Origin of the sequence: Allobosea rubneri (genome assembly GCF_032464875.1) — a bacterium.
Lineage (GTDB): Bacteria > Pseudomonadota > Alphaproteobacteria > Rhizobiales > Beijerinckiaceae > Allobosea > Allobosea rubneri.
The window spans coordinates 1-113544 of sequence record NZ_JAWDID010000006.1 but is presented as its reverse complement, the minus strand read 5'-3'; the positions used below and the strand labels follow the sequence as shown (position 1 = coordinate 113544).

Here is a 113544-nt window from a genome sequence, read left to right as displayed (position 1 = left end):
ACCTCGGTCTCGACCGCCGGCACATCCGGCCAGCCGAACCAGGCCTTGTCGCCATTGGCGCGGATCGCGGTGTAGGAGGACGGGTTGAGGCAGTCCGCCCCGGCATGCCAGGTGTGGAACATGCTCCAGCCGCCCTGCCCCGGCGGGGTCTTCTGGGCGCGGCGCGCCCCGACCGTGCCCCAGTCGGTGGCGACGAACTCGACCTTCATGCCGATGCTCTTCAGGAGCTCGGCCGTGACGTCGCCCATCGACTTGGTAGCCGACATGTCCTGCGCGACCACGCAGATCACCGGCTCACCCTTGTAGCCGGCCTCGGCCAAGAGCTTCTTGGCGGCCTCGACGTTCTTCATCTTCAGCATGTCGCCACCCTCTTCGGTGTAGAGCGGCGTGCCGGGGGTGAAGAAGCCGGGCAGCGGCTTCCAGAGCTTGTCGTCGTCGCCGACGATCGAGCGCATGTAGTCTTCCTGGTTCATCGCCGTCAGCACCGCCTGGCGCACCTTCGGATTGTTGAAGGGCGGGTGCAGGTGGTTCATGCGGAAGGCGCCGATATTGCCGAGCGGGTCGCCGATATCGACGTTGATGTTGGCGTTGCTCTTGAGCACGGGCACGAGGTCGGAGAGCGGGGTCTCCCACCAGTCGACCTCGCCGTTCTGCAGCGCGGCGGCAGCGGTCGCCGCGTCGGGCATGATCACCCATTCGATGCGGTCGACCAGCATCTTCTTGCCGCCGGCGAGCCAGTCTGCCGGCTCGGAGCGCGGCACGTAGTCGACGAACTTCTCGAACACCGCCTTGGCACCGGGCACCCATTCGCCGCGGGCGAACTTCATCGGGCCGGAGCCGACATATTCGGTGATCTGCGTGAACGGATCGGTCTTGGCGATGCGCTCCGGCATGATGAAGGAGCACGGCGCGTTGTTCTTGGCGAGCGCCAGCAGCATCTTCGGATAGGGCTGCTTCAGCACCCATTTCCAGGTCCGGTCGTCGACGGCGGTGAGCTCGTTCTCGATCGCCCGGATCATCAGGCCCATCGGATCGCGGGCCTGCCAGCGCTTCAGGCTCTGCACCACGTCCTTGGCGAGGACCGGGGTACCGTCATGGAATTTGAGGCCGGGGCGGAGCTTGAAGGTCCAGGTCAGGCCGTCGGCGGAGACCTCCTCGCTCTCGACCATTTGGCGTTGCGGCTGGAACTTGGAATCGATGCCGTAGAGCGTGTCCCAGACCAGCGCGGCAGCGTTGCGGACGACGTATTGGGTTCCCCAGATCGGATCGAAATTCGCGAGGTTGGCTTGCGGCACGAAGCGCAGGGTCTTGGCGGCGGCGCCCTGAGAGAGGGCCGGCATTGCGAGCCCCCCGGAAGCGGCAAGCACGCCCGTCCCTGCGGCAGACTTCAGAAAACTTCTGCGGTCCATCAATCTCTCCCCTGAAACGGCCACCTCTTGCGGGCGACCTTGGGGCGAGTGTGGGCGGAAAAATCCGCTCTGACAACACGCTCCGCGAACCGTCCGCGACCGCTGGAGAGCCTGCAGGGTTCGTGCCAGAGCGCAGATATCGGCGCCTCACGGAGCCGACATCGCCGAATAATGCGCAAGCCGGAGGCTATCCGGCAAAAAATTGCGCGAGCTCTACCTAAATCGTTTCAATCGGCGCATCGACACGCGGGAAGGGTCGCAAGGCCTCGAGAGCCGCGGCCGCCTGCAACACCAGAGAATCGCTTCCGTAAGGTCCTACGATCTGCAAACCGGCAGGCAACCCGGCGCTGGTCAGTCCGCAGGGCACCGAAGCCGCCGGGGCCTGGGTGATGTTGAACGGGTAGGTGAACGGGGTCCAGCGGGTCCAGTCCTCGCCATAGGCACCATCGGCCGGCGTGTTGCGGCCGACAGAGAAGGCGGGCAGCGGCAGGGTCGGGGTCAGCAGCAGGTCGAAGCGTGCATGAAATTGCGCCATGTGCAGCGCCAGCGCATTGCGGCGGTTGAGCAGCACGTCGACATAGGTCGCGCCATCGATGCGCTCGCCGGCTTCCGCAACCGCAACGAGGCCGGGATCCATCTGCGCGCGTGCCTCTGGTCCGGCGCTGCGCAAGGCGAGCGCTGCGCCAGCCGACCAGAGCGTCATCAGCGTATCGATCGGATCGTCGAAGCCCGGATCGACCTCCTCGACGCTGGCGCCGAGCTCGCGAAAGGCCAGGGCTGCGCTGTGCGTGAGCGCCGCGATCTCCGGATCAACAGGCACGTCGACCCCGAGCCTCGGCGACCAGGCGATGCGAAGCCCGCGCACGCCGGCCTCGAGGCCATCGGTGAAATCGGGCGGCATGCCCGTCATCGCCGTCATGTCGCGCTCGTCCGGCCGGCCGATCGCGTTCATCGCCAGCGCGGCATCGCGCACCGTGCGCGTCAGCGGGCCGAGATGGGCGAGGAAACCCATGACCGAGATCGGCCAGGCCGGGACGCGGCCATAGCTCGGCTTGAGGCCGAAGACGCCGGTGAAGGCGGCAGGGATGCGCACCGAACCGGCACCGTCGGTGCCGAGATGAATGCAGCCGAGATTGAGCGCAGCTGCCACGGCCGCGCCCGAGGACGAGCCACCCGGACCTGTCGCGATGTCCCAGGGGTTGCGGGTGATGCCCGAGAGCGGCGAATCGCCGACGCCCTTCCAGCCATACTCAGGCATGCTGGTCTTGCCGAGGAAGACGCAGCCGGCCTCGCGCAGCCGCGCCACCGCGGGCGAATCGGCGGCGAAGGGCGCGTCAGAGGCCACCGCCGAGCCGCGCCGCATCGGCCAGCCGGCGACGCCGAGATTGTCCTTGATCGTCACCGGCACGCCGTCGAGCGGCCCGAGTGCCTCGCCCTTCAGCCAGCGTGCCTGCGCGGCTTCGGCCATGGCGAGCGGCACCTTGTCGTCGCGCACGACGAAGGCGTTGACCTGCGGCTCGAAGCGCTCGATGCGCGCGAGCGCATCCTTGGCAACCTCTACCGGCGAGAGCTCGCGCGAAGCGTAGAGCGGGCCGAGTTCGGCAGCGGAAAGCGAGGCGATGGCGGTCATGGCGGCTCCCGTTCGGATGATCAGTTCGGAACCCCACCGTCATCCTGGGCAGGCGGCTTCAGCCGCGCAGACCCAGGATCCATCATAAGGCTCCGCGCCCTACGATGGATCCCGGAGCTCCGCTTCGCTGCGTCCGGGATGACGGAGAGGTGTCGTGAACACTCTGGATATCAGGCGTTGGCGGCGCGCCAGGCGGCGCTGAGCAGGACATTGGCGCCGGCGACCATGTCCTCGTCGGTGCTGAGTTCGGCCGGATTGTGCGAGAGCCCGCCGATCGAGGGGATGAAGACCATCGCCGTCGGGCACAGCCGCGACATCATCTGCGCGTCATGGCCAGCGCCGGAGATCATCCGGCGGATCGGCAGGCCGAACTCTGCAGCGCTCGCCTCGACGCTGGCGATCAGCTCCTCGGCAAAGGGCGTCGCCGGGAAGCGGGCGAGATCGCGGAAGCTGATCGCGATGTCGTCGCGCGCCGACAATTCGGCGCAGAACTTCCGCACGGCTGCCTCGGCCTCGGCCAGGGGCGCGTCCAGCGGGTTGCGCAGATCGAGCGTCATCACCACCGTCTCGGGCACGACGTTGACGTTGCCGGGCTGGACGCGGATCACGCCGGAATTGGCGAGCTGGCCGGGAATCGTCCTGGTCAGCTCATTGGCGAAGATGTTGATCCTGGCGGCGGCGAGGCCCGGATCCTTGCGGTAGCGCATCGGCGTGGTGCCGGCATGGCTCGGCCTACCCTTCAGGGTCAGCTCGAGCCAGCAGATGCCCTGAATGCCGGTGACCGCGCCGAGCCCACCGCCCTCGCTTTCAAGGATCGGGCCCTGCTCGATATGCAGTTCGAGATAGGCATACGCCGGCAGGAAGCCCGGCTGCTCGGGGCCGTGATAGCCGATGCGCGCCAGTTCCGTGCCAAGCACAGCGCCATCGGCGTCTTTCTCGGCATGGGCCGCCGCGACGCTCATGCCGCCGGCCCAGACATAGGAGCCGAGCATGTCGGGGTGGAAGCGTGCGCCTTCCTCGTTGGTGAAGGCGATCACCGCCATGTCGCGCTTCGGCTGAAGGCCGGCATCGCGCAAGGCCGCGAGCACCTCGACCCCGGCGATCACGCCGAGCGCGCCGTCGAAGCGCCCGCCGGTGCCGACGGTATCGATATGCGAGCCCATCACCACGGCGGGCCCGTCCTCCTGACCCTTGAGGATGCCGACGATATTGCCGATGGCGTCAATCTTCACCGTCAGGCCGAGCGCCTGCATCTGGCCGACCAGCCAGTCGCGCCCCTGCTTGTCCTCATCGCTCAGCGCGAGACGGCGGCAGCCGCCTTCCGGCGTCGCGCCGATCCGCGAGAGTTCCGCCAGCCGCGACACCAGCCGCTTTCCATTGATCCGCAGGTTGGTGCTCATCTCGTCGGCGCTCCGTGGCAGGCATGGCATCGGTTCGGACATGCAGCAGGCAGGAAGCGGGCCGCGCGCGCAAGAGGCTGAATCGGCGACGCGGCGCGGAACGAGCACGCGCCAAGCGCAGGGCGCGGCCGGCCCCGGCATCGCAGGGGCTGTAAACTGGTCGATTGCCCATATAGAAGGCAGCCATGTCACAGATCGCGCTTCCGATGCGGCCGGCGAGCCCCTGGCTCACCGAGGTCAAGGCCATGCTGGCGTTGAGCTGGCCGATGGTGCTGACCAATGTCGCGCAGACGGCGATGACCGCGACCGACGTCATCATGATGGGCCATCTCGGCCCCGACTCGCTGGCGGCCGGCGCGCTCGCCTCCAACCTCTACATGGCCTTCCTGATCTTCGGGATCGGCGTGATGGCGGCCGTGGCGCCGATGGTCGCTATTGAGCTCGGGCGGAACCGGCATTCGGTGCGCGATGTCCGCCGCACCGTGCGCCAGGGCTTCTGGGTGGCTGCGACCATGGCCGGGCCGATGTGGCTCTGCCTCTGGCAGGCCGAGACGATCCTCACCGCGATGGGCCAGAACCCGGCGTTGGCGAAGGCGGCCGCCTCCTATCTGCACACGCTGCAATGGGGCCTCCTGCCCTTCTATCTCTATCTCGTCCTGCGCGGCTTCCTGGCGGCACTGCAGCGGCCGTTCTGGGTCTTCGTGACCGTGCTGTTCGCGGTCTGCTTCAATGCCTTCGCCAACTGGGTTCTGATGTTCGGACGGCTCGGCTTCCCGGCGCTCGGCCTGCCCGGCTCCGGAATGGCGACGGCGCTGGCCTCGACCCTGATGTTCGTCGGTCTCGCCATGGTGGTCTCGCTCGACCGGCGCTTCCGGCGCTACCGCCTGTTCGGGCGCTTCTGGCGCCCGGACTGGAGCCGCTACCGCGCCTTCTGGCGGATGGGCCTACCGATCGGCGTCACGGTCGGCTTCGAGGTCTGGATCTTCAACGGCGCCGCCTTCCTGATGGGCCTGCTCGGGCCGACCTCGCTCGCCGCCCACGCGATCGCGATCCAGATCGCCTCGCTCTGCTTCATGGTGCCGATGGGCATCGGCCAGGCCGGGACGGTCAGGGTCGGGCATGCCTTCGGCGCCGGAGACAGGGAGGGTATCGCCCTGGCCGGCGCGACGGCGCTCGTGCTCGCAACCGCCTTCATGTGCCTCACCGCGCTGCTGATGCTCCTGATCCCGCACTGGCTGGTCGTGCCGTTCCTCGACGCCAGCAAGCCGCGCGCGGCCGAGGTGGCGCAACTCGCCATGCTGTTCCTGTTCTATGCGGCGATCTTCCAGATCGTCGACGGCATCCAGGTGGTCGGCGTCTCGATCCTGCGCGGCCTGCGCGACACGCGCGTGCCAATGCTGTTCGCCGGGCTCGGCTATTGGGGCATCGGCCTGCCGCTCTCGGCGGCACTCGGCTTCCTGACACCGCTCGCCGGCGTCGGCATCTGGATCGGGCTCGCGACCGGCCTTGCGATCGTCGCCGTGCTGATGCTGACGCGCTGGTTCGCCCGCGAGCGGCTCGGATTGATCGGGGCGCCTGCGGCCACCGACGCCGCCTGACCCTTCGGCGAGCACGCCTCCGTAGCAGTGCCATCCCTGGCGAGGCGCGGCTGCGGCCAGCCGAACAACACGGAATACCGGACAGCAAAAAGGGCCGCTCCCGGCGGAAGCGGCCCTCGATCGGTTTTGGCGTGGGGCCCGGGCCGGCTCGATCAGGAACCGGCCCTCCCTACCTCAGAACTCTTCCCAGCCGGCATCGCCCTGGCGGGAGTTCGCGACCTTGCGCATCGGCGCGACAGGACGCGGCTCGCGGCGCGGCGTCGCCTTCTGCTGGGCGAAGGCGGCCTCGGCGAGCTGACGCAGGCGCTGCGGCTCGCTGTCGGTCTCGCTCGCGGAAGCAGCCGCGGGGCGGGTCTGAGGCGCCGCAAACGGCGTGACCGAGGCCGACCCGCCGGTACGGAAGCTCGCGACCAGCGCGTTGAGCTCGCCGATCTTGCCCGAGAGCGAGCCTGCCGAGGCCGCGCTCTGCTCAGCCAGGGCAGCGTTCTGCTGGGTCATCTCGTCCATATGCGCCACGGTCTGGCTCATTTCCTCGATGCCGTTGGCCTGCTCTGCCGAAGCGGCCGCGACCTCCGAAACCGTGGTCTGGACCTTGCGCGAGGCCTCGACGATGCTGGTCAGCGCGTCGCCGGCCTGACGCACCAGCTTCACGCCGGCTTCGACCTCGGCATTCGACGAGGAGATCAGCCCGGAAATGTCCTTGGCCGCCTCGCCCGAACGCTGCGCCAGCGTACGGACCTCGCTCGCCACCACCGCGAAGCCCTTGCCGGCGTCGCCGGCGCGTGCAGCTTCCACCGCCGCGTTTAGCGCCAGCAGATTGGTCTGGAAGGCGATGTCGTCGATCACCCGGATGATGTCCGAGATCTTCTTCGAGGCCTCCTCGATGCGCGCCATCGCCGAGACCGCTTCGGTGACGATGCCGCCGCCGGCCTGCGCGACCTGCATGGCTTCGCCGGCTAGGACGACGCCCTGCTGGGACGCCTGCGCCGAGGCCTTCACCGAGGCCGCGAGCTCCTCGGTCGTCGCCGCGCTTTCCTCCAGCGAGGAGGCCTGCTCTTCCGTGCGCTTCGAGAGGTCGTCCGCGCCGGTCGCAATCTCGCGGGCCGAGAGCCCGACATCGCCGGCGGTCGCCTGGATCGTCCGCAGCGTCAGCGAGAGCTTCTCGCCGGTCTGGTTGATCGCGTCCTTGAGATCGGCGAAGCGGCCGCGATAGGCGCTGTCGACCCGGTGCGTCAGGTCGCCGGCGGCGATCGCCTGCAGGGCCTCGGCGAACTCGGTGGTGGCCGCGTCGACGACACGGTTGATCTCGTTGATACCGGCGACGAGCTTGGCCATCTCCGCATCGGCGTCATCGAGCGCAAGTCGCGCCGAGAAATCGCCGGCCGCCGCGGCGGCAACCACCGTGCCGACGTCCGAGACCACGAGCGCCATCGATTCGGCCCGGGCGAGGCGTTCTTCCGCAGCCGCCCTCTCCTGCGCCTGCAGCAGCGCGACCTGCTCGGTGCTCTGGCGCAGAACGGCGAGAGCACGCGCCATGGCGCCGATCTCGTCGCCGCGCTTGGTATGGGGAACCTCGATCTGCGTGTCGCCGGCGGTAACGCGGTCCATCGCCCCGCCAAGATCGAGCAGCGGCCGGGTGATCGAGCGCTGGGCGAAGAGCATGGCGGCCGCGAACGAGGCCAGCAGCGTCGAGAACAGCACCACGGGCAAGATCCACTGGACCTGCCGGGTGAAGCTCGCGGCCTCCTCGGCCAGCGCCTCGCCGACAGCCTCGTTGCGCTTGGCGAAGGCGACGAGATTGTCGTTCAGGGCCCGCCGGTTGGCGCGGTTGAGGTCGTTGTTCCCCTGCTCGTCGGCAGCAGCGGTCGAGACCTCGCGACCGAGCCTGATCGTCTCGGCGCGGAAGGCGATGAACTCGTCGACCGATTTCTGGACCTTCAGGGCGCCTTCCTTTTCGGAAGCGGGCACGCGGGCGACGAGGTCGGCGGCGAGCTTGCGCATCACCGGGAAGCGCGCCTCCTTCGTCTTGGCGAACGGCTCGGCCTCCTTGGCAGTCTTCGACATGTAGATGCCGCGGGAATCCATCACCACGGCAAAGACATTCGTGTTGATTCGCTCGGTCAGCAAGGTGATCTCACCCTGCACGTCGGAACGGGCATTGAGGTCCTGGGAGCGCGACAGCGCATACAGGCTGAGGCCAGCCGAAAGCACCGAGCCCAAGGCTATGATGCCGAGCATGGCCAGAATCTTGAAGCGGATCGATTTCATCGCGTCTTACGTCCCCAGCCCGAGCTCGCCGCGCCCGAGAAACAACTGCATTTTTTGGACGCCCACTGCGCCGAACGCCCAAACGGCAAAGCAAAACATTGCCGGCAACACTTAAATTCAGCTTAAAATTGCTCACATCTTGGGCAAATTGGACCTGATCAGCCCATCTTCCTCGCAATACGCTTCCGTTTGCCAAACTGGCCTTGGCAATGGCGACAGCCTCCCGCTCCGTCATGCGCCAGACGCATGAGCGACTGTTGCAGCGAAGACACGCATTGCGGCCGCCTTGATTTCGCCATCTCGTCTTCACCCGAGCGCCATGCGAAGCCGTGAAGTGAAAGACGTCCGCCGGCCGCAGTTCATTGGAACCGGCCGGCAATTCGAATGTTTCGCCGCCAGCCGTATCTTCCAAGAGCCGAGTTCATGCCCTCCCGCCAGCCCGCCGCCTCCGACCTGCTTTCCCGCCGCCGGTTCATCACCCTCGCCTCCGCATTCGCGCCGGTCGCGCTGACCGGCTGCATCAGCACGTCGCAGCAGCCCTATGAAGTGCGGGCGCCGATCCATCAGAACGCCGCCTTCCTGTCGATGTACGATGAGAAGCCGGACGAGACCTTCCCGCTGCCGGCGACCGACATCTCCGAGGTCGAGACGCGGTTCCTGCGCCAGGAAGTCGCCTATCGCACCAACGAGGCGCCCGGCACGATCGTCGTCGACACCTCTGCCCGCTATCTCTACCTCGTGCGCGAGAACGGCCGGGCCATCCGCTACGGCATCGGCGTCGGCAAGCAGGGCATGTCCTGGCGCGGCCGCGCGACGGTCGGGCGCAAGGCGGCATGGCCGCGCTGGACCCCGACGGCTGCGATGATCAAGCGCGAGCCCGAAAGGAACGCTCGCTGGGCGGGCGGCATGGCCGCCGGGCTCGAGAACCCGCTCGGGGCGCGCGCGCTCTATCTCTATCAGGGCAGCCAGGACACGCTCTACCGCATTCACGGCACCAGCGAGCCGTGGTCGATCGGCAAGGCCGTTTCTTCCGGTTGCATCCGCCTGTTCAATCAGGACATCATCGACCTGCACAGCCGGGTGCCGACCGGCACGACGGTGGTGGTGCTGAACCGCAACCCATCGAACGAACCGCTCCTGGAGACGGATGCACCCGCACCCGACGACGACTTCATCTGATCGCTCGCCGCCCGACGGCCTTGCGCTGACGCGGCTCGACCCGGCCGACTACGGGCGCGCGCCCTGGAAGAACGGCGGCGGCGTCACCATCGACATCGCCGCGCTCTATCGCGGCGACGCCGTTGCCGGTTCCTGGAGTGGGTTGGTCTGGCGGCTCGGTCGCACGGCGATCGTGACGCCGGCTCCCTTCTCCGACCTCTCCGGCCACGATCGCCAGCAGGTGGTCGTCAGTGGCCGTGGGCTCGTGCTCGACACGCCGGAAGGCGAGATCGACCTGCGCGAGCCGTTCCGCCCGATGGGTTATGATGGCGGCCTCAACATCGTCAGCCGCCTCGAGAACGGGCCGGTCGAGGTCGTCAACCTGATCGCCGACCGGAACCTCGCCAGGATCGCGATTGCGGTGCTGCAGGAGGGGTCGGCGCTTTTCCTCCAGCCCGGCACGCATATCGTCTACGCCGCCGACGGTCCGCTCGCCTTCGAGGTCGAGGGCTCTCCGACTCCGCTCGCGCACGACCAGGCGCTGCGAATCGACGCCGCGCGCCCGCTAAAGCTGCGCGGCGAGGCCGGGCGCGGATTGATCGCCTCGATCTATCCGATCGCCGCCGAAGCGCCTGCCGCCTGAGTCCGGCGCGCTTCTGGTTTTGCCTGGCCGCGGTTTTGTTATAGGGGCTGCGCCAGCCGGCGGGCCTGCCGGTCAACAGGGTGAGTGTGCGCCGCATGCGCGTGACGATGATCGGTTCGGGCTATGTCGGCCTGGTTTCGGGAGCATGCTTCGCCGATTTCGGCCATGAGGTGATCTGCGTCGACCTGGACGCAGGGAAGATCGCCGCGCTCAATCGCGGCGAGATTCCGATCTTCGAGCCGGGCCTCGACGATCTCGTCGCGAGCAATGTCCGCGCCGGTCGGCTCTCCTTCACGACTGAACTGCCGGCATCCGTGCGCGAGGCAGACGCCGTCTTCATCGCAGTCGGCACGCCCTCGCGTCGCGGCGACGGTCATGCGGACCTGTCCTACGTGCATCAGGCGGCGCGCGACGTCGTCGCCGCGATCGAAGGTTTTACCGTCGTCGTCACCAAGTCGACGGTGCCGGTCGGCACCGGCGACGAGGTCGAGCGGATCATGCGCGAGGCCCGCCCGGATGCCGATTTCGCCGTCGTCTCGAACCCGGAGTTCCTGCGCGAAGGCGCCGCGATCGCCGATTTCAAGCGCCCCGACCGCATCGTGATCGGCACCGAGGACGAGCGCGCCCGCAAGGTGATGGAAGAGCTGTACCGGCCGCTCTATCTCAATGCCGCGCCGCTGCTGTTCACCGCGCGGCGGACCTCGGAGCTGATCAAATACGCCGGCAACGCCTTTCTCGCGACCAAGATCACCTTCATCAACGAGATGGCGGATCTGTGCGAGCGCGTCGGCGCCAATGTCCAGGAGGTGGCGCGCGGCATCGGCCTCGACAACCGAATCGGCTCGAAGTTCCTGCATGCCGGCCCCGGCTATGGCGGCTCGTGCTTTCCGAAGGACACGCTGGCGCTGATCAAGACGGCGCAGGACATGGAAAGCCCGCTGCGGATCGTCGAGACCGTGGTCGCGGTCAATGATCAGCGCAAGCGCGCCATGGCCCGCAAGGTCGTCGCCGCCTGCGGCGGCTCGGTGCGCGGCAAGCGCATCGCGGTGCTCGGGCTCGCCTTCAAGCCGAACACCGACGACATGCGCGAGGCCCCTTCGCTCGCCATCATCACGGCGCTTATCGATGCCGGCGCTCAGGTCGTCGCCTTCGATCCGGAAAGCATGGACAGCGCCCGCCCGCTCCTGCCCGAGATCGAATACGCGCCCGACGCCTATTCCTGCCTGGAAGGCGCCGACGCGCTGGTGATCGTCACCGAATGGAACGCCTTCCGGGCCCTCGATCTCGAACGCGTCAAGGCGGCGCTGCGGCGACCCGTGGTGATCGATCTGCGCAATATCTACCGCTCCAGCGAGATGCGCGAGCGCGGCTTCGACTACGTCAATATCGGCAACGCCTGAGCCGAAAATTCCCCGGGGTCGCCTTGATAACGTCATAGGCCTCCACCACCTCTCGCATGGCAGGGCGACCGTCCTGCCCAACATGAGAGGAGATGACGATGACGCCGCAGGAACGCGACGTGATCGCCGGGATTTTCGACCGCCTGCGTCAGGCGGCCAATCAGCCCCGCGACCCCGAGGCTGAGAACTTCATCGCCGAACGCCTGCGCGAGCAGCCCTATGCCGTCTATGCGATGGCCCAGTCGATCTATGTCCAGGAACAGGCGCTCGCCAATCTGCAGGCCCAGGCCCAGCAGCTTCAGGCCGAGGTCGAGGAGCTGCGCCGCCAGCCGGCCGCAGCTCCCGCGCCGGCCCAGTCGGGCGGCTTCCTCTCCGGGATCTTCGGCGGCGGCGCGAGCCAGCCGGCCCGCAACGGCTCCGTGCCGTCCTTCCCGCAGCGCGCCGCGCCGCAGCCCGCTTCCCCGGTGCCGGCCTCGCCGCCCTGGGGCGCCCAGCCGGGCCAGCAGGGCATGGCGGCTGCGCCCGCTCCCGGCCCCTGGCAGAGCCAGCAGGCTCAGCAGCCGGCCCGCGGCGGCTTCATGGCGAGCGCGCTGACGACGGCGGCCGGCGTTGCCGGCGGCATGGTCGCCGGCAACATGCTGATGAACGCCTTCGGCGGCGGCAAGCCCGCGGCGTCGGAAGCGAAGCCGGCCGAAGCCAACGCGACGCAGCAGAACGACACCGCCACGGCCGAGAATGCCCAGCCGGCGTCGAACCAGTCCTATGAGGATCCCGGTCACAGCTACCAGGAGCCGAGCTATCAGAACGCCAGCAACGAGGGCTATGATGACGGCTCGAGCGGCTTCGGCGACGACGAGTGGGCCTGATCGGCCGCTTCGCCCTGATTGAATGAGAGACCCGCCCGGCAACGGGCGGGTCTTTCCTGTTGGGCGGACGCATCCGGGCGCCTGATGCGGCGAGTGTCCGGGATAAGTGGTTTCCGGGCAGGCAACTTTGGGGCTGGCGGCGCGCAAAGCGGCCATTCGATTTAGCGGCGCGACGACGCGGCCTACTACAATGACCGCTCGCCGATACCTTCAACGACGATACGGATGAGGCGTGTGATCTCGTCCTCGGTGAAGCGCCGTCCGGCAAGGACTGAAAGCATCGCTTGCCCGTAGACGCCAAGCAGGATGAGCGCCATGAAGTTGGGGTCATCATCCCTGCGAATGACCCCCTGCCTCTGGCCGAGCACTAGAATGTCCCTGACAAGCCGCTGGAATGACGGCCGGTCGGGGGGTGGCTCAAGGGCTGGCCTTTCGGCAGGGGCGAGAGCCAGCTTTGCAAGCGACGGATTCGCCAGGCACCAATACGCGCTGTCGAGGAAGACGCCTTCCAGCAAATGAAGCACGTCTTCGCCCGCCTTCATGCGATCGCGGTAGGGCAGGTCATTGGCTTCCACGCGGGCGACGAGCTGCGAGGCGATTTCGTCTTTTGAGGCGAACAGGTTGTAGACCGTCTTCCGGGTCAGGCCAGCACGGTTTGCGATCGCCTCAACGGAGGTCGCAGCAAACCCCATTTCCCGAAACGCCGCGTCGGCCGCATCGAGGATGAGGAGCCGGGATCGCTCGGTTCGCTTTGGGGTTGCCATATTTACACACTGGTATAAATTTATACTTCTGTAAATATTTATCAGGAGGCCTCGCGTTGAAGGAGTTCGGTCCGAACATCTGGATTGCGGAGGGGCCGGCGGTAAGGGCGGCGGCCGGATTTCACTATCCAACGCGAATGGCCATCATCAGGTTGGCCAATGGCGATCTGGTTCTCTGGTCGCCAACCGCGCTCTCGGACGATCTTCAGGCCGAGGTCGGGGCGATGGGGGCGGTGCGATACCTGGTTGCGCCCAATTCTCTGCACCACACATTCCTTGGGGATTGGCAGCGGGCATATCCTGACGCCAAGGTTTACGCGCCGCCAAATCTGCCGGAGAAACGCAAGGATATCAGGTTCGACGCCATCTTTAGTGATGAACCGGTTGCAGAATGGGCAGGGGAGATCGACCACGCGATCATGTGGGGCAATCGGATCACCACAGAGGTTGTTTTCTTTCACCGTGAGAGCAGAACTGCGATCGTCACCGATCTCATCCAGCAGTTTCCGCGCGGATGGTTCAGGGGCTGGCGGGCCCTGGTTGCCCGGCTGGACCTGATGGTAGCCGAGGAGCCGGCGGTGCCACGAAAATTCAGGGTCGCCTTCACGGACCGCCATGCCGCGCGCCAGTCTCTCCAGCGAGTTCTGACCTGGCCCACGGACAAGGTGGTCATTGCCCACGGCCCGCTGATCTCCAATGACGGGCAAGCGTTCCTGCGCCGGGCGTTTCGCTGGTTGGCTGAGTAGAAGAGGCCCGACTTCTGGCCGCGAAATTTCCTAACTTGCACACTCCATTTGTTGCTCACCTTCTGCTTGAGCGATCGAACCCGCGATGACCGCAATGGTCGAAATACGACTTTGCTTCGACCGGAAGGCCGCGCTCAGTTGCCGAATGCACCGCTGACGCCGTGCCAGATCTGGTCTTTCAGCGCGATGAGCGGCGGCGCGGGGATGGTCGCGGGCGGCTCGGTTCGCCTCACGCCGTCGATCACCAGCGTGGCGATGTGGATCTCGCCGTCGGTGTAGTAGGGATCGCCCTCGCCATTGCGGCCGAACAGGGTCGGGCCCACCCCGGAAATCTGGAAGACGTTCTGGACCATGCCGGCCTTGCCGAGGTCCTGCATCAGCAGGTCACGCTCGGCGTCGATGTCGGGGGCAATGTGGTGCGTCACCTGACCGGTGTCATGGCTGAAGCCTACTCCCCGGTCGAAGGTAATCGAGCCGAGCCAGACCGGCCGGCCATCGTTCCCCTTCTCGAGGACCATCCAGAAGCGCACATGGTGCCGGCGGTCCGCGCTGGTGCCCGCGGGCTTCTCGAAGGCGAGCTCTTCCTTTTTCCCCTGATAGTAGAGCGGGCTGACGGGCGCATCGCGATAGGGCCGGTCGAGCACCACGCTGCCGACGATCTCCAGGCTCGTGCGTAGCGTGATCGGGTCGGCGGGATACCAGCCCGCCGCATGCATGGCGCGCAGGGCGTCTTCCTTGCTGCCGACGAAGCCGACATTGAGCGCGTCGCCCGGAATGCCGCTCGCGGTACGAGTCACCATGGGCAGAGCGGCGAGGCCGGGTTCGCGTTCGTAATGACGCCATAGGAGCGGCAGCAGCAGGTAGGCGAGCAGCAGGTAGCCGGCCAGCGAAGCTGCCAGAACGAGCCACCAGCGTCGCCTGCGCGTGATCTGTCCCATTGCCGACATCAGCTCGATAGCAAGTGCTGCATTCAGCGCCTCCCAGCGGAGGAGGCCCACTGCCTGCTCAGGCTAATCCCCGGCGAACTGCGCCGTCCATCGTCTCTTGGGGCCCTGCTCTCGCCGCGCCCGCAATCAGCAGACGCGGATTTAGAGCAACGCCGGCGTCAGATCACCAGCACTTTGGCGCCGACGCGAACCCGGCCGTAGAGATCGACCACGTCGTCATTGGTCATCCTTATGCAGCCGGAGGAGACCGCCTGGCCGATCGTGTTCGGCTCGTTGGTGCCGTGGATGCGGTAGAGCGAGGAGCCGAGATAGAGCGCGCGGGCGCCCATCGGGTTGTCCGGCCCGCCATTCATGAAGCGCGGCAAATCGGGGCGGCGCTTCAGCATCTCGGCCGGCGGCGTCCAGCTCGGCCACTCAGCCTTGCGGCTCACCGTCTTCATGCCGGCCCAGGAGAAGCCGGGGCGGCCGACGCCGATGCCGTAGCGCAGAGCCCGCCCGCCGGGCTGGACCAGGAAGAGGAAACGGCGCGGTGTGTCGATGATGATGGTGCCGGGCTTGTGCGGGCCGTCATAGGCGACCTCCTGCTTCTGGAAGCGCGGATCGACGACGCGCTCGATCGGCCGCTCGGCCGGCAGCGGCTGGCCGAGGGCGGCGCTGCGGCGCTCCTGGCGCGGTTCGAGCGGATCGCCATAAACGGGGACGGCCGGCTCGTAGTCGGAAAGCCGGCGCGCCGGCTGCTGGCCATAGGCACCGCGGGCCGGCCGGTTGTAGACCGCCCCGCCCCGGCCGTACTCGGTCGGATCGCGCCCGGTCATCATCATCTCGATGAAGCCGCCGCCGTAATTGCCGCCGCCCCGGGCCGCAGCAGCTGCCGGATCGGCCGGACGCCAATAGCTCTGTGCCTGGGCCTGGCCGGCGCTGTGGACCAACCCTCCGAGCAAGGCGAGGGAAACGAAACGGATCGGACGCATGACGCAACTCTCTCGACATGAAGTGTCGAGAAGCCTGGGCAAGGCCTTGCAACGAAAGGTGAATCGTTGACTCTGAACGGCCGAAACGCCGGTAAATGCGCGCAATTCCGCATATTAACCTTAGCGATCGCCAAGGGAATGCGGTGAATCAAATCTTGCTGCGGCTCAACCCTCGATGCGAGCTCCTGCTGCCGCGCGGCGCATCTTGCGCGTGACCAGCCAGAGCTTCAGCAATGTGCGGCAGCGGGCGATGTCGAAGGCCAGCACCAAGCCGCCATAGACCAGCGCGCCAACCGCCCCCTGCAGGAGAAGTTCGAGGGCCGGAGGGAAACGGCCCGAGAGCGGCCAGACGCAGGCAGCCATCGCCGCGAGGGCGACGAGGGTCAGCACGATGTCACGGCCGGATGGCCAGACCGGCAGCGCCCGCAATGCCGCCCAGCCGGTGATGAAGAGCACGACGACGAGGCCCATGGCCTGGCCGATTGCGAAGCGCTCCGGCCCGAGCAGCGCCTCGGCGCCGAAGACGAAGACGAGGTTCACGGCCAGTCCGAAGGCAGCAGCGAGCGTCGCCATGCTGGTGCGCTTGCCGAGCAGGAAGACCGGGTAGAGCCCGGCGACGAAGATGGTCAGAGCCAAGAAGCCCGGCAGCAGTTGCACCATATAGGCCGAGAAATGGCCGTGGAAATTTGCGGGGACGAGCAGCTTCTCGAAGGCCGGCAGCACCAGGAAGAGCCCGAGCGCGACCGGCAGCGCCACCATCAGCACGATGACGAGATTGGTGGCGATGCGCTTCTGCGCCGCCCGCCTTCCCTTGGTCTCGTCGAGCCGCAGGATTTCGCGCAGCAGGACGATCTCGAGCGTCGCGCCCAACGTGCCGAACAGGCGCAGGCCCATATCGGCGGCGAGCGAGAAATAGCCGGCCTCGGCAAAGCCATGGGCGTCGGCGAGCAGCGTGCGATTGATCAGCGGGATCAGCGAGTAGATCGCGTTCGCCCCGACCAGTGGAACCGCGTAGACGGCGAAGCTCCAGGCGAGGTCGCGACGCGCCGCCGACCAAGCAAGTGGCCGGTCGGCGAGCTGCCGGCGGACCGCCAGCAGCGCCGCCATGACGCTGATCACGCCGCCGAACATCACGACGGTGGCGTCGCGCATCCACCAGGCGCCGCCGACCATCAGCAACAGCGCCAGCACGTTCTTGACGATGATCAGCCTTGCATAGGCGGCATCGAGGAAGCGGGCGCGCGCGATCGCGCCGTGATAGTCGAACAGGCCGGCGCAGATGCCGCCCGCCACGGAGGCCGCGACCAGCATCGCCGGCAGCTTGAAGTCGATCCCGACGACGAAGGCCGCGACCAGCAGGCCGGACAGCGCGATCGTCATCCCGGCCGCCAGAACGTCGAGCGTTGCGCGGATTTCGGGCTGCGTCTCGCGCGTCTTGAGCGAATAGAAGCGGACGGCCGACAGCCGGATCCAGTCGAGCAGCGCGGTGTTCAGCAGCACGATCAGCGCCGCGCCGATGGCGTAGCGCCCGAACTCGGCCGGCCCGAGAAAATAGGCGATCAGCAGGCCGAGAGCGAAGTTCAGCCCGGAATTGATCACGAAGGGCAGAAGAACGGTCATGACGCCATCGCGAGGGGCTGAGCCGACTCACCGTCGGATGCGCAGCGGCGCACCCTTCCCGCCTAGAGCATGTTCCGCCAAAGTGGAAACCACTTTTGCGGCTGAAGAAGGCTCAAGACATTGATTTGGCGCGCTTTCCAAGCCGAAGCCGTATCCGCGGGCCGCGCCGGCCGTCGTGAGGATGACGAGGCCTGATGCCGACCGATCCGCTGTTCTACCTCGTCGGCTGGGCGACGACGCTGCTGATCGCCATCGGCAAGGGCGCTTTCGGAGGCGGCCTCGCCATTCTCGGCGTGCCGCTGCTCGCGCTGGTCGTCGAGCCGCTGCAGGGCGCGATCATCGTAGCGCTGCTGGTCGCCGGGATGGACCTGTTCGCGATCCGCGCCTTCGGTTTCGCGACCTGGTCGAAGCCCGATCTTGCCTGGCTGATGCCCGGCCTCGTCACCGGCATTGGCATCGGCTACGCGATCTTCCTGATGGTCGACGCCCGGATCGTCACCCTGATCATCGGCCTGACCACGCTGAGCTTCACCGCGCATTGGTTTCTGCGTGGGCGCCTCGCACCGCCGGGAACCTTGCCGGTCTCGCCGTTGCTTGCCCTGTTCGCCGGAGCAGCCTCGGGCTTCACCACCTTCGTCGCTCATGCCGGGGGACCGCCGGTGGCGATGTACCTGCTGGCGCGCGGCCTCTCGAAGACCAGCTTCGTCGGCACCACCATCGCGATCTTCATGCTCGGCAACCTGCTCAAGCTGCCGCCATACCTTTCGCTGGCACTGAAGCAGCCGAGCCTGCTCTGGGGCGCGCTCGCCCTCGCGCCGGCAGCCCCGCTCGGAGTCTGGCTCGGACGCTGGCTGCATGACCGGCTCGATCAGAAGCGGCTGTTCTTCGCCTGCTATCTGCTGCTCGCCGCCGCGGCGCTGAAGCTGACCGCCGACGCCGCCCTCGCGCTGCTGCGATAGGAGCATGGCCGGCGAGCGGGAGCGCCATCTTTGCAGCCGACGCGATTGGCCCTAAGCGCTAGAGCCATGAGCCTTCCGCCGCTTCGCGACGCCACCGACGCCGATTCCGAACCGCTAGCGGCGCTCGTCGCCGCGAGCTTTTCCGAATATCCCGGCTGTCTCTTCGACTGGTCCGAGTTCCCGGAACTGCGCCAGCCCGCCAGCCATTTCGCCCGCAAGGGCGGGCGGCTCTGGGTCGCGGCAGGCGATGGCGGTCGCATCGTCGGCTCGATCGGCGTCGCGCCGGTCCCGGAGCAGGACGCCGTCGAACTGACCAAGCTCTATGTCGACCCGCAGTTTCGCGGAGCCGGGCTGGCGCAGGCGCTGTTCGCACGCACGCTCGCCTTCGCCCAGGAGCGTAGCAGCGCCGAGATGATGCTGTGGTCGGATACGCGCTTTGCCCGCGGCCATCGCTTCTACGAGAAGCTCGGTTTCCGGCGCTGGCCGGGCGAGCGCTACCTCGCCGACATCTCGGCGACCTGGGAATACCATTTCCGCAAGCCGCTCGCCGACGCCCAGCCATGAGCCACGGCACTGCGCTGCGCGCCATCCTCGGCATCGCCCTGCTGACGCTGATGGATGTGGTGATCAAGGCGCAGATGCAGCAGCACCCCTTCATCGTGGCGCTGTTCATGCGCTTCGCGATGGGTGGCGTCTGCGCGCTTGCCGTCGTCGCATTCCTGCGCCCGGCGATGCCTACGCGGGCGAGCGTGATCGGCAACAGCCTGCGTATCCCCGTCGTCGTCATGACCGCCGGCAGCTTCTTCTATTCGGTCTCGACGCTGCCGCTGGCGGAGGCGCTGACGCTGTCCTTCCTGGCCCCGGTCTTCGTCGCGCTGCTCGGCGCTCTGATCCTCAAGGAACGGCTGGACGGGCGCATCCTGCAAGCGCTCGGCTTCGGCCTCGCCGGCATGCTGGTGATGGTCTGGCCGCGGCTGCAGGGCGGCGTCACAGGCGCCGAGCTCGGCGTCGCCGCCGCGCTGTTCTCGGCGGTCTCCTACGCGTTCAACCTGATCCTGCTGCGCAGGATCGCGCTGAAGGAGCATCCGGCGATCATCGTGCTGTTCCAGAACGCCGGCCCGGCGCTCTGCCTCGTCATACCGGCCTGGCTCTATTTCGCGCCGATGAGCGCTCGGGATCTGTCGGCCTACTTGCTTGCCGGCGCGCTCGGCGTCGGCGGCCATCTCTTCCTGACCTCGGCCTTCGCCCGGGCGCCCGCGTCGCGGCTGGCGCCGATCGAGTACACGGCGCTGATCTGGGCGAGCCTGCTCGGCTGGCTTGTCTTCTCCGAGGTGCCGCCGCTCACGACCTATGCCGGAGCGCTGCTGATCGTCGCCGGCGCCCTCGCCGTCAGCCGGCGCTAGAGCCGGCCGTAAAATCGCCGGCTTGCTGGGCCTTCTGCGCCGAGCGAAGCAATCCAGGCGCCGCCAGTGAGAACGATCCCCTTCGTCCCTGCGGACAACACCTCTCCCGCGACCTGGCGCTGAGGCATGCGGAGCGCCGGCCGCCAGCGAAACGCAACCGGATTCGGCAGCATCGCCGCATCGCTCTGCTTCCACCTAGCTCTGCTCGCGGCTCTCATGACATTTGCCCGCTTCGAAAGCCTGCCGTCGCCAACGGAGGAAGGCATCGCGGTCGAGCTCGTCGCCCCGGACGAGATCGAACCGCCAGCAGCCGAGGCGGCGCAACCGACCCCGGCTGTCGCAGCGCCACCCCCATCATTCGCATCGCCTGCCAATGAACCGCCCGCCCCTACCGCGCCAACGCCAGCCGTCCAGCCCGAGACCATGCAGTCTCCCGCGCCGGAGCCACCCGCCATGATCACGGCACAGAAACTGCTCTCGGAAGGTGTCCTGGCCAATCCGCGCAGCCGGCAGGCCCGGCTTGCACTTGCCCGGCTCGAGGGCAGCGAGCGCATCGAGCAGCTCTGCAATCTCGAGGCGATGAGCCAGATCCACGCCTGGAAGGCGGATTTCGAGCCGGACCGGGTCGTCGCCTATGCCATAGGCCAAGCAAGATTGGCAGGGAACGCTCTGCAGGCGGGAGGCGCCGCCTTCCGCAGCCGCAAGCAATGGTACAATCTCAGCTATCGCTGCGAACTTGCAGCCGGCGGCACCAAGGTCGCAGGCTTCCAGTTCCAGGTCGGCGCCCCCGTGCCGCGAGCCGCCTGGGCGGCGCATGAGCTGCCGCCCGAGCATTGAGCACCGGCAAGTCATCGCGACGCGCCGGTGCCCGGTTCGGGCTCTCAGAACTCCTCGAAACCGGCGACGCTGTGTGCCCCCACTGCGATCTTCCGCGGTGCCGGCGCGCTCCTCGCAGCGGTTGGCCTATTATCGTAGGCCGCTGCGGCCGCGGCGAGTTCCCGCAAGCTCTGCACACCCGGCGCGGGCGTTGCCGCCCCGACCATCGCCCTGCCCCCGGCCACCGGATCGCGGTTCGTGCGGAAGGCCGCGACCAGATCGTTGAGCTGGCCGATGCGGTTCGAGAGCGAGTTCGCGGAGGCTGCGCTCTGTTCGGACAATGCCGCGTTCTGCTGGGTCATGCCGTCGAGATGCGCCACCGCCTGGCTCATCTCCTCGATGCCGCTGGCCTGCTCGCCCGACGCCGTCGAGATCTCGGAGATGGTGACGGCGACGTTCTTCGAGGCTTCGAGGATATGGGTCAGTGCCTCGCCGGCCTGGCGAACCAGCCTGACGCCATCGCTGACCTGAGCGTTCGAGGAGGAGATCAGCTCCGAAATGTCCTTGGCCGCCTCGCCGGAGCGCTGCGCCAGGGTCCGGACCTCGGAGGCGACGACGGCAAAGCCCCTGCCGGCATCCCCTGCCCGCGCGGCCTCGACGGCCGCGTTCAGGGCCAGGAGGTTGGTCTGGAAGGCGATGTCGTCGATCACGCGCGTGATGTCGGAGATCTTCTTCGAAGCCGTTTCGATCCGGGCCATGGCCTCGACCGCCTGCTCGGCGATCAGGCCGCCGCTCTCGGCTTCCCGCATGGCCTCCTCGGCCGTGGCGGCAGCCTGACGCGAGGCCTCGGCGGACGCCTTGACCGAAGCCGCGAGTTCCTCGGTCGTCGCCGCGGTTTCCTCGAGCGACGAAGCCTGTTCCTCCGTGCGCTTCGACAGGTCGTCGGCGCCCATATGGATCTCGCGCGCAGCGAGGCCGACATCGGAGGACGTCGCCTGGATCGTGCTCACCGTCTCGGAGAGGCGGCGCACCGTGTCGTTGATCGCAGTCTTGAGATCGGCGAAACGGCCGCGATAACCCGTCTCGACACCTTGCGTCAGGTCCCCGCCGGCGACCTGATGCAGGACGGCGGCGAATTCGGTGGTGGCGGAATCGACGACGGCGTTGATCTCGTTGATGCCGGCGACGAGCTTCTGGATCTGCTCGTCGGCGTCCTCGACCTGGAGCCGGGCCGAGAAGTCGCCGGCGGCGGCGGCGGTCACGACCTCGCCGACATCGGCGACGACGCGGGACATCGCCTCGGCGCGGGCCTGTCGCTTCTGCACCTCGGCGCGCTCCTGTCGCTCGAGCTCACGAATCTGGACGAGCTTGTCGCGGAAGACCAGCAGGGCGGAACTGACGGCTCCGACCTCGTCGTCATGCTTCGCTGCCGGGATCGGCGTTTCCAGAATGCCGGCCGAGAGCCCGTCGATGCTGGTCTTCACGGCCGCGAGCGGCTGGGTGACGCGCCTGACGATCAAGACGGCGGAGCCGATCAGCAGCAGCACGAGTGCGCTGAGGAGAGCGTTGAGGATCAGTTCGAGCCTGCCCATCTGGGCGTTTGAATCATCGATCGAGCGCCGCGTGCGGGCTTCGACGAGCTGGAAGAACTCGTCGACCGGCTTCATGATCTCGGCCTTGAAGCGGTGATAATCGGCCGAGTGCAAGAGATCGCGGGCGAATTTGAAGTCAGGCTCGCCCTGGACCGTGAACTTGCCGTCGATTCCCTCGAACAGGCCTTTCACGGCATGCATCGCCCGCGTTTCGAGCGCGACGAGACCGTCCGATCGCTCCTGGGCCTGATCGAGCTTGGCGAACTCGGCGGCGGTGAAGCCCGCCTCCTTCATCGCGGTCAGCAGCGCCTTGGTCTCGCCGGGACCACGCGGCCGCTGGCTGTTGTCGAGCACGAGATCCCAGTAGATGCGATGCGGGGCGACCGGGCGCGCCTTCTCGCCGGCGCGCATGGCGGCAACCTCGAGATACTGCGCCTCATAGCGCCGGTCGCCGGTGATGGCGAAGGTGCGCGCGAGGCGCGTCAGCTCGTCCGAGCTCTGACGAAACTCGTCGGCCAGGAGATAGGAGGCATGTTCCTGCCGATAGGCCTCGGCAACAGCTTTCGCCGCACGCTGCTCGCCATACCAGGTGGCACCGATAGCGACGAGAAGCAGGGCATAAACCCCTGCCAGCCCGACGAAAATTGTCCTGAGCGATCGGTTTAGGAACATCGACGTCTTTACTCCGGCGCGCATTGGATCTTGAGCGGCGCGCGATACACACTGCCCAAGAATGCGCCATCCGCAGTTAACGGTAGATAAAACCTCTCCAGAATCGATGTATACACATCCGTTTTGCGAAGCAAAAATTGCGGTAGCCAGCTAAATTTACTCAAATAAAGCAAGATTTAAAATTCTTTAAATGCCCAATAACTCAATCATTTACTTCCAAAACGAAACAGATTCATCGACACAAGCAGCCCGTCTATATCCACACAAGACGCAGAGTCATGTCAGATCACCGGCGCTCCGACATCGCCCAACTATCTGTTGAACGGGCGTCTGCACACCAAGTAACAGTCGATCAGCGGCGTCGGACCACTCCGCTCCCCCCGATCATCGCAGTCGCGCCTGCCGCGCCTATCCGCAATAGGCTTCCAGCCGGTAGCCGTCGGGATCGACGACGAATGCGGCATAATAGCTCGGACCGTAGGCCTCACGCAGGCCGGGCGCGCCATTGTCCGAGCCACCCGCAGCCAACGCCGCCGCATGGAAGGCATCGACGCTGGCGCGTGTCGGCGCCGTGAAGCAGAAATGCAGATTGGAGCCGGGGTCGGCCGGCACGGGCGCAGCAACGGCCCCGATCCATAGACCGACAGCACCCTTGCCATAGCCGAGCGAGCTGTCGTCAACGCTCAGGCAGTCATAGCCGAGGGTGCTCAGCGTCGCGTCATAGAAGCGCCGGGAGCGCGCGAGATCGCGGACGCCGATCGAGATGTGGTCGAACATGCGGGTTCTCCTTCGCCTTGGTCAGGTGCCGAGCCGCTTCGCCCGGAAATCGGCCTGGAGGCGCCAGTTCGCGCCATGTGAAAGCTCGCCGCGCCAGCGGAAGCTGCCGCCAGTGATCTCTGTGAAGCGCCAGCGGGTCGCCATGCCGTCGTCGAGCCGGCCGTTCTGGACGATGTCCCTGCCCTCCGCGCGTCCGAGCTGGCGCGTGTAGTACTGCTTGAGCGGATCGCTCCAGAGGATGTGCCAGGCGTCGAGGCCGGGGTCGTAGATGCGCAGCGTCGTGCCGTGGAAGAAGCCGGGCAGCACCCAGACATCCTGGATGGCGCGCCCGCCGAGCACCCAGCCGAAGCTGATGATGCCCTCCCCGCGATGCTGCGTGCCATCGTCGGCATGGATCACAGCGTCCATCGTCCAGTCGCCGATGAGCCAGGCATAGAGCCCCATGCGCTCGGCAAGTTCGGGGGCAGGCCCGTCGGCGAGAAGAGAGGCGCCAAGGCCTCGGGCGGCTGCTGTCATGATCCGGCTCCGCATCGGTCAGATTGATGCAGACTGAACCCCGCAGTAGGCGCGGCGCTTGGGAAAAACTGCTAAACTCTCCGCATGACCACGTTCTCGCAGTTCCTGGCCGGCGGTCCCGGCTGGCATGTGCGCGACATCGTCTGCACGGCCGGTCCCGCCGATGCCACCTATGAAGAGCAGCATGCGCAATGCTGCATCGCCATCGTCCGCAGCGGCTCGTTCCGCTATCGCTCGACGCAGGGCAGCGCCGTGCTGGCGCCGGGCTCGCTCCTGCTCGGCAACCGCGGCGCCTGCTTCGAATGCGGCCATGAGCACGCGGCCGGCGATCGCTGCCTCTCCTTCCAGTTCGAACCCGCCTGGCTCGAAGGCATCGCCGAGGCCGTGCCGGGCGTTCGGAAGGCAGGTTTCGCGCGGGCTCATCTGCCGCCCCTGCCGGCGCTCGCTGGCCTGGTCGCGGCGGCGGAGATCGCAGCCGGAGAACCCGAGGGGCTGGAGGAAATCGCGCTGCGCCTCGCCGGAGCGGTGGCGAGCCTGCTGTCAGACGAGGAGCGCAGGGTAGAGACGCCGAGCGCGCGCGACCAGCGCCGGATCACGCGCGCGCTGCGCCATATCGAGGCGCACTGCGAGGAGCCGCTCTCGCTCGACACGCTGGCCGGTCAGGCGGCGATGAGCCCCTATCACTTCCTGCGCACCTTCCGGGCTCTCGTCGGGATGACGCCACATCAGTATGTGTTGCGCACCCGCCTGCACCGCGCGGCGTTACTGCTGCGCCGAACCGACCAGCCGGTCGCCGGCATTGCCTTCGATTGCGGCTTCGGCGATCTCTCGACCTTCAACCGGCGCTTCAGGCGGGTGATGGGCGCGAGCCCGAGCGAGTATCGCAGCGCCTGAGGGCGTCAGCGTTTCACCCAGCGGTGATAGGTCAAAGCGAGCGCGATGCAGTGCGCCAGCGGCTCGGCCGACGGCTCACTGCCGACAGCGAAGATCAGCGCCCGGTTGCCGTCATAGCGGAACTGCTCGGGATAGTGGCGCCTGAACGTCTCGATCAGGCTGGTCTGGCAATGGACATAGAGCGCGTAATGCGTCGACGAGCCCTTCAGCGCGTCGGCTCGCACCGTCGTCCCTGTCCTCGGCCGCTCGGGCAGCCAGGCCGGCTCGCCCCATTTCAACGTCTCGGTCAGCGGGCCGATGTCGGAGTTCGCGGCGGCGACGTCGAGGATCGCCTGGCGCAAACGCAGCATGGGCAGCCGAAGCGGCTCCGGCAGCGATCCGAATTTCGCCTCGACGGCCGCGTCGGTGAATGGCGCAAATCTCACGAGCTGCTCCTGACCACCAGCCGGCGCGGCGCTCGGATCAGCGTCCCGCCTTCGCACCGAAGATCATGCAGGTCTCGGTCCCATGCGCCAACAGCTTGCCCTGCGCATCGAGCAGGCGCCCCTCGGTGGTCGCGATCGTGCCGCCGCGGTGGATCAGCCGGCCCTCGCAGCGGACCTCGCCGCTCTCGGGCATGACCGGGCGGACATAGTTGAGCTTCATCTCCAGCGTGGTGTAGCCCTCGCCGATCTTCAGCGTCGAATGGGCGGCGCAGGCCATGGCGGAGTCGAGGATCGTCGCGGTCCAGCCGCCATGGATGGTCCCGAGCGGGTTGAAGAAGCGCGGCGAGGGCTTTCCGACGAAGACCACCCTGCCCTCCTCGACCTCGGCGAGATCGAAATCCATCGCATCGGCGAAGGGCGGGCCCGGATGACGGCCTTCGAGAATGCCGCGCAGGAAGGAAGCACCGTCCTCCGCGAGCAGGACATCACGGCTGACGACACCGACGCTGCGGGACATGGGCAAGGCCTCGATCCATTTCGTGTAGATACACGATAAAAAGGAAGGCGCGGCGCGGTCAAGCGCTGCTGCGAGCGCGCGCGGCCTCCAGCCGGTCTTTGTCGCTCAGGTCGTCTGCCGGGCGGCGCGCCGGACCGCCTTCAGGGCATCGCGGGTCTCGCCCCAGCGTTCGCGGCCGAGCCCGCCTTCGATCCGGTCCTGCGCCGCGCGCCAATAGGGGATCGCCGCCTCGATGGCGGCGCGGCCCTTGTCGGTGACCGCATAGACCAGCGCCCTGCCCTTGCAATCGACGGGTTCGATCAATTGCTCGGCCGCCAGCAATTGCAGGTTCCGGGTCAAGGACGTGCGCTCCAGGGCGAAGCGGTCGGCCAGCTCCGTGACCGAGCGCCAAGCCCCGGTCGAGAGCGCCGAGAGCAGCACGAACTGGGTGATCTTGAGCCCGCTCGGCCGCATCGCCTCGTCATAGGCCCGGGTCACGGCACGCGCCGTCATCCGCACATGCAGGGCGACACAGGAGCGGGCGATCTCGTCGAGGCGCGGGTCGGGCGTGGGCGTGGTCATCACGGCAGGATAGTTCATTGCGCGGAAAAGTGGGAACCGGATTTTCGAGGGAACGGCAACTCTAAACTCCTAGAAACGATCACGTTTTCCATGCCCGGCCTGCCGCTCCGGCATGCGGCACGAGCGCACGGGCCGGCAGGGATGAGTCACGCATTCACCTTTTGCGCGGAGGCTTCCTTGACTCGGGAAAGGGGCGCCCCTATCTCCGCCCTGCCCGTTAGCACTCACGTTAGGAGACTGCTAACAGGCACCCATAACGGGCCAGCCTAGCGCCAGAGCCCGCCCAGAATTTGACCGAGAGGAAGACAGAACCATGAAGTTCCGTCCGCTGCATGACCGCGTTGTGGTCCGTCGCCTTGATAGCGAAGAGAAGACCAAGGGCGGCATCATCATCCCCGACACCGCCAAGGAAAAGCCCCAGGAGGGCGAGGTCGTGTCCGTGGGCCCTGGCGCCCGCGACGACGCCGGCAAGCTGGTTGCGCTCGATGTCAAGAAGGGCGATCGCGTCCTCTTCGGCAAGTGGAGCGGCACCGAGGTCAAGATCGACGGCCAGGATCTCCTGATCATGAAGGAATCCGACATTATGGGCGTCATCGGCTGATCGGCCTGACGACCCTTCAAATCCTCAATCCGGAGTAGTCAAATGGCTGCCAAAGACGTCAAGTTCTCCACCGATGCCCGCGACCGCATGCTGCGCGGCGTCGAAATCCTCGCCAACGCCGTCAAGGTGACGCTCGGCCCGAAGGGCCGCAACGTCGTGATCGAGAAGTCGTTCGGCGCCCCGCGCATCACCAAGGACGGCGTCACCGTCGCCAAGGAAGTCGAGCTTTCCGACAAGTTCGAGAACATGGGCGCCCAGATGGTGCGCGAAGTGGCCTCGAAGCAGAACGACGCCGCCGGTGACGGCACCACCACCGCGACCGTTCTGGCCGCCGCCATCGTCCGCGAGGGCACCAAGGCGGTTGCCGCCGGCATGAACCCGATGGACCTGAAGCGCGGCATCGACCTCGCCGTCGAGGCGATCGTTTCGGACCTGAAGAAGAACTCGAAGAAGGTCACCTCGAACGCGGAAGTCGCGCAGGTCGGCACCATCTCGGCGAACGGCGACGAGTCGGTCGGCAAGATGATCTCGACCGCCATGCAGAAGGTCGGCAACGAGGGTGTCATCACCGTCGAGGAAGCCAAGACCGCCGAGACCGAGCTCGACGTCGTCGAGGGCATGCAGTTCGACCGTGGCTATCTCTCGCCCTACTTCATCACCAATGCCGAGAAGATGGTCGCCGAGCTCGAGGACCCCTACATCCTCGTCTTCGAGAAGAAGCTGTCGTCGCTCCAGGCGATGCTGCCGATCCTCGAGGCCGTCGTTCAGACCGGCAAGCCGCTCCTGATCATCGCCGAGGACGTCGAGGGCGAGGCCCTGGCCACGCTCGTCGTCAACAAGCTCCGTGGCGGCCTGAAGGTCGCGGCCGTCAAGGCTCCGGGCTTCGGTGATCGCCGCAAGGCCATGCTCGAGGACATCTCGATCCTGACCGCCGGCCAGATGATCTCGGAAGACCTCGGCATCAAGCTCGAGACCGTGACGCTCAACATGCTCGGCCGCGCCAAGAAGGTGCGCATCGAGAAGGAGAACACCACGATCATCGACGGCGCCGGCAAGAAGAAGGACATCGAAGGCCGCGTCGCCCAGATCAAGGCCCAGATCGAGGAGACCTCCTCGGACTACGACCGTGAGAAGCTCCAGGAGCGTCTGGCCAAGCTCGCCGGCGGCGTCGCGGTCATCCGCGTCGGCGGCGCGACCGAGGTCGAGGTCAAGGAGAAGAAGGACCGCGTCGACGATGCCCTGAACGCCACCCGCGCTGCGGTGGAAGAAGGCATCCTGCCGGGCGGCGGCGTCGCCCTGCTGCGCGCCCTCTCCTCGGTCAAGTCGATCAAGACCGCCAACGACGACCAGAAGACCGGTGTCGAGATCGTCCGCAAGGCGATCACCGCTCCGGCCAAGCAGATCGTCGACAACGCCGGCGATGACGGCGCGGTCGTGGTCGGCAAGCTGCTGGAGTCGAAGGACTACGCCTACGGCTACAACGCCCAGACCGGCGAGTTCGGCGACATGGTCAAGGCCGGCATCATCGACCCGACCAAGGTCGTGCGCACGGCGATCCAGGACGCGGCTTCGATCGCCGGCCTGCTGATCACCACCGAGGCGATGATCGCCGAGCTGCCGAAGAAGGAAGCCCCGATGCCCCCGATGGGCGGTGGCGGCATGGGCGGCATGGACTTCTGAGGAAGTCCAGACGCCCGAAAGCCTGAAGTGCCGAAACCGGGCAAGCCCGGTTTCGGTGGCGGCATGGACTTCTGAGGAAGTCCGAGCCCTCAAGCTCGATAATGATGAAGGCCCGGCTTGCGCCGGGCCTTTTTTCGTCGATCGCCTCGTCCCGCTTTGCACAGCTGCAAAAGCGCGCAGACTTGCATCGACTTTGGTTGTAGGCCTTAGATCGACCCAGGTGCGGCATCCTGCCGCGCCTCGATCCTTGCCGAGGCCAAGCCAATGCTGAACAACCCAGCACTTTCAGACGCCGCCAAGCTCGTCGGCCGCATCCTCCTCGCCCTGATGTTCGTCCTGGGCGGCTGGTCCAAGATCTCCGGATACGCCGGCACGCAACAATACATGGCCTCGGCCGGCGTCCCTGGCATCCTGCTGCCGCTCGTCATCATCGTCGAGCTGATCGGCGGGCTGATGATCGTCTTCGGCTACAAGACCCGGCTCGCAGCGCTTGCCCTGTTCGGTTTCACCATCGCTGCGTCGGTGCTCTTCCACATGAACTGGGCGGCACCGATGCAGCAGCTGTTGTTCATGAAGAACCTCGGCATCGCCGGCGGCTTCCTCCTGCTCTTCGCGGCCGGTGCCGGCGCCTATTCGGTCGACAAGGACTGAGGCGAGGCACCGGGCCACTCCAGCGGCCATGCAGATGCGAGAAACCTAGCAGCAGCTCGTACCGGGAGCGTCGCCGCACGGCAGGCCGCGCAGGCGCCGCATCACGATCTCGGAAAAATACCGGCCCGGCCTTGAGTCGGGCCTTTTTTGTCGGCACGGCTGCTCTACAACATGCTTCCAACCAGGTGCGTCGCCGCGCCGTTTCCCGACAAGGACCGTTTCATGCGCCTGTTGAGTTTCGCTGTCGCCGCGCTGGCCCTGATCGCGCTCGTCGTCGGGCAGCAAAGCGGCAGTACCGGCATGCTCGGAATGGGCGTGGTCGGCGTGCTGCTGACCGTCGCGACCTGGCGCTCGGCCGGGATCAGCTATTTCCTCAAGATCTTCTCGGGGATCTTCGGCACCGAATACGTGATCTTCGGGCTCGGCGCCGTGCTCTCCCAGGTCGGCTGGTGGCCCCAGGCCTGGGCGGCCGCCGCCCCGCCGACCAGTCTCGGCACCACCGTCGCCGTCTTCGGCATCCTGATCTATGTGATCTCGTTCGTGCCGGTGGTGCGGCGCATCGCCGACCTCGCCTCGCCCTATTTCCTGGCGCAGGACCCGAGCAGCATGAATCTCGGGCCGCTCGGCCGCTATCCGATGAAGCTCGGCCACTTCGCGGTGGCCGCCGTCGTCTTCCTGATCGTGCTCAACCAGGCGCAGGTCGGCATCTCGCTGCGCATCAACTTCTTCTATCGCGACTTCTACAACGCCCTGCAGGAGAAGAACGCGCCGGTCTTCTGGGACCAGCTCATCAACGTCTTCGGCGTCTGGGCCGCGATCTCGGTGATCAGCGTGCTGATCGAGACCGTAGCCAATTCGGTGCTGCTGATCCGCTGGCGCGAATGGATGGCCGCCGAATACAACAAGCGTTGGCTGCAGAACAGCAATCATTACCGGATCTCGCTTGCCGGCACCGCCGACAACCCGGACCAGCGCATCTCGGAGGACACGCGCTCCTTCCTCAACCAGACCTACGCCTTCTCACTGACGCTGATCACGCAGGTCTCGACCCTCGTCTCGTTCTCGATCATCCTGTGGTCGATCCCGGTCGCGATCACGGTGCCCGGCACCGATATCGTCATCCCCGGCTTCATCTTCTGGGCGACGCTGATCTATGCAGCGATCGCGACCTGGATCACCCATCTGATCGGCAAGCCGCTGATCGGGCTCGAATTCGAGCAGGAGCGGCGCGAGGCGAACTTCCGCTTCTCGCTCGCCCGCCTGCGCGAATACTCCGAGCAGATCGCGCTGATGCGCGGCGAGACCGCCGAGCGGCGCCATCTCGGCGAGACCTTCGGCGGCATCGTCACCAACTTCTACAACCTGCTCTGGCGCCGGCTGAAGCTGACGACCTTCACCCTGTCCTACAACCAGGCCAACGTCGTCATCCCCTTCCTGCTGCTGGCGCCCTACTACTTCGCCGGTGCCATCGCCTTCGGCGTGCTGACCCAGGTCTCGTCGGCCTTCGGCCGGGTCGAGACGGCGATGTCCTTCTTCATCAACAGCTACCAGTCGATCGCTTCCTATCTCGCCTCGATCAACCGCCTCACCACCTTCGAGACCGCGATCGCGCAGGCCGAGGCGCAGGCGGCCGGGGCTCCTGGCGCCAATATCGAGATGGACGAGCAGCCTGGCCCTGATGCCAAGGTCAAGGACCTCACTCTGAACCTGCCGAATGGCACGCCGATCGTGACCGTGCCTGAGCTGACCCTGCCGGCCGGGCGCGCGACGCTGGTGATCGGCCCCTCGGGCTCGGGCAAGTCGACGCTGTTCCGCGCTCTCTCAGGCATCTGGCCGTTCGGCAAGGGCCAGGTCGAAACGCCGGCCGACACGCGTATGCTGCTCCTGCCGCAGCGGCCCTATCTGCCGCAGGGAACGCTCCGCGCCGCCATCGCCTACCCGGCCGAGCCCGACGCCTTCCCCGATGCCGAACTCCGCGCCGCCATGGACAAGGTGAAGCTCGGCCATCTCGCCGAACGGCTCGACGAGGTCGATCTGTGGGGCCAGCGCCTCTCGGGCGGTGAGCAGCAGCGCCTCGCCGTGGCCCGCGCTCTGCTCGCCAAGCCGGACTGGCTCTTCCTCGACGAGGCCACCGCCTCGCTCGACGAGAAGCTCGAGGGCGAGATCTACGCGATGATCCGGCGCGAGCTGCCGCAGACCAGCGTGGTCTCGATCGGCCATCGCTCGACGCTGCGCGAGATGCATGAGGAGCTGATCGCGATGGAGCGGAACCCCGACGGGACCCACAGCCCGCGCGTCAGGGCGATGGAGCCGGCGGCGTAACGCCCTGACCGGCGGGCCCTCTTTCGGCAGAACCCGATACTTCGACAAGAAATCGCCGTGCCTCCGGGAAGAGGCACGGCGATCTGGAAACTGCTGATCTCAGGCGGAACGGAAGCGTCGTTCGAAGGCAGGCCGAAAAGCCGAACCCGGAATGACGGGCTTCGTCAGATACCGCGGTCGAAGCGGATCTCGCCGGAGGCGGTCTTGAGCACCAGCCGCCCCTCGACCAGATCCCACTGTCTGGAGCCGCGCAGCGCCAGCAGGAAGGTGCGCTCGAAATCCATCACCGCCTTGTCGCAGGCGCGCTTGGTCACAGCGACGGGCCCGACGGCAAAGCCCTGCTGACGCAGGGGATAGGCCGAGGCCGAATAGGTGTTGCAGCCCGCAAAGCCGGTGCCGCGCAGATTGGAGTCGACCTTCAGCGTGATGCGCCGGTCATTGATCGGCTTGCCGTTGAACTGGATCGCCGTCCAGGACGCATCGAGCGGGAAGTTCTTTTCCTGCTTGGGCGGTGGCGCCGCCTGTCCTTCCTGCGGAATCTGCGAAGGCCGCTGGCGACCCTGCGCCAAGACGTCACCCGCGAGGGCCGGCAACAGGGAAAAGGCGATGGCGGCCGCAAGGCCGAGGCGCGACTGCATGCTCAACTGGTCCAGACCCCGGATTGGAAATAGCGCGACGGGCAAAGGTTAATTCCAATTGTCACCACTGCACCGAGAGGGAGGCGAAACGCAAGTCTCGATCACCCTCACGGCGCAATCAACCGCAGCAAAAAGCTCATCCGCGGCAAATCGGCGACGCCTCCGCATCCGGCCTGGTCAAAGGCGCGTAACCCGAGAATGCGTCGGGATTCCGGCGCAGGCGCGCGTCCGTTCCCCCCCAAAGGCCGCGCGGACGGAGGCCGCCTCCCGGTGGGGGCGGCCTCTTTCGCCTGTCAGATCCGCGCCTGGAGCCGCTCGATCAGCGGGTTGGTGCGGCGGAAGACATAGTCGAGCGCGCGCACGGTGATGTCGTCGGCGCCGGCCCGGGTCAGTTCCTCGACCAGCGGGAACACCGCCTTCTTCGGGCAATGCAGGGTCACGACGCCGTCCTCGCCCCCGGCGCCGAAAGGCAGGCGGGCGCCAAGGCGCTGCGCGATCTCGGCGAGACGCTGCGGCGAAACCGCATGCAGCACGGCGCGGACCTCGCGCAGCGAGCGCGCCTCCTCTTCGGCGGCGATACGGCCGAGAATGGCGGCAGCGGCGTTGCGCGCCCGCTCGCCCCAGGGCGCCCGGACCGAGGCGACGAGATTGGCCTCCGAGGCCAGCATGACGCCGTCGTCGAGGACCTTCAGCGCGTTGGCGACCAGCGTCGAGCCGGTGGTCGTGATGTCGACGACGATCTCGGCCGTGCCGGCGGCCGGCGCGCCCTCGGTCGCGCCGAGGCTCTCGACGATGCGGTAATCGGCGAGGCCGTGGCTGGCGAAGAAGCGCCGCGTCAGGTTGACGTATTTGGTGGCGACGCGAAGCTTGTTGCCGGTGCGGGCGCGCATGGTCGCGGCGACATCGTCGAGATCGGCCATGGTGCGGACGTCGATCCAGGCCTGCGGCACCGCGACGACGACATTGGCGTTGCCGAAGCCGAGCGGGGTCAAGAGTTCGATCGCCGCATCGGCGTCGGAAACCTGCTCACGAACGAGGTCCTCGCCGGTGATGCCGAGATGGACGGCGCCCGAGGCGAGCTGCGCCACGATCTCGGAAGCCGAGAGGAACGCGACCTCGGCCCCTTCCAGCCCGGCGATGGCGGCGCGATATTCGCGCGAACCGCGCGCCTGGACGAAGGAGAGCCCTGCCCGGCCGAAGAAGGCGGTGGCGTTCTCCTGCAGCCGGCCCTTGGACGGCACGGCCAGGACAAGCGGAGCGTCGTTCATGGTGTTCTCCGCGCCGCTCATTTCGTCGCCCCCGCCAACCGGTCGAGCCAGACCGAGGCGCCGACCGCAGCAACCGGGCCAGGTGCGCCGAGGCGCTGCAGCACGCCGTCATAGCGGCCGCCACCGGCGATCGGCTTCAGCTCAGGCTTGGCGGGATCATGCAGTTCGAAGATGAAGCCGGTGTAGTAGTCGAGATTGCGGGCAAAGGCGGCGGAGAAGCCGATATTGCCGACCTCGACGCCGCGGGCGGCCAGGAAGCCGGTGCGTTCGTCAAAGACGTCGAGCGCCGCGGCGAGATCGAGCCCGGCTTCGCCAGCCAGCTTGCGCCAGGCTGCCGAGGCGCTGTCTGGATCGCCGCTGATCGCCAGCGCCCGGCCGAGCAGCGCCCTCGCCTCGTCGCTGACCGGATTGTCGCGCTCGGCGGCACGCGCCAGGAAGCGCTCGGCAATGTCACCCGCCGAGCGGCCGCCGACCGTCGAGATGCCGGCGATCGAAAGCACGTCCTCGACGAAGGCACGGGCGGCCTTGGGGTCCTGCCCTTCCAGCGCCTTGAGCAGGCCGGCATGGGTCGCCTCGGTCGCGGCAGCCGGCGCATCGAGCGCGGAGACCGCGTCGGCGCCCTTGCCTTGCGCGACCGCACGCATCAGGCGGCGGCGAGCGGCCTGCGGCACGCCGAGCCCGTCGAGCAGGGCGGCGAGCAGGGCGACATCGCCCATCAGCAGGCGCGGCTGGGAAAGCCCAAGCGCCGCGACGGCTTCAACGGCGAGCGCCAAGATCTCGGCATCGGCGGCGGCGACATCCTCGCGGCCGAAGGATTCGATGCCGGCCTGGGCGAACTCGCCGGGCTCGTTGGCGCGCATCCGGAAGACCGGGCCGGCATAGGCGTAGGAGGCCGGCTCGGTGGAACGGGCGGCGATATGGGCAAGCGCGACCGGGATCGTGTATTCCGGCCGCAGGCACCATTCGCGACCGTCGAGATCCTGCGTCAGGAAGATGCGGCGGCGGATATCCTCGCCGGAGAGGTCGAGGAAGGGCTCGGCAGGCTGCAGGATCGCGGGTTCGGCGCGGGCATAGCCCTCGCGCTCGAACAGCGCGATCACGGTGTCGATGCTGGCACGGGTCGCGGTCACGGCATTGGTCCTGTTGCGGCGCCGTCCTAGCAGGAGCCGCTCTGATTTTCGACGGTTTTTAGGGAATTGGGTTAGCGGGAATCCCTTCGCCCGCTACCCGTCACCGTCATGCTCGCCCTTGTGGCGAGCATCCACGTCTTGGACACCGTCCTCGATCAAGGAAGACGTGGATGATCGGGACAAGCCCGGGCATGACGGAGGAGCACCTTTTTCACCCCTTCGACCAGCTCGGCCGCCGGCAGGGAAAACTGCGCTTCCGCCTGCCTGGCCTTGTGCTCGGCGGAATCCTTGACCTCGCGGCCGGCGGCGGCGAGCTCGGCGCCGAGGATCAGGTCCTTGATCACCACCGTGCCGGCATCGCGCTCGGAGGAGCCCTGGATCACCGCGCAGACGGCGCCGCGCCGGTCGGCATATTTCATCTGGGCGTTGAAGCCGGACGAGCCGAGATAGAGATCGGCACGCAACAGCGGCTTGCCGTCTTCGTCCTTCGCCTGCCGGAGCTGCGACACCATCGCCTGATAGCCCGGCATGAACTCCGGCGACTTGTTGTCCATCGCGGTGACGACGACGAGCGGCAGCTCGGCCTTCTGGTCGACGATCGGCGACTTCACCGCCTTCAGCGCCGAGTAAAGCCGGGAGACGCCGATCGAGAAGCCGGTCGCCGGCACGGGCTCGGGCCGGAAGCGACCGACGAGACCGTCATAGCGCCCGCCGCCCGCGACCGAACCGAAGCGCACGACCTGCCCGTCCTCATTGGTCACCGGGAAGGTCAGCTCCACCTCGTAGACCGGGCCGGTATAGTATTCGAGGCCGCGCACGACCGAAGGATCGATGATGATGCGGCCGAGATAGCCGGCCGCCGTCACGAGTTTGCGGATCTGCTCGAGCTCCTCAATGCCGGAGCGGCCATTCTCGGCGCTCTCGACGAGCTTGCCCAGTTCGGCCACGGCCTCGGCCGAAAGCTCGGCTGCCCGGGCACCGTCGGCGGCGGTCGACTTGCCGAGCTCGGCGAGCTTCTGGCCCAGCTCGAGATAGCGCAGGATCGTGTCGGCTTGGACGCTCGTCAGCCCCGCGCCTTTGGTGAAGTCGCCACTCTCGTCCTTGCGGCCCTCGCCGAGCAGCTTGCCGACTTCGGCCAGCGGGAACTTGTCGGCCTTGTCGATGGCGCGCAGCACCGCGAGGCGCGCGGCCTGGTCGATGCCGGCGGCATCCATCACCCCGTCGAGCACCTTGCGGTTGTTGACCTTGACGACATAGTCGCCGCGCTTGATGCCGAGCCGCTCCATCGTGTCGGCGGCGAGCATGCAGATCTCGGCATCGGCCGCGACCGTGCCGGAGCCGACGATATCGGCGTCGAACTGCATGAACTGGCGGAAGCGCCCCGGCCCCGGCTTCTCGTTGCGGAAGACATAGCCGGCGCGATAGCTGCGATACGGCTTCGGCAGCGCGTCAAAATTCTCGGCGACATAGCGGGCGAGCGGCGCCGTCAGATCATAGCGCAGCGAGAGCCATTGCTCGTCATCGTCCTGGAAGGAAAAGACGCCCTCGTTCGGCCGGTCCTGGTCCGGCAGGAATTTTCCCAGCGCATCGGTGTATTCGACGAAGGGCGTCTCGACCGGGTCGAAGCCATAGAGCGAAAAGCTCTCGCGGATGACGGACAGCATGCGCTCGGTGGCGGCGACATCGGCCGGGCCACGGTCGACGAAACCGCGCGGCTGGCGGGCTTTCAGCTTGTCGGTCTTCGACATCGGTCTTGCGTCACTTCTCGGAACGGGAAAATCCGCCCGTGGGTTAGACCGTGAGGACGCAGGGGGCAAGCCTTCGCGGCCATCACGTGAGGGCTGCCATTCCGGGGCGCTGCGCAGCAGCGAACCCGGAACCCACGACTGGGCAGCCTTTCGTCAATCCTGGTTCGAAGCGTCTCACCCGGTCGTGGGTTCCGGGCTCCTGCCTGCGGCAGGCCCCGGAATGACGGGGAGACGGCGAACTCATTCCGCCGCGACCAGAGCCTCCGCCGCGGGAGCCTCCCCGATCCCCGCCGCCGCCAGCTTCGCCGGGACCGGCCCGCCCGTCGCCCAGTCGAGCAGTTCGGCGGTGTGGACCACCGGCGTCGTCGCGCCGTTATCGGCAAAGCCCTTGGCTAGCTGCGTCATGCAGCCGATGTTTCCGGTGGCGACGAGGTCGGGCCGGGTGCGGCCGATATTGCCGATCTTGCGCTCGCGCAGTTGCCCGGCGATCTCCGGCTGGAGGATGTTGTAGACGCCTGCCGAGCCGCAGCAGATGTGGCCCTCCGGCACTTCCTTCACCCTGAAGCCGGCGCGCGACAGCAGGCGCTTCGGCCCGTCCTTGAGCTGCTGGCCGTGCTGCATCGAGCAGGCGGAGTGATAGGCGACGGTGAGATCGAAGCCGCGCACCGGCGCGATCTCCAGCGTCTCGACGAATTCGGTGACGTCCTTCGCCAACGCCGAAACCTTCGCCGCCTTCTCGGCATAGGCGGGCTCGTTGCGGAACATGAAGCCGTAATCCTTGATCGTCGTGCCGCAGCCCGAGGCCGTGATCAGGATGGCATCGAGCCCCTCGCCCTCGATCTCGGCCATCCAGGCGTCGATATTGGCGCGGGCAAAGGCGAGCGCGTCATGCTCGCGGCCCATATGATGGACGAGCGCGCCGCAGCAGCCCTCGCCCTTGGGCAGCACCACCTCGACGCCATGGCGGGTCAGCAGACGGATCGTCGCCTCGTTGATGCCAGGGTCGAGCACCGGCTGGGCGCAGCCGGAGAGGATGGCGACGCGCCGCTTTCGCTCACCGCTGGCCGGGAAATTCTGCGGCCCCTCCATCGCCGAGCGGTTCGGCAGGCTCCAGGGCGCCAGCGCCAGCATCGCCTTCAGCGAGGCGCCTAGATGCGGCAGAGCGCCGAGTGCTCCGGCGAAGGGCTTGCCGAGCCTGGCCGCCAGCATGGCGAGGCGAAAACGGCCGGGATAGGGCAGGACCGCCGCCAGCAGGCGCCTGAGCGCCCGGTCATGCCAGGGGCGCTCATAGGTTTCCTCGATATGGGCACGGGCATGGTCGACGAGGTGCATATAGTGCACGCCCGAGGGACAGGTCGTCATGCAGGACAGGCAGGAGAGGCAGCGGTCGATATGCTTGACGACCTCCGCCGTCGCCGGCCGCTCGTTCTCGAGCATGTCCTTGATCTGGTAGATGCGCCCGCGCGGCGAATCGAGCTCGTCGCCGAGCAAGAGATAGGTCGGGCAGGTCGCTGTACAGAAGCCGCAATGCACGCAGGTGCGCAGAATCTTCTCCGAAGCCGGCAGGCGCGGATCGGAGGCGAGATGCTCAGGGGTGAAATTGGTCTGCATGATCTCGTCCGTGTCGCCCTGTACGTCATGGTCGGGCCTGTCCCGACCATCCACGTCTTTCCTTCGATCCGCGCCGCAAGACGTGGATGCTCGGCACAAGGCCGAGCATGACGGAAACGACGGTCAAATCCCCGCATACATCCGGCCGGGCTCGAACACGCCCTCCGGGTCGAAGCTCTTCTTGATACCCGCCGTCACCCGCATCAGCGGTTCGGCAAGCGGTTCGAAGACCGGCACGACAGCGCGCACCGCATCGGGCGCCCGCACCAGCGTGGCGTGGCCGCCCAGCGGCTTCGTCGCAGCGCGGATCGTGGCGGCACCGGCATCGCCATGCGCGGGGACGGCGAGCCAGACCAGACCACCGCCCCAATCGTAGAACCAGCGTGCCTGCGGGATGGCACGCGCGATCGCGGCGGTCGCCTTCGGGCCATTGGTCGGCGCCAGCGACAGCCGCCAGACCGCCTCGTCGCTGCCGGCGAAGAAGGCCGCATCGCGGACCTCGCGCCAGAGCTTGTCCGAGGTGCGGCCCTCGATCAGTTCGGGCCGGCCATGGGCCTTGAGCAGACGCGCGAGCTCGGCGGCGCGATAGCTGATCGAGGCGGAGAAATTCTCCAGCCTGAGCACGGTGCGAGCATCCTCGCCGCCGATCCCGGCCGGCAGATGCGCCGCGGCCATGGGCTCGAAGGGCGAGCCGAGCGCGGCCGAGAGCAGCGCCACCGCCACCTCGTCGGAGAGGCCCTCCCAGATCAGGGTGACGACGCGCTCCGGCCGCGGCAGGACGCGGAAGGTCACCTCGGTCAGGAAGCCGAGCGTGCCGAAGCTGCCGGCGACGAGCTTCACCAGATCGAGCCCGGTGACGTTCTTCATCACCCGCCCGCCCGACTTCACCAGCTCGCCGCGGCCATTGATCAGCTTGATGCCGATCAGGGAGTCGCGGGCAGCGCCGGCATTGATGCGGCGCGGGCCGGAGATGTTGCCAGACGCGATGGCGCCGATCGTCGGCTCTCCCTCGCTGCCCAGCAAAGCGCGATGGTCCATCGGCTCGAAGGGCAGCATCTGGCCTCGGCTTGCCAGCGTCTGCTCGATCAGCTTCAGCGGCGTTCCGGCCCGGGCTCCGATCACCATCTCGGCGGGCTCATAGAGGGTGATGCCGGTGAGGCCGGCGCTGGAGAGCGTGCTGACGGCGTTGTCCGGCCGTCCCAGGCCGGAACGCGTGCCGCCGCCGCGGATGGCGAGCGGGATGCGCGCCTCGATGATAGAGGCGACGACGGCGCAGGCCTGTGCATCGGTGGTGGGAGTGTGCAGCATCACGCAGCGATCCGACCTTCGAGCGGGAAAACCTTCGCCGGGTTGAGCAGCCAGCGCGGGTCGAACACCGCCCTCACCCGCTGCTGCTGATGCAGGTCTGCCTCGTTGAACTGGACGGTCATCAGGTCGCGCTTCTCGATGCCGACGCCATGCTCGCCGGTCAGGCAGCCGCCGACCTCGACGCAGAGCTTGAGGATGTCGTTGCCCGCATCCTCGGCCTTCTGCGCCTCGACCGGGTCGTTGCAGTTGTAGAGGATCAGCGGGTGGAGATTGCCGTCGCCGGCATGGAAGACATTGGCGACGCGCAGGCCGTAGCCCTTGATGATCTCGTCCATGCGGCGCAGCACGAAGGGCAGCTGCCCGGTCGGGATTGTACCGTCCATGCAGATATAGTCGGCGATCCGCCCGGTGGCGCCGAAGGCTGATTTGCGGCCCTTCCAGATCGCCGCCGTCTCCATCGCCGACTTGCTCTCCTTCACCGTCTTGACGCCGTGCTCGCGGGCGATGGCGACGATGCGGGCGAGCTGGGCGTCCATCTCGGCATCCGAGCCCTCGACCTCGATGATCAGCAGCGCCTCGACATCCATCGGATAGCCGGCCTTGGCGAAGGCCTCGCAGATCTCGATCGCCGGCTTGTCCATGAATTCCATCGCGACCGGGATGATGCCGGCGCCGATGATAGCGGCAACCGCCGCGCCCGCCTCCTCGCTGCTCGGGAAGCCGAACAGCACCGGGCGGGCGCCCTCGGCCGAGCGCAGGATGCGCACCGTCGCCTCGGTGACGATGCCGAGCTGGCCCTCGGAGCCGATGATCAGGCCGAGCAGGTCGAGCCCCGGCGCATCGAGATGGGCGCCGCCGATCTCGACGATGCTGCCGTCGAGCATCACCAAGGTGACGCCGAGCACATTGTTGGTGGTGACGCCGTATTTCAGGCAATGCGCCCCGCCGGAATTCATACCGATATTGCCGCCGATCGAGCAGGCGAGCTGCGAGGACGGGTCGGGCGCATAGAAGAAGCCGTCGGCCGAGACCGCGCCTGTGACGGCGAGATTGGTGACGCCGGCCTGCACCTTGGCGACGCGGTTGGCGTAGTCGATCTCGAGGATGCGGTTCATCTTCGAGACGCCGATGACCACCGCATCCTCCTGCGGGATGGCGCCGCCGGCGAGCGAGGTGCCGGCGCCGCGCGGCACGACCGGCACGCCCTGCTCGCCGCAATAGCGCAGCACGGCGGCGACCTCCTGGGTGGTCGAGGGCAGCACGACGGCGAGCGGCATGCGGCGATAGGCGGTCAGCGCGTCGGTCTCGTAGGGCCGGCGCTCATCCTCGCTGGCGATCAGGGCCTCGGGCGCGACGAGCCGGGCGAGCCCCGCGAGAATCTGCTCGCGGCGGGCGAGAATCTCGGCCCGGGGCTCCGGAAATGCGATGGCGCTCATGGTCGTTTCTCCTTCGTCCACCCAGCCCTCATCCTGAGGAACCGCAAAGCGGCGTCTCGAAGGATGCTCCAGCGCACTCTGGAACATCCTTCGAGACGCGCTCCGCCGGAGCGCTCCTCAGGATGAGGGCTGAGCCAACCTGACAACACTAGAACAATTCTCGGGTTGTTGCAGCGAGAGTAACGTGCATGATTATTTCCGAAACGGAAAAAATGGAGGCTGCGTGGATCGGTTCGGCGACCTCGACGTTTTCGCCCGCGTCGTCACCGCCAAGAGCATGTCGGCGGCCGGGCGCGAGCTGAACCTCTCGCCGGCCGTGATCTCGAAGCGGATCCGCCGGTTGGAAGAGCGCCTCGGCGTGCGTCTGCTGCAGCGAACCACGCGGCAGCTCTCGCTGACCGAGGCCGGCCAGGGCTTCTACGAGCGGGTCGTCGCGATCCTCGGCTCGATCGAGGAGGCGGAGGCCTGGGTGGCGAGCGGCGTCGGCCAGGCGCGCGGCACGTTGCGCGTCTCGGCGCCGACCTCGTTCGGCCGGCTGCACATCGCCCCGCATCTCAAGCCCTTTCTCGACGCCAATCCCATGGTCAATGTCGACCTGATCCTGACCGACGCCTTCGTCGACATCATCGGTGAAGGCTTCGACGTCGCGGTGCGGATCGCCGATCTCGAGGATTCCAGCCTGGTGGCGAAGCGGCTGGCGCCTAACCACAGAATCCTCTGTGCGACGCCGACCTATCTTGCCGTCCATGGCAGCCCGGCAACGATCGAGGAGCTGCAAAAGCACACCCTCATCGCCCACAACGCCGATCAATGGCGGCTCGACGGGCCGGAGGGGCCGGTCACGGTGCGCGTCACCGGGCAGCTGCGCACCAATTCCAGCGAAGTCGTGCGCGAGGCGCTGCTCGCCGGCGTTGGCATCGCCCTGCGCTCGACCTGGGATGTCGGGCCGGAGCTGAAGTCGGGCTCGCTGACGCGGGTGCTGCCGACCTATTCGGTCGGCAAGCGGGTCGCGGTCTACGCGGTCTATCCGAGTCGCCGCCATATGGAGCAGAAGGTCAGGGCCTTCGTGGATTTCCTCGCGGAACTCTACGGCGCGACGCCGTATTGGGATGAAGGGCTGGAACTGTAGAAGCCGCTTGCGCCGGACCGAAGGCGCCCTGCATGATCAGCGCGCAGATCGGCCTTAGAACCGCCGGTCCTCTTCTCCTGCCGCGTCGGATATCCGTCGATGACTGATCTTGTTTTCCAGCGCCTCGCCACCGCCGCCCTGGGATTTCTACTGCTCGCAGCAACGACAACATCGGCGGACGCCCAGATCAGGATCGACAGGGACCAGACCGGGCGAACCGTTGCGATCGTCGGCCTGCCGACCTCGGATGGCTGCGTCCGCGGGAGCGCGACGGGCCGGGTCGTCGACCGCAAATTCGAGAAGGGCGAGATGCGCGGCTTCACCTTCAACGAGCCCCCTTACGGCGACGGCTACATCAACCTTCCAGCGGCCTATGAAATCAGGGACCGCGCGGCCTTCGCGCGTGTTCAGGCGGCACTCAACGACCTGCTCCGCAAGGGCGCGCGCCTCAAGATCACCTCCGTCGCGTGTGGAGCGGGCGGCAGGATGATCGACCTCGCGTCGGCGACGCTGCTCGACGACGCGCCAGTGCCGAGAGCAGCCCCGGCTGCCGCTCCCGCGTCGGCGCCCGATGGCCGGCGCGCCGTCCCGGTGGCCGGCGACAACGCCGTGAAGTTGGAGGATGGCGACGACAGCGTGCTGCGGGCGCCGGACGGGCCGGCAGCGGCCTCCGCAGCGCCGCAACAGCAAGCCCCGCCACCACCGGCACCGCAGCCGGCACCTCAACGGCAAGCCTCGTCGAAACCGGCCGGCGACGACGAAGGTGTTTGGGACTTCTCCACCTATGGCCGTAAGGCCAAGCTCGGCATCGCCGATGGCAATCATTTCACGACGCTGATGCTGGACTGCGCGCAAGGCTCTGGCCGCACGACGATCCTGGCCGACGATCCGCAGGGCAGGTATCGGCGCGGCTCGCGGCAGACCTTCAGGATCACCGCCGGCGAGCACGTCGTCACGGTCACCGGCAAGGCCATCTATAACGATATGGATTCGGCGATGCAGATCGAGGCTACCATCGAGCTGGAGCCGCTGCGGGACGTGCTGTCGGAGATCGCGCGCCAGAGCCGCTTCGTGATCAGGACGCCCGGCGGCAGTCAGCCCGTCGACATCCGCGGCGCCGGCGCTGCCATCCCCAAATTCCTCGCCGCCTGCGGCAGGCGCCGATGAGTACCGCGACGGCCCGCCCGGGCGGAACCGCCTGATCACTCGTATTGCCTACCGGAGACAAGACATGTTCGGCTTCATCGAAGGCTTCAGCGTCGAGGTCTACGACCTGCGCTTCAACCGGATCGTACCCGCCTCGGCCCGGATGGAGCGGCTCTGGACGGGCGCACGCTGGACGGAGGGGCCGGCCTGGTTCCCGGCGCACAACACGGTGGTCTGGTCAGACATCCCGAACGACCGGATGATGCGCTATGACGCGCTCTCCGGCCATGTCGGCATCTTCCGCCAGCCCGCCCGCAATTCGAACGGCAACACCGTCGACCGGCAGGGCCGGCTCGTCACCTGCGAGCATGGCGGGCGGCAGGTGACGCGCACCGAGCATGACGGCTCGATCACCGTCCTCGCCAGCCATTTCGAGGGCAAGCGGCTGAACTCGCCCAACGACGTCGTGGTCAAATCGGACGGCTCGATCTGGTTCACCGACCCCGATTACGGCATCCTCAGCGACTATGAGGGCGACAAGGCCGAGAGCGAGATCGGGCGCTGCAATGTCTACCGCATCGACCCGCATTCCGGCGCGCTGACCATCGTCGCCGACGATTTCGTCAAGCCGAACGGCCTCGCCTTCTCGCCCGACGAGAGCGAACTCTACATCGCCGACACCGGCGCCAGCCACGACCCGGAGAACGGGCCGCGCCATATCCGCAAATTCGCGGTGACCGGAGACGGCACGACACTCGGAGCCTCCTCCGTCTTCGCCAAGAGCACGGCCGGCCTGTTCGACGGCTTCCGCTTCGACGTGACCGGCCGGCTCTGGACCAGCGCCGCCGACGGCATCCACGTCTTCCACCAGGACGGCACGCTGATCGGCAAGGTTCTGGTGCCCGAGATCGTCGCCAATCTCTGCTTCGGCGGGCCGAAGCGGAACCGGCTGTTCATCTGCGGCACGACCTCGCTCTATTCGCTGATGACCCACACCAACGGCGCCGCGTAACGCCGGCCGCTCTCCCGCAGCCCTCATTCTGAGGAGCGGGTGAAGCCCGCGTCTCGAAGGATGGTCCAGCGCTCTCGGAGCCTCCCGAGCATCCTTCGAGACGCAGCCTGCGGCTGCTCCTCAGGATGAGGGCTGTGGGAACTGCTGCTCGCGAGTGGCGCCGGCTGACGCTCAGTTCTCCGGCGGCGGCTTCTCGGGCCTGATCCAGCCGACGACGAAAGGCATCGAAAGCCCGAGCAGCATGAAGCGCGCGAGATGGTGCGCGCCGACATAGAGCGGATCGAGCCCCATGGCGAAGGCGAGCATCGCCATCGCCTCGAGCCCGCCCGGCGCGAAGGCAGCCATGGCGCTGGCATAGGGCACGCCGGCGAGCCACGCCGCCGGCCAGGCGAAGGCGAAGGCGACGAGCATCGAGACCACGAAGCCGCCGATCGCCAGCGGGAAGAGCGCCGCGATCTCGTTGCGCTTGAGATTTGAGACGCGCCCGCCCATGGCGGCGCCGAGCATCACCATCACCGCCGTGGCGATCTCCGGCGGCAACGTACCATGGACGATGCCGGCGCCGTGCAGCACGGCGCTCGCCAGCGTCGCGCCGAGGATATAGGGCGCCGTGACGCGCAGCCGGTCGAAGATCAGGCCGGTCGCGAGGGCACAGCCAAGCACCAGTACCATGTCGGGAAGGCTGATCACCGGCAAAGGCGGAGGGGCGCCGACCGCCCCGCCACCGCCACTGCTCAGCTTCATGATGCTGGGCAGCACGGCGACCAGCACGAGGATGCGGAAGAGCTGGATCGCGGCAATCCGGCCGATATTGGCGCCCTTGTCCTGCGCCACCGAGATCACCGCCGAGAGCGCTCCGGGGGCGGCGGCGAGCAGGGAATCGATCCAGGACCAGCGCGCGACGAAGCGCAGATAGGCCCCCGTGGCCAGCATGATCGCCGCCAGCGCGACGATCAGGATGAAGAGCGAGCCGGGATAGCGCGCCGTCGCCGCCAGCGCCTCGGGCGTCGCGGAAGAGCCGATCAGCGCACCCGACATCACCATGGTCGAATCGAACCAGGGCTTGCGCAGATCCGGCAGCGGCCGGATCACGCCGAGGATCGAGACCAGCAGCATCGAGCCTGAAATCCAGGCGGCGGGAATGTCGAGCAGGGCGAAAAGCCCGCCGCCGACCGCGGCGCAGGCGATCAGGGCAGCTTCGCGCGACAATGTGCGCAAGCGATAGGGCAGGAAGTTCGGAACGGGCATGCCTCAGGCCATGCGCCGGCACGGCGCATGGCGGCTTCAATGAAGGGCACGGCCGCTTTGGTCAAACGCCCGCATGGCGCATCTGCCATGCATTCGCGCTCAGGCCGAGAGCGCCTTCTGCAGCCGTTCGACGGCCTCGGTGAGATCGGACGCCTTGCGCGCGAAGCAGAGGCGCAGGCCGGTCTCGCCGCCCGGCCCGAAGGCGGCGCCCGGCGCCAGGCCGACATTGGCGGTGTCCACCAGCTCGATGGCGAGGGCCCGCGAATCGGTGCGGCCGTCGACGGCGAAGAACTGGTAGAACGCCCCGTCCGGCGCCTGCAGCGAGACGCGGTTGGTCGCCTTCAGCCCCTCGGCGATGATGCGGCGGCCTTCCTTAGCCCGGGCGATCTGCTCGGCGACGAAGGGCTCGCCCTCGTCGAGCGCCGCGATGGCCGCGCGCTGGACGAAGACCGGCGAGCCCGAGGTCGAGTACTGGATCAGGTTCTCGATGATCTGGCCCAGCGCCGGCGGGGCCTCGATCCAGCCGATGCGCCAGCCGGTCATCGCCCAGTTCTTCGAGAAGGTCTGGACGAAGAGGATGCGGTCCTCCTGCTCCATCACGTCATGGAAGGAAGCGGCGCGGGCCGAGCCGTCATAGACGAAGCGCGCATAGATCTCGTCGGCGATGATCCAGATGCCGTGCTTGCGGGCGATCGCCAGGATCGCGGCGAGTTCGTCGCGGGTCGCGGTCCAGCCGGTCGGGTTGGCCGGCGAATTGATGACGAGGGCGCGGGTGCGCGGCGTAATCGCCGCTTCGAGCTTGCCGAGGTCGAGCGTGAAGCGGCCCTGATGGAAGTCCATCGCGACGCAGACGGTGGCGGCACCGGCAACGCCGAGCGCCGCGGCGACGTTCGGCCAGGCCGGCGTCGGGATGACGATCTCGTCGCCGGCACCGGCGATCATCCGGACCGCGATCTGGACCGACTGCATGCCCGAGCCTGTGACGAAGAAGCGATCGGCTACGAAGGGCCTGCCATAGAGCGCGGTATGGTAGCGGGCGAGCGCCTCGCGCAGCTCCGGGATGCCGCGCTGCCAGGTGTAGAAGGTCTCGCCGTCGGCCAGCGACTTGTTGGCGGCGCGGACGATGAATTCCGGAGTCGGCAGATCGCCCTCGCCGACCCAGAGCGGGATCAGGCCGGGCTTCAGTCTGCCGTGGTTGACGACCTCGACGATCCCGCTTTCGGGCGCGCTGCGGGCCTCGGGTCGCAGGTCGGCAATCAGGCTGGTGCCGGCCGGGGCATGCATGTTCATGGTCGATCCTTCGCGGGAAACATGCCGCCCAATCTAGCCCATCGCCGGGCGCCGCGGCATGAAATCGCGAGATCGACCCGATCGCTCGCTGTGATGGTTCGCGGTCCCGTCATTGCGAGGAGCAAGGCGACGAAGCAATCCAGGTTGACGGGAGGAGCGCTGCCGCCCCTGGATTGCTTCGCCTACGCTCGCAATGACGATGGCGGCGTCAGGCCTGCTTCTGCTTCAGCAGGTCGCGGATCTCGCTGAGCAGGGCGATGTCCTGCGGCGGCGCCACCGGCTCGGCCGGCTTGGCCGCCTGCTTGCGCCGGAGGGTATTGATGCCCTTGACGACGAGGAACAGCACGAAGGCGATGATCATAAAGTTGACCGCGACGGTGAGAAAATTGCCATAGGCGAGGACGGCGCCCTGCTTCTTGGCATCGGCGAGAACCGGCGACGTGACGCCGCTGTTCAGCCCAAAGAAGTAGTTGGAGAAGTCGACGCTGCCGATCGCGCCGATCAGCGGCATGATGATGTCGCCGACGAGCGACTCGACGATCCTGCCGAAAGCGGCACCGATGATCACGCCGATGGCGAGATCGACGACATTGCCCTTCAGCGCGAATTCCTTGAATTCATTTAACATGGAGCGCCTTTCCGAATGCTTGGCCAGTTTTCGGCACCGCGCTGCGCAATGCCGCCCCCGCGCGCACGCTAGACCAGCCGCGCCAGCCGAGGAAACAGCAATTCAGGCGTTTTCCTCGGCCATTCCCACGGCGAAGGCAGTTTTCGGCGCCTTGTTCAACCAGTTTGCAAAGATCAGGCGACGACGAGCACTGCGGCACGCCCATCGGGTGCGCCAGCGGCGGTGCCACGACCGCGGACAGAATACCGGCCTCCGCGCCGGTCTAATGGCTGATGGCGGCCGGCGCCCTGCGGCGATAGGCTGGTCCCGAGAATAGTGGCTGCGAGGGAGGCCCGATGATTCCGGCCTGGTCTGTCGTGCTGACGGCGCTCGCCTATCTCTGCGCGCTGTTCGCGATCGCCCATCTCGCCGACACCTCGGGCCGGCGCCTGATGAGCGGGCGGGCGCGCACGACGATCTATGCGCTGGCGCTCGGGGTCTACTGCACCTCCTGGACCTTCTACGGCTCGGTCGGCTTCGCACATCGCAACGGGTTCGACTTCCTCGGCATCTATGTCGGGCCCATCCTCGTCATCGGCCTCGGCCACCGCTTCGTCGCGCGCATCGTGACGATCGCGAAATCGCAGAACATCACCTCGATCGCCGACTTTGTGGGCGCACGCTACGGCAAGAGCGAGCGCGTCGCGGCGATGGTCTGCATCGTCGCCGTGATCGGCGCCCTGCCCTACATCTCGTTGCAGCTCAAAGCCGTGGCGAACTCGCTCTCGGTCTTTCTTGCCGCTACCGGTGGGCCGGCGCCCCTGGCCGATCTGCCGGTGCTGGGCGACCTCGCCTTCCTGGTCGCGCTCGTCCTCGCCGGCTTCGCCTGCGCCTTCGGGACCCGCCATATCGACGCGACCGAGCACCAGGACGGGCTCGTCCTGGCGATCGCGGTCGAGTCGCTGATCAAGCTCGTCGCCTTCCTGGCGCTCGGCCTGTTCGTCGTCTACGGGCTGTTCGACGGCGGCGCCGACCTCCTTGCACAAGCGACCCGCGCCGCCGGCGATGCGCCGCCGATCTGGCAGCGGACCTCGAACTGGCCGACCTTCCTGACGCTGACCGTGCTGTCGGCCTTCGCCGCGCTCCTGCTGGCGCGGCAGTTCCACATGGCGATCGTCGAGAATCGCGACGTCAGGGACGTGCGCCGCGCAGCCTGGATGTTTCCGCTCTACCTCATCCTGATCAATCTCTTCGTCCTGCCGCTCGCGGCGGCCGGCGAGGTGATGCTGGCCGGCTCGGGCATCGACCGCGACATGACGGTGCTCCTGCTGCCATTGCAGGAGCGCGCCAGCCTCGTCGCCCTGCTCGTCTTCATCGGCGGGCTCTCGGCGGCGACAGCGATGGTGATCGTCGTCTCGGTCGCGCTGGCGATCATGATCTCGAACCATATCGTCATGCCGCTGCTGCTGCGCGGGCGCGGCGTCGCGCCGGACCCCGACCGCGCCACGGCGGCCTGGGCGCGCGGAAGAAGCGCGAACGGCTCGACCGGCGGCGACCTCGGCTCGCAGGTCGTCCATATCCGCCGCGGCGCGATCGTCGCGGTGATCCTGCTCGGCTACGCCTATTACCGCGCCTCCGGCGAAGCGGCGCTGGTCTCGATCGGCCTGCTTTCGTTCGCCGCGACCGCGCAGATCGCGCCGGCCTTCTTCGGCGGCCTGCTCTGGCGGCGCGGCACCGCGCTCGGCGCGGCGACGGGTCTCGGGGCCGGGCTGCTCACCTGGCTCTACACATTGCTGATGCCTAGTCTCGCCCAGCCCGGCGGCTTCTGGAGCGAGATCGTGCAGCACGGCCCGCTCGGCATTGCCGCGCTGCGGCCGGAGGCCCTGTTCGGCATCTCGCTGCCGAGCCTGCCGCATGGCGTGCTCTGGAGCCTCGGCATCAACCTCGCCTGCTATGTCGGCTTCTCGCTGGCGCGGCCGGCGAGCGCGATGGAGCGTCTCCAGGCCAACGCGTTCATCGATTCCGACCGCGCCACCATGGCGCAGTCATTCTCGCTCTGGCGCTCCAGCGTCACCGCCGCCGAGCTGCAATCGACGATCGGGCGCTATCTCGGGCTGGAACGCACCCAGCGCGCCTTCGAGGGGTTCGCCCAGTCGCGCGGCGAGGAGCTCAACGGCGCGCGCGAGGCCGACATCCACATGCTGCGCTTCGGCGAGCATCTGCTCTCCTCGGCGATCGGCGCGGCCTCCTCGCGCCTCGTGCTTTCGCTGCTGCTGCGCCGGCGCAACCTCTCGACCGAAGCCGCCTTCAAGCTGCTCGACGACGCCTCGGCGGCGCTGCAATACAATCGCGACATCCTTCAGAATGGCCTCGACCATGCCGGCCAGGGCATCACCGTGCTCGACCGCGATCTGCGGCTGCTCGCCTGGAACAAGGCCTTCATCCAGCTCTACGACCTGCCGCCCTCGCTGGTGCGCTTCGGGACAGGGCTCGATGAGGTCGTGCGCTACAACGCGGCGCGCGGCGCCTATGGCGACGGCCCGCAGGACGAGCTGATGGCGGCGCGGCTGGAGAGCCTCGTCAACGACCGCGAGCCGGTCCGGCTGCGGCTCTACCCGTCCAAGACCGTGATCGAAATCCGCTCCAACCCGCTGCCGGATGGCGGCCTCGTCACCACCTATACCGACATCACAGACTCGGTCGTGGCCGAGGAAGAGCTGGAACGGACCAACGAGACGCTGGAGCGCCGCGTCGCCGAGCGCACCGAGGAGATCCAGCGCGTCAATACCGAACTCCAGCGCGCCAAGGCCGAGGCGGAAGACGCCAACGCCTCGAAGACCCGCTTCCTCGCCGCCGCCAGCCACGATATTTTGCAGCCTCTGAACGCCGCCCGGCTTTACGCTTCGGCGCTGGTCGAGCGCGACCGGGCGGCAAACCGGCCCGACCTCGCCGAAAACATCGACGCCTCGCTCGACGCGGTCGAGGAGATCCTGACCGCGCTGCTCGAGATCTCGCGGCTCGACGGCGGCGCACTCAAGCCGGAGATCTCGACCTTCCGCCTCGACGAGCTGATGCGCCAGCTGCAGCGCGAATTCGAGCCGAGCGCGCAGGAAAAGGGGCTGGTGCTCGTGTTCTCGCCGACCTCGGCGACCGTGCGCTCGGATCGGCGCCTGCTGCGGCGCCTGCTGCAGAACCTCGTCTCGAACGCGATCAAGTACACGCCGAGCGGCAAGGTGCTGGTCGGCTGCCGACGTCGCGGCGAGCATGTCGCGATCCAGGTTCTCGACACCGGCCTCGGCATCCATGCCAGCAAGCAGAAGATCGTCTTCCGCGAGTTCCTGCGCCTCGACCCCGGCGCCAAGGTGGCGCGCGGCCTCGGGCTCGGCCTCTCCATCGTCGAGCGGATTGCGCGCACGCTGGATCACAAGCTGAGCCTGTCGTCGACGCCAGGGCGCGGCACGCGTTTCTCCCTGCTCGTCCCGACGGCGGCGCAGATGCCGGCGGCCGTGGCGCCGGCGCCGGCGCGCCGGCCCTCCAGCGGGCAGCTATCGGGGCTGAAGATCCTGGCGATCGACAACGAGCCCTCGATCCTCGACGGCATGCGCCTTCTGCTCGGCGGCTGGGGCTGCACCGTTGCGACGGCGGGCGGCCTTAACGAGGCGCTCGGGCAGGTCGCGGCCGGGCTGACCCCGGATGTGGTGATCGCCGATTACCATCTCGACGATGGCGACGGCCTCTCGGCGATATCCAGCCTGCGCCAGCGTGCCGGCACGACCCTCCCGGCGATCCTGCTGACCGCCGACCGCTCACCGGAAATGCGCGAGGCCGCCGCGGCGCTCGACGTGCACGTGCTCAACAAGCCGCTGAAGCCCGGCGCCTTGCGGGCGCTGCTGGCGCAGTGGCGGGCGACGCGGCTGGCGGCGGAGTAGTCGCCAGCCGGCTCAGCCGGCGGTGGCCCCGGCCTCGCGCATCGCATCCTCGGCGCGCAGGAAAGCCTCGACCTCGGGGCTCGGCAGCGGGCTTTCCGCCTCGACGCCGAGCTCGGCGAGCAGGCGGGCGACCGGTACGAATGCCTTGCCCTTCCGGTCGTAGAGCGCGGCGCGCACCAGCGCCACCGCCGCGACGATCTCGCTGCCGTCGCGACCATCGGCGAGAATGCGATGCTGCATCACCACCCAGCCCTCGGCCCAGCACAGCATGCGGGTTTCCAGGCGAATGGGACGAAACAGCCTGAGTTCGCGGCGAAAGCGGATCGTGCCGCAATTGACCACTGGCACCCAGCCATGGCGCAGGATGGCGCGCCAGAGGCCACTGCGCAGCATCAGGTCGGTCCGGCCGAGATCCATCAGCCCCCAATAGCGCGCATTGTTCATGTGCAGGCTGGTGTCGAGATCGTGGAACCAGACCCGGAACGGCAGGATCGAGGCTTCGAAAGGCGGCTTCAGCCGTGGCTGGAACGGCCGGGAGAGCAGCAGCCAGAGCAGGCGCAACCAGAGATTCATGCCGGCAACCTTCGGCGTGGATGAAGTTCTCGCGCTTGTAGCCGGAAACCGGCGCCGCGCCATAAGCTCGTCATCGACAGGCACCACAGATTCGCTGCCGTCAGCCCCCCGGAAGCCCACTCATGCCGACACTCCACGTCTCCTCCCTGTCGAAGCTGAACGAGACCGTCGCGGCGGTCGGCGCGAGCCATGTCGTCACCCTGATCAACGCCGCGACGGTGGTCGAGACGCCGCCCGGGATCGCCGCCGACCGGCATCTGATGCTCGCCATGTCCGACATCACCGCCGAAATGGACGGGCACGTCATTCCGGCCAGCGAGCATGTCGAACGCCTGCTCGGCTTCGTCCGCGACTGGGACCGGCAGAATCCCATCGTCGTGCATTGCTGGGCGGGGATCAGTCGCTCGACGGCCGGCGCCTATATCTCTGTCTGCGCGCTCCGGCCTGAGCGGGATGAAGGCGAGATCGCCGAGCGCCTGCGCATCCTCTCGCCGTCGGCGACCCCCAATGCCCGGCTGGTGGCCCTCGCCGACGAGATCCTCGGACGCGGCGGGCGCATGCGCGCGGCGATCGAACGGATCGGCCGCGGCGCCGACGCCTTCGAGGGCAAGCCCTTTCGCTTCGACCTCGACTGAACGAACGGGCCGCGCAGAATCATGCGGCCAGCCGAGGCGATTCGCTGCACTGCGCAGGAAATGGCGCAGCGCACGCAAGGAACTGCTTGCCAGAGCCTTTTTTTTCGCAGAAACATCCCGCCTCCAAAGCAGGCGCAGAGATAAGCGCCACCGCCCGAGGATGCTGCGCAGCCATGTCGATCGAACTCGATTCCCGTGACAGGACGATCCTGCGCATCCTCCAGAACGACGGGCGCATCACCAATTCCGACCTTGCCGAGAAGGTGCACCTCTCACCCTCGGCCTGCCTTCGCCGGGTCCGGCAGCTCGAGGAGAGCGGGTTGATCCGCAGCTATGCCATGCTGCTCGACGAGAAGATCGCCGGCTTCCCCGGCACCGCTTTCGTGTTCGTGACGCTCGACCAGCAGGGCCGCGCCTCGCTGGAGGGTTTCGAGCAGGCCGTGCAAGGGCTGCCCGAAATCCTGGAATGCCATCTGCTCGCCGGCGCGCATGACTATCTGATGCGGGTGATCTATCGCGATTCCGCCGATTTCGAGCGCATCCACACCGACATCATCACGCAGCTTCCGGGCGTGACGCGGGTGCAGTCGACGCTGACGCTGCGCACCATCAAGAAGAGCTCGGCGCTGCCGGTCTGAGCCCTTGCGGGGTTGCGGGGGCAGCCTGCAGAGCCGATAACGGGCGCCCAACAGGATTCGCCCCGTGACCGAAGCCAAGCCCAACGCCGATATCGCCACCCTGCCCTTCGAGGAGGCGCTGAAGCAGCTCGAGGCGATCGTCGCCCGGCTGGAGCGTGGCGACGTCGCGCTGGAGGAATCGATCGACATCTACACCCGCGGCGAGGCGCTGAAGGCCCGCTGCGACGCGCTGCTGAAGCATGCCGAGGCACGCATCGAGAAGATCACCCTCGGCGCCGACGGCAAGCCGACCGGCACGACCCCTCTCGACGTCGAGAAGTAGGCGCCCCGGTTTTGCGGGCGCTCCGGTCGCCCGCACGCCAACATCGCCCGCACCATGCTTTGGGTGAAAGCGCTCGACGCGCTCGGCGCGCATTATGCCGGGCGGCTTGCCCGGCTGGCGAGCAACACGCGAGTTGCAGCCGCCGCATGACGCGGCGGCTGCGATTTCGATGTCACGCAGCGCGCTTCCGGCCGCGGTCGAAGGCGACGAGGATCGCGGCGCCGAGCGCCGACTTCAGCACGCCGCCGATCAGGAACGGCACCACGCCGGCGATGATTGCCTTCTCCAGGCCGATCAGGGTCGAGAGCCAGAGCGCGCCGAGCACGAGGCAGAGGCCGTTGCCGACGAGCATGGCGACGAAGGCGAGGCCCGGGCGGGCGCCATTCCAGCCACGCTCGACCAGCCAGCCGACCAGCGCGCCGACGATCGGGAAGGCGAAGAGATAGCCGGCCGTCGGGCCGACGAAGGAGAGCAGGCTGCCATTGCCGTTGGCGAGGACCGGCAGGCCGAGCGCCGCCTCGAACAGCCAGGCAGTGATGGTGATCGCGCCGAGGCGCCAGCCATAGAGCGCGCCGATCAGCGTCACCGCCAGGGTCTGCATGGTCACCGGCACCGGAACCATCGGCACGCTGATCTGCGAGGAGATCGCGAGGATGAGGGTGCCGAGCAGGACGGCGGCAATCTGGACCGTCAGCGGACGGGCGCCGAGATCGAGCGGGGCAAAGCCGGGCCGCGGCGCGGTCTGGGTCAGGTCGTTCATCAGTCTCTCCGTGCAAAATCGAATTATAGATAATTCGAAAGACCGATCTATGATCGATGCTGCGACTGCGAATTGCAAGCCCAGAGCTTCAGCCGACGATGGCGAAGGCCTCCCGTGTCGCCCCCGAGGCAGTGCGGACCGGCTTTCGGCCGATCCACCGGACATGCCGGGCCAGCACCGCCTCGGCCTCGTCGACCCGCCCGGCCCGCAAGGCGGCGAGAATCGCGCGGTGGTCATGGTCGGTGCGGCTTTCCCATTCCGAGCGCCAGGCGGAGAACAAAAAGCGGGCGCTGGCGGCGTGCAGATCATCGATCGAAGCCAGCAGCCGCGGCATGGCGCAGGGCGTCAGGATCAGGCGATGAAACCGGCGATTCGCCTCTTCCCAGGTACGCACGTCGGGCGAATGGTCGCCGGCGCGCGTGGCTTCCTCGGCCTCGTCGAGGATCGCGCGCGTCAGATGCGGCGCGGCATGGCGCAGCGCCAGAACCTCGAGCGCAGCGCGCATCTCCGCGACTTCGCGAACCTCTTGCAGATCGAAGGCGGCGACACGCACGCCGCGGCGCGGCTCGCTCACTGCCAGCCCTTGCGCCTCCAGGCGCTGGAAGGCCTCGCGCACCGGCACATGGCTGGCGCCGAATTCGGCGGCGACATGGTCCTGACGCAGGCGCGAGCCCGGCTCGAGCTGACCGGCGATGATCCGCTCGGCCAAAGTTCGGCTGATCCGGATCGCGAGGGTCTCAGATTTTTCCTTGGGCATCGTGCTCGGGCTTGGTCCTTGGGCATCGCCATCCACGTGTCGTTTTATAGATAATTTCTCCGACAGGCCGCGTCGAGCCGAATTGCCGCCATGCGCCGGGCGGCTTGCCCAATGGGGCGGGCACGCGCAGACTCCCTCCCAGCGCCGCATGCGAGGAGCCCGCAATGTCCCAGCTTCCAGACCATGACCCGGTCCCAGGCGATACCCGCTCCTGCGAGGCGCTCGAACAGGTGATCGTGCCGCGCGCCCATGATCTCGGCGGCTTCTCGGTCAGGCGGGCCCTCCCCTCGATCGGCCGCAAGATGGTCGGCCCCTTCATCTTCTTCGACCAGATGGGCCCGGCCGAGTTCCTGCTCGGCGAGGGCATCGATGTCCGCCCGCACCCGCATATCGGCCTCTCCACCGTGACCTATCTGTTCGACGGCGAGATCATGCACCGCGACTCGCTCGGCACGGCGCTGCCGATCCGGCCGGGCGCGGTCAACCTGATGACGGCGGGGCGCGGCATCGTGCATTCGGAGCGCACCGCCCCGGAAGAGCGGCTGAAAGCGCCGAAGCTCTACGGCATCCAGACCTGGCTCGCTCTGCCGAAGACGCATGAGGAGATCGCGCCGGACTTCATCCACCACGCCGCGCCGGAACTCCCGCGCATCGTCGGCGAAGGCAAGCGCATCAGCCTGATCATGGGCTCGGCCTATGGCCGGACCTCGCCGGTGAAGTTCCCCTGGGACACGCTCTATGCCGAGGCGGTGATGGCACCGGGCGCGATCCTGCCGCTCGACCCCGATTACGACGAGCGCGCGGTCTACATCGTCTCCGGCAAGATCGACATCGCCGGCGACGAATTCGGCGCCGGCCAGCTGCTGATCTTCAAGCCGGGCGACCGGATCTCGATCCTCGCAGTCGACCAGAGCCGGCTGATGCTGATCGGCGGCGAGCCGATGGACGGGCCGCGCCATATCTGGTGGAACTTCGTCTCCTCCTCGAAGGAGCGGATCGACCAGGCCAAGGCGGAATGGAAGACCGGCCGCTTCGACACTGTGCCCGGCGATTCCGAGGAGTTCATCCCGCTGCCGGAGGGTTGAGGTCGGCTTCACGAACCAGCCGCCGCACCGATCCTCTCGAAAGCCACCATGCCGTCGCACCGGGACCTGCCCAGACCCGAATCAGGCTCGCCGCGGCTGCGCGGCTTTCTCTGGGCGGGGCTCGCCGTGGCGATCTTCGCCGGCTGGTTGGTGGTCACGCGCTTCAGCGTCACCCGCACCCTCAATGTCTGGGACCTGACGGCGTTGCGCTACGGCATCGGCGCGATCCTGCTCGCGCCCGTGCTGCTGCGACGATTGCCGCCCCGCGCCTGGCGCAACGGCTTCGTCTTCGCGGCGCTCTGGGGCGCGCCCTTCGCCATTCTCGTCGCCTTCGGCGTGCAGATGACCACGGCCGGCCGCGCTGCCGCAGTGACGCCGACGCTGATGCCGGTCTTCGCCGGCCTGCTCGGCTGGGGCCTGCTGCGCGAGCAGCCAGGCAGGATCAGGCTCGCCGGCTATGGCGCGATCGCCGCCGGGCTTTGCGGCCTCGTCCTGACCGCCGGCAGCGCACAGGGGTCGCCGAGCCTGTTCGGACTCGGGCTGCTCGTCCTCGCGGCCGTCATGTGGGCGAGCTACACGCTGATCCTGCGCCGCAGCGGCCTGACGCCGATCCAGTCGGCCGCGCTGATCTGCTTCTGGTCGGCGGTGATCTTCGTGCCCGTCTATATCGGGCTCGGCCTCAGCCATCTCAGGCACGCCCCGGCGGCCGAGATCGCGATCCAGAGCTTCTATCAGGGCGTGCTGATGAGCACCGTCGCACTGATCAGCTTCAATCGCGGCGTGGCCCTGCTCGGCGCCTCCGCCGGCGCTGCAATGATCGCGCTCGTGCCGGTCGCCGCCTCGCTGCTCGCGATCGTCTTCCTCCGCGAGATCCCCGACATGGCCGAGGGAATCTCGATCGCGCTGATCGTCGGCGGCGTCCTGCTCGCCGCCCGGGCCCCACGCCAGCAAGCGCGCTGAGACGCGCCGCGTGCGCGTCAGCCCGGGCTCAACTCGCCCACCGGCATCGTCTTCAGCCGCGGCATCTGCGAGGCGAGGATCGCCAGCGTCGACAGGGCGAAGAGCCCGACCGGCAGCCAGATCGCGGTCTCCAGCCCGAAGCGCTCTCCCGCCAGCCCGCCGGCGAGCGCGCCGAGCGGGCGCATGCCGTACATCGCCGTGGTGATGGTCGCGCTGACGCGCCCGAGCAGAGGTTGCGGCGTCACGGCCTGGCGCAAGGTCGTCTGGGTGATGAACCAGAGGATCGGGCCGAAGCCGAACAGAAAGAAGGCGAGCGCCAGCGCCGGCCAGCCGAGCCCTGGCGGGGCGAGCGCCACGGCGAGCGCGCCGAGCAGCGAGACCGCGGGACCGAAGACCAGCAGCGCCCCGGTCGGCAGGCGCGCGATCAGCCAGGCACCAGCCAGCGCCGCGGCGACGGCCCCGGCGCCGTAGATCGAAGAAGCCAACCCGACGGCCTTCGGATCGAGCATCAGCACCCGCAGCGCATAGGGCGCGAGCAGCGCCATGAAGGCGAAGAAGGCGAGATTCCAACCAATGGCGCAGAGCGCGATCGGCCGAAGGTAAGGGTGGCGGGCGACAAAGGCACCACCCTCGGCAATGGCGCGATGCAGCTTCTGCCGCGGCTGGGCCGGCACCGCTTCGGCCGGCAGGCGCAGCGCCGCGGCGATGACGACGAGCCCCGCTGCCGAGCAGGCCGCGAGCCCGTACCAGCCGGTGCCGCGCGCCACGGCCCAGCCGGCGATCAGCGGCGCGATCAGGTTGAAGCTCGCCCGGCCGAGCTCGAGCCGGCTGTTCGCACGCGGCAGCAAGGCGAGCGTCGCCGCGCGCGGCATCAGCACGAAGACCGAGAGCGCGATCACGACCGGCCCGGCCGCCGCGACGAAGGTCGAGAGGGCGAGCGCCGAGCCGATCAGCCCCGCCGCGAGCAAAGCCGCGCCAACTGCCGACCCGGCCGCCATCAGCAGGCCGCCGAGCAGGATCAGGCTGCGCGGCGCGATCCGGTCGGCGAGCACGCCGGCCGGCAGGGAAACGAGGAGCCAGGCGGCGGACTGGGCGGCGACGAGCAGGCCGACGAAGCGCGCGCTCGCCCCGGCTTCGGTCGCTGCCAGGGTGATCGTATCGAGCGCCAGCTTGTCGGCGAACTGCGCCGCGACGCCGGTCAGCAGCAGGACGAGAAAGAGCGGCGACGTCATCGGGGCGTTCTGGTGCATCGGTGTAGCCGGGTTCATGGCGCGCGTTCCGCATGCGCAGGGTCCGAATGCGGATTTCCCATGCGCCAGCGCGCGCTCCCACCCGTTTCCTGCCCGGCCTGCGACCATCAGAGGTTTGCCAGCGCCGCCCCGAGCGACTATTCGGGAATGACGATCAAGCCAGCAACGGCCAGCCCTTGACCCGTCCCAAGACGCCCCTTCTCGACCAGGTTCCCGATCCGCAGGCGCTGCGCCGGCTTGACGATGCGCAACTGCGCCAGCTCGCCGACGAGCTCAGGGCCGAGACGATCGACGCCGTCTCGGTGACCGGCGGCCATCTCGGCGCCGGGCTCGGCGTGGTCGAGCTGACGGTCGCGCTGCACCATGTCTTCGATACGCCGCGCGACCGCGTGATCTGGGATGTCGGCCACCAGGCCTACCCGCACAAGATCCTGACCGGGCGCCGCGACGGCATCCGCACCCTGCGTCAGCCCGGCGGCCTCTCGGGCTTCACCAAGCGCAGCGAGAGCGAGTACGACCCGTTCGGCGCGGCCCATTCCTCGACCTCGATCTCGGCCGGGCTCGGCATGGCCGTCGGGCGCGATCTCGCAGGCGGCACCAGCAACGTCATCGCCGTGATCGGCGACGGCGCGATGTCGGCCGGCATGGCCTATGAGGCGATGAACAATGCCGGCGCGCTCGGCTCGCGGCTGATCGTCATCCTCAACGACAACGACATGTCGATCGCCCCGCCGGTCGGCGCGATGTCGGCCTATCTGGCGCGGCTGGTCTCCGGGCGGACCTATCGCTCGCTGCGCGAGGTCGCGAAATACCTCGCCGAGAAGCTGCCGCGCTTCTTCCACGAGAAGGCGAAGCGCACAGAGGAATTTGCCCGCGGCTTCTGGACCGGCGGCACTCTCTTCGAGGAGCTCGGCTTCTACTATGTCGGCCCGATCGACGGGCACAATCTCGACCACCTGCTGCCCGTGCTGCGCAATGTCCGCGACGCCGAGAGCGGGCCGATCCTGGTCCATGTCGTGACCCAGAAGGGCAAGGGCTACGCGCCGGCCGAGGCCAGCGCCGACAAGTACCATGGCGTCGTCAGGTTCGATCCCGTCACCGGCCAGCAGGCCAAGGCGCCGGCGAACGCCCCGAGCTACACGAATGTCTTCGCCCATGCGCTGATCAAGGCGGCACGCGAGGACGAGAAGATCGTCGCGGTCACCGCCGCCATGCCGTCCGGCACCGGGCTCGACGCCTTCGGCAAGGAGTTCCCGGGCCGCACCTTCGATGTCGGCATTGCCGAGCAGCATGCGGTGACCTTCGCCGCCGGCCTCGCCAGCGAGGGCTTCAAACCGTTCTGCGCGATCTACTCGACCTTCATGCAGCGCGCCTACGACCAGATCGTCCACGACGTCGCGATCCAGAACCTGCCGGTGCGCTTCGCGCTCGACCGCGCCGGGCTGGTCGGCGCCGATGGCGCGACCCACGCAGGCTCCTTCGACATCGCCTATCTCGCCTGCCTGCCCGGCATGGTGGTGATGGCGGCTGCGGACGAGGCCGAGCTGACCCATATGGTCGCGACGGCCGCCGCCTATGATGCCGGGCCGATCGCCTTCCGCTATCCGCGCGGCGAAGGCGTCGGCGTCGAGCTGCCGCAGCACGGCGTGCCGCTGGAGATCGGCAAGGGCCGGATCGTCCGGGAAGGCACGCGCATCGCGCTGCTCTCGCTCGGCACGCGGCTCGCCGAATGCCTTTCGGCCGCCGAACTGCTCGGCCAGCGCGGCCTCTCGACGACGGTCGCCGATGCTCGCTTCGCCAAGCCGCTCGACGAGGCGCTGATCGCGCGCCTCGCCAGGGAGCACGAGGTGCTGATCACGGTCGAGGAAGGTTCGGTCGGCGGCTTCGGCAGCCATGTCCTGCAATTGCTGGCGCAGAAGGGCCTGCTCGACGGCGGCCTGAAGATCCGCAGCCTGACGCTGCCGGACAGCTTCCAGGACCATGACAAGCCCGACAAGATGTATGCCGATGCCGGTCTCGACGCCGCCGGCATCGTGCGGGCGGTCGAAACGGCGCTCGGCCCGGCCAGCGCCGTAAAGCGCGCCTGAAGCGATGACCGCCGGCCTGCCGCGCCGGGCATGATATTATCGCACCCGGCGGAACCGCCGGGTGCGATAATATCGATTCCAAACGTTTAGAGCGGGGCTGATGCGAAAAACCGGTTCCCACTTTTCCGCACCCCGCTCTAGGGCCGACCTTTTGCTGGTCGAGCGCGGCCTGTTCGAGAGCCGGGCGCGGGCCCAGGCCGCCATTGCAGCCGGGCTCGTCAGCGCCGACGGCGTCGTGCTGCGCAAGGCGTCGGAGACCGTTCCCGATACCGCCGAGATCGCGGCGCAGGCGCCCCACCCTTACGTTTCGCGCGGCGGGGTGAAGCTCGCAGCGGCACTCGACACCTTCGGCTTCGATCCGGCCGGACTCGCCTGCCTCGATGTCGGCGCCTCGACCGGCGGCTTCAGCGACGTGCTGCTCCGGCGCGGCGCAGCTCATGTCCATGCCGTCGATGTCGGCCGATCGCAGCTGCATGAGAGCCTGCACGGCCATGCCAGGCTGACCAGCCTGGAGAGCCAGGATATCCGCACGCTGGACCCCGCACTGCTCGGCGAGCCGCCGGCGCTCGCCGTCATCGATGTCAGCTTCATCTCGCTGAAGCTGGTGCTGCCGGCCGTGGCGAAGCTGCTGGCGCCCAAATCGCAGCTTGTCGCACTGGTGAAGCCGCAGTTCGAGACGAAGCGCTCGGCGCTGAAGAAGGGCGTGCTGCGGGACGAGGCATTGCAGGAAGCGATCTGCGCCGAGATCGCCGAACTCACCGCCGAACTCGGTTTCCGGGTCTCGGGTCCGATCCCGTCTCCGATCGAAGGCGGCGACGGCAACCGCGAATTCCTGATCGGCGGGGCGCGCTGAGCCTCAGCCCGCGATCAGCGCATCGACCTCCGCCTGCACGACGCCGGGGTCGATATTGGCGGCGTCGCCCTGGCCGTTGGCATTGATGAAGGCCGCGGCCCGCGCGATCAGGCGGCGCAGGGACAGACAGGCGACATCGACGATCAACGCCGGGTCTTCGCTGTCCGGCATCTCGTCGAGCAAGGCGGTCGCGGTGAGGACGAGACGGTCCATGGCGGCGCAGAGCTCGTCGAAGCCGGCGACCTCGCGCGCGCCGAGCTGCCGATAGGCCTCGCGCGCTTCCGCCGCGCAGCGCAGCGACGAGGCTTCGAAATGCTCGGAATAGCTGACCGCCCGCCAGGCCCGCAGCTCGACCAGGATCGCACGGTCCATCGGCACCATCTCGAGCAGCATCAGCGCCTCGCTGTGGCGGTTCAGATAGTCCGTCGACAGGCGCATCGGCGAGGGTGCAGCTCCAGAGCCGGCCGCCACGTTCGGCGCATCTGATCTTGCGGGAGCAGGCATCCGGGCGGCCTCGAAATCGCTGGGAATATGCGTGGCCAAACCCAAATAAAGTATTGATCGGACACATCGGAACGTCGACTGAACAGGACATGTGTGGCCGCTACGCCGTAACCTTGCCGCCGGAAGCGATGCGCCAGGCCTTCGCCTATCGCGAGCAGCCGAACTTTCCGCCGCGCTACAACATCGCGCCGACGCAGCCGGTGCCGGTGGTCAGGCTCGAACAGGGCACGCGCCAGTTCATCCTGATGCGCTGGGGCTTCATTCCCGGCTGGGTCAAGGATCCCAAGGACTTCCCGCTGGTCATCAACATCCGCAGCGAGAGCGCGGCCGAGAAGCCTTCCTTCCGTGCCGCCCTCGCCCGACGGCGCTGCCTGATGCCGGCCGACGGGTTCTACGAATGGCACCGCCTCGGCGAGGGCCGCCGGCAGGAAAACCGGCCCTATCTCTTCCGCCGGCCGGATCGTGGCTTCTTCGCCTTCGCGGCGCTGTGGGAGACCTGGCATAGCCCCGACGGCTCGGAGATCGACACGGTCGCGATGGTGACCGGCCCCGCCAACGGGCAGATGGCGGCGATCCACCATCGCTCCCCGGTGATCCTGGCCCCGGAAGCCTATGATGCCTGGCTCGACCCCGCCTCGGAGCCGGCGGCGCTACGGCCGCTATTGCGCCCTCCCCCCGACGACTTCCTGGAGATGATCCGGCTCGGCGATGCAGTGAACAAGGCCGCCAATGACGGGCCGGAATTGCAGCAGCCCTTCGATCCCGCGTCGGCGCCGAAGCCGCCCGAGCAGAAGCCCGCCATGCGTTCGCGGCGGGGCGGCAAGGACGACGCGCAGGGCAGCCTGTTCTAGCGCAGGGGGCGACGGCGCGCTTACTCTCGGCCAACGACAGGACCGACTGGAGGAACGCCGAAGATGCATGGCCGCCGCCCGACGATGAGTTCCCTGCACGGCATGGTCGCCGCCGCCCACCCGCTGGCGGCGCAGGCCGGAGCCCGTATCCTCAGCCAGGGCGGCAATGCCTTCGACGCCGTCGGCGCGGTCGCGGCGGCGCTCAACGTGGTCGAGCCGTTCATGTCGAGCTTCGGCGGGATGGGGTCGGCGACGATGTGGGTCGCAGCCGAGAAGCGGGTACGCGTCCTCGATTTCGTGCCGCCCGTGCCCGAGAGCTTTCCCCTGGAGCGCTTCAGCCGGCGTTCGGACCTAGAGCGCGGCGCGCTCGCCGTCGCCCCGCCTGGCAACCTCGCCGGCTGGTGCGAGCTCAACCGGACCTATGGTCGCCTGTCGCTGGCGGAGATCTTCGCACCGGCTATCGCGCTCGCCGCCGACGGGTTTCCGATCGCCGAGTTCGGCGTCGCGGAGTTCAACGAGCAGGCGCCGCTCCTGCGCGAGCGCCCGGAGCTTCACGCCGACTGGGCGAAGAACTACCTGCCCGGCGGCGGCGATACGATCGAACTCGGCCAGATCCTGCGCCAGCCCGACCTCGCCGGCACCCTCTCGGACATCGCGGCCAAGGGTCCGGAGCATTTCTATCGCGGTGCGCTCGGCGAGACCGTGATCGCGCATCTCAAGGCCAAGGGCGGCACGCTGACCATGGCCGATCTCGCCAAGGTCGCACCGCGCTGGCGCGAGCCGATCGCCGCTACCTATCGCGACCGGCTCGTGCATGTGCCGCCGCCGGCCTGCGAAGGCTTCCAGTTCCTCCTGACCCTGCGCATCCTCGACGGCTTCGACCTCGCCGGGCTCGAGCGCAACGGCGCCGAGCATCTCGACATCGTCTACCGCGCCATTCGCCTCGCCGCCGGCCAGCGCATCGCCCACAACAATCCGAAGCCGGAGAAGCTCGCCGAGCTTATGTCCGACGCCTCGGTCGAGAAACTGCGCGACCGCGTGCGCGACGGTGAGCCGATCACCGGCCCGACCGAGCAATGGATGGCGGAAGCACCTGCCGGCGAGGACCCGGCGCACACCACCTCCTTCTCAATCGCCGACCGCGAGGGCAACCTGATCTGCGTGACGCAGAGCATCGGCAGTCCGTTCGGCAGCGGCGTGGTCGTGCCGGGCACGGGGCTTTGCCTCAACAATTTCCTGTACTGGGCCGATGTCCAGCCCGGCAGCCCGAACCGCTCGCAGCCGGGCTCGGAACTGCCGATGTGCATGTCGCCGAGCCTGTCGACCCGGAATGGCGAGCCGGTGCTGGCATTGGGCACGCCCGGCAGCTACGGCATCCTGCAGACGCAAGCGCAGGCCATGGTCCAGCATGTCGATTTCGGCCTGCCGCTGCAGGAGGCAATCGAGGCGCCGCGCGCCCGTCTCTGGGACGGCCGCGCCATCGAGGTCGAGGACCGCATCCCCGCCGGGACCATCGCCGCCCTGCGGCAGCGGGGTCACGAAATCGTCCCGTTCGATGTCGGCTGGACGATGCGGGTCGGCGGCATGCAGGCGGTCGCGCGCGACCCGGCGAACGGCAAGCTGACCGGCGCCTGCGATCCACGTCGCGACGGCTATGTCGCGACGCCCTGAGGGGGCGGAGTCGATCTGACGTTTCGCCCGGAATCCTCACCGTCATCCTGGGCGAGCGAAGCTCCGCCCGGGATCCATCGTAGAACTCCTGCTCCCTACGATGGATCCCGGATCTGCGGATTCCAACACTTTGGTGCGTTTCGCGCCCGGAATGTTGGAACTCGCGCCGGTGCGAGCGGCCGTTAAAAGGCGTGAATCCCGCCCGCCGGCCATCAGAGCGGCTGTCGAAGCTCGCCCACAACTGATTGGCAACCAGCCACGCGTCTTCCCTCTGGCTTCGCCGACGCCGCGATGGCAGAGCAGCGGTCATGACCGCACGCCATCACGGCGATGTCTTCGAGGACTGAAAGCATGTCGGCGTCCGCGCGGAACGATCTTCTCTCCTGGCTGACCGGCTCCCTGCTGCCGGGCTGGATCGCGCGCGCCTACGACCCGGCGCGGCCGGGTTTCGTCGAGTATCTCCAGCCGGACGGGACGCCCGAGCTCGGCGAGTTGCGCACGACGCTGGTCACGGCGCGCCTGACCTATGTCTTCAGCCATGCCCATCTGCTCGGCGTGCCCGGCGCGCTGGCGGCGGCGCGGCACGGCTTTGCGTTCCTGACCGGCGCCCTACGGCAGCCGGACGGACGCTTCGTCCATTCCGGTACTACGGACGGAGAGGTCGTCGACGGCAGGTCCGATTTCTACGATCTCGCCTTCGTCCTCTTCGCCTGCGGCTGGTTCGCGAAGGCGAGCGGCGACCAGAGCGTGCTGGCGATCGCCGGCGAGGTCATGGACTTCCTGGAGCAGGAGCTGGCGCACCCGGCCGGCGGCTTCAGGGAGGATACGCTAGGCACGCAGCCCCGGCGCCAGAACCCGCATATGCATCTGCTCGAAGCCTGCCACGCGCTCGCGGCGGTTTCGCCCGATCCGCGCTGGCTGGAGACGGCAGACATGCTCGTACGCCTGATGCGGGAGCGCATGCTGGACGAAAGCGGCACGCTCGGCGAGTTCTTCGACGAGGACTGGGCGGCTTTTCCCGGCTCGCGCGGGCTGATCCGGGAACCGGGCCATCATTTCGAATGGACCTGGCTGCTCCACCATCATGAACGCCTGACCGGCTCGGCCGAGGCCCGCGAAACGGCGCGCAGCCTCCATGCCTTCGGGCAGCGCCAAGTTGATGTGCCAAGCAACGCCTCACGGCTCGTCGTGAACGAGGTCGATGCGGCGGGCGCCGTCTTGAACGGCGCAGCGCTGCTCTGGCCGCAGACCGAATATCTGAAAGCCCTCGTCGCGCGGATCGAATTCGAAGGCGACACGGATGCCGCGGCCCGGCTCGACCGCCATGTCGAGTTGATGTTCTCGCACTTCGTCGACCGCGCGAGCGGGCTCTGGGTCAACCAGATCGACGCCGGCGGGCGGCCGATCGCCGACCGGGTCCCGGTCCGGGTGCTCTATCATCTGGTGCTGGCGCTGGCCGAGATCTGCCGGGTCTGCGACGGCGGCGCGGCTGCGTAACTTTCAGAGGCCGATACCGTCATTCCGGGTCTGCGCCGCTTCGCTCCAGCCGGGATGACGGCGCTGAAAGCCCTCGCCTGGCTCCCTACAGCACCGCGCCGGGGTTGAGCACACCCTTGGGGTCGAGCGCCGCTTTGACCGTGCGCATCAGGTCGAGTTCGACCGGGTCCTTGACGCCCGGCAGCAAGGCGCGTTTCAGCCGGCCGATGCCGTGCTCGGCCGAGATCGAGCCCTTGAGCTCGGTGACGATGGCATGGACAGCCGCGTTCATCGCGTCCCAGCCGGCGAGATAGGCGGCCTTGTCGGCGCCGACCGGCTGGCTGACGTTGAAATGGATGTTGCCGTCGCCGAGATGGCCGAAAGGCACCGGCCGGCAGCCCGGCACCAGCTCCTCGACCTTGGCGATGGCGCGCCTGAGGAATTCCGGTGCCGCGTGCAGCGGCACGGAGACGTCGTGCTTGATCGAGCCGCCCTCATGGGTCTGCACCTCCGAGAGCATCTCGCGCAGCTTCCAGAGATCGGCGCGCTGGCCGAGCGAGCCGGCGAGCACCGCATCGGTGACGAGCCCCTCCTCCATCGCCTCGCCAAGGAAGTTTTCGACCGCTTCGGAGAGGCCGGTCTCCGCCTGAGCGGAGACCTCCATCAACACATACCAGGGTGAGGGCTCCGAAAGCGGATCGCGGGCCCCGTCGGCATGGCGTACGACGAAGTCGAGCCCGATGCGCGGCATCAGCTCGAAGGTGGTGAGCGTGCCGCCGGCGCTGGCCTTGGCCTTGTTCAGGAGCGCCAAAGCCGCCTCAGGATCGGGAACGGCGAGGAAGGCGGTGGCGCGCGCCGCCGGCAGCGGCAAGAGCTTCAGCACCGCGGCCGTGATGATGCCGAGCGTGCCCTCCGAGCCGATGAAGAGGTTCTTCAGATCGTAGCCGGTATTGTCCTTGCGCAGCTGGCGCAGGCCGTTCCAGACACGGCCATCGGGCAGCACGACCTCGAGACCAAGGCAGAGTTCGCGGGCATTGCCATAGGCGATCACCGCCGTGCCACCGGCATTGGCCGAGAGATTGCCGCCGACCGTGCAGGAGCCTTCCGAGGCGAGCGAAAGCGGGAAGAGCCGCCCGGCAGCCTCGGCCGCCTCCTGCGCCTTCTGCAGGATGACGCCGGCCTCGACGGTCATGGTGTCGCCGGCGACATCGACCGCGCGCACCTTGTCGAGCCGCTGCAGCGACAGGATGATCTCGCGGCCTTCCGCGACCGGGACCTGGCCACCGACCATGCCGGTGTTGCCGCCTTGCGGGACGATCGTCGCGCCGGTCTCGCTCGCCCATTTCATCAGGGCCGAGACCTCGGCGACCGAGCCCGGCCGCACCACCGCCTGCGCCTTGCCCTTGAACAGGCCGCGCGGCTCCTTGAGGTAGGGCACCATCGCATCGGCGTCGGTGATGACATTCTTCGCGCCGGCGATGCCGGCCAGAGCTTCGGTAACGGACGCGCTCATCCTGCCTCCGGAGACGTGATCACTTGCGGCCGGCAGCCTTGCGGAAGACGCCGACGAGTTCGATGTGAGCGGAATAACGGAACTGGTCGACCGGCGTCACGCGTTCCAGCGCATAGCCGCCTGCCAGCAAAAGCGCTGCGTCGCGCGCGAAGCTGCCGACATCGCAGGAGACATAGGCGACGACAGGCACTTTCGATCCCGCGAGCCACCTGACCTGCGCCTCCGCGCCGGCGCGCGGTGGATCGAGCACCACGGCATCGAAGGCGGCGAGCTCATGTTCGAGCAGCGGCCGGCGGAAGAGGTCGCGGGTTTCGGCGGCGATCGGCTTCAGCCCCTGTGCCCGGCTGGCGGCGCGCTGCAGCGCCTGCACCGCCGTCTTGTCGCTCTCGAAGGCGGTGACGTGGCAGCGCTCCGCGAGGCGGAAGCTGAAGGGGCCACACCCGGCGAAGAGATCGGCGACGCGTTTCGCCTTGGGCAGCGCCGCGAGCACGAGTTCGGCCAGCAGCTCCTCGCCACGCGCCGTCGCCTGCAGGAACCCGCCCGGGCCGGGCGTGACCGCGGCCTTGCCCATGACATGGAAAGGCGCGCGCCGCTCGACGACGGTGTCGCCATGCATGGAGAGCCGTGCCAGATCGAGCCGTTCGGCGGCCTCGGTCAGCGTCCGACGCAGCGCATTGCCGGCCGGGCCATGGCCGCGAATGTCGACGTCGAGCCCGGCTTCGGAAGCGGTGATCTGCAGATCGAGCGGCTTATTCGAGCCGCCGAGCCGGTTGGCGAGGTGCTGGGCGACAGACGGCGCGCGCGCAAGCCCCGGGGCCAGCACCGGGCAGGCCTCGACCGCGACGAGATCATGGCTGCGCGCGGCCATGAAGCCGATGCGCATGCCGTCCTCCTCGCGCCTGGCGTGGAAGGTGACGCGCCGGCGGCCCGTACCATGGGCGTCGAGCGGCGGCTCGACCGCGACCCCGGCGGCGACGCGCCCGAGCGTCGTCACGACCTGCTGGCGTTTCCATTCGGCATAGAGCCCCTCCCCCATATGCTGGGCGACGCAGCCGCCGCAGCGGGTGAAGAGCGGGCAGATCGCCGCGATGCGCGAGGCGGACGGCGTCAGGATCTCGACGACTTGCGCCCGCTCGCCGTCCCGCACGGCGCGGACGCTCTCGCCCGGCAGCGCGAAGGGCACGAAGACCTGGCCGTCCGTCGTCTCGGCCACGCCGTCGCCGCGCTGGCCAAGCCGCGCGATCGTCAGGGTTTCATTCATGGCAAGAGCAGACATGCGCATCCGGGCAGGGTTGAGGAAGAGGCGTGGCCTATCAGTTCCTGCGCCGGGAGGGAAATCATCATCTTTTTCCGCTGAGATTTGGAAGAACTATCCCGTGAACTGGCAGGCGAACCGATTATGTTGGCGACCTGCTGCGCCCGGCCGGGATCGGACCGGTGGCAGGCCAAAGAGGAAGTGGTCATGACTATCCGCAACGGCGTCGTCGAGGCGATCGGCAACACCCCCTTGATCCGGCTGAAGCGCGCCTCGCAGGAGACGGGCTGCGAGATTCTCGGCAAGGCCGAGTTCATGAATCCCGGCCAGTCGGTCAAGGACCGTGCCGCGCTCGCGATCATCCGGGATGCCGAGAAGCGCGGCGCACTTCGCCCGGGCGGCGTCATCGTCGAGGGCACGGCCGGCAATACCGGCATCGGGCTCGCTCTGGTCGGCAATGCGCTCGGCTATCGCTCGGTGATCGTCATCCCGGAGACGCAGAGCCAGGAAAAGAAGGACATGCTGCGGCTCGCCGGCGCGACGCTCGTCGAGGTTCCGGCCGTCGGCTACGTCAATCCCAACAACTATGTGAAGGTCTCCGGCCGCCTCGCCGAGGAGCTGGCCAAGGCCGAACCCAGTGGCGCGATCTGGGCCAACCAGTTCGACAATGTCGCCAACCGGCAGGGCCATATCGAAACGACCGGGCCGGAGATCTGGCAGCAGACCGACGGCAAGGTCGACGGCTTCATCTGCGCGGTCGGCACGGGCGGCACGCTCGCCGGCGTCGCCATGGCGCTGAAGGGGGTCAACCCGAAGGTCCGGATCGGCCTCGCCGACCCGATGGGCGCGGCGCTCTATTCCTACTACAAGACCGGCGAGCTGAAGGCCGAAGGCTCCTCGATCACCGAAGGCATCGGCCAGGGCCGGATCACCAAGAACATCGAGAACGCGCCGATCGACGTCGCCTTCCAGATTCCGGACGAGGAGGCGATCCCGCTCTGCTTCCAGTTGCTGGAGGAAGAGGGCCTCTGCCTCGGCGGCTCCTCGGGCATCAACGTCGCCGGCGCGATCCGGCTGGCGAAAGAACTCGGCCCCGGCCACACCATCGTGACCATCCTCTGCGATTACGGCACGCGCTATCAGTCGAAGCTGTTCAATCCGGAATTCCTGCGCTCGAAGAACCTGCCGGTGCCGGGCTGGCTCGAACGCAATGGCAGGCTGAAGGACGTGATGGCCAAGGTGATGGCCTAAGCCTCATGTTGCTCGACCGGCGGACGCTCGCAGGCATCGCCGAGGGCAGCATCACCCAGGTGCTGCGCCGCTGGCGCCGGCCGAGCGTCCGCAGTGGTGGCAGCCTGACGACGGCTGCCGGGGTTCTGGCGATCGAGGCGGTCGAGCCGATCTCGGAAGCCGAGATCGACGATGCGGAGGCGAAAGCCGCCGGCTTCGCCTCACGCGATGCCGCGCTGGCGAGCCTCGCCGGCCGCGAGGGCGATCTCTACCGCATCCGCCTGCACCTTGCGGGTCCCGATCCGCGGCTTGCCCTGCGCGAAGCCTCCGAGCTCGGTGATGAAGAGGTCGGCGTGCTCGCAGCACGCCTTGGCCGGCTCGATGCCCGCCGCGCCTGGACTGTCGCCACGCTCGCCCTGATCGCCGCCCATCCCGGCCGCCGCGCGCCGGAACTCGCCGACCTCATCGGCCGCGAGACGCTCGCCTTCAAGCAGGACGTCCGCAAGCTCAAGACGCTCGGGCTGACCGAGAGCCTCGAAGTGGGTTACCGGCTGTCGCCGCGCGGCGAGGCGCTGCTTTCGAAGCTCCCGCCGCGCTGAGATGTCACCCAGCCGGTGCAGCACCGCCTCAGGCGGTCTGCGCCTCGGCCTCGATCGCGTCGATGTCGCCGGCGCGGTCGTACTGCGCCTGATCGAGCATGCCCTGACGCTTGGCGACGATGGTCGGCACCAGCGCCTGGCCGGCGACGTTCACCGCGGTACGGCCCATGTCGAGGATCGGGTCGATCGCGAGCAGCAGGCCGACGCCGGCGAGCGGCAGCCCGAGCGTCGAGAGCGTCAGCGTCAGCATCACCGTCGCGCCGGTCAGGCCCGCGGTCGCCGCCGAGCCGATCACCGAGACGAAGACGATCAGCACGTATTCCTGCAGGCCGAGCGGCAGCCCGTAGAACTGCGCGACGAAGATCGCCGAGATCGCCGGGTAGATCGCGGCGCAGCCATCCATCTTGGTGGTCGCGCCGAGCGGCACGGCGAAGGCGGCGTATTCTCGGGGCACGCCGAGGCTCTTCTCGGTCACGGTCTCGGTCACCGGCAGGGTGCCGACCGAGGAGCGCGAGACGAAGGCGAGCTGGATCGCCGGCCAGGCGCCCGCGAAGAAGCGCATTGGCGAGAGACCGTGCAGCAGGAGCAGGGCGGGATAGACGATCAGCAGCACGATGGCGAGGCCGAGATAGATCGCGAAGGCGTACCAGGAGAGCTGCTGCAGGGTCTGCCAGCCATATTGCGCGACGGCATTGCCGAGCAGGCCGACCGTGCCGATCGGCGTCAGCCGGATCACCCACCACAGGATCTTGCGGACGATGGCCAGCAGCGACTCGTTGAAGGACAGGAAGCTGTTGGCGCGCTCGCCGACCTTCAGAGCCGCGACGCCGACGACGATAGAGATCACCAGCAATTGCAGCACGTTGAAGCCGAGGCGTGTGGTCGCCGCGCCGCCGTCGACGCGGGTCGTCGCCTGCAGGCCGAGCATGTTGGCGGGCACAAGCCCCTTCAGGAAATCGAGCCAGGAGCCGACCGTCGCGGGCGCCTTGGCGCTGGCGGCCGCGACGCCGGAATTCAGCCCGGGCTGGATGATGAGGCCGAGCGCGATGCCGATCAGCACCGCGATGAAGGCGGTGACGGCGAACCAGAGCAGCGTCTGCCAGACCAGGGCGGCCGCGTTGGAAAGCTGCCTGAGATTGCTGATCGAGGCAACGATCGCCGTGAAGATCAGCGGCGGTACCAGCGCCTGCAGCAGTTGCACGAAGATCGAGCCGGTGGTCTGGAGCGCGACCGTCAGCCCGTTCGGCTGGCCGGCAGCGTCGGGCCCGATATTGCGCGCGACCCAGCCGAGCAGGAGCCCGACCACCATGGCCGCCAGAACCTGGAAGCCGAAGCTGGAATAGAACGGCTTTGTGCCGGCGCTCTTCACGCCGGCTGGGGACGTCATCGTTGTCATGGCAGGAACTCGTCAATCGCCGCCGTGCGGCTCTATTTATACGCCAGGATATAATGCGCCGCAGCAGATAAGGCGAAGGAGCAGATTTCTGTTTTGCGCGCAGCCGGCGACAGGATCATTCTGCGCTATCTCGATTCCGGGCGAGTTTCATCCCTTCACCGGCAGGAGAACGCGGGGCAGGCGTGCGCCGCCGGGCCTGCCGCCCGCAGGACAGCGCTGCTAACCAGCCGGCGCTTTCAATGACCGCACCGGCATGCCGGACAAAAGCTGCGGTCAACGCCTGGAGAGAACATCGATGAAGAGACGCCAATTCCTCGCAGCTGGCGCGACTGCGGCGGTCGCCGCCCCGATCGCGAGCCCCGCTATCGCGCAATCGGCGCCTTCGGTCCGCTGGCGGCTGGTCTCGGCCTTCCCGAAGTCCCTCGACACGCTCTATGGCGGCTCGGTCGAGCTGGCCCGCCGGGTCAGCGAGGCCACCGATGGCCAGTTCCAGATCCAGCCCTTCGCGGCCGGCGAGATCGTCCCCGGCGGCGCGGCGGTGATCGACGCGACGTCCAAGAACACCGTCGAATGCTGCCATACCTGCAGCTATTACGGCATCGGCATCGATCCTACCTTCGCTTTCGGCACCTGCGTCCCATTCGGCCCCAATGCCCGCCAGACCAATGCCTGGCTGACGGTCGGCGGCGGCAACGACGTGCTCAACGAGTTCTACGCCAAGCACAATCTCTACGCGCTGCCGGCCGGCAACACCGGCGTGCAGATGGGCGGCTGGTTCCGCAAGGAGATCAACACGGTCGAGGACCTGAAGGGCATCAAGTTCCGCGTCGGCGGACTCGCCGGCAATGTCCTGCTCAAGCTCGGCGTCGTGCCGCAGCAGATCGGCGGCGGCGACCTCTACTCCTCGCTGGAGCGCGGCACCATCGACGCAGCCGAATGGACCGGCCCTTATGACGACGAGAAGCTCGGCCTCTACCGGGTGGCGAAGTACTATTACTACCCCGGCTGGTGGGACCAGGGCACGGTGATCTCGATGATGATCAACCGCGCGAAATGGGACGAGCTGCCGGCCCGCTACAAGGCCGTGCTCAGCAATGCCTGCGCCGCCACCAACCAGTGGATGCAGGCCAAGTACGATCACGAGAACCCCATCGCGCTGAAGCGCGTGGTCGCCGCGGGCGCGATCCTGCGCCCGTTCTCGCCGGCGATCATGGAAGCCAGCTTCAAGGCGACCCAGCAGACCTATGACGAGATCAACGCGTCAAACCCGACGTTCAAGAAGATCCTCGGCGAGGTGATGGCCTATCGCGATGCGACCTCGCTGTGGTGGCAGGTCAGCGAGCTGCCCTACGACATCAACATCGCAAACCTGATCCGGCGCGCCCGGTAAGGCCTGAAGGGGGAGCCGAGCGCTCCCCCTTTTTCAGCTGGCGATGCGGCTGCGCTCAGCGCAGCGGCCAGACCCAGAGGATCAGCGGCACCGTCAGCAGGATGACCAGCAGCGACAAGGGCGCGCCGAGCCGGGCATAGTCGCCGAAACGGTAGCCGCCCGGGCCCATCACCAGCGTGTTGCACTGATGGCCGATCGGGGTGAGGAAATCGCAGGCCGCGCCGATCGCCACCGCCATCAGGAAGGCATCGGGATTGTAGCCGAGGGTCTTGGCGAAGCCGGCGCCGATCGGCGCCATGACCAGAACCGTCGCGGCATTGTTGAGGAACGGCGTCACCGCCATGGCTGCGACCAGGATCAGCCCGACCGCGCCCCAGCCCGGGAGCCCCGCGCCTGCCTGTGCCAGCCAGCCGGCCAGAAGATCGGTGGTACCGGTGGTGCGCAGGCTGTCGCTGACCGGGATCAGCGCCGCGAGCATGACGAGGATCGGCGCCTCGACCGAGGCATAGGCATCGCGCAGCGAGAGCGCCCGCAGCGCCAGCAGCAGGACCGCGGCCGAGAAGAAGGCGATCGCGACCGGCACCAGGCCGAGCGCGACGACGGCAACCGTGCCGGCGACGATCGCGCCGGTGATCAGGCGCCTACGGGAGCTGCCCAGCGACAGGCTGCGCGCCGCCAGCGGCAGGAGGCCGAGTTCGCGCAGCCGCTCCGGCAGGAGTTTTTCGTCGCCCTGCAGCAGCACCACGTCGCCATCGGCGAGCCGGATATCGCGCAGCCGCTCGGTGAAACGCTCGCCGGCGCGGCTGATGCCGAGCAGGTTGACCTGGAAGCGGGCGTGGAGGTCGAGCTCGGCGGCGGTCGCACCCGCCAGCAGCGAGCCTTGCGTCACCACGGCTTCTCCGGTGCGGGCGGGATCGAGCGAGCCTTCGGTCTCGGTCGGACGGTTCTGGCCGACGAGCTCGAGTTTGCCTTCGGCGACGACGCGCTCCAGCGCCTTGGCTTCGCCACGCAGCAGCACGATGTCGCCTGCCTTCAGGCTGGCATCGGGGAGCGGTGCCTGCCGGCGCTTGCCGCCGCGCAGGATCGCGACGACCTCGACCTCGCCGTTGGCGGGCTTGCGCAGATCGGCGATCGTTCGGCCACTCAGCGGCGCATTGGCCGGTATCCGAGCCTCGGTGACGTAATCCTTGATGTCGAGTGCCTGGTCGAGCGAGGCCGAGCCCTGCCGGTCCTTCGGCAGCAATCGATAGCCGAAGCCGAGGAACAGGCAGCCGAAGAAGGCGACGCCGATCCCCACGGGCGTGAAGTCGAACATCGCGAAGGGCTCGCCGCCGAGCTCCTCGCGCACCCGCGAGACGATGACGTTGGGCGAGGTCCCGACCAGGGTGACGATGCCGCCGAGCAGCGAGGCGAAGGCCATCGGCATCAGGAAGACCGAGGGCGATTTCCCGTCCTTGCGCGCAAGCTGATAGGCGATCGGCAGCATCATCGCGAGCGCGCCGATGTTCTTGATGATCGCGGACATCACCGCGACCGTGAAGACCAGCGCCATGACCTGGGTCTGGGTCGTGCGCAAGGCGGGGGCGATGCGCGAGATCGCGCTCTCGACCAGCCCGGATCGTGCCACCGCGGCGCTGACGATCAGGGCGCTGGCGACGATGATGACGATGTCGTCGGAAAAGCCCTTGAAGGCGTCCTTCGGCTGGACGACGCCCAGCACGACGCCCGCGAGCAGCGCCAGCAGCGCAACGATATCATAGCGCAGCTTGCCCCAGACGAAGGCGGCCATCATCGCGGCGACGAGCGAGCAGGAGAGAATCTGCGGCAGGGTCATCCGCGCCTTCTTAGCGGGCGCGGGCGGTGGATGCGAAGCCGAAAAGCGAACCCGCGCCGGAGCGCCAGGGGCTCAAAGCCACTTTTTCCAGCGGAAGAACAGATAGGGCAGGATCGCTGCGACGACCATGATCCCGAGCGACATCGGATAGCCGAAATCCCACTTCAACTCCGGCATCTTCTCGAAATTCATGCCGTAGATCGAGGCGACGAGCGTCGGCGGCATGAAAACCACCGCGACGACCGAGAACAGCTTGATGATCTTGTTCTGCTCGATGCTGACCAGGCCGAGCGTCGCATTCAGCATGAACTGCAGCTTGTTCGACAGGAAGGTCGCGTGTTCCTCGATCGCCTGGACGTCACGGATCGCAGACCGCCATTCCGGGGTGAAGCCGCTCACCGCCTTCTTGGTGCGCTTGAAGTTGGCCGAGAGGTAGAGCAGCACGCGCTCGACCGAGACCATGCTCTCGCGGACATTGGAGATGATGTGCTCGTACTGGCCGATGCGGCGCACCACCGCCTGATAGGCCCGCCCCTGCTCGACATTGGCGCTGTTGCCGTCGAAGATCTGGCGCGAACGCATGTCGATGCGGTCGCCGACGCCGCGCAACACCTCGGCCGCCCGGTCGGTGATGGCGTCGATCAGCCCTTCGATGACCCCGGCGGGTTCGAGACTGCAGCCGCCCGGCTTGCCGACGCGGTTGAGGAAGATGTTGAACGCGCCCGGCTGGTCATAACGCACCGTGACCAGCGCCTGCTCGGTCAGGATGAAGGTAACATCGGCGAGCCGCGGGACATTGGTCTCGGACTGGCAGATCACCCGCATGGTCATGTAGTGCGCGCCGCTCTCGGCATAGATGATCTCGGACGGTTCGAGATCGTGCATCTCCTCCCGCGTCGGGATCGAGATGCCGAGATGCTGCTCGACCTTGGCGTCCTCGGGCGACGTCGGGTTGTGCAGATCGATCCAGATCGCCCCGGCGGGAATCGGCTCGTCAGGTCCGAGGGTCTGGTGGACGAGACGATCGCCCCGCGTCAGGCAGATTCCATGGATCAGCAGCATGGGCGGTCTTTCCGGAAACGCGGGCGCCGGAGCGCCGACCTTTGCGGCACCAACTCCAAACCTCCGACGGTGTCAAACCGATGACGCGTTCCCGGGGGAAGCCGAAGCGGCAATTCCCTGCCCGGACGATCGCCGGGCGCGGCTGCGCGTTTAGCATAAAATAAATCGCGAAATGGGAAACCGCTGAGATCAACCGCCCCTCACGAGTTCTCCATGCTCAGCGCTGCACGAAATCTCAGCATCAAGACCATGCTCCTGACCGTCCTCGGTCTGGCCAGTGCGGCAATCGTAACGCTCGCAACGCAGTCGCTCTGGCAAGCCTGGACGCGGCACAACACGGCGGTCGAGGTCTCTGCGCTCGCCGACCTGAACACGGCCTATTTCACGGCGCTCCAGAATCTGCGTTTCGAACGCGGCAACGGCTCGAGCGCGATGACGATGCCGACCGACAAGAATGGCGGGATGATCGAGGACGTGCTGACGCGGCGCAAGCGGCTGGACGATGCCATCGCCACGGCGCAGGCGATCGTCCGGAAGAACGGCTACGACGTCGCGACGGCCGTATCGCGCGAGATCGATGGCCATGTCGCCGCGCTCAAGCCGTTGAGGGCCCGGATCGATGCCAACTGGAAGTTGCCGCTGGAAGCGCGCGAGAAGGACCTGGTCGGAGCCAGCATGGCCCAGACCGGCAAGTTCCTGGCGGCGCTCGAGGCGGCGTCGACGACGCTCGAGGAACGCATCCTCGCGCTCGATGCCGGCTTCGCCAACCTCACGTCGATCCGCTCGATGGCCTGGGCGGCGCGCTCGCTCAGCGGGTCCTCGACGATCCTGCTCAACGACGCCATCGCCCAGGGCCGGCCGCTGGACGCCAAGGAGAGCAATGCCGTCGTCGTCAACGACGCACGCCTGGAGTTCGCATGGGGCGTGGTGAGGCAGCTTATCGGCCAGGCGACCACGCCGCAGACGCTGAAGGACGCGCTCGCGACGGCAGAGGCCACCTATTTCGGCGGGGCCTTCAAGGCGGTCCGGGCCGGTCTGGTCGCCGATGTGACGGGCGGGCGTAAGCCGTCGATCAATCCCGATCAGTGGCGCGACCAGATCGTCGCGGCCTCCGAGACCGTCGGCGCCGTGGCGAGCCGCGCCATCGACGTCGTGTCGGACGCCGCGGATGCGAAGGCGGACGCCGCGATGCGCTCGCTCGTCATGTACGGGCTGGTCCTGCTGGCAGCGCTCGCGCTGGCGCTCTTCGGGCTCTGGCTGGTGCAGAGCCGGGTGACGCGTCCGATCACGGCGTTGACCGCCGCGATGAAGCGGCTGGCGCAGGGCGACTTCTCGGCCGAGATCATCGACAGCGGCCGCAATGACGAGATCGGCGGCATGGCTGCCGCGGTCCGGGTGTTCAAGGAGAACGGCTTGCGCGTCCAGGCCCTAGAGGCCCAGGAGCGCGCTGCCGCAGCCGAACGGGCTGCGCGGACGGAATCCATGATCGCCGTGGTCAACGATGTCGGCACGGTCGTCGCGGCTGCGGCGGCGGGCGATTTCAGCGCGCGCCTGCGCCTGGAAAGCGCCGATGCGCAAATGCAGCAGCTGGTCGACGGGATCAACCAGATCAACGCCGTGGTCGACGGCGCGACCACCGAGTTCGCCGACATTCTGGCATCGGTCTCGCAGGGCGACCTCACCCGCAGGATCGCGACCAGCTATCAGGGCCGCTTCGCCGAGCTGAAGCACTCGGTCAACGAAACGGTCGCACGGCTCTCGGACACGATCGGCGGCATCCAGGCGACGACGTCCCAGGTCTCGGCCTCGGCCCGCGAGATCAAGGCGGGCGCCGACGATCTCGCCAAGCGCACCGAGGAGCAGGCAGCCTCTCTGGAGGAGACCGCAGCCACGACCGAAGAACTCGCAGCCTCCGTCAAGGCGAGCGCCGGCTCCTCGAAGGTCGCGGCGTCGGCCTCCGACGAGGCCATGGACGTCGCCCAGCAGGGCGGCATGATCGTGCAGGACGCCGTCGCGGCGATGGAGCGGATCGAGGCCGCCTCCCGCAAGATCACCGACATCACCTCGGTGATCGACGGCATCGCCTTCCAGACCAATCTCCTGGCGCTGAACGCCGCCGTGGAAGCGGCGCGGGCCGGCGATGCCGGCAAGGGCTTTGCCGTGGTAGCCTCGGAGGTCCGCACGCTCGCCCAGCGCTCGGGCGAGGCCTCGAAGGACATCACGACCCTGATCCAGTCCTCGACGACCGAGATCGAGGAAGGGGTGAGGCTGGTCCGGTCGGCCGGGGCGGCGCTGGACAAGATCGTCTCGGCCTCGCGGCAGGTCGCCACGACGGTCGTCGAGATCTCGGCGGCTGCGGGCGAGCAGGCCAACGGCATCGAGGAGATGAGCCAGACCGTCGCGCATATGGACGAGATGACTCAAGCGAACGCAGCGCTGGCCGAAGAGAGCGCCGCCTCCGCCGCCTCGCTCGCCGACCAGATCCACAGCCTCGACCAGCTCGTCGCGTCCTTCCGCATCGCCGGCGGGGATGTCAGGGCGAGCAGCGAGCCCGAGCGCCTGCGCAACCTCGCAGCCGCGGCCATGTCCGAAACCCGCTCCGCCCCGCGCGCACCGGCTCGGCGTACCCAGCCTTCTGCGGAGCAGCGCGCGCCGATGCCCGCCCGCAAGGTCGCCAACGGCGGAGCGCGGGACCTCGAATGGGAAGAGTTCTGACAGTCTGCCAAATGCTCAGCCCTCATCCTGAGGAGGCCGCGTGAGCGGCCGTCTCGAAGGATGCTCCAGCTGGTTCCGGAGCCTTCTGGAGCATCCATCGAGACGCAGCCTGAAGGCTGCTCCTCAGGATGAGGTCTGAGGGATGTTCAAACGGCCTTTGAGCCCGCGCAGGCTCAGATCCCGCCCTTCACGCCCTGCGGCGGCTTGCTGTCGGCCGGCACGAAGAAGTCCGGCATCAGCGGCACCGACGGATCGACGCGGTAGGGCGTGAAATCGGTCACGCCCTCGCCGGCCATGAAGCTGTCGTCGATCAGGAAATTGCCTGAGAATTCCCGCGACGGCTTGTTGAAGACCATCCAGGCGGCCTCGCCCAGCATGTCGGGGGTGCGGCTCGCCTGCACCACCTTGTCGCCGCCGAGCAGGTTCTTGACCGCCGCGGTCGCGACCGTGGTGCGCGGCCAGAGCGCGTTGACGGCGATGCCCTTGGGCGCGAGTTCGCCGGCAAGCCCGAGCACGCACAGGCTCATGCCGTACTTCGCCATGCTGTAGGCGAGATGCGGGGTGAACCAGCGCATGCTCATGTCGAGCGGCGGCGAGAGCATCAGGATGTGCGGGTTCTCCGCCTTCGCCAGATGCGGGATCGCGTATTTCGAGACCATGAAGGTGCCGCGCGTATTGATCTGGTGCATCAGATCGAAGCGCTTCATCTCGGTCATCTGCGTATTGGTCAGCGAGATCGCGCTGGCATTGTTCACGAGGATGTCGATCCCACCGAAGGTCTCGGCCGTCTTCGCGATCGCCGCGACCACCGCCTCCTCCTCGCGGATATCGACCATCAGGGGCAGGCATTTGCCGCCGGCCGCCTCAATTTCGGCGGCGGCAGTATAGATCGTGCCTTCGAGCTTGGGATGCGGCTCGGCCGTCTTGGCGGCGATGGTGACGTTCGCGCCGTCGCGCGCCGCCCGCAGGGCGATGGCGAGGCCGATGCCGCGCGATCCGCCGGTGATGAAAAGCGTCTTGCCCTTGAGCGACATGGTGGTTTCCTCCAGCCTTATGATTGCAGAGTGAAGCGTTCCGGCTGCCGGCCGTCCGCATCGGTGAAGCCGTAGATGCGTGCGAGATCAGCGACGTGCAGCGTCTGCCCGGCATGGCGCATGACATCAGGATCGGCGGCCAGCGCGGCGACGGCGCGGCCGGCATAGAGCGGCGTCTCGGTCGCCTGCTCGGCAAGTCCGGCATCGCGGACGCGCTCGGTCAGCACATGGCCGGGCGACAGGGCGAGCGCGGTGACGCCGAATGGCTTGAGCTCCTGCGCCATGGCTAAGCTCAGCCGGTTCATCGCGGTCTTGCCGAGATCGTAGAAGACATCGCCGAGATAGCCGCCGGCGGTATCGAAACTGACCGTGACGATCAGGCCCTGGCGCATCTGCGCCAGGGCCGGAGCCACGGCGCGAGCGAGCAGCAATTGCGCATAGACGCCGCTCTCGAAGCTCTCGCCGAGCCTGGCGACCGGGCGGCGCCAGAACGGCGTGCCGAAGGCCGAACCGTCCCGGTAGCGGTCGCCGTCGTAGCCCTCGTTGCCACCCCAGACCGCATCGACGACGCAGTCGAGCCGGCCGAAGCGGCGCAAGCACCAGGCGACGAGCTGGTCGACCTCGCGCTCATTGGTGTGGTCGCAGCGATAGGGCTGGCCCTTGCCGCCTGCCGCCTCGACCTCGCGAGCCGTGTCCTCGAAGGTCTCGAGCCGCTGGTCGGTCCGCGGCCCTGCCTCGCTGGAGCGCCCGGTGCAGATCACCGTCGCGCCGGCCTGTCCGAGTGCTCTGGCAATGCCGCGCCCGAGCCCGCGCGAGGCTCCGGCGACGAGGCAGATCTTGTTCGCAAGGGGAGCCGCGGTCACCGCACCTGCTCCATCATTCCGGGGCAGGCTCCAGGCTTGAGCCCGGAAGCCATGGACAGGACATCCCCGAAAGGAACACCGTCATTGCGAGTCGCGCAGCGACGAAGCAATCCAGGGGAGCGTAGCGCACTGCCGCTCCTGGACTGCTTCGCTTCGCTCACAATGACGGAGAAGGCACGGGAAAGGTCGCGTGCACCGCTTCCGGACCCGCCACTGCGTGGCGCTCCGAAATGACCGCGTGGTTTCGCGCCAAACCGAAATCCTCTAGAAGCCCCCTCCCCCGAACGACGAGGCGAACCATGGAAGCGAACGACGTCGCCGCCTGCTGGGAGGCCAATGCCGAAACCTGGACCCGCCATGCGCGGGCCGGCTACGACCTTTACCGGGACGCCCAGAACACCCCGGCCTTCCTCGCCAACCTGCCCGGTATCGCCGGCCTCGAGGGGCTCGACATCGGCTGCGGCGAGGGCTCGAACACGCGCAAGCTGGCCGAGGCCGGCGCCCGCATGACCGGCATCGACATCGCGCCGACCTTCATCCGCCACGCGCAGGAGGCGGAGGCCGAAACGCCTCTCGGCATCGCCTACCGGCTCGCCGACGGCATGGCCCTGCCCTTCGGCGATGGCAGCTTCGACTTCGCCACCGCCTTCATGTCGCTGATGGACATGCCGCATCAGGACAAGGTTCTGGCTGAGACGATGCGCGTGCTGAAGCCCGGCGGCTTCCTGCAGTTCTCGATCCTGCATCCCTGCTTTGCGACGCCGCATCGCAAGGTCGTGCGCGACGAGAACCGCAAGGTCCTCGCCATCGAGGTCCGCGACTATTTCCGGCCCACCGACGGCGAGATCGAGAGCTGGCGCTTCGGCGCCGCGCCCGAGCACGAGAAGGCCAGCGTCGAGCCGTTCAGGGTGCCGCGCTTTCACCGCACGCTGAGCGACTGGGTGAACATGATCGTCGCGACGGGCCTTGCCATCGAGATGATGCACGAGCCCTCGGTCGATGCCGAAACTGCCCGCGCCCTGCCCTATCTCGACGACACGCTCGTCGCGCCGCTGTTCCTGCACATGCGCGTCCGCAAGCCGGCTCCGGCCGTCTAGCGGGGCGCGCGCCTGCGTCACGCCGCGAAGACCGCGGCCGAATCCGCCACCGCCCCGGCGCCCTCGGTCACCGCGAGCTCCAGCCCCGGCGCCTCGGCGACGTTGTGCTCGGCGAAGAAGCGGGCCGTCGCCAGTGCAGCCGCACCGGTATCCTCGCCGCGCAGCCCGAGCGCCTTCCTGGCGAGGCCGGTGCCGCCCTGGGCCAGCGCGAAGAGCTTGAGATAAGGCGTCGCGCCGGCGAGCGCGCTCGCCTGGTCGGCGCCCATCGTCTGGAGCATCCACTGCGTCGCACGCTCGAGCGAGTCGACGGCGGTCCCGAGCCGCGCCGCCGTGTGGCCGAAGCCCGGCGTATTGGCCTCGCGCACCTGCTCGACCACGCCGCGCATCTCGCCGATCAGCGCCTTGACCGCCTCGCCATTGGAGAGCGGCAGCTTGCGCAGCACGAGGTCGATCGCCTGGATGCCGTTGGTGCCTTCGTAGATCGTGGCGATCCGGGCATCGCGCAGATGCTGGGCGGCGCCGGTCTCCTCGACATACCCCATGCCGCCATGGATCTGGACGCCGGTCGAGGCGACCTCGACGCCGATATCGGTGGCGTAGGCCTTGGCGACCGGCGTGATGATCGCGGCACGCTCGGCCGCGGCCTTGCGCTTGGCTTCGTCGGCCTCGCGGTGCGAACGGTCGAGCGTCGCGGCCAGCAGCAGCGAAAGCGTGCGCGCCGCCTGCGTCTTGGCGCGCATCTCCATCAGCATGCGGCGGATATCGGGATGGACGATGATCGGGCTCATCGGCGCGCCCTTGGGCGCATCGAGCGCCGTGCCCTGCTTGCGCTCATGGGCGAAGGCGAGCGCCTGCTGATAGGCGCGCTCGGCGATGGCGACGCCCTGCACGGCGACGTTGAGGCGGGCATTGTTCATCATCGTGAACATGCAGGCGAGGCCACGGTTCTCCTCGCCGATCAGCCAGCCGATCGCGCCGCCATTGTCGCCATAGCTCATCGCGCAGGTCGGCGAGGCGTGGATGCCGAGCTTGTGCTCGACACCGGTGCAGCGGACATCGTTGCGCTCGCCGAGCGAGCCATCGGCATTGACCAGGTATTTCGGCACTAGGAAGAGCGAGATGCCGCGCGTTCCGGCCGGTGCGTCCGGCAGGCGGGCGAGGACGAGGTGGACGATGTTGTCCGTCATCTCGTGCTCGCCATAGGTGATGAAGATCTTCTGGCCGGTGATGCGATAGGTGCCGTCGCCGACACGCTCCGCCTTGCAGCGCAAGGCGTTGAGATCCGAACCGGCCTGCGGCTCGGTCAGGTTCATCGTGCCCATCCACTCGCCGGAGACGAGCTTGGCGAGATAGGTCTCCTTGAGATGTTCGGAGCCATGGGCATGCACCGCCTCGATCGCACCGACAGTGAGCAGCGGGCCGAGCGCGAAGGCGAACGCGGCCGAGTTCCACATTTCGGTGCAGGCGGATTGCACCAGCGTCGGCAGGCCCTGGCCGCCATAGGCCTCCGGTCCCGGCAGGGCGTTCCAGCCGCCCTGGGCCCAGGCATGGTAGGCCTCCTTCCAGCCCGGCGGGGTGGTGACGACACCGTCCTTCAGGGTCGAGCCGTGCTTGTCGCCGACCACATTCAACGGCGCGAGGACATCGCCGGCGAATTTCGCGGCTTCCTCGAGCACTGCCTCGGTGAGACCGTCCTCCAGCTCGGGCGCGAGGCCATCGGCCAGCAGGGCGTCGAGCCCGGCGACATGGCGCATGGTGGCCAGGATATCCTCGACCGGAGCACGATACGACATGAGCCTCTCCTCCACGCCGACCGACTCCGCGGGGCGATTTTGCAGCGTTGCGTTTGACGGCGATGTTAGCGGCGAACTATGCCCTCCGCCAACGCGCAAGCCGGTGCGTCCCTGCGCAGACGATCCGGCATTGTTATAGTTCACATATAAACATTCAAGAGCGATCGTGACCGAAACCCGCCAGACGCAACGCCTGCACGCCAACGAGGCCGGCATCGCCGAGGCGGCACGGCTGCTTCGCGCCGGCAAGCTGGTCGCCCTGCCGACCGAGACGGTCTACGGCCTCGCCGCCGATGCGACCGACGGCCGCGCCGTCGCCTCGATCTATGCGGCCAAGGAGCGGCCGAGCTTCAACCCGCTGATCTCGCACCTGCCCGATACCGCGGCAGCGAGGCGCGAGGGCCTGTTCGACGCCTCGGCACTCGCGCTGGCAAAAGCGTTCTGGCCGGGACCACTGACCCTGATCGTGCCAGTTTCCCCGGGCTGCACAGTCAGTGACCTCGCCCGCGCCGGGCTCGGCTCGGTTGCGCTCAGGGTGCCCTCGCACCCGGTCGCGCGTGCGGTCCTCGCCGCAGCCGGTCGGCCGATCGCAGCCCCTTCCGCCAATCGCTCCGGGCGGGTCAGCCCGACGCTGCCGGAGCATGTGCTGGTCGATCTCGATGGCCGCATCGACGCCGTGCTCGAAGCCGGCCCGACCGAGATCGGCCTTGAATCGAGCATCGTCGCCTGCCTCGGCGGTGCGCCGAAGCTGCTGCGCCCCGGCGGCGTGCCGCGCGCGGCGCTGGAATCGGCGATCGGACGCGAGCTCGTCGCCGCCGATGCGGCGCAAGGAGCCGCGCCGATCTCGCCCGGTCTACTCGCCTCGCATTACGCGCCGGACGCCGCCGTCAGGCTGGGCGCGTCAGCGCCGCTGCCGGGTGAGGCCTGGCTCGGCTTCGGGCCGGAGCCGGAAGGCCACGCCCTGCCGCCACTCTCGCTCAATCTCAGCCCGAAGGGCGACCTGAGCGAAGCGGCCGCCAATCTCTTCGCCGCTCTGCGCCGCCTCGACGAAGCCGGCGCGACGGTAATCGCGGTGGCTCCGGTGCCGATGCACGGCCTCGGCGAGGCGATCAACAACCGTCTCGGCCGGGCCGCCGCTCCGCGCTGACCCGACAGCGGCGCGCGCGATCCGCCAGCCTCGCCGAGCCCAGCTTGCAATTGCGCAAGATTTCGCGATGCTGCCCGGACCGTTCCGGGGACCCCCGACCACGATGCCGAAGCTAGCCTGGGACGATTTCCGCCTGATCAAGGCGATAGCCGATGCCGGCGGGCTGACCGGGGCTGCGGTCGCCCTCGAAGTCAACCATTCGACCGTGTTCCGGCGCCTCGGCCAGATCGAGGATCAGCTCGGCCACGCGCTCTTCGAGCGCCGCAAGACCGGCTATGTCCCGACCTCGGCCGGCGAGGAGATGGCGGCGCTGGCCTCGCGCATCGACGACGACGTCACCGCCTTCGGCCGGCGCCTCGCCGGGCGCGACCTCGCCCCCTCCGGCGAAGTCCGGGTTACGACGACCGACACGCTCTATCTGCACATGCTGCTGCCGATCTTTGCGGCGTTCCGCGCCGCCCATCCGCTGATTCGGCTCGACGTCGTCATCGCCAGCCAGACCCTCAACCTGTCGCGCCGCGACGCCGACGTCGCGATCCGCGCCAGCGACTCGCCCGGCGAGACGCTGATCGGGCGCCGGCTCGCCGATCTGAACTGGGCCGTCTACGCCCGCGCCGACGCGCCCGCCACCGCGGCCGAGCAGGCCGACCCCAGCGCCCTGTTCCGGCGCGTCTGGGTCACGCTCGGCGACCATCTCGGCTATGTGAAGGCGGCCCGCTACGTCCGCGACCATGTCGAGCCGGAACGCATCGCGCTGCGCTCCTCCGCCGTCCTCGGGCTGACCGAAGCGGTCGAGCAAGGCATCGGCATCGGCCCCCTGCCCTGCTTCATCGCCGACCAGCGGCCCGGGCTGGTGCGGCTGCTGCCGCCGCGCCCCGAATTCACCACCGGGCTATGGATCCTGACCCATCCCGACATCCGCCATGCACCACGGGTCCGGGCCTTCATGGATTTCTGCGGCAGCGAACTCGCAAAGCGCCGCGCGTTGCTGGAAGGCACGGCCTGACGCGGGCGCCTTACCGGCGCACCTACAAGACCATGCGCGTCGACGCGCGCCATCGCGGCCAGCACATCCCTTCCCAGCAAGCAGGTGTCCGCGAGCTGCCTTTCAGGCAGACTAGCGGCAACAGCCCTCCACTTCACGCATTGCCACGCGATCAAAACCTGTATACCGGTATTCCAGTATTCAGGAATGCGAGATGCCCAGACCTTCACGCGCCACGCGCGCCCCGCAATTGCCGGCCTTCGCGATCGACCGCACGCTGCGGGCGCCCGAGCAGGTCTATCGCGGGCTGCGCGAGGCGATCGTCTCGCTCGCCATCGCGCCCGGCACCGCCCTTTCCGAGGGAGACGTCGCCGAAGCCTGCTCGATCAGCCGCACCCCGGTACGGGAGGCGTTCGCCCGGCTCAGTGAAGAGCAGTTGCTCGACGTCTTCCCCAATCTCGGCACCTTCGTTTCGCTGATCGACCCGCAGGCCATTGCCGAGGCGATCACCATCCGCCGCCTGCTCGAGGGCGAGGCGGCGGCGCGGGCCGCGGCGAAGGCCGACCCCGAGCTGCTGCGCGAGATGTCCGAGATCCTCGCCCGGCATGAGCAGGCCGTCGCGGCCGGCGATGCGGTGCAGGCCTATGCCTGCGACGAGGCGTTTCACCACGCCCTGTTCGTCACGCAGAAGCTCAGCCAGATGTGGCAGAGCGTCAGCCGGGCACGGACCCATCTCCAGCGCGTCCACCATCTCAGGATCTCGGAGCGCGGCGCGCTCGGCGATGCGCTGGAGCAGCACCGCCTCGTCCTCGCCGGCATCGAAGCCGGCACGCCGGAAGCCGCCCGCTCAGCGATGGCGGCGCATATCGACGCGCATGGCCGCTTCCTCAGCCGCATCGCCGACCGCAAGCACTCTTACATCCGAGCCGAATGACGACCGAGCAGCCATCACTGGGCATCACCATCATGCCCGATTTCGCCCAGTCAGAGGGCGTCGACGCGGTTCTGGAGAACATCGTCGAACGCCTCGGCTGCACTGTGCTCTGTACCACGCCTTCGGTGGCGGAACGCTGCCCGGAGGGGACAGGCGTGCGCGAGCCCCCGGCCGACGCCGGCGCCGGACTCGGCCGCACGCTCGATCGCCCGCTCTGGGGCGACAAGGCACTGTGGATGAAAACCGCGACGAGCTTCCGGCCGAATCCGGCGCTCTATCGCGACAGCCCCTACCCGCCGCCCCTGCCGGATGAGCTGACCGATCGCCAGGGCGGCACCGTCGCCAACCTGCTCGCCGGGGCGAAGCGTGCCGGCATGAAAGTGCAACTCCAGCTCATGGCCGCCGCCCCGCCCGGCCTGCGCGTGCAGTGCCGCGACGACGACAGCGCCGACGAGCAGCCGCTGACCATTTTCGGCCGGCCGGTCCCCGGCCGCGTCGACGCCAATGTCAGCCTCGCCAGCCAGGGGCTGCGCCGCTACATGCGCGCCCTCGTCGCCGACCTCTTGGCGAACTACCCAAGCTGCGACGCTCTGCGCTTCGACTGGCCGGAATATCCGCCCTACGCGCCCGACAGCCTGCTCTTCGACTTCTGCCCCGCCGCGGTGAGGCGCGGCCAGGAACTCGGCCATGATGTCGAGGCGGTCCGCGCACGGGCAATCGAGGGACTACGCGAACTCTCATCGCGCTTCGCCGCCGCTCCGGAAGCCGTCGACCTCGGCGCGCTTCTCGCCGGCGGCACCTGGGCCGCAGACCTCATCGCCTATCGTGCCGCGATCGTCGGCGACTATGTCAGGGACCTGACGGCGATCGTCCGGGAGGTCTCGGGCGGGCGCGTCGGCGTCGTGATGCAGGCCTTCCCGCCGCCGCTGAACCGGCTTTCCGGCTTCGGCTTCGTCGGCCTCGACGGCGTCGCCGACGAGGTCGCGGTCAAGCACTACACGATGCACTGGCCGATGATCGAACGCAGCTATGTCGAACGGCTGGCGCAACTCACCGGCGCCGACCCCGACCGCGTTTTCGCAAGCGTCCATCGCTGGGTCGACCTCAACGGCAACGCGCCGACGCGCGAGGCATTGCGCTATCCCGAACCCGAGGAGGCGCATCCGGCCGACGATGCCGGCCTGCGCCGGAGCGTCGAAACCGCCGCCGCAGAGCTGCGCCAGTCGTGCTTCTCGACCATCGTCCACGGCTACGGGCCGCCCGACGATGTCGAGCGCCGCTTCCGCGCCGTGCTCGAAAGCCCGTGCCGCCACCTGCACATCAACCGCTACGGCTACCTGTCGGACGAGAAGATCGCCCGGCTCGGCGCCATCTGGCGGGCCGGAAGCTAGCACCGATCCAGCGCCCCCGAGACGAGGGGCCACGTCAAGGGAGGGAGAAAACCATGTGGTCGTTCAAATCGGGGCTGGCCGTCGCGCTCGTCCTCGCCTCGACGCTTGCCGTCGCCGCACAGGAAACCTATCCGACGCGGCCGGTGCGGATGATCGTGCCTTTCGCCGCCGGCGGCGCCTCGGACATGATCGCGCGGCTCGTCGCCGAGCGGCTGCAGGCGCGCTGGGGCCAGGGCGTCGTCATCGAGAACATGGGCGGCGGCGGCAGCAATATCGGCGTCGCGGCGCTCGCCCGTGCGACGCCTGACGGCTACACGATCGGCCTGATCAATGCGAGCAGCCACGGCCTCAACAAGGCGCTCTACAAGGAACGCCTGCCCTTCGACCCGGAGCGCGATTTCGCACCGATCTCGCAGCTCGCGATCACGCCGAACGTGCTGGTGGTCAACCCGGACAAGGTGCCGGCCAAGACCGTGCCGGAGTTCATCGCGCTGCTGAAGCAGAATCCGAACAAGTTCAATTTCGGCTCGTCGGGCATCGGCACCTCGCTGCATGTCGGCATGGAGCTGTTCCAGCAGGAGACCGGCACCAAGCTCGCCCATGTCCCCTATCGCGGCTCCGGCCCGATGATGGTCGACCTGCTCTCGGGCCAGATCGAGGTCGCGCTCGACGGCGCCGCGGTCGCCTGGCCCTATGTCGAGGCCGGCAAGCTCAGGGCACTCGCGATCTCGATCCCGAAGCGCGCCGAATTCGCGCCCGACCTGCCGGCGCTGAGCGAATTCCTGCCTGGCTTCGACGTGACCGCCTGGCACGGCCTTGCCGCCCCCGCCAAGACGCCGCCGGCGATCGTCGAGAAAATCTCGCGCGACGTCCGCGAGATCCTGGCGACGCCGGAGGTCCGCGAGAAGCTCGCCGCCGCGAAGATCATCGCGCTCGGCATGACGCCGCAGGAGTTCAAGGCCTTCCTCGACGGCGAACTGAAGAAATGGGCGCCGGTGATCGAAAAGGCCAACATCAAGTTGGATTGAGAAATGCAGTCGGCGGCGGGACACCCCGCCGCCGCTAGTAAAGGGCTCAGCCGACCTCGACCACGACGCGGCCGCGCACCTTGCCGTCGAGGATGGCGCGGCCGGTCTCGACGACGTCCTCGAGCGGGATCGTCGTCGTCATCGCCGCGAGCTTGTCGCGGTCGAGATCGCTGGCGAGGCGGGCCCAGGCCTCGAGCCGGCGCGGCTTCGGGCACATCACGGAATCGACGCCGAGCAGGGCGACGCCACGCAGGATGAAGGGCGCGACCGAGGCCGGCAGGTCCATGCCCTGGGCGAGGCCGCAGGCGGCGATCGCGCCGCCATACTTCGTCATCGAGAGCAGGTTGGCGAGGGTGTGCGAGCCGACGGCGTCGACGCCGGCAATCCAGCGCTCCTTGCCGAGCGGGCGGCCCGGCCCGGAGAGCTCGTTGCGGTCGATGATCTCGGCGGCGCCAAGCCCCTTGAGATAATCGGCCTCCTCGGCCCGGCCGGTCGAGGCGATGACATGCCAGCCGGCCTTGGCCAGGAGCGCGATCGCGACCGAACCGACGCCGCCGGCAGCGCCGGTGACGACGACCGGACCGTCGGACGGCTTCAGCCCGTGCTTCTCGAGCGCCAGCACGCAGAGCATGGCGGTATAGCCGGCGGTGCCGATCGCCATCGCCTCGCCCGGGTTCATGCCTTCCGGCAGCGGCACCAGCCAGTCGGCTTTGACCCGGCTCTTCTGGGCATAGGCGCCAAGATGCGTCTCGCCCGTGCCCCAGCCATTGAGAATGACGAGATCGCCCGGCTTGAAGGCGGGGTTGTCGGAGGCTTCGACCCGGCCGGCGAAGTCGATGCCGGGGATCATCGGCCAGCGCCGCACCACGGGGGCGCGGCCGGTGAGCGCGAGCCCGTCCTTGTAGTTGACGGTGGAATGGGTGACGCGGACGGTGACGTCGCCTTCCATCAGGTCGGCCTCGGCGAAATCGCCGAAGGCGAGACTCGTGCCGGCTTCGCCCTTGCTGGCGATCAGGGCCTTGAAGGTGGTCATGGAATTCACTCCGGAAGCTTCTGGTTCAGCACTCATCCTGAGGAGCCGCGTAGCGGCGTCTCGAAGGATGCTCCAGCACGCTCTGGAGCATCCTTCGAGACGCGGACCAACGTCCGCTCCTCAGGATGAGGGCTGAGCATGGTGCAGATCAGCCGGCTGAGTTGACCGCGCCGGGCCGCCGCCTGCAAGCGGCGAGCCCGTGCGTCTTTGGTCAGGCTGGCTGGGCCTGCGGGCGCGCCACCGGCTTCTCGACGATCGGCAGGTTGATCAGAGCCGAGGCGACGCCGAGCGCGACCGACAGCCACCAGACGATGTCGTAGGAGCCGAAGCGCTCATAGAGGATGCCCCCGAGCAACACGCCGAGGAAGCCGCCGACCTGATGCGAGAAGAAGGCGAAGCCGTAGAGCATCGCCATGTACTTGGTGCCGAACATCAGCATCACCAGCGAGGAGGTCGGCGGCACCGTCGAGAGCCAGAACAGGCCGATGGTGATGCCGAAGATGATCGCCGTCGCCGGGCTCGCAGGGATCAGGATGAAGGCGGCGATCGCCACCGCCCGGCCGAAATAGATCCAGGCGAGCAAATGGCGCTTGGGCATGCGCGAGGAGAGCCAACCCGAGCCGAGCGAGCCCGCGGCATTGGCGAGGCCGATGGCGGCGAGCGTCCAGCCGCCGACCCAGGCCGGCAGGCCGGCATCCTTGAGATAGGCCGGCATGTGCACGGTGATGAAGGCGAGCTGGAAGCCGCAAGTGAAGAAGCCGAGCACCAGCAGCACATAGGAGCGATGCTTGAAGGCCTCGCCCAGCGCCTGCCGGATGGTCTGGTTCGGCAGGTTGGCGGCGGCTGCCTGCCCGACGGCCGCCCCGGTCTTGCGCATGGCCAGCATGGTCGCCAGCGGAATGACAGGCAGCAGGGTGAAGGCGAAGACGACAAGCGCCTGCTGCCAGCCGAGCGTCTCGATCAGGATGTTGCCGATCGGCGGGAAAAGGAACTGGCCGAAGGAGCCGGCCGCCGTGCCGGCGCCGAAGGCGAGCGGGCGCCAGCTCTCCGGCAGGAGCTTGCCGAAGGCGGCGAGGATCAGGTTGAACGAGCAGGCCGAGAGCCCGAAGCCGATCAGCACGCCCGCGCCGAAATGCAGCTGCAGCGGGGTCGTGGCATAGGCCATCATGACGAGGCCAGCGGCATAGAGCAGCGCACCGACGCAGAGCACCCGGACGAGACCGAAACGGTCGGCAATCGCGCCGGCGAAGGGGGCGCCCAGACCCCAGAGCAGGTTCTGGATCGCGAGCGCCAGGCCGAAGGTGTCGCGGCCCCAGCCGAATTGCAGCGTCATCGGGATCTGGAAGAGGCCGGCGCTGGCGCGCGGCCCGAAGCTGATCAGGGCGATCAGGCAGCCGGCGACGACGATGATCTCCGGCGCATGGCTGCGCTTGGCGGCGGAATTCATGCAAGGCTCCGGAGCATGGGGAAGTGTGTCTGCACGTTAGCGCCGGCAGCTCGCCGACTCCAACGCGTTTCCGTTACATCGCGCATCACGGCGATGCATGGAAATTCGGTGCTTTTGCCGCCAGAGGCGGGATTTCGGCGGTTTGCGCGCCAGGCTTCCCGGTCGTCGACGGGCGCCGCGCTGCGTTGCTCTCCCGCCTTCAGGCGCGGGCCATTAACCGACCCTCAACCCTGACGTTCGATTATCGAGATGTCGCGAATTTGCATCATCGCAGGTCGCGCATGCCGTTCCATTCCTCTCGGGTTGAGCACCTTGAGTCAGTTGCGTCCGCGCCGGCGATCGAAGCGAAGCCGCAGTGCCCGCCTGAAATGGGCGCTGGCGACGGTCGCACCCTGGGCGCTGTCGGCTGGGCTGCTGGTCTCCTTCACCGCCTCGGCCGGCCAGAACCACGATTCCTACGCCTCGCCATCCTCGCTGATCGCGCGCGCCGCGCCGAACCCGCATTCCGATCTTGCGGAAGGACCGTCGATGCTCGTGGCCGTGAGCGCCTTCCGCATGCCGGAGCGTGCCTTCGAACGGGTGATCCAGCCGGCCCGGCTTTCCTTCGACATTCCCGAAAACGTCTTCGTCTCCGACCCGCGCCTGCCGCGCGAGGATATGAAACGGGCAGCCGGTTCGTTTCCGCAGGTCGATCGCAGCGCCAAGGGCGACCCGATCATCGGCCTGCGGCCGACGCTGACGCGCAACGGTCCGCCCGGCGAGCTCGAGCACATCGTCTTCGGCGAGACGCCCGGCCTGATCTCGGGCGGCTTCTCGCTCGAGGCGCTCGAAGGCTATGACGGGCCGCAGATCGGCTTCGAACCGCCGGCGCATGACGAGGGCGTCACCGATCCGGCGCTGTCGGACGCCTCGCCGGTCGCGATCCCGAAGGCCAGCTCTTCGCCGCGCGATGCCGGGTTGCGGCCCGAGAGCATCGACGGCTCGACGCCTTCGGTCGCCGGCCCCTTGGCGCAATCCTCATCCACCCCGTCGACGACCCCGGACTCAAGGCTCGCCTCGGCAACGCCGCCGCCCGTCTCCACCGGGCCGGGAGCCGCGCCGCAGAGCCGTATCGCGAAGGCGACGCCCGGCCGCGGGCGCCTGCCGGGAGAAGGCGCGAACGAAGGCAAGCAGATCTACACCAGCCTGATCGCGCCCGAGAACATGGCGAAGGAACAGCGCTGCCTCGCCGAGGCGATCTATTTCGAGGCCCGCTCGGAGAGCGAGCAGGGCCGCGCCGCGGTGGCGCAGGTCGTGCTCAACCGGGTCAAGAGCGGGCTCTATCCCGACACGGTCTGCGGCACGGTCTACCAGAACCGTAACCGCCACCTCGCCTGCCAGTTCACCTTCGCCTGCGAAGGCAAGTCGCTGCGCATCACCGAGCCCGGCCCCTGGCGCGACGCGACCCGCATCGCCCGCGAGGTCTATGACGGCACGACCTATCTCGCCGATGTCGGCGCCTCGACCCATTACCATGCCGACTATGTCCGGCCGTATTGGGCACGCAAGCTGAAGAAGATGGACACGATCGGGCGGCACGTCTTCTACAAGCTGCGGCCGGGGCAGACTTGAGGCTGCTCAGATTGCCTGTCCCTCCCCAAGGTAACGCCGACTTAATCCTGGCGTAACGCCACCGACGCCTTGCGCCCTGTACGAACCTGCCGTTCGTCTTTCGGCCTTTCGGAATGGGCCGGGCGGCACACGGCACTCGAGAGCCGGGGCGAGCGCAGGCCAGATGCCTGCGGAGAGGGGGCGGTCCTGTGGGAGGGAGAGCCGCTCCCTCTCCATCTCTGCTTTCGCGGCGTTTACGGCTTGGGGGTTTTCCGGGCACCACCCGGTTGGCCAGTACTGATGATCGGTTTCCCGGACCGTTCGAATGACTGCAATTCCGGCAAGACCATTGCAACGGAGCTGAACCTTCCGGCCGCCGCCGCCATGGTTAATTTTACCTTGTTTTAGCGTTTACCTTGCGTTCATCAGTTCGGTCCGGCTTTTCTTGCCCCAACAACACGGCCGCAGTGCCGCGCAACGGGGCAGAGGTCAGACATGGCATCCAGGGTTCTCTCGCTTGGCGGCATTGCCGCCACCGCCCTCCTCGGGGCGCTCGGCTTCGCCGCTCCGGCCGCGGCCGGCGGCGGCTGCTACGGCTCGTCCTGCTACAAGCTGGTGACGACGCCGCCGGTCTACGGCACGGTCGAGGAAAGCTATGTCACCCGCCCCGAGCGGACCTTTTCCCGCGTCATCCCGGCCGAATACGACACCGTCGTCGAGAAGGTGATGGTCCAGCCCGAGCGCCGCATCGCGCGGCGCATCCCGGCCCAGTACCAGACCGTTTCCGAGAAGGTCCTGATCGCGCCGGCGACGCGCCGCTGGGAGGTCAGCCGCGACGCCTATGGCCAGACCACCGGCTGCTGGGTCGATGTCCCCGCGCAATACGGCTACCAGCAGCGCACCGTCGAGGTCTCTCCGGCCTCGGTTGAATACGACGTGGTACCAGCGGTCTACGGCCAGCGCAGCCGCCGCGTCATGGTCCGCGCCACGCAGGTCGTGCACGAGACGATCCCGGCCGAATATGCCACCCGCCAGCGCCAGGTCCTGGTCAGCCCCGGCTCCCAGCAATGGGCGCGGGCCCGCTACTGAGTTTCAGCGAACTTTCTACGTAGTCCTATTCATCACGGAAAATGCCACTCACGCCCCGGCTTCGGCCGGGGCTTTTTTGTGGCCTGGACGGGCGGGCGGCCCCGCCCCTCCCCCGCGTCATTCCAGCCGCAGCGAAGCGGCGCGCCGGAATCCATCACTGAGCTCCAGTGCCCTACGATGGCTTCCGGAGCTGCGCGGCTACGCTGCTTGTCCAGAATGACGGTTTGGATTTGTCCGAGTGCTGCGCCGCTCAGGCGAGCCCGCCGGTCAGCAGGATCAGCACGCCGACGCCGAGCGCGAAGGCGAGGATGCGGGCCGGAAAGGTGAAGAGCGAGCCCGGCGGCTGGCGCATCAAGAGGCTGACCGCGACCTCGACGATGCCGAGGCCCAGCAGCACGTAGACGAAGGGCGGGAACGTGCCCCCCTTCGCGATCCAGCCGGTATTGGCGGCGAGCGACGCCGCGGCGCCAAGCCCGACGCCTGCAGCGATGAAGAACTGCTCGGGCTTGGTGAAGCGCATCGGCGGCTCAGCGCCGGCGGAAGTTCTGCGGCCGCGGCGGCATCGGGCCGGGGCTCGCGGTCTTCTGGCGGAAGTTGATGCGACCCCGGTCGAGGTCGTAGGGCGACATCTCGACGACCACGCGGTCGCCGGCGATGGTGCGGATGCGGTTCTTCTTCATCTTGCCGGCCGCATAGGCCAGGATGACGTGGTCGTTGTCGAGCTTGACCCGGTAGTTTCCGTCCGGGAGCACCTCGACCACGGTGCCGTCGAATTCGAGAAGTTCTTCCTTCGCCATTCCCTGATCCTTCGTCTTCTCTTCGGCGCAAGGGTCGGAGCGGCAGCCTGCCGCGATCCGACCCGTCGGGCGCTCAGCGCGTCAGTTCGCGCGCCGCCTTGCGCCATTGGTGCGTCGTTGTTCCGTTCTTTGCTGCAAGAACGCGACGCCGCCAAGCCCTTCATTGGCCGAAGCCGCTTCTTTTCGTGCAACCGGCGCATCATTGCGCTGGGCCGGACGCTCGCCACGCGGCTGGTTCGGGCGCGGCGCATCGCTGCGCTGGCCGCCACCATTGCGGCCGCCGCCGTTGTGCCCGCCGCCATTGCCGGCCTTGGCGCCCTGGCGCTGGCCCTGATGCTGGCGCTGCCCATCGCCCCGGCCACCGCCGCCCTGCTGGCCACGGCCGCCACGGCCCTGGTTCTGCGGCGGCTTCTTCGGGGTGCGTCCGTCCCAATACGGCACTTCGCCGATCGGAGTGAGCGCGACCTTGGTCAGCTTCTCGATCGCCGCGAGATCGCCGCGCTCTTCCGGCGTGCAGAAGGCGATGGCGAGGCCCGAGGCGCCGGCGCGCGCCGTGCGGCCGATGCGGTGGACATAGGTCTCGGGCACGTTCGGCAGGTCGAAATTGACGACATGGCTGATGCCGTCGACATCGATGCCGCGCGCCGCGATGTCGGTCGCGACCAGGATGCGCAACTCGCCGTCGCGGAAGGCACCGAGAGCCCGCTCGCGCTGGCCCTGGCTCTTGTTGCCGTGGATCGCGGCCGACTTGATGCCGGACTGCTCGAGCTGGCGCACGACCTTGTCGGCACCGTGCTTGGTGCGGGTGAAGACGATGGCGCGCTCCATCTCGGGAACGCTCAGGGTCTTCGCCAGCAGAGCGGGCTTCTGGCCGGCTTCCGTGAAGATGACGCGCTGCTCGATCTTCTCGGCGGTGGTCGCGACCGGCGCGACCGCGACCTCGACCGGGTCGGTCAGATAAGCGGAAGCGATCTCGCGGATCGCCTTCGGCATGGTCGCCGAGAACAGCAGGGTCTGGCGCTGCTTCGGGATCAGCGTCGCGATCTTGCGCAGCGCATGGATGAAGCCGAGGTCGAGCATCTGGTCGGCCTCGTCGAGGACCAGGAACTCGATCTCGCGCAGCGACACGGCGCGCTGGTCGACGAGGTCGAGCAGGCGGCCGGGCGTGGCGACGAGGATGTCGACATGCTGGCCGAGCGCACGGATCTGCTTGCCTACGGGCACGCCGCCGAAGATCACGGTCGACTTCAGCGAGGTGAACTGGGCGTAGCCGCGGATATTGGCCTCGATCTGGGCCGAAAGCTCGCGCGTCGGCGACAGGATCAGCGCGCGCACCGAGCGCGGCTGCATGCGCCGCGGCTGGCCGAGCAGCCGGTGCAGCATCGGCAGCGAGAAGGCCGCCGTCTTGCCGGTACCGGTCTGGGCGGCGCCGAGCAGGTCACGGCCGTCGCGAATCGCAGGGATCGCCTGCGCCTGGATCGGCGTAGGCGTCTCATAACCTTCGGCCGCGAGCGCCTTGAGAAGGGGCTCGGCCAGGCCGAGGTCGGTGAATTTTGTCAAAACAGGTCTTTCCAGGACCGGTGAGCAAGGGGCGCACGTGGAGAACGGAAGCGCCGCGTCCTGCAATACTCGGTCTACGTATGAAGCTCTTTCCACCCGGCGAACCGCTAGCCACTGCGCCGGAGGATATCGTGTCGTGCGGGCCCTTGCCCGCCTAGGGGGAGCAGGCGGGCCCCAAGGACCCGCCCGCGATATCGGTCACTCAGGCGACGGCGAGGTTGCCGGCCGAGGACTTGCCGGTCTTGCGATCGGCGATCAGCTCGTAGGAGACGACCTGACCTTCGCGCAGCTCGCGCAGGCCGGCGCGCTCGACGGCGGAGATGTGGACGAAGATGTCCTGGCCGCCGTTCTCAGGGGTGATGAAACCGTAGCCCTTGGTGGCGTTGAACCACTTCACGGTGCCCTTGTTCATGGCATAATTCCTTACGTTTCAGATCCGCGTACCGTTGCGACCCGTCACTCGGCGCGCGGACGCCTCATCACGGACTTGTAGCGATGTGTGGTGGATCTGAATCGTGCCCGCCGACCGGATGACCCGCGCGGAGGATTGGCCAGAACCCGGCCGCATCTCGTCTTACGTGGGGCGAGGTAGCACGATTTGCAAGAATGGTCCAGCGAGGCCGGATTCCGGGCCAATCCGCCCCTTCCCGCCGCTCGGCGGGGCCGGATGCGGGGATCAGCCGATTTCGCGGACGAGGCCGACTAGCCCGCCGAGATCGACGAGCTTGCGAAAGCGCCGCTCGCCCGCCGGCTCCTCGGCATGCTCCAGCGCCCAGGTCAGCTCGTGCGGGACATGCGCGGCCCAGGAGCCGGCAGCCAGCGCCGGAACGATGTCGGACTTCAGCGAGTTGCCGACCATCAGCGCCCGCTCGGGACCGGTTCCGTGGCGGGCGAACAGCCGCTGATAGGTCGCGACGGTCTTGTCGCTGACGATCTCGACCGCGTCGAAGAAGTCGCCGAGGCCGGACTGGGCGAGCTTGCGCTCCTGATCGAAGAGATCGCCCTTGGTGATCAGCACGAGACGATAATCGCCGGCGAGCGCCGCCAATGTCTCGGCGGCATGCGGCAAGGTCTCGACGGGATGGGCCGCCATCTCGCGGCCGGCGGCGAGGATCTCGCCGATCACGGCGGACGAAACCTGGCCGCGCGTGACGTCGATCGCCGTCTCGATCATCGAGAGCGTGAAGCCCTTGATGCCGAAGCCGTAGAAACCAAGATTGCGCTTCTCGGCCTCGAGCAGCCTACCGGAGATCTCGGCCGCCGCGCCATGCTCGCCGAGCAGCGCGACGAAGCGGTCCTCGGTCAGCCGGAAGAACTGCTCGTTCTGCCAGAGCGTGTCGTCGGCATCGAAGCCGATGGTGGTGAGCGCTCTCGTCATGTCGCCCCTCCTTTCGCGGTGCCGATGCTCGCAGCCTCCGCCAGCAGGAGATCGGCGAGGCCGGGGAAGCGCACCTGCAGATCGGCCAGGCGCAACTGGTTGGTACGGCTGTTGCCGAGATCGACCTGCCGGATCAGCCCGGCCTCCCTCAGCACCCGGAAATGATGGGTGCGCGTCGCCTTGGTGACCGGCAGGTCGAAAGCGCTGCAATGGCGGATCTCGTCAGGCGCAGCTGCGAGCTTCAGCACGACCTGCCGGCGCAACGGATCGGCCAGCGCGGCGAAAACCGCGCCGAGCTCGATCTCGTCGACGGCTGGGTGGCCGTTCTCATCTGGCAACGTGTCAGCCTTTCCGGTCGGCGCGCGACAAGGTACGACTTGTATCGTACCTTACAATGTGCCCCATTGCGAGGATCATCTCTGGAGCGGAAGCGACATGACGACAAGCCGCAGCGTTGTTCTCGGAGCCTTCGGACCACCGAGCGCCCTTTCCGTCACGCGACTTGAGCTTCCGATGCCCGGGCCGGGCGAGGTCACGCTGCGCCAGACGGCGATCGGCTTCAACTTCATCGACGTCTATCAGCGCAAGGGCGTCTATCCACTGCCGCTGCCGACCGGCCTCGGCTTCGAGGCAGCGGGCGTGATCGAGGCCCTCGGCGAAGGAGTGAGTGGATGGTCGCCGGGCGAGCGGGTCGCCTACATGAATGCCGGCGTCGGCGCCTATGCCGACAGGCGCAACGTGCCGGCCGACAAGCTGGTCAGGCTCCCCGACAATGTCTCTGACGAGGCCGCCGCGACGCTGCTCTTCAAGGGCATGACCGCGCAGTACCTGCTGCGCAAGACGCACCGCGTCGAGCCCGGCGACCTGCTGCTCGTCCATTCGGCGGCCGGCGGCGTCGGCCAGATCCTGACGCGCTGGGCGACGGCCCTGGGCGCGACCGTCATCGGCACCACCGGCTCGCCGCAGAAGCGTGACGCGGCGCTGGCAGCAGGCTGCCAGGCGGTGATCGACCTCAACGACCCCGCCTGGCCGGAAGCCTTCATCGAGGCGGCCGGCGGCCGCAAGGCACGGGTCGTCTACGACGCGATCGGCAAGGACACGCTGATCCAGTCGCTCGACTGCGCGGCGCCCTTCGGCCTCGTCGTCAGCTACGGGGCGGCCTCCGGCAAGGCGCCGGCGATCGAGCCGGAACTGCTGAACAAGAAGGGCTGCCTGTTCCTGACGCGGCCTTCCATCTTCCCGCACAATGCCGACCCGGCGACCTTTCGAGCCAATGCCGCCGACTTCTTCGACGCGGTCGCGAAGGGCCATGTCGCCGTCGAGATCGGCGCGCGCTTTTCCCTCGACGACATCGTCGCGGTCCACGAGGCGGCGGAAGCGCGCCGGGTCAACGGCGCGATCCTGATCACGCCGTGATCCGGCTCTCACTTTTTGAGATAGAGACCGTTTTGCCGATCAGCTTGCGCTGCAAGCTGATCGGAACGGGCTCCGGCCTGCCTCAGGCGTCCTTGGCCTTGATCGCCCCAAGGGCCGCCTGCGCGGCAGCGAGGCGGGCGATCGGCACGCGGAAGGGCGAGCAGGAGACGTAGTCGAGGCCGACGCTCTCGCAGAAGCCGATCGAGGCCGGGTCGCCGCCATGCTCGCCGCAGATGCCGAGCTTGATGTCGGGACGCGACTTGCGGCCGCGCTCGACCGCGATCCTGACGAGCTCGCCGACGCCTTCCTGATCGATCGTCACGAAGGGATCGCTCGTCAGCAGGCCCCTCGCCGTATAGGAGCCGAGGAAGGACGAGGCATCGTCGCGGCTGATGCCGAGTGCCGTCTGCGTGAGATCGTTGGTGCCGAAGGAGAAGAACTCGGCGGTCCTTGCGATCTCCTCGGCGCGCAGCGCAGCACGCGGCAGCTCGATCATGGTGCCGACCTGATAGCTCAGGCTCGCCCCGGTCTCGGTACGCACCGCGGCCGCCATCGCGTCGATGCCGGCCTTGACCAGATCGAACTCCGGCGAGCCGATCACCAGCGGCACCATCACCTCCGGGATCACCGGCTTGCCGGTCTCCCGCGCCGCGATCACCGCGGCCTCGAAGATGGCGCGCGCCTGCATCTCGGCGATCTCGGGATAGGCCACGGCGAGGCGGACGCCGCGGAAGCCGAGCATCGGGTTGAACTCGTGCAGCTCGGCGGCGCGGCGCTTGAGCTTGTCGATGGTCGTGCCCATCGCGGCCGCGACCTCGGCGATCTCCTCGTCGCTATGCGGCAGGAACTCGTGCAGCGGCGGGTCGAGCAGGCGGATCGTCACCGGCAGGCCGTGCATGATGGTGAAGAGCTCGACGAAGTCCTGGCGCTGCATCGGCAGGAGCTTGGCGAGCGCGGCGCGCCGGCCGGCCTCTTCCTCGGACAGGATCATCTCGCGCATGGCGAGGATGCGGCCGGCGTCGAAGAACATGTGCTCGGTGCGGCAGAGGCCGATGCCTTCGGCGCCGAACTCGCGGGCGGTCCTGGCGTCGCGCGGTGTCTCGGCATTGGCGCGGACCTTCAGGCGCCGGACGTTGTCGGCCCAGCCCATCAGCGTCTTGAACTCCTCGGAGAACTCCGGCTGCTGCATCTTGACCTCGCCGAGCAGGACCTGGCCGGTCGAGCCGTCGATGGTGACGAAGTCGCCGGACTTCAGCGTGGTCGGGCCGACGCTCATCGTCGCCTTGGCGTAGTCGACGCGGATCTGGCCGGCGCCGGAGACGCAGGGCTTGCCCATGCCGCGCGCCACGACCGCCGCATGCGAGGTCATGCCGCCGCGTGTGGTCAGGATGCCCTCGGCGGCGTGCATGCCGTGGATGTCCTCAGGCGAGGTCTCGACCCGGACGAGGATGCATTTGCGCCCCGCCTTCTTCGCCGCCTCGGCGGCCTCGGAGGTGAAGACGATCTCGCCGGCGGCGGCACCGGGCGAAGCGGGCAGGCCGGTGGTCAGCACGCGGCGCTCGGCCTTGGCGTCGATGGTCGGGTGCAGGAGCTGGTCGAGCGCGCCGGGTTCGATGCGGCCGACAGCCTCCTTCTCGGTGATCAGGCCTTCGCGGGCGAGATCGACCGCGATGCGCAGCGCCGCCTTGGCGGTGCGCTTGCCGGAGCGGGTCTGCAGCATCCAGAGCTTGCCCTCCTGGATGGTGAATTCCATGTCCTGCATGTCGCGGTAGTGCTTTTCGAGGATGCCATAGATGCGGCAAAGCTCGGCATAGGCCTCCGGCATCGCCTTCTCCATCGAAGGCTTGTCGGAGCCCGCGGCGATCTTGGCGGCCTCGGTGATGTCCTGCGGGGTGCGGATGCCGGCGACGACGTCCTCGCCCTGGGCGTTGATCAGGAACTCGCCGTAAAGCTCGTTCTCGCCGGTCGAAGGGTTGCGGGTGAAGGCGACGCCGGTCGCCGAGGTCTCGCCCATATTGCCGAAGACCATCGACTGGACGTTGACGGCGGTGCCCCAGGCGGCGGGAATGTCGTTGAGCTCGCGATACTTGATGGCGCGGTTGTTCATCCAGGAGGAGAACACGGCGCCGACAGCGCCCCAGAGCTGCTTCTCCGGCTCCTGCGGGAACGCGCTGCCGAGCTCCTTCTGGACGATCGCCTTGTACTTGCCGACCAGGCTCTTCCAGTCATCGGCCGAGAGCTCGGTGTCGAGCTGGTAGCCCTTGCGCTCCTTGTAGTCCTCGAGCGCTTCCTCGAAATGGCCGTGATCGACGTCGAGCACGACGTTCGAATACATGGTGATGAAGCGGCGGTAGCTGTCCCAGGCGAAGCGGGCATCGCCCGAGGCCTGCGCCACCGCCTCGACCGTGACGTCGTTCAGGCCGAGATTGAGGACGGTGTCCATCATGCCCGGCATCGAGGCGCGCGCACCCGAGCGGACCGAGACGAGCAGCGGATTGGCAGGATCGCCGAAGGTCTTGCCGGTGAGCTTGCCCATGTCGGCGAGCGCAGCCTTGACCTGGCCGTCCAGCTCGGCCGGGAAAGTCTTGCCGTTGTCGTAGTACCAGGTGCAGACTTCGGTGGTGATGGTAAAGCCGGGCGGCACCGGCAGGGCCAGATTGCTCATCTCGGCGAGGTTTGCCCCCTTGCCGCCGAGCAGGTTCTTCATCCCTGCCTCTCCCTCGGCCTTGCCGTCGCCGAAGGTGTAGACCCACTTCTCGCCTGCCATAAGCCCAGCCTCTTCCGAGTTTGTCGCCGCGATCAACGTCGGCGCGCCCGCATGGTTTCGAGTCCGCGGAGCCTGCCTGTGCAGCGCCCACGCGCGGGGTGGTCATGCCCAAAAGCGGATGAACAATCAATGAGTGCGGCAGGGCGCCCGCGCACCTTTCGCTGCGCCGGGGCAGCCAGCAGCACCGCAAAGCATGCCAGGAAAATGCCGGAGCCCGGCGCGATATCCTTTGCGAGGCGATCCTGCCGATCGCTCGCCGGGACAAAGGCCCCGCGGCCCTCCATCGAGGCTCCCAGGCTCAACCCCGGCCAGCCTTCCTGGCGCGCGCCGCCGCGGGCCAGCGCAGCGGCCAGTTGACGAGACGCGCGACGATCTCGTCCTCGCCGACCTCGTCCTCATTGGCGTGGACCTTGCCGCGCACCGAGACCCCGGCTTCGACCACGGTCTGCGGATCGCCCGAGACCAGCGGATGCCACCAGGGCAGATCCTTGCCCTCCCCGATCAGGCGATAGGCACAGGTCGGCGGCAGCCAGGAAAGGGTGCGCACCGCCTCCGGCGTCAGCGTCACGCAATCCGGCACGGTCTGCGAGCGGTTCTCGTAGTCGCGGCAGCGACAGGTCCCGGCGTCGAACAGGCGGCAGCCGATATCGGTCGCCAGGATGCGGCCGGTATCTTCGTCCTCGAGCTTGACCAGGCAGCAGCGTCCGCAACCGTCGCAGAGCGATTCCCACTCCGCCTCGGTCATCTCCTCGAGGGATTTCGACCGCCAGAAGGGCGGGCTCTCGATCGGGTCTGCGGCCATGCCCGCTTATGCCCCGTCGCGGGCGCGGAGGAAAGCTCGCGAACGCCGGCGCAGCGCCCCGTAACGACCTTCCCGCAATCAACAGATTTGATTGATTCTAATCTTTATTTAGAATGATTAAAATCTATGATAATTGACCGAATACTATTGCCCTTCTATTTGAGCCCTAGCTTTCCTCCTGCAAGAGCTCTCCGATGCTGACGAAACGGGCCTTCCTGCGCGCATTCGCCGCTGCCGGCGTCCTGGCTGCCGCCATACTGCCCGCCGCCGCCGAGAAGATCACCGTCACCGACATCATCGGCCGCAAGGTCGAGGTCGAGGCGCCGGTGCGCAAGATCATCCTCGGCGAGGGCCGGCAGATGTATTTCGTCGCCGCGCTCGACAAGGACGACCCGTTCAAGCGCGTCGTCGGCTGGCGCGACGATCTCGGCAAGGCCGACCCCGAGAACTACAAGGCCTATCTCGCGCGCTACCCGCAGATCGCCAAGCTGCCGACCTTCGGCGGCATGAAGGAAGGTGCCTTCGACGTCGAGCAGGCGATCGCCCTGAAGCCCGACGTGCTTTTCATGAACATCGAGGCCAAGGTCGCCAGCGACGAGGCCAAGCTGGTCGAGAAACTGGCCTCCGTCGGGATCCCCGTGGTCTATGTCGACTTCCGCGAGAAGCCCTTCGAGCACACTGAGCCGTCGATGCGCCTGATCGGCAAGCTGTTCGGCAAGGAGCAGGTCGCAGAGGATTTCATAAAGTACCGCGCCGAGCAGATCGCGCTGGTCACCGACCGGCTCGCCAAGGCGGGCGATCTCAAGCGCCCGCTCGTCATGGTCGAGCGCGCCGGCGGCTACTCCGACGATTGCTGCATGTCCTTCGGCAACGAGAATTTCGGCAAGATGGTCGAGTTCGCCGGCGGCCGTAACCTGGCGACGCCGCTGATCCCCGGCACCTTCGGCACGATCAACCCGGAGCGCATCGTCGCCGACAATCCCGACATCGTGATCGTCACCGGCAGCAGCTGGGACGGCTACGTCCCGGGCGGCAACTGGGTCGGCCTCGGCGCCGGTGCCGACATGACCGAAGCGCGCCGCAAGCTCGCCAATCTGATGAAGCGCCCCGCCTTTGCGCAGACCGCGGCGGTGAAGAACGGCCGCGTCCACGGCATCTGGCACCAGTTCTACAACAGCCCCTACCAGTTCGTGGCGATCCAGCAGATCGCGAAATGGCAGCATCCGGAGCTGTTCAAGGACGTCGATCCCGACGCGACCATGAAGGTGCTGCACGAGCGCTTCCTGCCCCTGCCCTACGAGCCCGGCCTGTGGGTCTCGCTCGAGGCCGCCAAGTGAGCCTGACGCCGGCCCTGATGGAGAAGGCCGCGACCCAGCCGGCGGCAGCGGAAGGGCGCGACGCCTATCGGGCGCTCGCCTTTCGCCGCAAGCTGATGCTCGCCGGTTTCGCCGCCGTCCTGCTGCTCTGCTTCCTCGTCGACCTGATGCTGGGGCCAGCCCGCTACAGCATGGGCCAGGTCGTCGACGCCCTGCTTTCGCCGGCGACCGCGCCGGCCGCGGTGCGGGTGGTGATCTGGGACATCCGGTTGCCGGTCGCGCTGATGGCGGTGGTCACCGGTGCAGCGCTCGCCATCGCCGGCGCGCAGATGCAGACCGTGCTCAACAACCCGCTGGCCAGCCCGTTCACGCTCGGCATCTCCGGGGCCGCGAGCTTCGGGGCGGCGCTGGCGCTGGTCTTCGGCGTCGCGATCGTGCCCTTCGCCATCGACTATGTCGTGCCGCTCAACGCCTTCATCATGGCGATGGGCGCCTCGCTGCTGATCCACATGCTGAGCCAGCGCCGCGACGTCACCACCGAGACGGTGGTGCTGCTCGGCATCGCGCTCGTCTTCACCTTCAACGCCCTGCTGGCGCTGCTGCAGTTCTTCGCCTCCGAGCAGGCGCTGGGCGCGGTGGTGTTCTGGATGATGGGCTCGCTGACCAAGGCGAGCTGGCACAAGCTCGCAATCACCTCCGCCGTTCTGCTGTTCTGCCTGCCGCTCTTCGCCCGCCGCGCCTGGGCCCTGACCACGCTCCGCCTCGGCGACGAGAAGGCGGCGAGCTTCGGCATCGACGTCAAGCGGCTGCGGCTGGAGACGATGCTGCTCGTCGCGCTGCTCGCCTCGGTGCCGGTCGCCTTCGTCGGCACGATCGGCTTCATCGGCCTCGTCGGCCCGCATATCGCGCGGATGCTGATCGGCGAGGACCAGCGCTTCTTCCTGCCGGCCTCGGCGCTGGCAGGCGCCGCCCTGCTCTCCGCCTCCTCGGTGGTCAGCAAGTCGCTGATCCCCGGGCTGATCTTCCCGATCAGCGTCGTCACCGCCCTGGTCGGCGTGCCGTTCTTCTTCAGCCTGATCCTGACCAGCCGGAGGCGCTCATGGTGAAGCGGCTCGCCCTCAGCGAAGTCGGCGTCGCCTATGGCAAGCGCCAGATCCTCACCGGCATCAGCACGCCCGACCTGCTCGGCGGCGAGGTCGTCGCGGTGATCGGGCCCAATGCCGCCGGCAAATCGAGCCTGTTCCGCCGCATCGCCGGCATGGCGTCGGGCGCCGGCACGGTCGAGATCGTCAGCAGCGCCGGCAAGGCGCCGTGCTACCTGCCGCAGGACACAGCGGTGAACGCGGTGCTGACCGTCTACGAATCGATCCTGCTCGCCCGCAAGCAGGGCGGCTCCTGGGGTGTCGGCGACGAGGAGCTCGCCGCGATCGACCAGGCGCTTCACGATCTCGATATCGCCGAGCTCGCCTTCCGAGGGCTCGGCGAGCTCTCCGGCGGCCAGCGCCAGCTCGTCTCGATCGCCCAGACGCTGGTGCGCCGGCCGGAGATCATGCTGCTCGACGAGCCGACCAGCGCGCTCGACCTGCATCGCCAGTTCGAGGTTCTGAGCCTCGTCGCCCGCCTCGCCCGCGAGAAGAAGATCTGCGTGCTGATCGCGATCCACGACCTCAACCAGGCCCTGCGCATCGCCGACAAGGTGATGGTGCTGGCGAAGGGCCGCCTCGTCGCGCTCGGGCCGCCGCGCGAAATCATCACCCCGGCGCTGCTCGAAGAGGTCTATGGTGTCGTCGCCCGGGTCGAGACCGGCGACGGCGAAGCGCCCTTCGTCGTGGTCCAGGGATCGGCCCGCAAGGCGAGCCAGCGGGCAAGGCCGGAGCTTGCCGCCCTCTGAGGTCCATGCTTTCACGTCCGCCAACCTTTCGAAGCGACGCAAGCCGATGCCAGACACCAACGCTTCCAGCCCCGGCGCCAACTACTCGCTGAAGGAAGAGATCCGCGCCTACTGGTCGAGCCGCGCTCAGACCTTCGACCAGCAGGTCGGCCATGCGATCAAGTCGGATGCCGAGCTCGCCGCCTTCCAGCGCCTGCTGCGCCAGGCCTTCGGCTCCGCCCCGCTAGAAGTGCTCGACCTCGCCTGCGGCACCGGCGAGATCACCCGGAGCCTGCTCTCGCTCGGCCACAAGGTGACGGCGATCGACTTCTCCGAGGACATGCTCGCCCGTGCCCGCGCCAAGCATGGCGACAAAGCGAAGATTCTGGCCGGCGACGCCGAACGCCTGCTCGACGACGACGAGAGCTATGACGCGTTGGTGACGCGGCATCTGGTCTGGACCCTGACCGATCCTGAAGCCGCCTTCGCCGAATGGTTCAGGGTGCTGCGCCCCGGCGGCAAGCTCCTGGTGATCGACGGCGACTGGATCAACCGCTCCTGGCTCCAGAACCTGATCAACCGCAGCGCGAGCTGGCTGCGCGAGCGCACCGGCGCCGCCGCCCATACGGCCGACCGGGAGGCCTTCGACTCGATCACCCGGCGCTTCTTCTTCCGCGACGGGCTGAGCTATGAGCGCCTCGGCGCCATGCTGCGCGAGGCCGGCTTCGCCCGGATCGAGTCAGCCGACTACCGGCAGGTGGTGCGGGCGCAGCAGCGCAGTGCCGCCCTGCACGACGCCTTGCGGCTGGTTTCCTCGACCCGCTTCGCGCTGGTGGCGACGAAGGCCTGAAGCGCCAGAAATGGCACGATAGGCGGGTCAATTCTGTACCGAAACGAGACGCGCGCGCTGGCCTGAAACCTGCTGGTGACCACAGGCCGCGCAAGCCTCTTCCGTCAGGGGCCGGCAAGGCTTATCTCGGTAAGCTGGGCCGGGCATCTGCACCTGGTCCAGGGACGCCGCGGGCCTGACCCGCGGCATTCTGAAGGTGGCCCGGTCCGTGATCGAGTTCAGGAAGGCGCGCTGGACGACCCGCCTGAAGCGCTCGGCGCTGGCCGCAGACTCATGGCTCGACGACTCGCTCTATGCCGCCGGCCGGCGCGCGGGCGAGCTCTACGAGCGCATCCGCAGCGCCACCGACCGCCTCACCGTCAGCGGACCGAAACGCCTCGCCACCGAACTCGTCAGCGAGGGCCTGAATGTCGGCATCGCCGGCTCGATCGTCATGCTCCTGCTCGCGATCCCGGCCTTTCGCGAGGGCCGCGAGGATGCGCTGAAAAACCAAGTCTTCGCAGTCACTTTCCTTGACCGCTACGGCTCCGAGATCGGCCACCGCGGCGCAAGGCACGACGACTCGCTGAAGCTGGAAGAGCTGCCGGACCATCTGATCAAGGCGGTGCTCGCCACCGAGGACCGGCGCTTCTACGACCATTTCGGCATCGACATCTTCGGCACTTTCCGGGCGCTCACCGTCAATGCGCGCGCTTCGGGCGTCGTGCAGGGCGGCTCGTCGATCACCCAGCAGCTCGCCAAGAACCTCTTCCTCAGCAATGAGCGCTCGCTCGACCGCAAGATCAAGGAAGCCTTCCTCTCGATCTGGCTCGAATACCGGCTGACCAAGAACGAGATCCTGAAGCTCTATCTCGACCGCGCCTATATGGGCGGCGGAACCTTCGGCGTCGCGGCCGCGGCGGAGTACTATTTCGGCAAATCGGCCAAGGACGTCACGGTCGCCGAGGCCGCCATGCTCGCCGGCCTGTTCAAGGCGCCGACCAAATTCGCCCCCCATGTCAATTTGCCGGCGGCGCGCGCCCGCGCCAACGACGTGCTCGGCGCGATGGTCGATGCCGGCTTCATGACGGCCGGGCAGATCGATTCCGCCCGGCGCAACCCGGCCAAGCCGATCGACCGGCGCCGTGACGCCAGCCCCGACTACTATCTCGACTGGGCCTTCGACGAGGTGCGCAAGCTCGCCGAGGACGGCAAGATCGGCCCCGAGCGCGTACTCACGGTGAAGACCCCGCACGATCCGGCGATCCAGAAGCGCGCCGACGAGGCGGTGGAGAGCATCCTGCGCCAGCACGGCCAGGCCTACCGGGCCCGGCAGGCTGCGACGGTGATCATGGATCCGGACGGGGCGGTGCGCGCGATCGTCGGTGGGCGCGACTATGGCGCGAGCCAGTTCAACCGCGCGACCTCGAGCCTGCGCCAGCCCGGTTCCTCGTTCAAACCCTATGTCTACGCTGCGGCGATGAGCGCCGGTCTCTACAAGCCGACCACGATCGTCACCGACCGGCCGGTCTGCATCGGCAACTGGTGCCCTAACAATTACGGGCGTTCCTATTCCGGCTCGATGCCGCTGACGGTCGCGCTCGCCAAGTCGATCAACACGATCCCGGTGCAGATGTCGATCGCGATCGGCCGGGCGACCGGCGAGACGCATGAGGCGCGCGCGGCGCGCATCGGCCGCAACAAGATCGTCGAGACCGCCCGCGCCATGGGCCTGACGACGCCGCTGACCGACACGGTCTCGCTGCCGATCGGCGCCGCCGAGGTCACCGTGATCGACCAGGCCGCCGCGTTCTCGGTCTTCGCCAATGGCGGCAAGCGGGCCAAGCCCTATGCCGCCTTCGAGATCCGCAATTCGCTCGGCGACGAGATCTACCGCCACGACCGCGACGAGCCGCCTCCGGCCCAGGTGCTGAGCGCACAGGTGGCAATGGAGATGAACCAGATGCTCTCGACCGTGCCGACTGCCGGTACCGGCCGGCGCGCGGCGCTCGACGGCGTGATCAGCGCCGGCAAGACCGGGACGACCAATGGCTACAAGGACGCCTGGTATGTCGGCTACACCGGCAATCTCGTCGGCGCCGTCTGGTTCGGCAACGACGATTCCTCCGAGACCAACAACATGACCGGCGGCTCGCTGCCGGCGATGGTCTGGAAGGAGATCATGGCGTTCGCCCATCAGGGCATCGAGATCAAGCCGATCCCGGGCGTCGCGCCGCCGGCGGCGGACAAGGCGACCGTGGCGAAGAACACCGGCCCGGTGCAGCCGAGCGCCGGCGCCAATGCCGGCCACATGCCGCGCAAATCCTTCGAGGTGCTGTCGTCGGTCGGGGCGATGTTCAAGGCGGTCGAGGCGCCGCGGGCGGCCCGGACGTCGGTCCAGGCCGGCATCGGCGAATTGCCGGCCGGGCCGAGCCTGACGCGCTTCCGCTGAGCCGTGCCGGCCGGCCTCGGCAGATTGCGCTTCTTCCGCGCCGTCCGGCGCTCTAGACTCGGCGCGTCGCCCCAACCCGTCGAAGGGAGCTGCCCTCCGCATCATGCGCGTCCTCGAACTCGCCTATGTGATAGCGCTCGGCGCCGGGCTGGGGCTGGCTTCGGCGCATTACGCCGTGGCCGAACGGCCCATCGTCGGCCGGGCGCAGATCGGCGCCTGGACCACCTGGCCGAAGAGCGGCGCGCGCGACACCGATCCCTATATGCGGGCCTATCTGGCGCGTGGCGTCCACCTGCCGCTCGGCGCCGGCGAAGGGCTGCAGCTCATCGCCGAGCGCGACGATGCCGGGCAGCCGCTCGACGGCCGCTGCCGCTATAGCGTCACGGGGCTCACCCCCCCTGCCCGCGGCTGGTCGCTTGCCATCGCCGACCCGGCGCGCCGCCCGCTCCAGCTCGCGGTCGCCCGCGAGAGCTTCAGCGATGCCGAGCTGGTTCGCAACGAGCGCGGCGGGCTGAGGATCATCGCCGCCGCAACGCCCGAGGCCGGAAACTGGCTGCCGCTGCCGCCTTCCGGGCGCTTCCAGTTCAGGTTGCGGCTCTACGACACGCCGATCTCCAGCCATGCCGGCGAACTGCGACCGGAAGCCCTGCCCCGGATCAGCCGGGTGGATTGCCGATGAGCGCGCTCGACGATCCGCGGGATCTGCATGGCGCCCCTGCCGCGAAGCCGGCCATGGCATCGGCCACCGGCTGGCCGCGCCTGCTTGGCCGAGGTCTGCGCCGCCTCGTCCTGCTGACCATGATGGGGCTGGTCCTCGCCGGCATCGTCCACATTCTCGCGGTGCTGCTGATCCCGGTGCTGGCCGAACGCGATGCCGCCTCCGTCTATGCCGCACTGGGCGACGAGGGCCATGCCGAGCTGGTGACGCCGGCACCGGCAGGGCTGCCTGGCCTGGCGGAGCCCGACCCGAACAGCGTCAGCGCCGTCTGCGGCTTCGATCTCAGCACAGGCCCCGTGCGCGTTTCGGCCCAGACGGGGGCGCTGCCGCTCGGCCTGACGCTGCATCGCCGTGGCGGCGGCGTCGCTTATGCGATCACCGACCGGGCGGCGATCCGCGGCGTGCTCGAATTCGTGGTGATGACGCAGGAGCAACTCGACGAGCACTTGGCCCAGGACGAGGAAGGCGAAACCTCGCGCGAGCTGCGTGTCGTCGCCCCCGCGCCGCAGGGGCTGATCGTCGCCCGCGTCATGCTGCGCCGTGCCGTTGATCGCGGCGAGGCCGAAGCCCTCGCGACGAGCGTCGCCTGCACGAGCGCGGATTAGCCCTTGTAGGAGACCGGGCGGTCGGCCCTTGGCGCGCCCTCGCCGCGGAACACGCCGATCAGCGGCAGCTTGCAGACCTGTTCGAGCTCGGCCTCCAGGCCCATGATCGCGCGCTCTGCCCTGACGGCCTCGCGCGAGGGCATCTCGACCACGAGATTGTCGAGGGCATAGCGATAGCTGGACACGCGAAAGCGCAGGCGCTCGCAGACCCAGAGGATCAGCCCCTCGTTCTCCATCACGCGCGCCTGCGCGGGGTCGCGGTTTTCCACCGGGACACGAGGCGAAGCCTCGAGGGTGCGCAGCCGTGCGCGGTCCGCGTTGACGACCCGGACCGCATTGGCGCGGAACGGCCCGAGCAGCGCGCGATCGGCGTTGGCATCCTCGGCGAGACGATTATAGCGCGAGGCCTGCGAGGCAAAGGAGCCGGAAGTCAGCGCCCGCTGATAATCCGATACGGCGCTCGACTGCGCCTCTGCCGGGAGGATACGGGCATGGGCGAGCGCCGAGACCTGGCTTTCGAAGGTGCTGAGCTCATGCGCCGGCATCACCAGCCGCCAGGCGCGGGCCCGCATCTGCTGCTCGTCATCGGTCAGATGGAACCAGGATGAAGCCTCGCCGCGCAGGCGCGCCGACCACTCGCCCATGGCGGGCGCGAACTGGTCGCTGAAGATGCTGGGGCGGGGTCGGCCGAGATCGCCGGTCGTGCAAGCGGCGAGAAGAAGGCTGGACAGGATCGCCGGGAGGGCGAGGAGCTTCACCCTGGCCGCCTGCGGCGGGCGTCACGGCTCGCGCCCCCGGCCGGCCGCGGCCTGCGCTGCCGCTTGGCCGCAGGAGGCTCGGGCTGGCGTTCATAGCGAACCCCGGTGAAGAACAGGATCTGCGCCGGCGCTGCGTCGGCCGCGGCGGCTGCGGATCTGGCGAAGCGCCTGCGCGGCGCGAAAGGAATGACGTCGGCCATGATGCGCCTCCCTTGTTGGCGCCTGCGGGAAAATCGCAAACTTCGTCCGTCTCTGACCTGGAAGCACGAAGCGGGATTCATGCCAAACCGGCTCCCGCCGCACGCAGCCTGTCCTCAGGCGCTCCGGGTCAGGCAATCTGCGCGACGTCGGCACGCCATCCTCTCCAACATCAGGCCCTGTCATGGTTAACGCAGTGCTAACGCATCGGGGATAATTTTGCGGGAATCGAATTATTTTCTCCGCGAGCCCGCCAATGCCTTCCCGAATCGCCGCCGATCTCGCGCAGCTCGCCCGCCTCGCCAGCGATGGCGGGTTGGATCTGCGACAGGTCGCGTTGCGGGTGAAGGCCGATCTCCTGCTCTCGACCGCCAACCCGCCGGCGGAAGACATGGAGGCCTTCCGCGAAATGGCTGCGACGCTGATTCCGATCGTCGACGAATCGACCGCGCTGGTGCTGGCCCGCAAGCTCGCCGGCTGGCGCCACACGCCACCGGAGATCCTGGCCGCCTTGCAAGCACGCGGCGGCGAGGTGCTGGCGGCGCTGATCAGACGCGGCATGCCGCTCTCGCCTGCCGAGATCGAGGACATCGCCGTCGAGGGAGATCCTGCCGCGCAGCTCGCATTGGCGGGGCGCGCCGGGCTCACGGCAGCGGCGAGCACGCTGCTCGCCGGCCACCCGGATTCCGCCGTCGCCCTGGTGCTTGCCGGCAATGCCGCCTCGGTGCTGCCGCGCGCGGCGCTCGACGTGTTGCTGGCGCGGGCGGCTGCGCTGCCGGCGCTCGGCCTGCACCTCCTCGCGCGCGACGATCTGCCGGTCGCTGAGCTCTCGCCGCTCTTCCTCCAGGCCAGCCTCGACAAGCGGCTGGCGATGATCGAGGCCGCGACCGCGCATGAGGCCCTCGCCCCCTCGCCGCGCCGTCCGTCGATCAGCGCCGAGCAGTTCCAGGGCCTCGTCGCGACAGCGCTGGTCGACCGGCAAGGCGCCTTCGAAGCCCTGGCCGACATCTTCGGCGCCGGCGCAGAGTTCGCGCGCGCGATTGCCGAGGATCACTCGCGCCAGCTTGCGGCCCTGACCCTCGTCGGCTGCGGCGCCAGCCCGGAAGAGGCGACACGCTTCCTGATCGGCCTCGGCGACGACACTGCCCTGTCGGTCCAGCGCATCTTCGCCCTGGCGGACCTGATGCGCCTGCTCACGCCCGCGACGGCACGGCGGCTCGCCTTGCAGATCGGCCGGCTCTCGGAAAATGCCGGCTTCCGCCCGAACCTGCAGCCGGCGATGGACCCGAGCGGAACCCCCGTCAGGGCCGGCGCGGAACGGCCCGCAGCGCGGAGCAACGTGCAGGAAGTGCTGCGCCGGCTCGGCGGCAAGACGGGCTAGTCGACCAGTTGCAGCCTGGGATCGCCGGCCCGGTTCTCGATCTCGACGAGCCAGAGGTCGCCGTCGAAGCGGACCTCCCGCGCCACACGATCCTCAATTGTCAGCGGGTCGGCCTCGAGCAGGCGCTGGAAGCGGCGCCCGCCATCGTCATCGGCGAGCGCCTGCGGCGCCGGGCCATAGAGCACGGCGGTACCGTCCAACCGGTCGAGCTTGACGAAGATCGCTCCGGCCTCGCTGGCGCCGCGACGGCGCAGCACCGCGACGAGGCCATCAAGCGCCGCTTGCCTGAGATAGGCCGACACCCAGAAATCGCTGGTCAGGCGTGCCAACCGTTCTGCTCCGTGCCGCGTCCTGGTTCGGTTCTCAGCGCGACGCGGCGTTGGCGCGCGCCGTCGCCGAACCGCGGATATCCGCCGGCGGGCGCAGATCGGCGCCGTTGATCAGATCGGCGATCGGGTCGCGCGACGGTGCCGGGCGCGCGGCCGGAGCCGGCTGGGCCGACCGCGGCGCAGGCGCAGGTGCGGGCGCCACGGCGGCCGGCGGA

The 113544-nt window shown here is 68.0% G+C and carries 100 protein-coding genes (1 of these 100 only partly in view); 50 read left to right on the top strand and 50 right to left on the bottom strand.

Annotation, left to right across the window (positions count from 1 at the left end):
• The 3 genes from RKE40_RS06260 to RKE40_RS06250 form a co-directional block, all read right to left on the bottom strand.
• Positions 1–1409 carry the 5' portion of an ABC transporter substrate-binding protein gene (locus RKE40_RS06260; RefSeq protein WP_316017374.1) on the bottom strand. 190 nt of this gene lie to the left of the window's left edge, so the window shows 1409 of its 1599 coding nt (coding positions 1–1409); its start codon is at positions 1407–1409; the stop codon falls past the left edge of the window.
• Positions 1410–1626: 217 nt separating this feature from the next.
• Complete coding sequence (locus RKE40_RS06255) at positions 1627–3039, bottom strand: amidase (RefSeq protein WP_316017373.1); 1413 nt, start codon at positions 3037–3039, stop codon at positions 1627–1629.
• A 170-nt stretch (positions 3040–3209) separates the two neighbouring features.
• Complete coding sequence (locus RKE40_RS06250) at positions 3210–4439, bottom strand: M20 family metallo-hydrolase (RefSeq protein WP_316017372.1); 1230 nt, start codon at positions 4437–4439, stop codon at positions 3210–3212.
• A 185-nt stretch (positions 4440–4624) separates the two neighbouring features.
• On the opposite strand from RKE40_RS06250, the gene RKE40_RS06245 reads away from it, so the two are divergent.
• Positions 4625–6037: an MATE family efflux transporter gene (locus RKE40_RS06245; RefSeq protein ID WP_316017371.1), complete on the top strand. Its 1413-nt coding sequence runs from the start codon at positions 4625–4627 to the stop codon at positions 6035–6037.
• Positions 6038–6211: 174 nt separating this feature from the next.
• Here RKE40_RS06245 and RKE40_RS06240 read toward each other — a convergent pair whose 3' ends face one another.
• Positions 6212–8305, bottom strand: coding sequence for a methyl-accepting chemotaxis protein (locus tag RKE40_RS06240; RefSeq protein ID WP_316017370.1), 2094 nt, complete (start codon positions 8303–8305; stop codon positions 6212–6214).
• A gap of 423 nt (positions 8306–8728) precedes the next feature.
• On the opposite strand from RKE40_RS06240, the gene RKE40_RS06235 reads away from it, so the two are divergent.
• The 4 genes from RKE40_RS06235 to RKE40_RS06220 all read left to right on the top strand — a co-directional run bounded on the left by RKE40_RS06235 (position 8729) and on the right by RKE40_RS06220 (position 12372).
• Positions 8729–9484 (top strand): L,D-transpeptidase, encoded by a 756-nt coding sequence (locus RKE40_RS06235; RefSeq protein ID WP_316017369.1) that lies wholly within the window; start codon positions 8729–8731, stop codon positions 9482–9484.
• Complete coding sequence (locus RKE40_RS06230) at positions 9453–10106, top strand: HutD/Ves family protein (protein ID WP_316017368.1); 654 nt, start codon at positions 9453–9455, stop codon at positions 10104–10106. Before RKE40_RS06235 ends, RKE40_RS06230 begins: the two co-directional genes overlap by 32 nt.
• A gap of 95 nt (positions 10107–10201) precedes the next feature.
• On the top strand, positions 10202–11506 hold the full coding sequence (locus tag RKE40_RS06225; protein WP_316017367.1) for a UDP-glucose dehydrogenase family protein: 1305 nt from the start codon (positions 10202–10204) through the stop codon (positions 11504–11506).
• A gap of 98 nt (positions 11507–11604) precedes the next feature.
• Complete coding sequence (locus tag RKE40_RS06220; protein ID WP_316017366.1) at positions 11605–12372, top strand: DUF2076 domain-containing protein; 768 nt, start codon at positions 11605–11607, stop codon at positions 12370–12372.
• 185 nt (positions 12373–12557) lie between these two features.
• Here RKE40_RS06220 and RKE40_RS06215 read toward each other — a convergent pair whose 3' ends face one another.
• Positions 12558–13136 (bottom strand): TetR/AcrR family transcriptional regulator, encoded by a 579-nt coding sequence (locus RKE40_RS06215; protein WP_316017365.1) that lies wholly within the window; start codon positions 13134–13136, stop codon positions 12558–12560.
• Positions 13137–13192: 56 nt separating this feature from the next.
• Between RKE40_RS06215 and RKE40_RS06210 the strand changes: the two genes are divergently transcribed.
• A complete protein-coding gene (locus RKE40_RS06210) occupies positions 13193–13882 on the top strand; it encodes a DUF4336 domain-containing protein (RefSeq protein ID WP_316017364.1) in 690 nt (229 codons plus the stop codon).
• Between the two features lie 134 nt (positions 13883–14016).
• Here RKE40_RS06210 and RKE40_RS06205 read toward each other — a convergent pair whose 3' ends face one another.
• From RKE40_RS06205 to RKE40_RS06195, 3 genes are all read right to left on the bottom strand, one after another.
• Positions 14017–14829: an LssY C-terminal domain-containing protein gene (locus RKE40_RS06205; RefSeq protein WP_390893264.1), complete on the bottom strand. Its 813-nt coding sequence runs from the start codon at positions 14827–14829 to the stop codon at positions 14017–14019.
• A gap of 158 nt (positions 14830–14987) precedes the next feature.
• Positions 14988–15800 (bottom strand): L,D-transpeptidase, encoded by an 813-nt coding sequence (locus RKE40_RS06200; protein WP_316017363.1) that lies wholly within the window; start codon positions 15798–15800, stop codon positions 14988–14990.
• A gap of 165 nt (positions 15801–15965) precedes the next feature.
• A complete protein-coding gene (locus RKE40_RS06195; RefSeq protein ID WP_316017362.1) occupies positions 15966–17420 on the bottom strand; it encodes a lipopolysaccharide biosynthesis protein in 1455 nt (484 codons plus the stop codon).
• A 194-nt stretch (positions 17421–17614) separates the two neighbouring features.
• On the opposite strand from RKE40_RS06195, the gene RKE40_RS06190 reads away from it, so the two are divergent.
• The 4 genes from RKE40_RS06190 to RKE40_RS06175 all read left to right on the top strand — a co-directional run bounded on the left by RKE40_RS06190 (position 17615) and on the right by RKE40_RS06175 (position 20619).
• Positions 17615–18379, top strand: coding sequence for a sulfite exporter TauE/SafE family protein (locus RKE40_RS06190; protein ID WP_316017361.1), 765 nt, complete (start codon positions 17615–17617; stop codon positions 18377–18379).
• Positions 18380–18445: 66 nt separating this feature from the next.
• The gene (locus RKE40_RS06185) at positions 18446–18943 is read left to right on the top strand and encodes a GNAT family N-acetyltransferase (RefSeq protein ID WP_316017360.1); all 498 of its coding nucleotides are present in this window, start codon (positions 18446–18448) and stop codon (positions 18941–18943) included.
• Positions 18940–19782 (top strand): DMT family transporter, encoded by an 843-nt coding sequence (locus tag RKE40_RS06180; protein ID WP_316017359.1) that lies wholly within the window; start codon positions 18940–18942, stop codon positions 19780–19782. The genes RKE40_RS06185 and RKE40_RS06180 overlap by 4 nt, the downstream gene beginning before the upstream one ends.
• 453 nt (positions 19783–20235) lie before the next feature.
• Positions 20236–20619, top strand: coding sequence for a DUF930 domain-containing protein (locus tag RKE40_RS06175; protein ID WP_316017358.1), 384 nt, complete (start codon positions 20236–20238; stop codon positions 20617–20619).
• Between the two features lie 44 nt (positions 20620–20663).
• On the opposite strand, the gene RKE40_RS06170 is transcribed toward RKE40_RS06175, so the two are convergent.
• The 3 genes from RKE40_RS06170 to RKE40_RS06160 form a co-directional block, all read right to left on the bottom strand.
• Positions 20664–22862 carry a methyl-accepting chemotaxis protein gene (locus tag RKE40_RS06170; RefSeq protein ID WP_316017357.1) on the bottom strand — a complete coding sequence of 733 codons (2199 nt, stop codon included), beginning with the start codon at positions 22860–22862 and terminating at the stop codon, positions 20664–20666.
• A gap of 408 nt (positions 22863–23270) precedes the next feature.
• Positions 23271–23639 (bottom strand): VOC family protein, encoded by a 369-nt coding sequence (locus RKE40_RS06165; protein WP_316017356.1) that lies wholly within the window; start codon positions 23637–23639, stop codon positions 23271–23273.
• Positions 23640–23660: 21 nt separating this feature from the next.
• Positions 23661–24155 (bottom strand): hypothetical protein, encoded by a 495-nt coding sequence (locus RKE40_RS06160; protein WP_316017355.1) that lies wholly within the window; start codon positions 24153–24155, stop codon positions 23661–23663.
• Between the two features lie 84 nt (positions 24156–24239).
• Between RKE40_RS06160 and RKE40_RS06155 the strand changes: the two genes are divergently transcribed.
• Entirely contained in the window at positions 24240–25049 is an 810-nt protein-coding gene (locus RKE40_RS06155) for a helix-turn-helix domain-containing protein (RefSeq protein WP_316017354.1), read from the top strand.
• A gap of 5 nt (positions 25050–25054) precedes the next feature.
• On the opposite strand, the gene RKE40_RS06150 is transcribed toward RKE40_RS06155, so the two are convergent.
• The 3 genes from RKE40_RS06150 to RKE40_RS06140 all read right to left on the bottom strand — a co-directional run bounded on the left by RKE40_RS06150 (position 25055) and on the right by RKE40_RS06140 (position 26552).
• Positions 25055–25474: a DUF1801 domain-containing protein gene (locus RKE40_RS06150; protein ID WP_316017353.1), complete on the bottom strand. Its 420-nt coding sequence runs from the start codon at positions 25472–25474 to the stop codon at positions 25055–25057.
• A gap of 37 nt (positions 25475–25511) precedes the next feature.
• The gene (locus tag RKE40_RS06145; protein WP_316017352.1) at positions 25512–25991 is read right to left on the bottom strand and encodes a PaaI family thioesterase; all 480 of its coding nucleotides are present in this window, start codon (positions 25989–25991) and stop codon (positions 25512–25514) included.
• Positions 25992–26096: 105 nt separating this feature from the next.
• Positions 26097–26552 carry a MarR family winged helix-turn-helix transcriptional regulator gene (locus tag RKE40_RS06140; RefSeq protein WP_316017351.1) on the bottom strand — a complete coding sequence of 152 codons (456 nt, stop codon included), beginning with the start codon at positions 26550–26552 and terminating at the stop codon, positions 26097–26099.
• A gap of 313 nt (positions 26553–26865) precedes the next feature.
• Between RKE40_RS06140 and groES the strand changes: the two genes are divergently transcribed.
• The 4 genes from groES to RKE40_RS06120 all read left to right on the top strand — a co-directional run bounded on the left by groES (position 26866) and on the right by RKE40_RS06120 (position 31806).
• Positions 26866–27153 carry a co-chaperone GroES gene (gene groES, locus RKE40_RS06135; protein ID WP_066468473.1) on the top strand — a complete coding sequence of 96 codons (288 nt, stop codon included), beginning with the start codon at positions 26866–26868 and terminating at the stop codon, positions 27151–27153.
• Between the two features lie 42 nt (positions 27154–27195).
• On the top strand, positions 27196–28833 hold the full coding sequence (gene groL / locus RKE40_RS06130) for a chaperonin GroEL (protein WP_316017350.1): 1638 nt from the start codon (positions 27196–27198) through the stop codon (positions 28831–28833).
• Positions 28834–29097: 264 nt separating this feature from the next.
• Positions 29098–29484: a DoxX family protein gene (locus tag RKE40_RS06125; RefSeq protein ID WP_316017349.1), complete on the top strand. Its 387-nt coding sequence runs from the start codon at positions 29098–29100 to the stop codon at positions 29482–29484.
• 222 nt (positions 29485–29706) lie between these two features.
• The gene (locus tag RKE40_RS06120; protein WP_316017348.1) at positions 29707–31806 is read left to right on the top strand and encodes an ABC transporter ATP-binding protein/permease; all 2100 of its coding nucleotides are present in this window, start codon (positions 29707–29709) and stop codon (positions 31804–31806) included.
• A 164-nt stretch (positions 31807–31970) separates the two neighbouring features.
• Here the strand turns inward: RKE40_RS06120 and RKE40_RS06115 are convergent, their stop codons facing one another.
• The 7 genes from RKE40_RS06115 to RKE40_RS06085 all read right to left on the bottom strand — a co-directional run bounded on the left by RKE40_RS06115 (position 31971) and on the right by RKE40_RS06085 (position 40945).
• A complete protein-coding gene (locus tag RKE40_RS06115; RefSeq protein ID WP_316017347.1) occupies positions 31971–32444 on the bottom strand; it encodes an META domain-containing protein in 474 nt (157 codons plus the stop codon).
• A 293-nt stretch (positions 32445–32737) separates the two neighbouring features.
• Entirely contained in the window at positions 32738–33712 is a 975-nt protein-coding gene (gene hisG / locus RKE40_RS06110; protein ID WP_316017346.1) for an ATP phosphoribosyltransferase, read from the bottom strand.
• Between the two features lie 17 nt (positions 33713–33729).
• Entirely contained in the window at positions 33730–34842 is a 1113-nt protein-coding gene (locus tag RKE40_RS06105; RefSeq protein ID WP_316017345.1) for an ATP phosphoribosyltransferase regulatory subunit, read from the bottom strand.
• 155 nt (positions 34843–34997) lie between these two features.
• Positions 34998–36590, bottom strand: a complete 1593-nt coding sequence (gene hisS, locus RKE40_RS06100) for a histidine--tRNA ligase (protein WP_316017344.1) — start codon at positions 36588–36590, stop codon at positions 34998–35000.
• A 240-nt stretch (positions 36591–36830) separates the two neighbouring features.
• Positions 36831–38201: a glycolate oxidase subunit GlcF gene (glcF, locus tag RKE40_RS06095; protein ID WP_316017418.1), complete on the bottom strand. Its 1371-nt coding sequence runs from the start codon at positions 38199–38201 to the stop codon at positions 36831–36833.
• Between the two features lie 123 nt (positions 38202–38324).
• On the bottom strand, positions 38325–39512 hold the full coding sequence (glcE, locus tag RKE40_RS06090; protein ID WP_316017343.1) for a glycolate oxidase subunit GlcE: 1188 nt from the start codon (positions 39510–39512) through the stop codon (positions 38325–38327).
• A complete protein-coding gene (locus RKE40_RS06085; protein WP_316017342.1) occupies positions 39509–40945 on the bottom strand; it encodes an FAD-binding oxidoreductase in 1437 nt (478 codons plus the stop codon). The genes glcE and RKE40_RS06085 overlap by 4 nt, the downstream gene beginning before the upstream one ends.
• 223 nt (positions 40946–41168) lie before the next feature.
• On the opposite strand from RKE40_RS06085, the gene RKE40_RS06080 reads away from it, so the two are divergent.
• From RKE40_RS06080 to RKE40_RS06070, 3 genes are all read left to right on the top strand, one after another.
• Positions 41169–42074, top strand: a complete 906-nt coding sequence (locus tag RKE40_RS06080) for a LysR family transcriptional regulator (RefSeq protein ID WP_316017341.1) — start codon at positions 41169–41171, stop codon at positions 42072–42074.
• A 309-nt stretch (positions 42075–42383) separates the two neighbouring features.
• Positions 42384–43241 carry a hypothetical protein gene (locus RKE40_RS06075; protein WP_316017340.1) on the top strand — a complete coding sequence of 286 codons (858 nt, stop codon included), beginning with the start codon at positions 42384–42386 and terminating at the stop codon, positions 43239–43241.
• A 64-nt stretch (positions 43242–43305) separates the two neighbouring features.
• Positions 43306–44232 carry an SMP-30/gluconolactonase/LRE family protein gene (locus tag RKE40_RS06070; RefSeq protein WP_316017339.1) on the top strand — a complete coding sequence of 309 codons (927 nt, stop codon included), beginning with the start codon at positions 43306–43308 and terminating at the stop codon, positions 44230–44232.
• Positions 44233–44403: 171 nt separating this feature from the next.
• Here the strand turns inward: RKE40_RS06070 and RKE40_RS06065 are convergent, their stop codons facing one another.
• From RKE40_RS06065 to mscL, 3 genes are all read right to left on the bottom strand, one after another.
• The gene (locus RKE40_RS06065; protein WP_316017338.1) at positions 44404–45480 is read right to left on the bottom strand and encodes an AbrB family transcriptional regulator; all 1077 of its coding nucleotides are present in this window, start codon (positions 45478–45480) and stop codon (positions 44404–44406) included.
• 99 nt (positions 45481–45579) lie between these two features.
• A complete protein-coding gene (locus RKE40_RS06060) occupies positions 45580–46770 on the bottom strand; it encodes a pyridoxal phosphate-dependent aminotransferase (RefSeq protein WP_316017337.1) in 1191 nt (396 codons plus the stop codon).
• A gap of 208 nt (positions 46771–46978) precedes the next feature.
• Entirely contained in the window at positions 46979–47398 is a 420-nt protein-coding gene (gene mscL / locus RKE40_RS06055) for a large conductance mechanosensitive channel protein MscL (protein ID WP_291638884.1), read from the bottom strand.
• Positions 47399–47733: 335 nt separating this feature from the next.
• On the opposite strand from mscL, the gene RKE40_RS06050 reads away from it, so the two are divergent.
• On the top strand, positions 47734–51306 hold the full coding sequence (locus RKE40_RS06050) for a PAS domain-containing hybrid sensor histidine kinase/response regulator (RefSeq protein ID WP_316017336.1): 3573 nt from the start codon (positions 47734–47736) through the stop codon (positions 51304–51306).
• Positions 51307–51318: 12 nt separating this feature from the next.
• Here the strand turns inward: RKE40_RS06050 and RKE40_RS06045 are convergent, their stop codons facing one another.
• On the bottom strand, positions 51319–51879 hold the full coding sequence (locus tag RKE40_RS06045; RefSeq protein WP_316017335.1) for a thioesterase family protein: 561 nt from the start codon (positions 51877–51879) through the stop codon (positions 51319–51321).
• Between the two features lie 122 nt (positions 51880–52001).
• Between RKE40_RS06045 and RKE40_RS06040 the strand changes: the two genes are divergently transcribed.
• The 3 genes from RKE40_RS06040 (at position 52002) to RKE40_RS06030 (ending at position 53474) form a co-directional block, all read left to right on the top strand.
• Positions 52002–52514 (top strand): tyrosine phosphatase family protein, encoded by a 513-nt coding sequence (locus RKE40_RS06040; protein ID WP_316017334.1) that lies wholly within the window; start codon positions 52002–52004, stop codon positions 52512–52514.
• A gap of 173 nt (positions 52515–52687) precedes the next feature.
• Positions 52688–53152, top strand: a complete 465-nt coding sequence (locus RKE40_RS06035) for an Lrp/AsnC family transcriptional regulator (RefSeq protein ID WP_291638888.1) — start codon at positions 52688–52690, stop codon at positions 53150–53152.
• 64 nt (positions 53153–53216) lie between these two features.
• Positions 53217–53474, top strand: a complete 258-nt coding sequence (locus RKE40_RS06030; RefSeq protein ID WP_066468437.1) for an exodeoxyribonuclease VII small subunit — start codon at positions 53217–53219, stop codon at positions 53472–53474.
• Between the two features lie 172 nt (positions 53475–53646).
• On the opposite strand, the gene RKE40_RS06025 is transcribed toward RKE40_RS06030, so the two are convergent.
• A complete protein-coding gene (locus RKE40_RS06025) occupies positions 53647–54234 on the bottom strand; it encodes a biotin transporter BioY (protein ID WP_316017333.1) in 588 nt (195 codons plus the stop codon).
• Between the two features lie 88 nt (positions 54235–54322).
• Positions 54323–54991: a GntR family transcriptional regulator gene (locus RKE40_RS06020; protein WP_316017332.1), complete on the bottom strand. Its 669-nt coding sequence runs from the start codon at positions 54989–54991 to the stop codon at positions 54323–54325.
• 164 nt (positions 54992–55155) lie between these two features.
• Between RKE40_RS06020 and RKE40_RS06015 the strand changes: the two genes are divergently transcribed.
• Both RKE40_RS06015 and RKE40_RS06010 read left to right on the top strand, forming a co-directional pair.
• Positions 55156–56076, top strand: a complete 921-nt coding sequence (locus RKE40_RS06015) for a pirin family protein (protein ID WP_316017331.1) — start codon at positions 55156–55158, stop codon at positions 56074–56076.
• A gap of 48 nt (positions 56077–56124) precedes the next feature.
• Positions 56125–57036 (top strand): DMT family transporter, encoded by a 912-nt coding sequence (locus RKE40_RS06010; protein ID WP_316017330.1) that lies wholly within the window; start codon positions 56125–56127, stop codon positions 57034–57036.
• A 17-nt stretch (positions 57037–57053) separates the two neighbouring features.
• On the opposite strand, the gene RKE40_RS06005 is transcribed toward RKE40_RS06010, so the two are convergent.
• A complete protein-coding gene (locus tag RKE40_RS06005; RefSeq protein WP_316017329.1) occupies positions 57054–58304 on the bottom strand; it encodes an MFS transporter in 1251 nt (416 codons plus the stop codon).
• A gap of 158 nt (positions 58305–58462) precedes the next feature.
• On the opposite strand from RKE40_RS06005, the gene dxs reads away from it, so the two are divergent.
• Both dxs and RKE40_RS05995 read left to right on the top strand, forming a co-directional pair.
• Complete coding sequence (gene dxs / locus RKE40_RS06000; RefSeq protein WP_316017328.1) at positions 58463–60373, top strand: 1-deoxy-D-xylulose-5-phosphate synthase; 1911 nt, start codon at positions 58463–58465, stop codon at positions 60371–60373.
• A gap of 100 nt (positions 60374–60473) precedes the next feature.
• Positions 60474–61226, top strand: a complete 753-nt coding sequence (locus RKE40_RS05995; RefSeq protein WP_316017327.1) for a TlyA family RNA methyltransferase — start codon at positions 60474–60476, stop codon at positions 61224–61226.
• Between the two features lie 3 nt (positions 61227–61229).
• Here RKE40_RS05995 and RKE40_RS05990 read toward each other — a convergent pair whose 3' ends face one another.
• Positions 61230–61664 carry a hypothetical protein gene (locus RKE40_RS05990; RefSeq protein ID WP_316017326.1) on the bottom strand — a complete coding sequence of 145 codons (435 nt, stop codon included), beginning with the start codon at positions 61662–61664 and terminating at the stop codon, positions 61230–61232.
• Between the two features lie 155 nt (positions 61665–61819).
• Here RKE40_RS05990 and RKE40_RS05985 point away from each other — a divergent pair, with 155 nt between their 5' ends.
• The 3 genes from RKE40_RS05985 (at position 61820) to RKE40_RS05975 (ending at position 65749) form a co-directional block, all read left to right on the top strand.
• The gene (locus RKE40_RS05985; RefSeq protein WP_316017325.1) at positions 61820–62581 is read left to right on the top strand and encodes an SOS response-associated peptidase; all 762 of its coding nucleotides are present in this window, start codon (positions 61820–61822) and stop codon (positions 62579–62581) included.
• Between the two features lie 63 nt (positions 62582–62644).
• Positions 62645–64252: a gamma-glutamyltransferase family protein gene (locus RKE40_RS05980; protein ID WP_316017324.1), complete on the top strand. Its 1608-nt coding sequence runs from the start codon at positions 62645–62647 to the stop codon at positions 64250–64252.
• Positions 64253–64603: 351 nt separating this feature from the next.
• Positions 64604–65749, top strand: coding sequence for an AGE family epimerase/isomerase (locus RKE40_RS05975; protein WP_316017323.1), 1146 nt, complete (start codon positions 64604–64606; stop codon positions 65747–65749).
• 85 nt (positions 65750–65834) lie between these two features.
• Here RKE40_RS05975 and RKE40_RS05970 read toward each other — a convergent pair whose 3' ends face one another.
• Both RKE40_RS05970 and RKE40_RS05965 read right to left on the bottom strand, forming a co-directional pair.
• Positions 65835–67241, bottom strand: a complete 1407-nt coding sequence (locus RKE40_RS05970; RefSeq protein ID WP_316017322.1) for an FAD-binding oxidoreductase — start codon at positions 67239–67241, stop codon at positions 65835–65837.
• A gap of 19 nt (positions 67242–67260) precedes the next feature.
• Positions 67261–68517: a class I SAM-dependent RNA methyltransferase gene (locus tag RKE40_RS05965; protein WP_316017321.1), complete on the bottom strand. Its 1257-nt coding sequence runs from the start codon at positions 68515–68517 to the stop codon at positions 67261–67263.
• A gap of 186 nt (positions 68518–68703) precedes the next feature.
• Here RKE40_RS05965 and RKE40_RS05960 point away from each other — a divergent pair, with 186 nt between their 5' ends.
• Together RKE40_RS05960 and RKE40_RS05955 are read left to right on the top strand one after the other, a co-directional pair.
• Positions 68704–69747 carry a cysteine synthase A gene (locus RKE40_RS05960; RefSeq protein ID WP_316017320.1) on the top strand — a complete coding sequence of 348 codons (1044 nt, stop codon included), beginning with the start codon at positions 68704–68706 and terminating at the stop codon, positions 69745–69747.
• 5 nt (positions 69748–69752) lie between these two features.
• Entirely contained in the window at positions 69753–70325 is a 573-nt protein-coding gene (locus RKE40_RS05955) for an ASCH domain-containing protein (RefSeq protein WP_316017319.1), read from the top strand.
• A 28-nt stretch (positions 70326–70353) separates the two neighbouring features.
• Here RKE40_RS05955 and RKE40_RS05950 read toward each other — a convergent pair whose 3' ends face one another.
• Complete coding sequence (locus RKE40_RS05950) at positions 70354–71721, bottom strand: dicarboxylate/amino acid:cation symporter (RefSeq protein ID WP_316017318.1); 1368 nt, start codon at positions 71719–71721, stop codon at positions 70354–70356.
• Between the two features lie 295 nt (positions 71722–72016).
• Between RKE40_RS05950 and RKE40_RS05945 the strand changes: the two genes are divergently transcribed.
• Positions 72017–73111, top strand: a complete 1095-nt coding sequence (locus RKE40_RS05945; protein WP_316017317.1) for a TRAP transporter substrate-binding protein — start codon at positions 72017–72019, stop codon at positions 73109–73111.
• A 55-nt stretch (positions 73112–73166) separates the two neighbouring features.
• Here the strand turns inward: RKE40_RS05945 and RKE40_RS05940 are convergent, their stop codons facing one another.
• Positions 73167–74945: an SLC13 family permease gene (locus RKE40_RS05940; protein WP_316017316.1), complete on the bottom strand. Its 1779-nt coding sequence runs from the start codon at positions 74943–74945 to the stop codon at positions 73167–73169.
• A 72-nt stretch (positions 74946–75017) separates the two neighbouring features.
• Complete coding sequence (locus tag RKE40_RS05935) at positions 75018–76007, bottom strand: magnesium transporter CorA family protein (protein WP_316017315.1); 990 nt, start codon at positions 76005–76007, stop codon at positions 75018–75020.
• 213 nt (positions 76008–76220) lie between these two features.
• On the opposite strand from RKE40_RS05935, the gene RKE40_RS05930 reads away from it, so the two are divergent.
• Entirely contained in the window at positions 76221–78722 is a 2502-nt protein-coding gene (locus tag RKE40_RS05930) for a methyl-accepting chemotaxis protein (protein WP_316017314.1), read from the top strand.
• A gap of 173 nt (positions 78723–78895) precedes the next feature.
• On the opposite strand, the gene RKE40_RS05925 is transcribed toward RKE40_RS05930, so the two are convergent.
• Positions 78896–79756 carry an SDR family oxidoreductase gene (locus tag RKE40_RS05925; protein ID WP_316017313.1) on the bottom strand — a complete coding sequence of 287 codons (861 nt, stop codon included), beginning with the start codon at positions 79754–79756 and terminating at the stop codon, positions 78896–78898.
• Positions 79757–79773: 17 nt separating this feature from the next.
• Positions 79774–80619, bottom strand: coding sequence for an SDR family NAD(P)-dependent oxidoreductase (locus RKE40_RS05920; RefSeq protein WP_316017312.1), 846 nt, complete (start codon positions 80617–80619; stop codon positions 79774–79776).
• Positions 80620–80918: 299 nt separating this feature from the next.
• Here RKE40_RS05920 and RKE40_RS05915 point away from each other — a divergent pair, with 299 nt between their 5' ends.
• Positions 80919–81716, top strand: a complete 798-nt coding sequence (locus tag RKE40_RS05915) for a class I SAM-dependent methyltransferase (protein WP_316017311.1) — start codon at positions 80919–80921, stop codon at positions 81714–81716.
• 17 nt (positions 81717–81733) lie between these two features.
• Here the strand turns inward: RKE40_RS05915 and RKE40_RS05910 are convergent, their stop codons facing one another.
• Positions 81734–83509, bottom strand: coding sequence for an acyl-CoA dehydrogenase (locus RKE40_RS05910; protein WP_316017310.1), 1776 nt, complete (start codon positions 83507–83509; stop codon positions 81734–81736).
• Positions 83510–83675: 166 nt separating this feature from the next.
• Here RKE40_RS05910 and RKE40_RS05905 point away from each other — a divergent pair, with 166 nt between their 5' ends.
• From RKE40_RS05905 to RKE40_RS05885, 5 genes are all read left to right on the top strand, one after another.
• A complete protein-coding gene (locus RKE40_RS05905) occupies positions 83676–84656 on the top strand; it encodes an L-threonylcarbamoyladenylate synthase (RefSeq protein ID WP_316017309.1) in 981 nt (326 codons plus the stop codon).
• 103 nt (positions 84657–84759) lie between these two features.
• A complete protein-coding gene (locus RKE40_RS05900; protein ID WP_316017308.1) occupies positions 84760–85662 on the top strand; it encodes a LysR family transcriptional regulator in 903 nt (300 codons plus the stop codon).
• Between the two features lie 193 nt (positions 85663–85855).
• On the top strand, positions 85856–86575 hold the full coding sequence (locus RKE40_RS05895; RefSeq protein WP_316017307.1) for a GntR family transcriptional regulator: 720 nt from the start codon (positions 85856–85858) through the stop codon (positions 86573–86575).
• Positions 86572–87966 carry a hypothetical protein gene (locus RKE40_RS05890; RefSeq protein ID WP_316017306.1) on the top strand — a complete coding sequence of 465 codons (1395 nt, stop codon included), beginning with the start codon at positions 86572–86574 and terminating at the stop codon, positions 87964–87966. The genes RKE40_RS05895 and RKE40_RS05890 overlap by 4 nt, the downstream gene beginning before the upstream one ends.
• 53 nt (positions 87967–88019) lie before the next feature.
• Positions 88020–88994: a Bug family tripartite tricarboxylate transporter substrate binding protein gene (locus RKE40_RS05885; protein ID WP_316017305.1), complete on the top strand. Its 975-nt coding sequence runs from the start codon at positions 88020–88022 to the stop codon at positions 88992–88994.
• A 46-nt stretch (positions 88995–89040) separates the two neighbouring features.
• Here RKE40_RS05885 and acuI read toward each other — a convergent pair whose 3' ends face one another.
• Positions 89041–90027 carry an acrylyl-CoA reductase (NADPH) gene (gene acuI / locus RKE40_RS05880; protein ID WP_316017304.1) on the bottom strand — a complete coding sequence of 329 codons (987 nt, stop codon included), beginning with the start codon at positions 90025–90027 and terminating at the stop codon, positions 89041–89043.
• A 211-nt stretch (positions 90028–90238) separates the two neighbouring features.
• Positions 90239–91474, bottom strand: coding sequence for an MFS transporter (locus tag RKE40_RS05875; RefSeq protein ID WP_316017303.1), 1236 nt, complete (start codon positions 91472–91474; stop codon positions 90239–90241).
• A gap of 312 nt (positions 91475–91786) precedes the next feature.
• Between RKE40_RS05875 and RKE40_RS05870 the strand changes: the two genes are divergently transcribed.
• Entirely contained in the window at positions 91787–93085 is a 1299-nt protein-coding gene (locus tag RKE40_RS05870) for a cell wall hydrolase (RefSeq protein WP_316017302.1), read from the top strand.
• A gap of 474 nt (positions 93086–93559) precedes the next feature.
• Positions 93560–94153 carry a hypothetical protein gene (locus RKE40_RS05865; RefSeq protein WP_316017301.1) on the top strand — a complete coding sequence of 198 codons (594 nt, stop codon included), beginning with the start codon at positions 93560–93562 and terminating at the stop codon, positions 94151–94153.
• 250 nt (positions 94154–94403) lie between these two features.
• On the opposite strand, the gene RKE40_RS05860 is transcribed toward RKE40_RS05865, so the two are convergent.
• From RKE40_RS05860 to RKE40_RS05835, 6 genes are all read right to left on the bottom strand, one after another.
• Positions 94404–94673 carry a hypothetical protein gene (locus tag RKE40_RS05860; protein WP_316017300.1) on the bottom strand — a complete coding sequence of 90 codons (270 nt, stop codon included), beginning with the start codon at positions 94671–94673 and terminating at the stop codon, positions 94404–94406.
• Positions 94674–94680: 7 nt separating this feature from the next.
• Positions 94681–94950 carry a translation initiation factor IF-1 gene (gene infA / locus RKE40_RS05855; RefSeq protein ID WP_057187732.1) on the bottom strand — a complete coding sequence of 90 codons (270 nt, stop codon included), beginning with the start codon at positions 94948–94950 and terminating at the stop codon, positions 94681–94683.
• Positions 94951–95031: 81 nt separating this feature from the next.
• The gene (locus RKE40_RS05850; protein WP_316017299.1) at positions 95032–96510 is read right to left on the bottom strand and encodes a DEAD/DEAH box helicase; all 1479 of its coding nucleotides are present in this window, start codon (positions 96508–96510) and stop codon (positions 95032–95034) included.
• A gap of 202 nt (positions 96511–96712) precedes the next feature.
• Positions 96713–96922 carry a cold-shock protein gene (locus RKE40_RS05845; RefSeq protein WP_110488019.1) on the bottom strand — a complete coding sequence of 70 codons (210 nt, stop codon included), beginning with the start codon at positions 96920–96922 and terminating at the stop codon, positions 96713–96715.
• A 264-nt stretch (positions 96923–97186) separates the two neighbouring features.
• Entirely contained in the window at positions 97187–97888 is a 702-nt protein-coding gene (locus tag RKE40_RS05840; protein ID WP_316017298.1) for an HAD family hydrolase, read from the bottom strand.
• Entirely contained in the window at positions 97885–98226 is a 342-nt protein-coding gene (locus RKE40_RS05835) for a helix-turn-helix domain-containing protein (protein ID WP_316017297.1), read from the bottom strand. The genes RKE40_RS05840 and RKE40_RS05835 overlap by 4 nt, the downstream gene beginning before the upstream one ends.
• Before the next feature lie 175 nt (positions 98227–98401).
• On the opposite strand from RKE40_RS05835, the gene RKE40_RS05830 reads away from it, so the two are divergent.
• Positions 98402–99304 carry a quinone oxidoreductase family protein gene (locus RKE40_RS05830; protein ID WP_316017296.1) on the top strand — a complete coding sequence of 301 codons (903 nt, stop codon included), beginning with the start codon at positions 98402–98404 and terminating at the stop codon, positions 99302–99304.
• Positions 99305–99386: 82 nt separating this feature from the next.
• Here the strand turns inward: RKE40_RS05830 and ppdK are convergent, their stop codons facing one another.
• Both ppdK and RKE40_RS05820 read right to left on the bottom strand, forming a co-directional pair.
• Positions 99387–102071, bottom strand: coding sequence for a pyruvate, phosphate dikinase (gene ppdK, locus RKE40_RS05825; RefSeq protein WP_316017295.1), 2685 nt, complete (start codon positions 102069–102071; stop codon positions 99387–99389).
• A gap of 298 nt (positions 102072–102369) precedes the next feature.
• Entirely contained in the window at positions 102370–102873 is a 504-nt protein-coding gene (locus tag RKE40_RS05820; RefSeq protein WP_316017294.1) for a YcgN family cysteine cluster protein, read from the bottom strand.
• A gap of 194 nt (positions 102874–103067) precedes the next feature.
• On the opposite strand from RKE40_RS05820, the gene RKE40_RS05815 reads away from it, so the two are divergent.
• The 7 genes from RKE40_RS05815 (at position 103068) to RKE40_RS05785 (ending at position 110663) form a co-directional block, all read left to right on the top strand.
• A complete protein-coding gene (locus tag RKE40_RS05815) occupies positions 103068–104210 on the top strand; it encodes an ABC transporter substrate-binding protein (protein WP_316017293.1) in 1143 nt (380 codons plus the stop codon).
• A gap of 14 nt (positions 104211–104224) precedes the next feature.
• Positions 104225–105295 carry a FecCD family ABC transporter permease gene (locus tag RKE40_RS05810; RefSeq protein ID WP_390893263.1) on the top strand — a complete coding sequence of 357 codons (1071 nt, stop codon included), beginning with the start codon at positions 104225–104227 and terminating at the stop codon, positions 105293–105295.
• Positions 105292–106080, top strand: coding sequence for an ABC transporter ATP-binding protein (locus RKE40_RS05805; RefSeq protein ID WP_390893262.1), 789 nt, complete (start codon positions 105292–105294; stop codon positions 106078–106080). The genes RKE40_RS05810 and RKE40_RS05805 overlap by 4 nt, the downstream gene beginning before the upstream one ends.
• Positions 106081–106126: 46 nt before the next feature.
• Entirely contained in the window at positions 106127–106909 is a 783-nt protein-coding gene (locus tag RKE40_RS05800) for a class I SAM-dependent methyltransferase (protein WP_316017291.1), read from the top strand.
• Positions 106910–107117: 208 nt separating this feature from the next.
• Entirely contained in the window at positions 107118–109340 is a 2223-nt protein-coding gene (locus RKE40_RS05795; RefSeq protein WP_316017290.1) for a transglycosylase domain-containing protein, read from the top strand.
• A 103-nt stretch (positions 109341–109443) separates the two neighbouring features.
• Positions 109444–110019: a DUF1214 domain-containing protein gene (locus tag RKE40_RS05790; RefSeq protein WP_316017289.1), complete on the top strand. Its 576-nt coding sequence runs from the start codon at positions 109444–109446 to the stop codon at positions 110017–110019.
• The gene (locus tag RKE40_RS05785; RefSeq protein ID WP_316017288.1) at positions 110016–110663 is read left to right on the top strand and encodes a DUF1254 domain-containing protein; all 648 of its coding nucleotides are present in this window, start codon (positions 110016–110018) and stop codon (positions 110661–110663) included. Before RKE40_RS05790 ends, RKE40_RS05785 begins: the two co-directional genes overlap by 4 nt.
• Here the strand turns inward: RKE40_RS05785 and RKE40_RS05780 are convergent.
• Entirely contained in the window at positions 110660–111421 is a 762-nt protein-coding gene (locus RKE40_RS05780) for a hypothetical protein (protein WP_316017287.1), read from the bottom strand. The two genes, RKE40_RS05785 and RKE40_RS05780, sit on opposite strands and share 4 nt — an antisense overlap.
• Positions 111422–111875: 454 nt before the next feature.
• Here RKE40_RS05780 and RKE40_RS05775 point away from each other — a divergent pair, with 454 nt between their 5' ends.
• A complete protein-coding gene (locus tag RKE40_RS05775) occupies positions 111876–113000 on the top strand; it encodes a DUF2336 domain-containing protein (RefSeq protein WP_316017286.1) in 1125 nt (374 codons plus the stop codon).
• Here the strand turns inward: RKE40_RS05775 and RKE40_RS05770 are convergent.
• Positions 112997–113329 carry a DUF1491 family protein gene (locus RKE40_RS05770; protein WP_316017285.1) on the bottom strand — a complete coding sequence of 111 codons (333 nt, stop codon included), beginning with the start codon at positions 113327–113329 and terminating at the stop codon, positions 112997–112999. The genes RKE40_RS05775 and RKE40_RS05770 overlap by 4 nt on opposite strands.
• Before the next feature lie 34 nt (positions 113330–113363).
• Positions 113364–113544 (bottom strand): hypothetical protein (locus RKE40_RS05765; protein ID WP_316017284.1); only part of this gene is annotated, 181 nt, incomplete at its 5' end.

Excerpts from the sequence above, each read along its gene's own strand:
- groL (WP_316017350.1), top strand. The coding sequence starts at position 27,196 with ATGGCTGCCAAAGACGTCAAGTTCTCCACCGATGCCCGCGACCGCATG.
- RKE40_RS06215 (WP_316017365.1), bottom strand. The coding sequence starts at position 13,136 with ATGGCAACCCCAAAGCGAACCGAGCGATCCCGGCTCCTCATCCTCGAT.
- RKE40_RS06225 (WP_316017367.1), top strand. The coding sequence starts at position 10,202 with ATGCGCGTGACGATGATCGGTTCGGGCTATGTCGGCCTGGTTTCGGGA.
- RKE40_RS06165 (WP_316017356.1), bottom strand. The coding sequence starts at position 23,639 with ATGTTCGACCACATCTCGATCGGCGTCCGCGATCTCGCGCGCTCCCGG.
- RKE40_RS05890 (WP_316017306.1), top strand. The coding sequence starts at position 86,572 with ATGACGACCGAGCAGCCATCACTGGGCATCACCATCATGCCCGATTTC.
- RKE40_RS06120 (WP_316017348.1), top strand. The coding sequence starts at position 29,707 with ATGCGCCTGTTGAGTTTCGCTGTCGCCGCGCTGGCCCTGATCGCGCTC.
- RKE40_RS06125 (WP_316017349.1), top strand. The coding sequence starts at position 29,098 with ATGCTGAACAACCCAGCACTTTCAGACGCCGCCAAGCTCGTCGGCCGC.
- RKE40_RS05975 (WP_316017323.1), top strand. The coding sequence starts at position 64,604 with ATGTCGGCGTCCGCGCGGAACGATCTTCTCTCCTGGCTGACCGGCTCC.
- RKE40_RS05910 (WP_316017310.1), bottom strand. The coding sequence starts at position 83,509 with ATGTCGTATCGTGCTCCGGTCGAGGATATCCTGGCCACCATGCGCCAT.
- RKE40_RS05895 (WP_316017307.1), top strand. The coding sequence starts at position 85,856 with ATGCCCAGACCTTCACGCGCCACGCGCGCCCCGCAATTGCCGGCCTTC.
- RKE40_RS06075 (WP_316017340.1), top strand. The coding sequence starts at position 42,384 with ATGCGCGGCTTCACCTTCAACGAGCCCCCTTACGGCGACGGCTACATC.
- RKE40_RS05885 (WP_316017305.1), top strand. The coding sequence starts at position 88,020 with ATGTGGTCGTTCAAATCGGGGCTGGCCGTCGCGCTCGTCCTCGCCTCG.
- RKE40_RS06020 (WP_316017332.1), bottom strand. The coding sequence starts at position 54,991 with ATGCCCAAGGAAAAATCTGAGACCCTCGCGATCCGGATCAGCCGAACT.
- RKE40_RS06200 (WP_316017363.1), bottom strand. The coding sequence starts at position 15,800 with ATGCGTCCGATCCGTTTCGTTTCCCTCGCCTTGCTCGGAGGGTTGGTC.
- RKE40_RS05845 (WP_110488019.1), bottom strand. The coding sequence starts at position 96,922 with ATGAACAAGGGCACCGTGAAGTGGTTCAACGCCACCAAGGGCTACGGT.
- RKE40_RS05935 (WP_316017315.1), bottom strand. The coding sequence starts at position 76,007 with ATGCTGCTGATCCATGGAATCTGCCTGACGCGGGGCGATCGTCTCGTC.
- RKE40_RS05980 (WP_316017324.1), top strand. The coding sequence starts at position 62,645 with ATGCATGGCCGCCGCCCGACGATGAGTTCCCTGCACGGCATGGTCGCC.
- RKE40_RS06115 (WP_316017347.1), bottom strand. The coding sequence starts at position 32,444 with ATGCAGTCGCGCCTCGGCCTTGCGGCCGCCATCGCCTTTTCCCTGTTG.
- RKE40_RS06140 (WP_316017351.1), bottom strand. The coding sequence starts at position 26,552 with ATGACCACGCCCACGCCCGACCCGCGCCTCGACGAGATCGCCCGCTCC.
- RKE40_RS06025 (WP_316017333.1), bottom strand. The coding sequence starts at position 54,234 with ATGAACGACCTGACCCAGACCGCGCCGCGGCCCGGCTTTGCCCCGCTC.
- RKE40_RS05915 (WP_316017311.1), top strand. The coding sequence starts at position 80,919 with ATGGAAGCGAACGACGTCGCCGCCTGCTGGGAGGCCAATGCCGAAACC.
- RKE40_RS06185 (WP_316017360.1), top strand. The coding sequence starts at position 18,446 with ATGAGCCTTCCGCCGCTTCGCGACGCCACCGACGCCGATTCCGAACCG.
- RKE40_RS06035 (WP_291638888.1), top strand. The coding sequence starts at position 52,688 with ATGTCGATCGAACTCGATTCCCGTGACAGGACGATCCTGCGCATCCTC.
- RKE40_RS05940 (WP_316017316.1), bottom strand. The coding sequence starts at position 74,945 with ATGACCCTGCCGCAGATTCTCTCCTGCTCGCTCGTCGCCGCGATGATG.
- RKE40_RS05995 (WP_316017327.1), top strand. The coding sequence starts at position 60,474 with ATGCGAAAAACCGGTTCCCACTTTTCCGCACCCCGCTCTAGGGCCGAC.
- RKE40_RS06065 (WP_316017338.1), bottom strand. The coding sequence starts at position 45,480 with ATGCCCGTTCCGAACTTCCTGCCCTATCGCTTGCGCACATTGTCGCGC.
- RKE40_RS05840 (WP_316017298.1), bottom strand. The coding sequence starts at position 97,888 with ATGACGAGAGCGCTCACCACCATCGGCTTCGATGCCGACGACACGCTC.
- RKE40_RS05900 (WP_316017308.1), top strand. The coding sequence starts at position 84,760 with ATGCCGAAGCTAGCCTGGGACGATTTCCGCCTGATCAAGGCGATAGCC.
- RKE40_RS05815 (WP_316017293.1), top strand. The coding sequence starts at position 103,068 with ATGCTGACGAAACGGGCCTTCCTGCGCGCATTCGCCGCTGCCGGCGTC.
- RKE40_RS06245 (WP_316017371.1), top strand. The coding sequence starts at position 4,625 with ATGTCACAGATCGCGCTTCCGATGCGGCCGGCGAGCCCCTGGCTCACC.
- RKE40_RS06240 (WP_316017370.1), bottom strand. The coding sequence starts at position 8,305 with ATGAAATCGATCCGCTTCAAGATTCTGGCCATGCTCGGCATCATAGCC.
- RKE40_RS05990 (WP_316017326.1), bottom strand. The coding sequence starts at position 61,664 with ATGCGCCTGTCGACGGACTATCTGAACCGCCACAGCGAGGCGCTGATG.
- RKE40_RS06195 (WP_316017362.1), bottom strand. The coding sequence starts at position 17,420 with ATGACCGTTCTTCTGCCCTTCGTGATCAATTCCGGGCTGAACTTCGCT.
- RKE40_RS05785 (WP_316017288.1), top strand. The coding sequence starts at position 110,016 with ATGAGCGCGCTCGACGATCCGCGGGATCTGCATGGCGCCCCTGCCGCG.
- RKE40_RS06170 (WP_316017357.1), bottom strand. The coding sequence starts at position 22,862 with ATGTTCCTAAACCGATCGCTCAGGACAATTTTCGTCGGGCTGGCAGGG.
- RKE40_RS05985 (WP_316017325.1), top strand. The coding sequence starts at position 61,820 with ATGTGTGGCCGCTACGCCGTAACCTTGCCGCCGGAAGCGATGCGCCAG.
- RKE40_RS06040 (WP_316017334.1), top strand. The coding sequence starts at position 52,002 with ATGCCGACACTCCACGTCTCCTCCCTGTCGAAGCTGAACGAGACCGTC.
- groES (WP_066468473.1), top strand. The coding sequence starts at position 26,866 with ATGAAGTTCCGTCCGCTGCATGACCGCGTTGTGGTCCGTCGCCTTGAT.
- ppdK (WP_316017295.1), bottom strand. The coding sequence starts at position 102,071 with ATGGCAGGCGAGAAGTGGGTCTACACCTTCGGCGACGGCAAGGCCGAG.
- RKE40_RS05830 (WP_316017296.1), top strand. The coding sequence starts at position 98,402 with ATGCCCGGGCCGGGCGAGGTCACGCTGCGCCAGACGGCGATCGGCTTC.
- glcF (WP_316017418.1), bottom strand. The coding sequence starts at position 38,201 with ATGCAGACCAATTTCACCCCTGAGCATCTCGCCTCCGATCCGCGCCTG.
- RKE40_RS05960 (WP_316017320.1), top strand. The coding sequence starts at position 68,704 with ATGACTATCCGCAACGGCGTCGTCGAGGCGATCGGCAACACCCCCTTG.
- RKE40_RS06180 (WP_316017359.1), top strand. The coding sequence starts at position 18,940 with ATGAGCCACGGCACTGCGCTGCGCGCCATCCTCGGCATCGCCCTGCTG.
- RKE40_RS06010 (WP_316017330.1), top strand. The coding sequence starts at position 56,125 with ATGCCGTCGCACCGGGACCTGCCCAGACCCGAATCAGGCTCGCCGCGG.
- infA (WP_057187732.1), bottom strand. The coding sequence starts at position 94,950 with ATGGCGAAGGAAGAACTTCTCGAATTCGACGGCACCGTGGTCGAGGTG.
- RKE40_RS06085 (WP_316017342.1), bottom strand. The coding sequence starts at position 40,945 with ATGAGCGCCATCGCATTTCCGGAGCCCCGGGCCGAGATTCTCGCCCGC.
- RKE40_RS05860 (WP_316017300.1), bottom strand. The coding sequence starts at position 94,673 with ATGCGCTTCACCAAGCCCGAGCAGTTCTTCATCGCTGCAGGCGTCGGG.
- RKE40_RS05875 (WP_316017303.1), bottom strand. The coding sequence starts at position 91,474 with ATGAATTCCGCCGCCAAGCGCAGCCATGCGCCGGAGATCATCGTCGTC.
- RKE40_RS05800 (WP_316017291.1), top strand. The coding sequence starts at position 106,127 with ATGCCAGACACCAACGCTTCCAGCCCCGGCGCCAACTACTCGCTGAAG.
- RKE40_RS06160 (WP_316017355.1), bottom strand. The coding sequence starts at position 24,155 with ATGACAGCAGCCGCCCGAGGCCTTGGCGCCTCTCTTCTCGCCGACGGG.
- RKE40_RS06250 (WP_316017372.1), bottom strand. The coding sequence starts at position 4,439 with ATGAGCACCAACCTGCGGATCAATGGAAAGCGGCTGGTGTCGCGGCTG.
- hisS (WP_316017344.1), bottom strand. The coding sequence starts at position 36,590 with ATGTCGAAGACCGACAAGCTGAAAGCCCGCCAGCCGCGCGGTTTCGTC.
- RKE40_RS05970 (WP_316017322.1), bottom strand. The coding sequence starts at position 67,241 with ATGAGCGCGTCCGTTACCGAAGCTCTGGCCGGCATCGCCGGCGCGAAG.
- RKE40_RS06205 (WP_390893264.1), bottom strand. The coding sequence starts at position 14,829 with ATGTCGGCAATGGGACAGATCACGCGCAGGCGACGCTGGTGGCTCGTT.
- RKE40_RS05930 (WP_316017314.1), top strand. The coding sequence starts at position 76,221 with ATGCTCAGCGCTGCACGAAATCTCAGCATCAAGACCATGCTCCTGACC.
- RKE40_RS06060 (WP_316017337.1), bottom strand. The coding sequence starts at position 46,770 with ATGAACATGCATGCCCCGGCCGGCACCAGCCTGATTGCCGACCTGCGA.
- RKE40_RS05790 (WP_316017289.1), top strand. The coding sequence starts at position 109,444 with ATGCGCGTCCTCGAACTCGCCTATGTGATAGCGCTCGGCGCCGGGCTG.
- RKE40_RS06190 (WP_316017361.1), top strand. The coding sequence starts at position 17,615 with ATGCCGACCGATCCGCTGTTCTACCTCGTCGGCTGGGCGACGACGCTG.
- RKE40_RS06255 (WP_316017373.1), bottom strand. The coding sequence starts at position 3,039 with ATGACCGCCATCGCCTCGCTTTCCGCTGCCGAACTCGGCCCGCTCTAC.
- RKE40_RS06235 (WP_316017369.1), top strand. The coding sequence starts at position 8,729 with ATGCCCTCCCGCCAGCCCGCCGCCTCCGACCTGCTTTCCCGCCGCCGG.
- RKE40_RS06005 (WP_316017329.1), bottom strand. The coding sequence starts at position 58,304 with ATGAACCCGGCTACACCGATGCACCAGAACGCCCCGATGACGTCGCCG.
- mscL (WP_291638884.1), bottom strand. The coding sequence starts at position 47,398 with ATGTTAAATGAATTCAAGGAATTCGCGCTGAAGGGCAATGTCGTCGAT.
- RKE40_RS06230 (WP_316017368.1), top strand. The coding sequence starts at position 9,453 with ATGCACCCGCACCCGACGACGACTTCATCTGATCGCTCGCCGCCCGAC.
- RKE40_RS05950 (WP_316017318.1), bottom strand. The coding sequence starts at position 71,721 with ATGACAACGATGACGTCCCCAGCCGGCGTGAAGAGCGCCGGCACAAAG.
- RKE40_RS05775 (WP_316017286.1), top strand. The coding sequence starts at position 111,876 with ATGCCTTCCCGAATCGCCGCCGATCTCGCGCAGCTCGCCCGCCTCGCC.
- RKE40_RS06045 (WP_316017335.1), bottom strand. The coding sequence starts at position 51,879 with ATGAATCTCTGGTTGCGCCTGCTCTGGCTGCTGCTCTCCCGGCCGTTC.
- RKE40_RS06155 (WP_316017354.1), top strand. The coding sequence starts at position 24,240 with ATGACCACGTTCTCGCAGTTCCTGGCCGGCGGTCCCGGCTGGCATGTG.
- RKE40_RS05945 (WP_316017317.1), top strand. The coding sequence starts at position 72,017 with ATGAAGAGACGCCAATTCCTCGCAGCTGGCGCGACTGCGGCGGTCGCC.
- RKE40_RS06015 (WP_316017331.1), top strand. The coding sequence starts at position 55,156 with ATGTCCCAGCTTCCAGACCATGACCCGGTCCCAGGCGATACCCGCTCC.
- RKE40_RS05925 (WP_316017313.1), bottom strand. The coding sequence starts at position 79,756 with ATGTCGCTCAAGGGCAAGACGCTTTTCATCACCGGCGGATCGCGCGGC.
- RKE40_RS05955 (WP_316017319.1), top strand. The coding sequence starts at position 69,753 with ATGTTGCTCGACCGGCGGACGCTCGCAGGCATCGCCGAGGGCAGCATC.
- RKE40_RS05865 (WP_316017301.1), top strand. The coding sequence starts at position 93,560 with ATGGCATCCAGGGTTCTCTCGCTTGGCGGCATTGCCGCCACCGCCCTC.
- hisG (WP_316017346.1), bottom strand. The coding sequence starts at position 33,712 with ATGAACGACGCTCCGCTTGTCCTGGCCGTGCCGTCCAAGGGCCGGCTG.
- RKE40_RS05965 (WP_316017321.1), bottom strand. The coding sequence starts at position 68,517 with ATGTCTGCTCTTGCCATGAATGAAACCCTGACGATCGCGCGGCTTGGC.
- RKE40_RS06145 (WP_316017352.1), bottom strand. The coding sequence starts at position 25,991 with ATGTCCCGCAGCGTCGGTGTCGTCAGCCGTGATGTCCTGCTCGCGGAG.
- RKE40_RS06220 (WP_316017366.1), top strand. The coding sequence starts at position 11,605 with ATGACGCCGCAGGAACGCGACGTGATCGCCGGGATTTTCGACCGCCTG.
- acuI (WP_316017304.1), bottom strand. The coding sequence starts at position 90,027 with ATGACCACCTTCAAGGCCCTGATCGCCAGCAAGGGCGAAGCCGGCACG.
- RKE40_RS06070 (WP_316017339.1), top strand. The coding sequence starts at position 43,306 with ATGTTCGGCTTCATCGAAGGCTTCAGCGTCGAGGTCTACGACCTGCGC.
- RKE40_RS06175 (WP_316017358.1), top strand. The coding sequence starts at position 20,236 with ATGATCACGGCACAGAAACTGCTCTCGGAAGGTGTCCTGGCCAATCCG.
- RKE40_RS05820 (WP_316017294.1), bottom strand. The coding sequence starts at position 102,873 with ATGGCCGCAGACCCGATCGAGAGCCCGCCCTTCTGGCGGTCGAAATCC.
- RKE40_RS06050 (WP_316017336.1), top strand. The coding sequence starts at position 47,734 with ATGATTCCGGCCTGGTCTGTCGTGCTGACGGCGCTCGCCTATCTCTGC.